We start from the raw sequence: 86,956 nt of genomic DNA on the forward strand, positions 1-86,956 counted from the left end.
AATTTAGACATTAGCGACAACCCCCCAGATTCATCTGTAGAGTCAAATCTAAAATCTAAAATCTAAAATCTAAAATCGACCAGCGCCGTTGCGATACAAGCCCCAGACAGGATTGGTGGAACTCACAAAAATTTAGACATTAGCGACAACCCCCCAGATTCATCTGTAGAGTCAAATCTAAAATCTAAAATCTAAAATCTAAAATCTAAAATTGATCGATCGCACCAGCACTTTCAACAGCAGAGGATAGAATCTTCTGAGGTTAGATAATTTGTGCCAGCACCAGCATAAATATAAGGAGAATAGTTTGAAATACCATTTGGCATTAGGTCGCAAAATAGACCTAGATGGAATTGACCGCGATGCACAACTCGGCAAATGCCCTCGCCACGTCCTGCGGGCCCTCAGAGAGAGCTTAAATGCCACCGTTCACGCCCCGGATGGCGAAGCGATATCGTTGAGTGACAAGCTGCGATCGAAAATTTCTTCTAAACCCGAACATTGGGCCGCCGCGCGCAAATTGTCCGAGCAAGTCAGCAGCGACGACGTGATATTTTGTAACGGCGAGGACATTGGGATTCCAATGGCGGCGGTTTGCGGTCAATTGCCCGATCGCCCGAAAATTGTTGTACATTTCCACAATATCGATCGGCTGCGCGGCCGCGTCGCCCTGAAACTATTTGGTTTGGCTGACAAAATTGACGTGTTCATGGCTTGCGCCAGCCCTCAAACTGACTTCCTCCGCAGTTATTTAGCTTTACCTGAATCCCGGATTTTAGTGCATCTAGACCAGACAGACACCCAGTTTTTCACACCCGGCCCCGTTTCTGGCGAGAAAAAGCGGCAAACGATTGTTAGCGTCGGATTAGAAAAGCGCGACTACCGACTCTTAGCAGCAGCAACTGCTGACTTAGATGTTGACGTAAAAATTAGCGGTTTTTCTAAAGATGCCAAAGCTTTATCGCAAGCTTTCCCCGATACTATGCCAGAAAATATGTCCCGCAAGTTCTACGAATGGCCGGATTTAGTGCAGCTTTACCGCGATGCAGACGTAATTGCAGTTTGTTTGGCGGACAATAAATATGCTGCTGGAGTGCAGGGTTTGCTGGAAGCAATGGCCTGCAAGCGGCCCGTTGTCATTACTCGGACTCAAGGTATGGTCGATTATTTAGCGACCCCGGATATTGCCAAAGTGGTAGATGTGGGAGATGCAGCAGGTTTGCGGGAGGCGATCGTCCATTTGCTAAAAAATCCTCAAGAAGCTGAATCTCAAGCGCAGCGGGGCTACGAAATGGTTGTGAACCATCACAGCAGCGAACCTTATGTCGATGTTTTGGCCCAGAAGCTGCGATCGCTCTAAACTCGTAATATCAGCAACGGGCAGGATGCCCGTTCCACAAAACAGAAACTTGGTTGTGGAACAGGCATCTTGCCTGTTCATTAAAAACTGGTAAAACAGGCCGGAAAGCCTGTTGATTAAAAATCACGACTCGCGTCCACTCGCCCACTTATCCCGCCATTTCACAGTCCCTTCCGAAACTAAAACCCAGCGGCGACAAACCAGATTTTCTCGCAGTGGCGACTGTCCTTCCCGTAGCAGCGCATACTTATAAGAAATCAACTTTCCCGCACTTTCATTAAAAGGAATTTCCCCGAACCAAGTATTAGTATTGATATACTCCAACGGGTAACCCTTACTAATATCCCAATTCCCCAATTCAGGACAATCTCCAATCACCACAATTCTTTCCCCAGGCTGAGTTTTAACGCTGTTAAGCTGCGCCCGCACAATAGTTGTCGCCTTAACTCGCTCTCCGACGCGGCTAAAAATCATTACTTCCCGCGCACCCAACTCTAAATTGTACAGCATCCCGTCTTTAACTTCAAACTTGCGGCGCGATAAAACCTCCGTATGCTCTCCATCAGGCAGCTCAGTATCAACCTCTTCAAGTGTAACAGAATTGCCGCGATTCATCGCTACAAACACCACAGAATCGCGATAGCGGCGCACGTAACAATAAACATCAGGAGTTAGATATTTTTGCCACTGACTCCCCATCGAAATAGCTGGATTCAGCCGCCGCAATCCAGACAGCAACCGCACATCTCGGTAAATCGGCGACTCAGTATCCCACTTTTCCATGATCGGGCGGTTGTAAGGGTCATTTCCCCCTTCAGTATCATCGTGCAGATACTGTTCGGTGCCGTAATAAATGCAGGGAATGCCGCGAGTCGTCATAATTAAACCTATCGCCAACCGCAGCATTTCTGGATCGGGATTCAACGACTGAAACCTCGGCATATCGTGATTATCAATAAAAGTAATCAACTCCGTCGCCCCGTAGTAGCGGTGATCCAAATTCAGGACATCTTGGACTAAGTTAAATCCCGCTTCAGCACCCTGTCCCAAAGCTGCTCGAATTGCTACGCACAGACCAAAATCTAAAATAGTCATCCCCGACTCGTTGACAAATTCCACAGAACGATCGTTTCTAGGGTCGCTATAAATCCATTCGCCAAAAATGAAAACATCAGGTCTGTGTGTTAAAATGTCAGCATTAAATTCCTGCCAAAACCAAATAGGCATATGCTTGACTGTATCAACCCGCAAAGCATCAACACCTCTGTCGAGCCATTGTTTAATTGCTGATTTAATGTAATTGCGGTAGGCAATATTGTTTTCGTTGAAAGTTGCTAAACCGGACAGTTCGCAGTTTTGGACTTGCCATTCATCTTCCCAGTTGGTGACTTCGCCGTAGTGGTGATACCAGTTATCTGCATCGTCATTAAAATCAGCTATTTTTACGCCGTCGTCGTAGAGCTCCCCTTTTTTGCCGCTAAAATCTGGGTTGCTGTGATTGCAGACAATATCGAGCACGAGTTTCATGTTTCGCTGGTGCAACTCGTATACTAATTTGTCAAATACAGTATCTTTGGTTTCTTGTGTTTGGTTGACAGAAGGATTGTCGCCTTTGGCAATAAAACGGGGATTTAGTCGCTTGAAATCTTTAGTCCAGTAGCCGTGAATCGCAGCTTGTTCGACAAATAATGCTTCTACTTGCTCGAACAGCGGAGTCAGCCAAACTGCGGTAACACCCATATCTTTTAAGTAGTCGAGTTTGTCGATAACTCCCTGCAAGTCGCCGCCCCAATATTTGCCCCAATCTTTGCCTTCTGGATCGTAAAGTTCTGGGTTTGGGCCTTCGTTATTTGTGGGGTCGCCGTCGTAAAAGCGATCGACTACAAGGAAATAAATTGTTTCTTGTCGGAATTCAATGTCTCTGGTGTAGAGGAATTCTAAATCGAGTTCGCTTTCTGGCTTAACTTCTTCTACCAGAGACTCAATTTTTTTGTCTGGTTCGCTAACTTCGTATTGAGAGGAAGTTTGATTGGGGCTGACTGGTGTCATGAGATGTATTTTTTTATATTGTAAGATTGGTCAGTTATTCGGAGCTAGAATCGGAGATAGCTTTCCCTTCTGACTGACTTTTACAGCATCATACGGAATTTACTCGTTTAATGGAATCTTCCTTTAGAGAGAGGGCAGACCCATCCTTAAGCATTAGTTGGATGAGTTAATATTTAGCGTAATTCTCAATCAAAGAGCCAGAGGGTCAAAAACCTGCGCTACCAGGCTCAGTCTGGTAACTAGAAAAAGTAGAGTAATTGTGCGATCGTACTTTTTCCCTTCCTTTGATTTCTCTGGCAAATTTGGGATATATTCAACTATCAAACCGTTAGTTTGACTAATTGTTTGATAGTCGAGTAGATAAAGAAGCTGCCTAGGATTTTCCAGAGCCTTTTCTCTCATTCCCCGTTCTTTTCATTGCTGTATTCCTTTACCCTTACTATGCAGTAGTATCTAAAATGGGTTTGTAGTGAGGACTTTATTCTTCAGATTATGAAGAATAAAGTCCTCACTACAAAGACTGTTTATTACGAGTAATTGAGCGGACATCATATCAGAGGTTGACATGGACATCGCACAGCCTACCGACTACTTATATTCTCTTCTGTCAGCTCGACTTGTCGAATCTCTTCTAGCGTCATATCCAAACATTGCACGATTTGCTCATAGGTCAATTTTATGGCTTGCAAGCGAGCAATCGCCTCTATTTTAGCCTGCTGCTTTCCCCGCAAAAATTCATGCGACTCTTGAGGTGACGCACAGATATTCACTGAGCCGAATACCAATGATGCAGATGTGACTTTGGATGGGCGCGTTACCGAACTGGAAAAATTCGTTTACGTTCCCGACAAATGGGCGATCGACTACCTCAACAAACTTCATCAAATGTTTGACGAGTTTGGTTTAAATTTTGGTGCATTCGATATCATTCGCGACGAGGATGACACCCTCTACTTTATCGAACTCAATCCTAACGGACAGTGGTATTGGAGCGAAATTATCACTAAAATGCCTGTGGTTCGCGCAATGGTCAAACTCATCGAAGATTTAGCACTGCAATACCAACAGGATTTAAGTGAGCAACGGCTAAAAAAACAGAATACGCAGAACCCCGGCTTCTTTAAGAGGTGCGGGGATCTAAAAGAAGAACATTTTACGTTTAGCTAGAGCGACCTACGTATCCCAAAAAAGATCGATCGCCCTACATCTGCCCAAACCCTAGCTAACTACAGCCACCGCAGACTCTCGCACCTCCGAATGCTCCACCCGGAAAACATTTGCGCTCAGATTAGCAACAATTTGTTTCCCGTGCTGCGTCAGTTCCAAATAGCCGATCGCATCCTTTACATACCGATAAACCACATTCCAATAAAACTTTGGATAACCATCCCGCAACTCCCCCGGATTCTGATAGCCCAAAACCCGATTCTGCCCAGTCTCTTCAAACTCGTAAAACAGCGCAGCAATCTTTTGCAAATATCGCGGATCGCTCAACTGACCAATTAAATCAGCAGCGCGAACTAAACCCGAATAATTCGCAGTATCTTGATAATCTTCATCCGCAGGAACCGGGAAACGAGTCAGCTCAATATTACGCTTAACCAGCTCAGCATCAATCAGTTTGTGACCGCCAAAACGCTCGTCAATAAACATTTTTGCCCTATCGATATGATAAGGGGTCAAACTCGCATCCGTCGCCCCCAGAGGTAGCTTCACTTGCAAATCCTCTATCCCCGTTGCATACAGTCTCAAATCAGTTCGATCTTGTCGACAAACCCCCTTCACATACCCGATATCGTGACACAGCAAAGCAATGTGGAAATGCAGCCAATGTTCACATAAAACACCTCCCTCGCGGATGTGTTTGCCGCGCAGAATCTCCTGTCCCACCAAGGTCACTAAAATAGTGTGTTCCACATTGTGGTAAAGAGCATCGCTATTAGCAATGTTTTCCAAAGCCATACTTGCTACCCAAGCAATAATCTCGGCATAGTCATATTTGAACCCGCCGTAGGTATGGCGGTAGCCTTCAATCAGCCGATTTACAAAAGCCTTAATTAGCAGTTCATTTGCGTTAAACATATTCATTTCCCTGTGCCAAAGTAGCTTGTTAAATTATTTTTATAATAATTGTTTTTTCTGTTACCGTTTGATATTATTTTGGGCTTAACCGCGACGATGGATGCCTGCTCCTATTGAGAGGCATCCAGTGCTATTATCAACGATAATGACTTAAATTACCGATCGCACAACTAGCAGTTTCACGCACCCCGTACACAATTCACATCAATGGCGATCGAGGTATGACACCCCTCAATCAGCAGTACGGCGTTACATCTTCCCCGCATACGTCAGCTAAAAAGGAGAGCGACCGAAAACGCAACCCCACTAATTCTTCATAGACAGGATTCAGCTTGCACATAGGCGGTATGTGGAAAAGATGATGTCCCAATAGCTGGATATCTCTCTCAAAAGGACACTGTGCTGGTATAAGTTGGCACAACCACCGAGCTACTTGCGGATCTCCCACTGCAATGCGATCGAGCCACTGTCGCACTGGTTGGACGAGGCGATCGCCAAAACTTAAGTGTTGGCATTGATTTTTAGGAAAAATACTTGTAGTCGAGTTCATAATTAACCTCAGTAATCATTACTAACAAAGAGTTATGAATCACCCTTCTTAATCATCAGCGAAACCCGCCGTTGCTCGCGTGACGTGAATTAGTTTTATGCGTGACACTCGTTGACCCAAAATGTGATGCGAAGAATTACCATTTGTGATTTAAAATTTGCCAAAGTGTGAGACAGATCACGCCCCCTGTTCCCTACAGAATGTATATTTAGATAGATGGCAATAAAATATGACAGAATAACTTGTAACCCTCGGTCGCAGCTTCCCCCTCCCATCATCTGCGATATAGTACTCTGTCTACTTACTGATAAAGGTATCAGGCAATGATTCAAGAAAAAAATAGATGTGCCGACCTTGCTCAACGCCGACACACAGATATCATGCTGGAAAAACTTCCTCTAGAAGTTAAAGAGTGGGCCCAAAGCTTGCCTTGGAACCAGCGGCGCTATGTCTTGTCCCTCTGCTACATATTGTGCGCATCTACTCCCGACTTGCAAGCAGAATTTTTAGATGATTACACAGCAGACGGTTTAGTCTCAAAAATGTTTGAAGATGTAGATACTCTACACCGAGTCAAAGAGTATTTAATCAGATTTAGAGTCAAAAAAGAATTAAACGAATCAGATTTAAGAAGCTACATCAAACAATTTTATATTCACTCAGCTCAACAAGCGTGCCGAAAAACTGACCAATATTTAGAATCTGCACTCCGCTTCGTCTTGAGTACAGAAGAACGCAATAATGTTTTTAACTACATTTTGGGCTTTGAATTTATTAAAATCGTGTTTCAAATGACTTGGTTGCAACACGAAAGATTAGCGAGACTGCAAAAAAATCAGTCGCAGTTTATTGAAACCTATATCAAGCCGATTCAACACGCACACAAAATTAATGCCATAATTGTACCGAAAGATGAGAGAATATTTTTTGCCAGACGCGCCTATTACGTTCAACAGCCTAACATTTCTTACAAAAAACTGATTGAGTTAGTCATGGCCACTTTTACTACAGAAATGGTTACTTACTGCGGATTTTCGATCAGCCTCCACGCTCAATCTCTGCGTTTTGACTGCGATTACATTTACGATCCAGAACCAGAAGAAGAAAGATTTCCTACTGACTTGCAATTTATTCATTGAATTTACGCAGTAAGGTGCGCAGGGATCGGTGCATCCTACGTTGCTTTTTTCTCTTTACTTTTACTTGGGCGTTACGCAAAGGATAGTTTTTCAAGCATTGGGGTTCTAGCCTGCTGGTTAAAAACTGGCTTTTAAGCCGGATTAGATATAAAAATGATAGCTATATCAATTAAGCTTCCGCTTGCATTTCTTCAATCTCAAACCAGCTAACTATCACTCCCGCTAGCGGAATAGCCAGAAATATGCCTAAAAGTCCTGCCGATCTTGCGCCTACTAACAGTGCAAAAAACACCACTACCGGATTGAGGTTAAGCGAATTTTGCATGAGTCTCGGATGAATAAAGTTGTCTTGAATTTGCTGCAAAACAATGCAAGCTGCCAAGACTTTTAAAGCTAGCCACACATTTTGAGACAATACAATAAAACACACTAAGCTAATTCCCAGGGTGGCTCCGATCCCCGGAACTAAATCAAACAATCCGATAATAAATGCTAAAATTAAAGGAAATCTCACATCTAATAGCAGGAAAATTAAAAAGCTTGCTGTTGTCAAAAATAACATTAAGAGAATTTGTGCCTGAAAAAATCCTAAAAAGTTTCGCTCTATTGTTAAACTTAAACGCCTGTGCAGGTGTCGGGGTATAAATTTGAGAACCAACAGCCAGAGCCTCTCTCCATCAAGTAACATGAAAGAAGCCACCACCATAATTAATATTAAATTCAATAAATTGGTTAAAAATACTTGTAAAAAAGCAATACTCGAAACAACTCCAGCCAAAGCTTGATTTCGCAGTTGTTCCTCAATAACTCGCAGATTAACTTGCAGGTTTCTCGCCCGCAGGAATGCTTCGATGCGCTCGGACAGAGGCGCCAGAGCATTCACAAATTCAGTCATGCTGTCAATTAATTGCTGCCCTTGAGATAAAAGAGTGACGCCTACGGTGACGGTGAGACCGCCAAAAACTAAAATGGTGAGCAAGACAACGAAGGCGACAGCTAAACTTCGCGGTAAAAATCTCTGGAGAGTTCGCACCGGATAATTGAGCAAAAAAGCCACGAGTGCAGCAATCGTGAAAACCGCGACAGCAGTTTCAAAGTAAGCTAAAAGTTGCAGTCCAGCCCAACCTGTAGCAAATAAAAGCAAAAACCGGACTAAGACTAAATTGCTTAGCATATTCCAAAAATTGGGAGGAGTTCTTTCTGGCTCTTTCACAGGGATTTCTAGGGGTTAATAATAGCTCAAAAATATTGCAGAGTGATCTTTTAGAATCGCACTAAAGATATATATGCGGCTATCCCCCTCAAGGCAGAAAACAGATGTCGAAGGAAGAAGGAAGAGGGCAGAAGGAAGAAGCTAGAAGGAAGGCAGTAGGCAGTGCTTTCTAACTTCTGTCTGAGGCAGGGGTGGCTTCTCTTCACCATACGTGCGATCGCGAATGCCGAATAAAACACGCCCGCGATCGCACAAAAACTCTTTCTGACTCTAAAACCGCCTCGTAAACTCTTTGCGGTGGCAATATTTGTCGCGGCAGCCCGATCGCAACTAACACACAAACGCTCAAATTTGCTGGCGTCGAAAAACCCGGTTTCCGTGTCAGCCGCGAAAAATTTCAACTCTGCCTCGTGGAAGATAGTATGAACAGGTCAATTTTTGGGATACTAGAAACTAGCACTCAACTTAGCTGAGGAACAAACGTGCTGCTATCAAAAGGCTTTGAAGTAGAAATGTATACCGGCACTCCCGAAGGTGAGGTGGTCGGTCTCTCCGATCGCATAGTTGCCGATCTAGAGGGATTTGTGCGGGAGCCTGATAGCCGCAATGTGGAGTACACGACCGCCCCGCTGTGCAGCTACGATCGCCTGCTGTGCGCCTTAGTCAAGCCGCGAGTCCGGCTGCGGGAGTATCTCAAACAATTGGGCGACTATACCTTGCTGCCGGGAAGTACCTTGTCTCTCGGCGGGAGCGATCGATTTTACAGATCCGATCCCAACAACCCGTACCACACCTACATCGAGCAAACCTACGGCACCAAAGTCGTCACCGCCAGCATTCACATCAACATCGGCATCTCCCAACCAGAACTGCTGATGCGCGCCATCCGCCTCGCCCGCGTCGAAGCACCGCTTTACCTTGCCATGAGCGCCTCTTCCCCCTTCCTCGACGGCGAAGTCACGGGCTATCATTCCACTCGGTGGGGTTTGTTTCCCAAAACTCCCGCCATCGTCCCCCTGTTTGAAAGTCACAGACATTACATCCAGTGGACTGAAGAACAGCTAGAACTAGGTACCATGCAAAACGTCCGCCATTTGTGGTCTGCCGTGCGCCCAAATGGCGATCGCCGCCCCTACTGTCTCAACCGCCTCGAACTGAGAATTTGCGACCTCGAAGTAAATCCTCTGGCTTTGTTGGCCATCACTGCCTTACTAGAAGCTCGCATTTGGCAGATGATGGAAGACCCCAGCTTAGACCCCTTAGAACTCAGCACCTTACCCGCTGCCACCCGCAACCAAGACTTAGTTGCGCTCACAGACGCCAACGAAATTGCTGCATCCCGGCAAAGTTTGGATGCCGAACTCACCCACTGGCAAGACGGCAGAACTATTCTGGCACGAGATTGGATTGAGGAAATTTACCGAGAAGTCTGGCCGATCGCCAAAAAACGAGGCTTTAGCTGCTTTCTCTCGCCGCTCAAAAAGATTCTCCGGGAAGGTAACACCGCCCAGCAGTGGTTGAAGCTGCACGAGGGCGGTTCGGACACCCGCACTATTATTCTGCAAGGGATTAATGGCATGGCTCACCAAGAATGGGAGCTCGAAGACAACTTGTGCGCCCAGTTAGTTGCGTGAAGTACCCGCCGTTATTATCAGGGGGGCTTTCACTAGCCCCCTGGCTATGCGTACTCAGCCAATAATAGAAATAGCCGGAACCTCGCGAAAAAGTTGCAGATCGATGCCCAAAAAGCAATCAGAATATTTAATCAATGGAGCTCGACAAAGGTTATAAATAAAAGCTATAGGGTATATCTACCTTTGGGTAGTTCTATAAATTTTCCACTTGCTGTATTTACTGCTTTTAATTAGCTTCATGCCCCAACTTGTCTTGATTCACCCGCAAATCCCCCCGAATACTGGCAATATCGCCCGTACTTGCGCTGCCACAGGCACGGAACTGCATTTAGTTGGCCCGCTGGGGTTTGAAATTAGCGATCGCTACCTGAAACGGGCCGGCTTAGATTACTGGCCCTACGTCAATCTCCACTGCCACGAAGACTTAGCGGCTTTTCTGGCCTGTCGGCAGCAGCGCGGGGGACGATCGATCGGATTCAGCACTGGCGGGCGATACAGTTACGCGCAATTCCAATTTCAGGTCAGCGACTGGCTGATGTTTGGCTCGGAAACTGTAGGCATTCCCCAATTCGTCTTAGATGCCTGTGACGCCACAGTTTTTATTCCTATGAGCCAGCCTGGAGTCAGGAGTTTGAACCTCTCAGTCAGCGCCGCTGTAGGTTTATTTGAAGCTAAACGACAGTTGGGCGAGCTGGGATAAATCATTATCAACACATAAATATATAGATATTTAATAGCTGCCGGAGGCTGCCAAATCTCGTTTTTTATATAAGAAATTTGTATCAAAGCAGTGAAAATCTAGATAGCTGAGATTAATATATTTTATTCATTCAAAAACAGATTGTTATCAGCAACACCAAATTACTCGCAAGATGATTCAGCAACAAAAACAGAGGATTTTAGCGATTTAGGGCGTCAGCGAGCACCAGCTTGGGTCTGAACACTATATCTAGTAAATATACGGTTGTAGGCTGTCCGGAAATTAGCATAAAGTCGGATAATAGGTAAGAGTTCAGAGCCTTACCGGAACGAAGATTTTATGTATTCGTTCCAGCTATTGCAGTGTAAGGGTTTTGGGGTTAATTGCAGCAGGTTTGACCGAGAATTTCAAAATTTCTGACGGTTTGAGCTTGTCTAAATTAAAAAAGCAAGGTAATCTGGCCTAAGCATGATAGCTGTCAACAATCAGAATATTTTTGCTTGTTGATTTAAATTCAGCGTCATGCGATCCCCTTGAGTGTTTCCAAGGACAGTTAGCGCTTCTCAGTAGGAGGTCGTTTTTTTGAAACGAACATATCCCCAAATCAAGCCTGTTCAGGCTAGTGAAATCGACAAAGACGGTTCTGCGGAACCGTCCAAACAGACAACGCTCAGCACAGGCAGAGTTCGCTCTCTCGCCACGATCGGGCTGGCAATATCGGTAGGTGCTTCTGGCATCCTGCTACCGAGAAATGGAGACAGCGCTCGCGCGTCTGAACTCGCACCGACATCTGAATCCACCGCTGAAGTACAGCCAGTCTCGGCCAACGGGCCCGCTACCTCCGCACAAGTTGATGGTTCCAGGGCAGAACAGCCCGGATCGCCTTCTGACCCAGTGACGGTTAATGTGCAGCAGGGGCAAAGCCTTTGGGAGCTGTCTCGGGATTATGAAGTTGAACCGTTGGCACTAGCAACTGCCAACGACATCAAACCCGATACCCTACTCCAAGTTGGTCAAGAACTGACAATTCCTATGGCTCCGGGAGCCGCGCCACAACAGAACGCCGCCGACTCCGCCGTGGCTTCGCTAGAGCGCGCAGCGGCGGTCAATCCCGAAGAAAAGTTAAATCTGGCTGGCTCCGAGCCGTTGGATAGTGCTGCCCTGACAGCGCAGCCATCAACCGCAGCGACCCCGCTGGTCACGGCGGTACCGGAACAAAGTTCGATCGACATCCCGAACGCAGACGGGGCGATCGACAGTTTGAAAAAACAGGAAAACCGCACCACAGAATCTGGTCGGGCCCTGTTAGGGTATGAAGGGGGAGCAAATTTATCTACACCTGCGGCATCTTTGCCGGAGTCAGCACCGACGCTGGCATCCCCCGGCTCTGCAACTCAGACAACTATTCCCGATCTCGGGACGACACCTGTAATTCCCAATGCCGGGGTCGGTCAAGCAACATCGCCCGATCGAGCATTCGAGTCAATTGAACAGTCTCTGGCAACACCGAGTTTGCCTTCGGCTGTGCTCGTCACCCCTGCAGGAAGTACCGCCGCACCGGCTGGGGTACTCTACAGCGTGCGTCCGGGAGATACGCTAGATGCGATCGCCAAAGGTCATGGCGTATCACCCAAAGAGCTGATCTCTGCCAACAAGCTCGGCAACCCCAACTTGCTGAACGTCAATCAACGGCTGAAAATTCCCCAAGTTGGGTTAAATAATCCAGCGGTGCAGGCGGCAGCCTCTTATTCTGCCTCCAACTCTACATCTGTATGGTCTGCGGCTTCGGTTCCCGCATCTTTGAACCCCAGCTCGTCTACCCCGGAAATAGCCAGTGCTGGCGTTGGATCGCCCGCGTCCACAGTGCCGGTTGTCTCTCCCCTGGCGAACTTGGAAGGTCTGAACAATATTTCAGCGCCGATGGTTCCCCAAATTAATAGCATTCCGCTAACTCAAGTTTCCCAAACCATTAGCGACCCCGGGAAGCTGGATCTTCAAGGCGAACCAACCTTTACAGGTGCAGTTGATACCAGTGCCCTGCCAATGCCAGCCAGTGCAACTGCTACCGCTACGGGAGAATACCCGCAGCCGATCGGCTTCGTGCCAAATACTAGCGCCCAGGCTTCAAATGCCTATCCAACTAGCGCTTTACCAGAGTCGAATTCGGAGGCTCTCCCTACCGCAGAAGCTCTCAACCCTTATTCCGAACGCTTGAGGGCAGAAGTTGTCAGGCTGCGAGAGGAATATCGTGCCTCGCGCAATTCGATCGGCGCCAATGCGGTGTCCCTGACTCCAACGGACGGGCCCTCGGTCAACCCGTCTGAGGATATGCCAAGTGTAAATCCATATCTCTACACCCCCGACTATACTGAGGCGGTGCAGAATGAAATCAGCAGACCGCCATCGAGAGCCTGGTCTGAGCAGGTTCAGAAGCAGCAGCAAGAGCGTTTAGACCCCGCTCGCGCAGCGGAACTGCAACCGATCAACCTGACGCCGACCTCTGCTCAGCAGCGGCCTGTGGTAGCAACTGCTCCTTTGGGGGCAGACGGTTACGATCCCCTAAGCAACCCGTCTTTGGGACGCATGGTTTCTCCAGAACTGCCTCCGCTTTCGAGCCCTGATACTTATCTGCCTAACGGCAAACAGTCGGCTAACGGGTTTATTTGGCCGTCTAAGGGCGTTCTGACTTCTGGCTACGGTTGGCGCTGGGGACGGATGCACAAGGGAATTGATATTGCAGGGCCGATCGGCACGCCAATTGTGGCAGCATCTGACGGGGTGGTTACCTATGCTCAGTGGAATGACGGCGGCTACGGGTATCTGGTGGAAATTACCCATCCAGACGGCACTGAGACTGTCTATGCCCACAACAGCCGGATTTTGGTGCAAAAGGGTCAGAAAGTCGCTCAAGGGGAACAGATTTCCGAAATGGGCAGCACAGGCTTTAGTACCGGGCCGCACTTGCACTTTGAAGTCCATCCCGCCGGACAGGGTGCTATCAATCCAATGGCTTTTCTGCCCGACGATGCGTCCAGCGCTTCTCGGTAACGACTGGTCGGAAGTTATGGGTTTTGAATGATTAGCAAAACTCATAACTTTTACTATAAGTTATTAGAAATAATGTTGTTTTAAAAGAAGACATAGCTCGCCCTACCGTGCTACGATAGTAAATCGTGAACTAGATTTGGCTCAGTGGCGCAGTGGTTAGCGCAGGGGACTCATAAGCCCAAGGTCGCAGGTTCAAATCCCGCCTGAGCCATTATTTAATCAAAAAAACCGCGCTCTCAAAATTGAGAGCGTGTTTTTTTGATTTCTGTAGAACATACTTGTAGTCGTTATGAGTATGATATATTTGTAACAGTTCGTAAAAAAGGAAACAAAATCTATGACCAGTGAATGCCTCCGGGTTGGTCAAGCTGCACCCGATTTCGCAGCAACAGCCGTAGTGGATCAGGAGTTCAAGACAGTTAAGCTGTCAGACTATAAAGGCAAAAAGTATGTAGTCCTGTTCTTCTACCCCTTGGACTTCACCTTTGTGTGCCCGACTGAGATTACAGCATTTAGCGATCGCTTCGAGGACTTCAAGAAAATCGATACCGAAATCCTCGGCGTATCCGTTGACAGCGAATTCTCTCACCTCGCTTGGATACAAACAGACCGCAAATCAGGCGGTGTCGGCGACCTCAACTATCCCTTAGTTGCTGACCTCAAAAAAACAATTAGTTCTGACTACAACGTCCTCGACCCAGAAGCAGGGATTGCCCTCAGAGGTCTGTTCATCATCGACAAAGAAGGCATCATCCAACACTCTACTATCAACAATCTTGCCTTCGGCCGCAACGTGGACGAAACTCTCCGCACTCTGCAAGCTATCCAATACGTCCAGTCTCACCCCGATGAAGTTTGTCCCGCCGGCTGGCAGCCCGGTGACAAGACTATGACTCCCGATCCGGTCAAGTCTAAGGTATTCTTTGCTGCGGTTTAAGCACATTCTATTTGTACGGGCACGGCGCTGCCGTGTCCGTACCCGCAGAGGCATTCATTGTAACCGGATTTTTAATTACCAATTAGCAATTACGCAATTAGGAAATATGCTGACTTCTACTAATTTTAGCGGCTTGTTAAATCAGCGGTTTTTCCAAAATTTATTGCCTGTTCCGGCGACTAATGTTCTGAAGCTGGGACATAGGACGCCAGATTTTGAATTGCCGGATATTAATAATGGCAAGTTGGTACGGCTGTCGAATTATCGGGGCGATAAGCCAGTAATTCTGGCTTTTACGCGGATTTTTACTGAAAAGCAATATTGCCCTTTCTGTTTTCCTCACATTAAAGCTTTGAATGAAAACTGGGAAAAATTTGCCGATCGCAATATAGAATTATTGATGATTGCCAGTACCGACGATCGCCAAAGCCAAATAGTGGTTAGAGATTTAGGCTTGAAAATGCCTCTGCTGTCCGATCCCGGCTGTCAAGTGTTTCGGGCTTATCAAGTCGGTCAGGCTTTAGGTGCTCCTTTGCCCGCTCAGTTTGTTTTGGATGCAGAGGGAAAACTCCTCTTCAAACATTTGTTTTCTTTCATAGACCACAATGCTAGTGTGGACACTTTGCTGCAATATGTCGATCGGTAAGAAGATCGGTGCTGTGTCCTAATTGGGAGTTTCTAACCGCTGATGCACGCTGCTGTAGGCGCATCAGCGGGATTTTTTCATGGGTTGATACTGGCTGCTACAGCTTTTTAGTTATAAATACTTATTGTGCCAATTGGGATGGCGGAATGTTGTCATGTTCGCTCGACATTAATCTAGGCTATAGCTTGAAGGTACGTAGTACAAGTTTAAGCCGATGTCGTCTCCCAAAGGTCGATCGAGCAAAATTGAATTGAGCGTCTTAGCGTCGCATCCTGAGTTGTTAACAGGTTTAGAAGCGTGGCTGCGGCTGGGTTTGCTTTCGCCCGCCGAGGTTGAGCAGTTGTGCCGGCAGTATTTAGTCTGCCCGCTCAGAGATCCCGCTGTAGATATTTCTGAAATCGAGGGCCCGATTACTCCTGTGAACGAGGCAAAAGTACCTGCCTTATCAACGCCTCAAGCATTACCTAGCAGCAGAGAAAGCGTTGGTACGCCTACAGAAACTACTCAAACCCCTAATTTTATCGCTCAAATTTTGCAGTCGCTAATGGCAGAAATTAGCGTGGTGTGGCTGTTGTTTTTAGGAGTGTTCATGGTAGTTGTCTCCTCAGGAGTCTTAGCTGCCAGTCAATGGGAAAGATTTCCTGCTGCCGGACAATATGGAGTTTTGTTAGCTTATACTTTAACTTTTTGGGCGATTAGCAGTTGGGCAAACAGACAGCAGAATTTGCACTTGACTGCTCAAACTTTGCAAGAAGTGACGCTGTTGCTAGTGCCGATCAATTTTTGGGCAATGGATACTTTTGGATTGTGGCGGTATCCTTGGGACTGGGCGGTAGCAATCGCAGCGGCACTTATTTTGAGTTGGATAACTGCCCGGATTATAAAATATCAATATCAAAGCTTTTCAGGAAAAAACATCGCTCGATCGATCGCCCTAAATCACTTGGGATTGAGTTATTTGCACTGGGGGTGGGGAAGTGCTGACTTTTCCCTAGCTGCGGTTTATTTAGGTACAGTGGGAACTGCTGCTGCTACAGTTTATCAAGTTCAGCAACAACGATTGCAATCTATCCAACGCGCGGGAAATACTGAAACATTCGCCGCTGCTTTCAGTTTGAGCAGAGATTTTCTGACTTACAAAAAAGCGGCTTTAGTAGCTTATTCCTTAGGAATTTTACTGGGTCGGGCGATATTTGTCAAGGATGTAAATATCGCTGAAATGGGTTTAGCTTTGGGAATCTGCGGCGTGCTTTTAGCATGGCTGGATTGGCAGCAACCCCTCGCATCTGGGACTATCAAAAACAATATATCCGACCAGCCAAATCCCAGCAACTTTTTTAACTGGCAATTAGCAGGAATGGGTTTGGTGGGTTTGGGATACCTGGTTTGTTTTCGCGACATTCCGCTACAGGCGATCGCAGTTAGCGGATTGGCTCTTTGGTTTTTTTATAATCGTTTAGTGCGGTTTTGGCAAGAGTTTGATTTGCTAATGCTTGAGGCGGTGGGAATTCAGAGTATTTGGCTGTTTTGGCGAGTGCTTCCTTTAGGGATTAAAACACCATTTGTTGCATTTTTAACTCAGCTTACAAACTCTCAGCAAACTCCTTGGGCTTTTTGGGGTGTTCTGCTGTTGCCTTATCTAATTTTAATGGTAAGTGCGGCGCAGTGGCTCTACCGCAAGCGAAAGTTTCAACTTGCCCGTTTTGGGGAAAACCTTGCTCTCGGTTTGGGGAGTGTTTTAACTGTTATTAGTTTAGTCAATCCGTTTTGGCGATCGCTCAATTTATTAGTCTCTACTTTAATTTTAGGTTGGATCACTTGGAAATACGTAATTCCCGATAATTCCCGGCGAGTTTCGATGCCGGCTTCTGCGGCTGAACAACAGGGAAATCCGGCAATTTTGGTTCCCATAACTCACATTATGAGTTTAGGCGCGATCGCTTCGGCAATTGACTTATTTTTCCCAAACCTGACACCCAATATTTGGTCGGCAATATTATTAATATTAATGGCGAGTGAATGGGTATTTTTTGTCTGGATGAAAGCGGCAAATTCCCGAGAAAACTCTGCATTTTTCCGCTGGCACACTGCATGGTTCAAAAGTTCCTGGTATTTGGGCTTAGTATTAGCAGGATTCAGCTTTATCTTGTTGCAAAATTATGTGCTTGGGGGTACTGCCACTCACCGCCCTCAGTGGAGTTTGCTCTGGCTGGCGACTCCTTTGGCTTTGACTGCTGTTGCTAAATATACTGAGGTTCCTCACAAACAAGTTGCCAGTACCTTTAGTACGATCGCCCTAATATTGGCACAAGTTCTAATTTTTATTTTTCCGGGATATCGGTTAATTGGTCTGGGTTTTGCAGCCGGATTGATGTTGGTCAATACTTACTATTTAGTCGAGATACCAGCGGCTGTAATTGCAGTGGGGTTTGGCTTGAGTTTCGTAGCTGCGACGATCGATCAATTAGGTTTTGTGTCGGGTTGGGATTGGGGAATTGCCGGGGCGATCGCTATTTTGTGTCTGTGGTTGCTTCGCAGCATGATTGTTCGTTTTTCCAGGAGTTTACCTGAGCCTTTTCCATTAGCTGAAATTTACGATCGAGCTTTAGATGGGTGGGCAATCTTACTTGCAGGCTTGCTGTTAACAACTATTACTTTTTATTCCTATGAACTATACGCAGACAGTACCTTGAATTTGCCGCCCTCTACTGAAGTTTTGGCTGCTATTTTGGTGATAATGGCTGCGATAATTTTCCGAAGTTTACGCCAACTTTCGCCTCTGGCAATTTATGCTTTGGCTTGGAGTTTGGAGTTGTTGACAGCAGTGGGTTTGAGTTTTGTCGATCGCACTACGATTAATTTGGCAGTTGCTAATATCGCTCTCGGATTGTTTACTCAATTGTTGGGGGATTGGTGGCGGCGGCGCCACCCCGATCGAACAAATTTACCTAGCATTCATTTTATACCTTTGGTTTACGGGGTATTGGGTTTAACTTTCCGATCGCACACTTTTGCGAATTGGACTGGTTTAACTGTGTTGGGTGCGTCTTTAATTGCGATCGGCATTGGTAGGCGGGAGCCAGAATTCAAACCTTTGGTTTATTTGGGGTTAATTGGCGTTTCCGTTGCTGCTTACGAATCGCTACTCTATCAACTTTTTCAAACACCGGGAGGAGCTTTTGGCGACGGTTTAATTGTCCTGGCAACTCTCGGCACAGCTCTAACATATATCTATCGCATTTTATCTCCTTGGCTCAGCAATTATTTACATTTAACTAATGCAGAGTTAAAAATATTTGCTCACCTGCACTGGGTTTTGAGCAGTTTGCTGCTGATTTGGGCTTCTGCCGATGATATTAAGTCCGGCCTAAATTTAGGATTAGTCACTGGTGCTTTATTAGTTCAATACGCTTTCCTGCAAAAGCGAAATAATCTCGCTCGCCAATGGGGAGAAATTTGGATTTACTTGGGCTGGCTAGAAGCCTTTGGCATCCGGCTTTATTGGATCAATACGCCTTTAGTTAAGTATATTTCCGGGCCGCTGGGGCCTTGGAAAGTTGCCCTCGCTTCTCTATTAGCTTATTTCATTTACATTTTGCCTTGGGACAACTGGGGTTGGTCAAAAAAACCTTGGCAGGTAATTGCTTCGCTGATTCCAATAGTTACTATTTTGGAAAGTCCGGCTAAGTTTTATCCGATTAGCTTGCTGATAGCTGCTACCTTCTATTTTTTCCTGGCTTGGGAAAGGGAGGAAGTTCGTTTTACCTATGTGAGCGTGGCGATAATTGACTGGATAATGCTGCGGTGGTTCTGGCAAATAGGATTGACTCAGCCAGAGTTTTATGTTACTCCTTTAGGATTTTCTTTACTTTACATTACTCAGTTCGATCGCACTCTCAAATTACCAGCAGAAAAACCGCTGCGCCACACTCTGCGAATGCTCGCAACTGCGCTGATTTGCGGGATACCTCTTTTGACTCAGCAAAGCCACGGTTTAGTTGCGGGAGCTTTTAGTTTGGCGGCTATTGCAGCGGGTTTGGCGCTGCGAGTTCGGGCGTTTTTGTTTGTGGGAACGGCTGTATTTTTAATCAATGTTTTCTATCAGTTGGTGGTTCTAATCTTCGATTATCCGCTGATTAAATGGGCGATTGGTTTGGCTTTTGGGATTGTGTTTATCTGGATTGCTGCTACTTTTGAAACTCGGCGCGATCGCATTTCTGCTTTCGTGCAGCATTGGGTTGTGCAATTGCAATCGTGGGATTAGATTCGTCGATTGTAAGGCGGGCAATGCCTGCCCTACTGAACGACTACTGGTTGATGTAGTATAATCACATTATTAAACCTGGGTCGCAGACAAAAACTCCTATATTTCTTTACGAAACAATGATGACAACTCAGTTAATCAAGCGGTTATTTACAGTAAAAGAATATCATCATATGATTGAAGCTGGCATCTTGACCAAAGATGATAAAGTTGAATTAATTCGAGGAGAAATTGTTCAAATGGCCGCCGTCGGTAGAAGGCATACATCTCATGTCAAGCGTCTGACAGAGTTATTCTATATCCGCTTATTATCGAGAGTAACCATTGGAGTTCAAGATCCGGTAGAATTGGACGATCACTCGGAACCTGAACCGGATATTTCCTTACTGCGACGGCGCGATGATTTTTACGAATCGGGACATCCTCAGTCTGAGGATATTTTACTAATTGTGGAAGTAGCGGATGCAACCGCTGAAACTGACAGAAATATCAAAATTCCTCTTTATGCCGAAGACAATATTGTAGAAGTTTGGCTGGTAGATATTAACGAACAATGTGTAGTAGTTTATCGCGAACCTTCTCCCTCCGGATACCAAAATATTCAAAGATTCCAGCGAGGTCAGGTTTTATCTATTCTAGCTTTTCCAGATGTAGAAATTGCTGTAGATAATGTGTTGGGATAAAAGAGGCAGAACTCATACCATTTTAGATTTTAGATTTTAGATTTTAGATTTTAGAATTGGGAATGACTTATTATATAAGGATTTGGATATTGCCTAAAGTTGCATTTTTTAAACTGGTTTCATTTAATGAAAAACCCGGTTTCTCCGAGAAACCGGGTTTTTCATCAACAGTATTTATCCGTTGGTAGAGTGCATTAATGGCTCAATGCAAATTCGGGCAATTTTGGCTCAGATGAACCATCGGGCACTACCTTAACCTGACCGTTTTCATCCACATCAACGATCGCCTTTTGGCCTTCTTTCAGCTTCCCAGACAGCATTTCCTCAGCCAGTACATCTTCCAACAACCGCATGATTGCGCGGCGCAAAGGTCGAGCACCATAGCTGGGATTGTAGCCTTCTGTAACTAACAAGTCCTTGAACCGATCTGTCACCGACAAAGTAATACCCTGTTCGGTTAAGCGGCTGAAGACTTGCTGCAACATAATGTCCGCAATCTGCTTCACTTCTTCCCTGTTCAACTGGCGGAAGACGATAATCTCATCCAAGCGGTTGATAAATTCGGGACGGAAAAACTGTTTCATTTCTTCGTTTACCAAGCTGCGAACGCGGTTGTACTGCGCGTCTGCGGCACTTTCAGTAAACTCGAAACCGAGACCGCCGCCGCCTTTTTCAATCACTCGCGAACCGATGTTGGATGTCATCACCAGCAGCGTATTCTTAAAGTCTACTGTCCGACCTTTCGCATCGGTCAAGCGGCCGTCTTCCAAGATTTGCAGCATCATGTTGAAGACATCCGGGTGAGCTTTTTCGATTTCGTCGAACAAGATGACCGTGTAAGGACGGCGCCGGACTGCTTCTGTTAGTTGGCCGCCTTCATCGTAGCCAACGTAACCCGGAGGCGAACCGATGAGTTTAGAAACCGTGTGGCGTTCCATGAATTCGGACATATCTAACCGAATCATGGCTTCTTCGGAACCGAAGAAATAAGTTGCCAGGGCTTTTGTAAGTTCCGTTTTGCCGACGCCGGTGGGGCCGGAAAAGATGAAACTGGCGATCGGGCGATTGGGATTTTTCAAGCCTACCCGCGCGCGGCGGATAGCCCGAGAAACTGCGGTGACAGCTTCTTCTTGACCGATCAAGCGCTGGTGCAAAGTATCTTCCATGTGCAGCAGCAATTCCGATTCGGATTCTGTCAGCTTGCTGACAGGTACTCCCGTCCAATTAGCCACGATGTGAGCGATGTCTTCTTCGGTGACGATGGGAGAAGTTTTGAGCTGACTTTTGTTGATCGTAGCTTCGGCGATTTCGGCTTCAATTTCTAATTCGCGATCGCGCAATTTTCCAGCTTTGTCGAAGTCTTGCTCGCGCACGGCAGTATCTTTTTCTTTGGTTACTGCCGGCAGTTGCTTTTTGAGTTCTTTAACTTCGGGCGGGGTTTGCGAGTTCATCACGCGGACGCGGGAACCTGCTTCGTCAATTAAGTCGATCGCCTTGTCTGGCAAAAACCGATCGTTAATGTACCGGTCTGACAGTGTGGCCGCTGCTTCTAAAGCTGCGTCGGAAATTGTCAGTCTGTGATGCTGTTCGTAAGCCGATCGCAACCCGTACAATATTTCTATTGTTTCAGCCACGCTCGGTTCGCCGACTTTGATCGGTTGGAAGCGGCGTTCTAAGGCAGCGTCGCGCTCGATGTGCTTGCGATATTCGTCCAAGGTAGTTGCGCCGACACACTGCAATTCGCCTCTGGCAAGGGCGGGCTTGAGCATATTGGAGGCATCCATGCTACCTTGAATTGCGCCTGCACCGACTAAGGTGTGAATTTCATCGATTACCAGAATGATGTTGCCGGCAGCACGAATTTCGGCCATGATTTTCGTCAGGCGTTCCTCAAATTCGCCTCGGAACTTGGTACCAGCAATCAGCGAACCCATATCGAGGCTGATTACTTGTTTATCTTCTAAAATTTCCGGGACGTTTCTATTAACAATCCGCTGGGCGAGGCCTTCGGCGAGGGCTGTTTTGCCGACTCCCGGTTCGCCTACTAACACTGGATTGTTCTTCGTGCGGCGGCCGAGCACTTGAATCACGCGCTCGATTTCATTTTCGCGACCCACCACGGGATCGAGTTTGCCGGCTGCGGCTAACTTGGTCAGGTTTGTGCCGAATTCTTCTAAAGTCGGGGTTTTGCGATCGCCGCTATCTCCCCTGCCTCCGGGTACCGCCGCCACTTCTCCCACGGCACGAATTACCTGCGTGCGGACTCTCTGGCGATCGATCCCCAAGTTTTGCAGCACCTTCCCCGCCACCCCTTCGTCGTCTTGGATCAGCCCCAGCAAGATGTGCTCGGTGCCGATGTAATTGTGGCCTAACTGCCGCGCTTCGTTCAGCGCCGTCTCAAAAATGCGCTTGACGCGGGGCGTAAAAGGAATTTCCGGCGGGAGGAACCCGGAACCCCTACCGATGATATTTTCGATTTCATTGCGCGCCTCTTTCAAGTTGAGGCCCATATCCAGTAATACTTTTGCAGCGATGCCAGTGCCTTCGCCGACGAGTCCCAGGAGGATTTGCTCGGTGCCTACAAAATTGTGGCCGAGGCGCCGCGCTTCCTCTTGGGCTAGCATGATTGCTTTAATGGCTTGTTCTGTAAAGCGTTCAAACATATTTTTTCTATCCTACTGTCTTGGCGAGGGCTGTATCGCTGCTGGTAAGGAGCGATTTGGAACACTACACAAATTATAGATGTAAATTTTTGTGTATTTCCTTCTCTAACAATGTATCTTGCTAAGGGAGGAGGGACAGTGGGGAGAGCCGAATAGTAGGGGTGTGGTTGCCGTCCGCTGTCGGTGGGATATTAATTGAGAATAATAGTAGCAAAATGGCTTGATTCCATTAATAATATCATTTTATGTATAAATTATATTCTTGTTCGAGTAAATAAAGCTTGATTTTTGTTGGCATAAGTACATGGTTGAATTAAGCATATAACAGTTGCCATGTCAAGACTTTTGACGGTTGCCATGTCAACACTTTTGACGGTTGAGGGTGGTCGTGCCGTCAGCCAACAGCCAACAGTCAACAGCCAACACCGGCTCGAATCAGATATATTTTCAACTCTGAGGAGAACTCAATGCAATTTCTCTCGCAATACCAAATCCACTGCACTCTCCACGAAGGTAGCGAAACGATTATTTATCGAGGGAAAATCCCCACGCAGCAGGAGACAACCGTACTCAAAATCCTGAAAGCTGAATATCCCACCCTCGATGCAATTACCCGGATCAAGCACGAGTATCGCATTCGCGAACATTTAGACCATCCGGGCCTAGTTAAAGTCATTAGCCTAGAAACCTTTGACAACCGTCTCGGCTTGCTTTTGGAAGACTTTGAGGGCGAATCTCTCGATCGCCTGATGTCGAGACAAAAGCTCGAAGTCATCACCTGTTTGAGGTTTGGCATCCAACTCATAAAAGCCTTAGAATATCTGCACCTTCAAAAAATTATTCATAAAGATATTAAGCCTAGCAATATCATTATCAACAGCCAAACAGGAATTATTAAACTGACAGATTTCGGGATTGCTTCGCGATTGTCCAAAGAAAATCCACAAATTAATAATAACTCGATAGTCGGCACTTTTGCTTATATGTCTCCCGAACAAACCGGGAGAATGAACCGCACCCTCGACTACCGCACCGACTTTTATTCCCTCGGAATTACCTTGTATGAAATGCTGACAGGTCAATTGCCATTTCCGAGTAACGACCCCTTAGAAATAGTTTACAGTCACATAGCCTCTCAAGCAATTGTACCCCATCAAATTAATTCAGAGATTCCACCAGCTATCTCACAAATTGTAATAAAATTGATGGCAAAAAATGCCGAAGATAGATATCAAAGCGCAGGTGGATTGTTGGCAGATTTAGAAATTTGTTTAAATCAGTTAGAAACTACAGGCAAGATAGTCGATTTTATACCCGGAAACTTAGATATATTGAGTCAGTTGTTGATTCCTCAAAAATTGTACGGTCGGGAAACACAAGTCAGGGAACTATTGGCTGCATTTGAACGTGTAGCTAATCCCTGCGTGGAAATTTCTTCCCCTTCCCAAATTGAACTGATCCTAGTTTCTGGTTATGCAGGTATAGGCAAATCGGCCGTAGTCAGCGAAATTCAAAAACCCATCACCAAACAGCGGGGTTATTTTATTTCAGGTAAATTTGACCAATTCAAGCGGAATATACCTTACGCATCTTTAATTCAAGCTTTTCAATCTTTGATCCAGCAGTTACTTGCCGAAAATAGCAAAAAATTACAAGATTGGCAACATCAACTTTTAGCCGCGCTAGGCGATTCCGGACAAGTAATTATTGACGTGATTCCCGAACTAGAATTGGTAATTGGCAAACAGCCTGCCGTTCCCGAACTTGCCCCAACTGAAGCACAAAACCGCTTTAACAGGCTATTCAAAGAATTTATCCACGTATTCGCGCAGAAAGAGCATCCCTTAGTGATATTTCTCGATGACTTGCAGTGGTCAGATTCAGCGACATTGAAATTAATGGAATTGCTGGCAACTGACCCAGACAGCAAATATTTACTATTGATTGGAGCCTATCGAGACCATGAAGTTAGCTCTACACATCCTTTAATGCAAACAGTAGAGTACCTTCAACAAACGGGGATTATTCTCAACAATTTAGTGCTGGAACCTCTTTCTTTAGCCCAGGTGAATGAGTTAATTTCTGAGACATTAAATGACTCAGAAAGAATTCACCCCTTAGCGGAGTTAATTTGGAATAAAACTGGTGGTAATCCTTTTTTCGTGACGCAATTGCTCAACACTCTTTATCAAGAACAACTTTTAAAATTTGACTTTACAAAGGTCTTGTCTCCCGGAAGAAAAGGGCAGTGGGAGTGGAACATTGAAGAAATTCAAGCTATTGGTATTACAGATAAGAGTGTAGTTGAACTGGTAGCCAGTCGGATTCAACAACTGCCAGAGATTACACAAGAAGTTTTGAAATTAGCCGCTTGTGTTGGGGACAATTTCACTCTCGATGTTCTCTCTACTGTCAACGCAAAATCTCCATCGGTCACTGCGACGGAACTCTGGGATGCTTTGCAAGCGGGGTTAATACTTCCCTTGAATGAAAGTTACCTTATTCCTTTATTTTTAGATCGAGAATCAGCCGTTAATTTAACTTTCAATTCTTCGGGAGTCGGCTATAAATTTTTGCACGATCGCGTCCAGCAAGCTGCATATTCGCTGATTCCTGAGGATGAAAAGAAAGCCACTCATCTTAGCATCGGTAAATTGCTACTTGAAAATACGCCATCTGATAAAGTAGAAGAGAAAATTTTTGATATTATCAACCAGTTAAATGTAGGAATTGATTGTCTGAGCCTGCAATCAGAAAAAGATGAATTAGCAAAATTAAATTTAATAGCTGGGCATAAGGCAAAAGCAGCTAACGCTTACGAACCCGCTGTTAAGTATTTGAATGTGGGAATTTCGTTATTAGCACCTGATAGCTGGGATCGCAACTATAGCATGACGCTGCGGTTGTATGTAGAGACGCTGGAAGCGGAATATTTAAATACCAACTTCGAGCAAGCAGAAAAATTGGCGGAAGTGGTTTTGCGATCGGCTAAAAACCAGCTTGACAGAGTGAAAGTGTATCAGCTAAAAATCCTATTTTATCAGGCTCAAAGCCAGATGCTAAAAGCTGTTGAAACAGGTCTAGAAGTCCTGGAAATGCTGGGAGTAAACCTATTAGATAACGAAACCATTGCAGTGCCAAAATTGCCTCAGATTGAGGAATTAGAAAACCTGCCAGTTATGACAGATCCTTATCAACTGGCAGCTATGGAAATCATGACAGCCCTCTATCCTCCTGCTTATATTGCCAAACCAGAAATTGTGTCGTCCCTCGTCTTGACTATGGTTAATCTTTGTATCGATCACGGTCATTCAGCATTAGCAGCTTTTCCCTATACTCTTTATGGAATGATCCTGTGCGGGACAGAAGGCGACATCGAAGCTGGCTACTACGCTGGACTAATCGCTTTAAAGCTGCTAGAACAATTTAATGCTAGCCAACAAAAAGCTAAGGTTTATGTAATGTTTAATGGTCATATAAAAATCTGGAAAGAGTCTACTAAAAATACACTTGTCTCCTTTCGAGAAGGAATGAATTCAGGTGTCGAAACTGGAGATTTAGAATGGGCAATTTATAATTGTAAGCATTATATTACCAATTTGTTTTTGGTTGGAGAACCGCTAGAATATGTCAAAGATAAACAAACCCTTTCGATGGAGTTTTTGCTGAAAAATAAACACGAATTTGCCATAGGTTATGCTCAAATTTGGCAAGGAATTGCTTCAAGCTTAAGAAGCCAAACAGCAGAGCAAGTACGGTTAGCTAGTGGCAGGTTGGATGAACCTGCTGTGATGTCGCGTTGGCAGAAAGAAAATAATCGAATGTCGCTGTTTGCAGCTTACGTGGGTAAATTGATGCTGCTTTATTTATTGAAAGATTATGCTTCGGCTGTTGCCAGCGGTAAATTAGCGGCAGAATATGCAGATGGGGCGATCGGCTTAATCACTGTTGGGGTACACAATTTCTACTATTCGCTGGCTCTCCTCGCTCACTATCCTGACAGTGACAATCAAGAAGCATACCTAGATATTGTTAATTCTAATCAGCAAATTATGAAAAAGTGGGCCTACCATGCACCCATGAATTATCAGCACAAGTACGAGTTAGTCGAAGCAGAAAAAGCGCGAGTTATCAGCGATAAACTTGCAGCAATGGATTATTATGACTTAGCTATTAAAGGAGCTGCTGCTAACGGTTACACCCACGAAGAAGCATTAGCTTATGAATTAGCGGGAGAGTTTTATCACTTTTGGAATAAAGATCTCAGTGCTCGATCTTATCTGACAAAAGCTTATTATGCTTACATTCGCTGGGGAGCTATAGCAAAAGTTAAATACTTAGAATCCCGTTATCATTATTTAGTCGATCGCCATCAAAAACCAATATCTAAAAATGTTGTCACGACTGCCAAAACTACTATCAACAATACTTTGGTGCTGGATTTGTCAACAGTTGTCAAAGCATCACAAGCTGTTTCGAGCGAAATTATTCTCAGCCGCTTGCTAGAGAAACTCGTACAGCTTGTGAAGGAAAACGCAGGCGCTCAAAAAGTATTATTTCTTGCCAAGACAGGTAATCAATTATTCATAGAAGCTGGACTTACAGATCAGTTTAATGATGTAACCGTGTTACAATCTCTCCCGATTGCCGAATCCGAGAGCCTCCCAATTTCATTAATTAACTATGTAGAAAGAACCCAAAAATACTTGGTTTTAGATGATGCTACCCGAGCCGAGCAATTCCAATCCGATCCTTATATTGCGACCAATCAACCCCTATCTATCCTGGTATTGCCAATTATCCATCAAGGCAACCTTACGGGAATTTTTTATTTAGAAAACAATTTAACAAAAGGTGCTTTTACTAGGGATAGGCTAGAAATTTTGGGAATCCTGTCTGCACAAGCAGCTATTTCTCTAGAAAATGCCCGTTTTTATACTATTCTGGAAACGCGAGTAGCCCAAAGAACTGAGAAATTGCAAACTGCACTGGAAGAACTTCGCCGCACTCAATTGCAGCTAATTCAAAGTGAAAAAATGTCTAGTTTAGGAGAAGTGGTAGGGGGGATTGCTCACGAAATTAATAACCCGATTAACTTTATTTATGGGAATTTACATTACACCAATGAATACTCTAAAAATTTACTAGATTTACTACAGTTATACCAAAATAATTACCCAAATCCCGTGCAAGAAATAATAAATAAAAGTGAGCAAATTGATTTAAGTTTTTTGATAAATGATTTCACTCAAATGATTGATTCCATGAGAGTTGGTGCTGCGAGGGTTCGCGATATTGTGCTGTCGCTGCGAAACTTTGCTCGACTAGATGAATCAGATAAAAAATGGGTTAATCTCCACGAAGGGATCGACAGCACATTGATGATTTTGGCTCAAAAATTAAGTGATATTCAAGTAATCGAGGAGTACGGCAATTTGCCTTTAGTGAACTGCTATCCGGGAGAAATTAATCAGGTATTTATGAATTTACTTACCAATGCAATTGATGCTTTTTCTTGCGAAAGAGTGAGTGAAGCTGACTCGACAAAGACTCCAACAATTCAGATTTGCACTCAAGTCGCGGAAGGAAATCAAGTAGCGATTCGCATTGTTGATAATGGTGTGGGGATGAGTTCGGAGGTGCTGGGTAAAATATTCGACCCGTTTTTTACTACTAAAGAGGTAGGTAAGGGGACTGGTTTGGGATTGTCTATCAGTTATCAAATTGTGGTAGAACAACATGGAGGAAAGCTAATTTGCAAGTCGGAACCTGGAGAGGGCAGCGAGTTTACTATACTGCTTCCGTATTGATTAATTAAAGCCATCGTGAAAACAACTGTTCAAATACTTTCACAAAGCCGATCGCAATTTGAATCAACGGCCAACCCACAAAACAAATTAACACCGCCCAGCGAGTTTGAATATCCAAACCTTGGCGAACCGCAACAATTACAGCTAGCAAACTCCACACAGCTAATATGCGCTCTATTCCTTCTCCCAGCAAGGGAATCAGCGTTAAAAAATTCAGCACTTGGGGGGCGTAGGCAAAGCCTATCGGAACCAACAACTCCCTATAAGTTACGTGACCCGGTTTCAGCCACTGCCCGATTTTAAAGATAGTGAAAGTCCAAAAATAATAACCCCCCGCGACTGCCAAACCATCTATCAAAAGTCCTAGAAATAATACGGATGGCTCAGTTCGGTTGATTAACAAGATGACAGCACTGCCCAACACGCGGGACACCGCAGCTAAAATTACAATTGTTAAAGCTATTTGCTTAGTTCTGCCAGTGTATGGAGTTTTTTCGTAAAAATTGCCGTTCAAAGAAAGTGCGTTCCAAAGGGTAGCCCCCAAACCTGCAATTGAATCTTCTCCCTTCACGTTGAACTCCTGCTCCTCAAGATAGTTGACAACTTTTACAAAATAAGCTCTAATACAGCAGAATCACCGAACTATTTCTACGTAATTAGCTAATTAATTGGCATTCTACCAGATTTTATTAAATGCTAAGATTGATTTTAAGGATACTTGCATGGCTGCGCGGGGGAAGTTTAAATTTGCTGATCGTCGCAGGTGTAATTCTGATAATTTGGGGCATTCTTTCCCCGGTGGGAACTGTTATATGGTGGCTGAATCAAAGTGCCGAAACTTTGGGTTTTAAGAAAAATCCGCCGGAGATTTTGCCTTCAAACAAGGGCAATCTAGAAGCGCGCAAGTCTTCGCCGCTCAATTGTTATATCATCTTTTTACCGGGAGTTGGCGATTTTTCGGGGGACGAATTAACCCCTGGCGAAGAGTTTTTTCTCAAGCGTTTAGTTAAAAGTCACCCGCAGTGCGTAGCAGTGGGCGATGTTTTTCCTTATTCAGCGTCTAACAAAAGTTTAGGAGGAGAGCGGTGGCTAGCTCCTTTTTGGCGGTTTGCAGAACAGGCAAAAAGCGGGCCGATTGCGGGGGATATATTCATCAAAATTCGCAATCTCTGGAGGTTTGCAATTTCTTTAGATTATCGCTACGGCTTTGCATACAATCAGGGAATGGCTAATGCAATTATCGAGCGCATGAATGCTCAATCTCCCATTTCAGTTAATCCTCAACAACCTTTGAAAGTTATTTTAATTGGCACTAGCGGCGGCGCACAAGTTGCTTTGGGTGCTACTCGCTATCTTAAAGAATGGCTGAAGGCAGAAATTACGGTTGTTTCGGTTGGGGGCGTGTTTTCGGGAGAAAATGGTTTTGCAGAGGCCGATCGCATTTTCCACTTTCGCGGCACTCGCGATTCAATTGAGGATATTGGCGGCATAGTTTTTCCGAGTCGCTGGTACTGGTACGCGACTTCTCCTTTCAACCAAGCTCGTTTGCAAGGCCGCTATGCAGAAGCTTTGAGCGGCCCTCACAAGCACGACGGCGATGATGGATATTTTGGGGAAAATCAAGCGGCGGACGGTAAAAAGTATGTAGATATAACCCTGGACAAGATTAATCAATTGCCTGTTTGGTCTAAAAGCACCTCCAATTGATGAGTGCTTGCATATTCGATGCCTGTGCAATTATAATTAAGTTAGGAGGAAAAATTTTAGTGTTAATTTATTCATAAAGAGAGGAGTCGCGTTCATCATTAAAAACTAATTTTATTATATTCAAGAGACCGGAGATCTTATCAATAGGTAACATAAGCTAGTCAGCCTTTAAATTGCATCTAAAATAATAATAAAACTCTTCTGGGCTGTTGCTCCGAGCAAGGTTAGGAATATACAAGTTAAATACACAACCGCTTAGTCATTAGTTATTAAATTTGTCATTGTTCCTTCTGCGTCGCTTGAAGCTTGGTCTTGTTGGCTTCCAGTCTCTACCTCCAATTCGCAATTCCCGATGCCCCATTCCCCATTCCCTATTCCCTATTATCAATGTCTCGACCAACATTATATATTGCCATCACGAATCACGGATTCGGCCACGCTGTCCGAGTTTCCTCCGTAGCTGCAAAGATTCAAGAATTAAATCCAGATATTTTACTAATTATGACAACAACTGCCCCTCGGTGGCTGCTAGAGTCTTACATTAGTGGCGACTTTATCCACCGTCCCCGGGCTTTTGATGTGGGTGTCGTGCAAGCTGACAGTTTGCATATGGATAAAGACGCGACGCTGGAAAAATTGCTGGAAATTCGGAAAAAGCAAAATTCGCTAATTGCGGGCGAAGTTAATTTTATCAAGCAAAATCGCGTGGGTTTGATCCTGGCAGACATTCCTCCTTTGGCAACGCGAATGGCGGCATCGGCTGGGGTTCCTTGCTGGATGATGAGCAATTTCGGGTGGGATTTTATCTATCGCGATTGGGGCGGGGAATTCGTAGAAATGGCAGATTGGATTGGTGAGTGTTTCGGAATGTGCGATCGGCTTTTTCGTCTTCCTTTACACGAACCGATGGCAGCTTTCCCCAATATTCAAGATGTGGGCTTGACTGGCGGCAATCCTCGCTACAGTAACGATAAAGTTCGGGAAGTATTCGGCATCGAAACACCCCTGGAAAAAACTGTATTGTTGACTTTCGGCGGACTGGGTTTAGAAGAAATTCCTTATCAAAATTTACAGCAATTTAGCGACTGGCAATTTATTACTTTTGATGCGGAATCTCCCGATTTGCCAAATTTGATTAATGTGAAAAATCCGAAGTTTGCACAATCTTTCCCGATTTTACCGCGTCCGGTTGATATTATGCCTGTCTGCGGGCGCTTAGTTTCTAAACCGGGATACAGCACTTTTGCGGAAGCTTTGCGGTTGCAAATACCTGTTGTTTCTATAATGAGAGAAGGTTTTGCAGAAGCTGCGGTGTTGCTGGAAGGGATTCAAAATTATGCGGAACATCAAATTGTGACGGCGACGGAGTTTTTTGAGGGGGATTGGGAGTTTTTGCGACAACCGCTACATCCGCCGCGTTTGTCGGGTAAATTGGATAAAAATGGTACGGAGGCGATCGCCCAAGCTGTTGTAGACTATTTTACATAAGGCGATTGAAATCGCTTCTTGTCAAACAAAGGCGGACGGCGATTGAAATCGCTTCTTGTCAAACAAAGTCGGCGCAACGCCAGACTGAAGAGTTTTGCATCAGTCTCATCGAAAGTTTAAAATAGAAGACGGTCATTAGAAATCGATCCTACACAAACAAAGTCGGCGCAACTCCAGACTGAAGAGTTTTGCATCAGTCTCATCCAAAATCTAAAATCTAAAATCCAAAATCTAAAATCGCATGACTCACTATCAACAGATACTCAAGATTCAAACTACAGGGAAGTCTCTGTGCAACATCAGTCCTAAGATAGAAGATGCGGTGGCGAATTCAGGTATCAAAACGGGAATTTGTAGCTTATTTTTGCGCCACACTTCTGCTAGTTTGGTGATTCAAGAAAATGCTGACCCGGATGTACTTAAGGATTTGGCTAACTTTTTGGCTAAACTGGTACCGGAGGGCGATCGCTACATTCACGATGCCGAAGGCCCAGACGATATGCCGGCGCACATTCGCACTGCGCTGACTCATACTTCTGAACAAATCCCGATCGATCGCGGCAGGTTGCTGTTAGGAACTTGGCAGGGAATTTACCTGTGGGAACACCGCCAGCGGGGTCACATTCGCGAATTAGTTGTTCACGTCAGCGGCACTTAATCGGAATTTGTACTTCGCTGATTTTAGTTGCTTCCGGCGTCATCGGGGAATTGTAAAAAAAGCGGCGCGGCGGCCCGACTATTTCGTATTCGGGATGTTCTTGAAGCCAATCTTTGAGTTTCTGGAGGTTCTTTTCATAGCTTTCCCAAGTGTAAGCCCCGCCCACACCGATGCTGACAACCGTCATCGGCGAAGTATCTGTGACTACTACAGCGGAATTAACGCTGCTGGGGGCGATATTTGGTGCGGGATAGAGGAACGAAACTTCTGCTTGGGGAACCGCATCGATTTGCCCGGAAGTTGCTGTGTAGCGCGCTTCTACTGGCGTTGTCATCGCAATTTTGTTGTTGCTGATATGTTGAAATAAGGGATTGAAGGCGATTCCAGTTGCTTGTCGCAAATCGCCTGCGTGGGTGTAGGTGACAGCGCGGTACTGAGGATATTGCTTAACTTCTATGACCCCAATCTGTGCGGGTTCAGGGAATCCAGTAGGTAATACCATTTGAGATTTGAAAGTTGAGATTTTACGTTGAAGAATGGGAAAAGACTGACTCCGCAAGGCTTTGGAACTTGCTTGCAGTTGCATTATTTTTTGCAACTGTTATAAATAGGCTGAGATTGTTTGCATACCCTCGTTCAGGTGGCACAATTAGTTTAGCATTTATTCAGGGCGATGCTAACTGTCGATCGCCTAGAATTAGTTTAGACATTATTAATTAAACTTGTAATAATACGGACGGCGCTGACTAAACAGAGAAACATTAATCTAGTTATCTTTGAAAAATTACCGTTTTTCAGGGGAGTCTGCTATTTTGGTCGGAAAAGCTTCGGCTGTTTAGCCGATCGAGCTGTGCGTTCTCCGTTATTGCCACGCTTATCGCTTTCAGCTAGAGGGTCAATTATATCGCTTTCAGGGAATGACGTATGAAAAAGATTTTAGTGATTGAGGACGAGCAAATAATCCGGGAGAATATTCTCAAACTCCTCAAAGCTGAAGGTTTCGACGTGACGGGTGCAGAAAATGGAGCGCAAGGTTTAAATGCGGCGGTGTCAAATCTTCCCGACGTGATTCTTTGCGATGTGACGATGCCGGAACTTGACGGGTACGGGGTGCTGGTGGCCTTGCGATCTAATCCTGTTACTGCTACACTGCCTTTTGTTTTTCTCACCGGTAAAGCCGATCGCTCTGAAATGCGGCAAGGTATGGAATTGGGAGCAGATGATTATCTGACTAAACCTTTTACTAAAGCTGAACTTGTGGGGGCGATATCGAGCCGCTTGAAAAAACAAGAAGCTGTCGCAGAAAAGTACAATACTTTGCGGCCAAGCAGCGAATTGATCCAAGATGCAGCCGACAAATTAGACCAGATAAAAACAAGTTTGCGCGACGCATTGGAACGAGAAGAATTCCAAGTTTATTATCAGCCGCAGGTCAATGTCGAGACTGGTAAAATTATGAGCGCAGAAGCTTTAGTACGCTGGCTGCATCCAGAAAAAGGGCTGATTTCGCCCGCAGAATTTATTCCCTCTGCGGAAGCAACTGGCTTCATTGTACAGTTAGGCGAGTGGGTTTTGCACACAGCTTGCAGGCAAATGCAAGTTTGGCAAAATGCAGGTTTTTCGCTGCGGATAGCGGTGAATCTGTCGCCGCGCCAATTTCACCAACCGGAGCTCAGCAGCAGAGTTGCCCAAATTTTAGCAGAAACTGGTTTGAAACCGAGCAGTTTGGAATTAGAGCTGACCGAAAGTTTGATGGTGGAGGATGCCGAAAGTGCGATCGCTACTTTGCAACAATTGAAAAATTTGGGAGTTTGTATATCTATTGACGATTTTGGAACAGGGTATTCTTCTTTAAGCTATCTGGCGCAATACCCATTCGATACTTTAAAAATTGACCGCTGTTTTATCAGCAATATCACCGAGGGTTGCACAAATGCAGCGATTGTCAAAGCTATTATTGAAATGGCGCACAGTCTCTGTCTTGAGGTAATTGCCGAAGGAGTTGAGACGGAAGCCGAAAAAGATTTTCTCTGTCGCTACAATTGCGATACAATGCAAGGATATTTGTTCAGTCCTCCTGTGTCTGCCGCAGATTTTGAACAGTTGCTGGTGGAAGGCAAATAGAATATCGGTTAAGTCAATATTTGTCCTATAATTAAGTGCTATCGTCGGGGTGGAATATGGTGGGAGAATCCAGCATTAACGTTGACTCACTCAAATCAAGCAATAAAAAAAATAAGGAATTTTACAGAGCTGTTCTAGTAGCTCTAGTGATAGTGTTTTTAGCTATTATGTCCAGATTTTTTGTCATTGTCAACGCTGGAGAACGGGGCGTGATGATGCAGTTTGGTAAAGTGGAAGAACAGGTACTCGGAGAAGGAATTCACGTAATAGTCCCCATAGTTTATACTGTAAAAAAGTTGAGCGTTAGGGTGCAAAAACAGGAAAGTTCCGCTGAAGCTTCCTCAAAAGATTTGCAAGATGTTTTCACGGATGTAGCGCTGAACTGGCACATTATCCCAGAAGAAGCTAATGCTATTTTTCAACAAATAGGTGACGAAAAAGAAGTGGTTACTCGCATTATCGATCCGGCCGTTGAAGAAGTATTAAAAGCAGTTATGGCAAAATACACGGCTGAAGAAATTATTACTAAACGGGGAGAAGTTAAAGCCGCAGTTGATGATTATTTGACCTTGAGACTGGTTACATATCATATTGCAGTTGACGATATTTCTTTAGTACACGTTCATTTTTCTGAGCGGTTTAGCGATGCAGTGGAGGCGAAACAAATTGCCGAACAGGAGGCAAAAAGAGGGGAGTTTTTAGCGCTGAAGGCAGTAAAAGAGGCCGAGGCTAAGGTAAATTTAGCCAAGGGAGAAGCCGAAGTGCAAAGGTTGCTGCGGGACAATTTGACTCCGGAATTTTTGGAAAGGCAGGCTATAGAAAAATGGAATGGGAAATTGCCGATGATTGTTGGTGATGGAGGTAAAAATTTATTGGACTTGAGGAAATTGGTTGAGAGATAATTATCATCCTGGACGCACTGGTGGCCAGAAACCGGGTTTCTTTACGAAAATACACGGCGTTTAGCTTTTTATGTCGGTAAAAAACCCGCTTTCTTGAGTATTCCTGCTTAAGTCCTGAATTACCAATTATCAGCATCTTGACTTAAGATCTGTTCAAAAGCTTTAGTAATTCCAGTTTGAAAACGCTGTTTGTGCTTCAGTTTCAAAACTGGTTTAATTATTTCAAAAGATACATTAGAACTTGGTTGACTATCTATAATTTTAATCGATCGCAGTGTGGATAGCTGCAATTCTTTTTTTACCATCAATTCAGGAATAGCCGCTGCACCTGTGCCGCTTTCCACCACTGCTTTTACCATTTCACTGCTGTTCAAAACTAAAGTGACATTCAATTCATGGGGATTAATGCCCCAACTTTGCAAAGCTTGTTCCAACATTTGCTGAACTCCAGAACCAGCTTCTCGCATGACCCAATCCGTTTGCGCAATTTCCGTTAAACTCACCTCTGCCCGTTCAAACCAAGGGTGAGATTTGCCAACAACAATCAGCAAGCGTTCGCTGCCTATAACTTCTTCCTCCAGAGTGTTCTTAAGCGAAGCTTTGATGTCTCCGGTCACTAAACCCAAATCAAATGTTCCCGTCGCCGTACCGGCACAAATTTCTTCGGCATTGGCCAGAGTACAATTCACGCAAATACCAGGATATTTCTGTTTGAACTTGCTAATTTTATCAGGCAGCCAATAATTGCCAATGGTCAGACTGCAACCCAATTTTAAATCGCCTCGCTGCAAGTCGTTTAACTCCCGCAAACCTCTCTCAGTCAAAGCAACTTGGTCGAGAATTTTCTGCGTTTCAACTTGCAGCAACTTCCCGGCTTCAGTGATTTCGATGTGGCGGCCGATGCGGTGAAATAGTTTTACTCCATATTGCGCTTCTAAGCTTTGGATTGCCGCACTGACAGCGGGTTGAGTGATGTAAAGTTCCTCCGCCGCGCGGCTGAAGTGCAGGTGTTCGGCTACAGCTATAAAAACTCGCAGTTGGTCCAGCGTCATTCCGGCCATTCTGAGTGCCCCTTTACTAAATACAGTTATTTTTTGAGATTAAAATCTCTGGCGGCTAAGTTTTGACCTGAACTTTTCGATCGACTCTATTGTACAGGTTGGAATTCCCCGAAAAGGACGGTTAGCAGCCGCTATTTCAATTTTCCTCTTAACGTCAAGGGTTTGAGCTTGTGGCGACAGATAGGTACCGTTTTCCAACAGTTCTTTTGCCGCGGCACTGCATCACTTGCATTTATGAATTCGATAAAAAACAACATTTGATTTTACGGCTGAAGGGTCTTACAGTGAGACTCAAGCGTCAGAACACTCTGCCCGAGGCTGAAGCAGAACCGACAATTTGAAGCCGATCGCCAAATGTCGATCGACAAAAATACAGAAGATAAATGACCAAGAAAACGCAAAAAAATCACAGTGCACACGGCTTAAAGCCGGACTGCCTCTCCTTCGGGGAGGTTTTAGCTCAATCCTTTGCCGTCATTGCACCTACAACTATACCAGCATCTAATATAGGTTTAATCGTCGCTCTTTCAGGAAACGGGGCTTGGCTGAGTTTTGCGATCGGCTTGATGGGCCTAGTATTTGTCAGCATCAATATCAACCAATTTGCGAGTCGATCGGCTTCTGCAGGTTCTCTTTATTCTTATATTGTTAAAGGACTTGGCCCTACTGCCGGCGTAGTTTGCGGCTGGAGTTTGGTACTCGCTTATCTATTTACTGCGATGTCCGTTTTGTGTGGTTTTGCCAACTTTACGGGTAGTTTCATCGGTCATTTAGGCATCCATCCGTCACCGATTACGCTGTTATCGATCGGGGCGGGCGTTGCTTGGTATGCAGGTTATAAAGATATCCAGCTTTCAGCTATGGCGATGCTGTGGCTGGAGGGGGCATCAGTGGCGGCGATCGCACTTTTAGGAATTATCATCTGGGCGCACAAAGGTTTTGCCTTAGATATGTCCCAATTAACTTTAGAAGGCGTAACTCCCGGCAACATAGCGACGGGACTTGTATTAGTAATGTTTGGTTTCTCTGGTTTTGAAAGTGCTACATCTCTGGGCGACGAAGCCAAAAAACCCTTAAAAAATATCCCCAAGGCTGTCATGGGCAGTGCTGTCATGGCAGGCTTATTCTTCATTTTGATGACCTATATTGAGGTTTTGGGTTTTAGCGGTACTGGAGTTTCTATTACTAATACTGAAGAACCTCTGAGTTTTTTGGCGCAACAAGTGGGGATGGGTTGGCTGGGAGAGTTAGTGGCTTTCGGGGCTTTATTTAGCTTTTTTGCTTGCGTGCTCGGCAGCATCAATCCAGCGGCGAGAGTGTTTTTTATGATGGCGCGCCACGGTTTGTTTCACTCTTCATTAGGTGTAGCGCATTCGTCTAATAAAACTCCCCACGTTGCAGTAACGATGTGTACATTTATGACATTTTTGGTGCCGGCTGTGATGTCTGTGTTTAACATCAAACTGTTCGATTGTATGGGTTATTTGGGGGCAATTTGCAGCTACGGATTTTTAACGGTATACATCTTGATTTCGATCGCAGCTCCGGTTTACCTGCACAAAATTGGTAAATTGCGCGTGCGAGATGTGCTATTCTCGGTGGCGGCGATCGCATTTATGATGATTCCGATTGCGGGAAGTGTGGGCATTCCAGGCAGCACTATGTTCCCAGTTCCCGAAGCTCCTTACGATGCGTTTCCTTACTTGTTCTTGATGTACTTGGTGGCTACTTGCGGATGGTTTTTCTTGCAGCGGCGGCGCTATCCTGAACTTGTTGGTTCGATGGAGCAGGGTATTGACGCAATTCACGCCAAATTCGAGGTATAAAATGCAATTTACGGCGGTGTTCGATTGAATACAGTATCGATCGACAACAACGGCTTTGATTAGTAATTCTAGGGTGGGCACGGCCCACCAAAACATTTGCAACTCACGCTCTAACAAGCCTTTGATTCGTAATTGTAGGGTGGGAACGGCCCACCAAAACATTTGCAACTCACGCTGTTACAGGCATTGATGGGCAGTGCTTACCCTACATTGATTTGATTCAAAGATTTGACGCGGTAAAAAAAGCAGGCGTAAAAACCCAGCACAAAAATTAAGGAGATACAGAAATGAATGAACTACTAACAGCAATTTCTACGGGAATGACAGCTTTTACAGCTACTAATCTTGACGATATTCTGATTCTGCTGCTGTTTTTCTCGCAGGTGAATGCAGTATTTCGGCACAGGCATATCGTCTTCGGTCAGTTTCTGGGCTTTACTGCACTGGTTTTGATTAGCATTCCGGGGTTTTTTGGCCGCTTAATCTTTCCGCCAGATTGGATCGGAATGCTGGGTTTGCTGCCAATTGCGATCGGGCTTAGCCGCTTGCTGAATCCAGAAACTGACGATTCGGAAGCTGAGGCAGAATTAGAGCAATCTGAGAAATCTTTTTTTAGCAATTTTTTGTCTCCTCAAACTTACAGCGTAGCAGGGGTGACGGTGGCAAATGGGGGCGACAATATCGGGATATATGTACCGCTTTTTGCTAGCAATACTTTAGAAAGTTTGGCGGTGATTCTCGCTGTATTCTTCGCGATGGTGGGCGTTTGGTGCTACGCTGCTTATCGGTTAATTCAGATGCGGGCGATCGCGGATACTTTGACTCGCTACGGCAATCAGCTTGTGCCTTTTGTTTTGATCGGATTGGGAATGGCGATTCTGGTGGAAAGCGGCACTCTGGCAAGCCCAACTTTAAGTATAATATCTTTAGTTGGTTGCTGTTTCTGTTTGATAACTATGAGCAGAGGTAACGCCAGGGAAACTGAAGTTTAGAAAAATTGCAGGGACAGCACATGAATTGGATTGCAGCAGCGATTATTGCCGGGATTACATCTTTCGCCGCAACCAATATAGACGATATGGTGCTTTCCATGCTGTTCTTCGCCCAGGTAAACGATACTTTCCGCCCCCGGCATATCTTTGTCGGTAAGTACCTCGGATTTGCAGCACTCATCGCTGCTAGTTTGCCGGGTTTTTTTGGCGGTTTAATTGTGCCGACAGCTTGGATTGGCTTGCTGGGTTTGCTTCCGATCGCGATCGGCATCAGTCACTTAGTCAAGAGAGATAATGAGGAAAATGACGTACAAGCTGTATCTGGCGAATTTAACCGGAAATCTAATTCACTTGTGTCAAAAATAGCAAATCTTTTCAACCCCCAAACTTTGAATGTGGCTGCTGTTACTATAGCCAACGGGGGTGACAACATCGGTATTTATTTGCCGCTGTTTGCTAGCAGCGATTTGCCGAGCTTGGTGGTGATTTTGGCGGTTTTCTCGGTGATGGTAGGTGTTTGGTCTTATGCCGCTTACCGATTAACTCGCCAAAGGGCGATCGCCCGTATTTTGACTCGCTATAGCAAGGTTGTTGTTCCTTTTGTTTTGATTGGTTTGGGAATATTTATTCTGATTGAAAGCGGTACTTATCGCCTGCTCCCGCAATTTCAATCTAACTAATAATTAGCCCTTCGCTATTTGCATCCCTCTATAGGTAGATAAATTGCCAGACCGTAAGTCCTAACTCATCATTTTCACCTTAACAATTATTTGCTTAAAAATAGGGCTAAATCGATTGAAATATATCAAGAAATATGCTAAGTTAATGATGAAGTGAGTAATCAAGCTAAAAGCAGCTTCAAAGTAATTTAGCCTCAAGTATTCACGAAAGTTGAAACCATTTTTTGAGCTAGACAATTGCCAGACTTAGGCAACAAGATACCTGTGATCTCAATAAATCATGTAGTGGTGAATCAAACCGAGCTAAAAACTTGAGGATGAATTCCTAAAAGATCGCCCGAACACTTCGCCACTAGCCCACGCAGCTCGGCTTTGACAATAGGTAGAACGCTAAAAAACCAGATTTTTCGATTCTGCAAAATTTGGTCGATCGGGCAAACAAGTTAAAGAGAGCTGGTTTTTGCCTAAGTCCTAAAATAGCAAGCAAACAGAAAGTTGGAAAAAACCTGACAATCTAGAAAAGGAGAAAAATTGTGAAAATGTTCAAATTTGTTTTAGTGCTCTTGGTAATGGCCGCCAATTTAGTATTCGTTCCTCCCTCCTGGGCCGACGCTCCAAAAACGCCGAGATATGCGAGCAATCCCGACTACATAGAGGTGAGTGAAGCTCTGACTGAAGCTCTGAACACTCTCAAGGCTGCGAAAGACTCACCGGATAGCGCCCAGGATTATACCCCTAAGGAACTCCACAAAAAAATCTCTCAATTGGAGTTTCAAAAATACACTTTAGAAACGGGAAAACCTTGGGGTCAGTGCCGCAACGAGACAGGGAAAACCCTGGCTGTCTACGGCCCGAAAGGCAAAAAAGCAGCGGACTCTTCTTACGAGAATGCCCTGTATTTTCTAGCTGACGGCCAAACAACTGAATATAAATGGGATTGCGATGGGATTTTTCTACCCAGCGATGTCAATGCAACCGATTTAAGAACGACCGATCAAGATTCAGAACAATTGACTGGCGGTCTAGCTGTTAAGATAGTTGACGGAACTCAACTTGTAGCGAGAGCTAATCCCGATACGGGGGCTGTAGAATTCAACGTTCCTACTGCTAAAGTTTTCCAGCCAGGGGATGCGAATTGGTTTGTTCCTGACGTGACTCAGGCGTACATAGATACGCAACTTCCCAACGCACCTACTGAGGAAAATGATTAGTTTTGGTGAAGTTGTAATGCGATCGGCTGTGTAAAGCCCGTTGCAACGCAAGAACCGCCGAGGATAGATCCCCGGCGGATAATCGTCCCAGCAAAAATATATCGGTTTACCTTCATATTTGGAGTTAATATTAAAAGGTCGATCTATGCTATTAAATTGGAAATCCACGAAAGTAAATACAGAAAAGATTAAGCGACCAAATCCGTCGCGGGTGCGAGATCATTTGGCAAACGAGCGCACTTATTTAGCATGGATGCGGACAGCAATATCGCTGATGGGTTTTGGCGTAGTTATCGTGCGCCTTCGCGCCTTCCATCCCCCTCTGCTGCCAAGTCCCGGCAATGGTTGGAAGTTGGGTTTGCTTTTTTCAATAGTGGGTTTGCTGACAGTGCTCTTATCAACTAAGCACTACTTCGGCGTCCGCCACGATATCGATTACGATACTTATGAACCTACCGATCGCTGGGTAATTCTTTTCAGCCTCGCGATCGCCATCCTAGGGACTGGGGTAATTTATTATATGTTCACCATTCCTTCTAGCTTAGAAGGTTTGATGGCACCCGAATAATGGCGCTGGTTTTATATTAATCTTAAAGAGTTGGAGCGCGTGCAATTATCGTTCAAACCGATGCAAGTAGATGATGAGAAACAAACGCAGCAAAATCTGTCGCGGGCGATCGATCGATCGGCAAACGAACGCACCTTTTTATCGTGGATGCGGGCCGCGGTCGCACTCATGGGTTTTGGCGTCATCATCGTCCGACTTCGCGTCGGGCAACTGCCCGTGCAGTACCGCCAGGTGATGGGGTGGAAGTTAGGTTTAATCTTCTCTCTCATAGGTTTGGCGACAGTGTTAATCTCAACTGGAAAATACTTTATCGTTCGCCGCCAAATTGACGAGCATACCTACGAACCGTCAGATTGGTTGATATTCCTCTTCAGTTCGGCTGTCGGCTTATTGGGGATTGGAGTAATTTATTTGATCTTTGCAGCCGCCGTCAGCCCAAGTAGTTCTGTAATACCCGATTGATTGTCAACAGGAGTTAACCATGAACAGCGATATAGTTGCCACAATCGCTTCCATTATCATCTTAGCTGCTGCTATCTGGGCAGCATTCGCAGTGCTCGAGAGTGTCGCGAAAATATTCCCTAAATTGCTGGGCGTGACAGTCGCGATCGGGCTTTTGCTCGTTTACCTGCAATATTACTGGGGCATCGATACTGCATATCTTTGGCAAACTGTCAAGCATTTGCCTGAAGCTTTCAATTTCTCGATGGGCGCCTAAACTCGCACCAGGCAGCATTTTCAACAACATCTCCCGGATAGATATTTTTGTATCGGAAAGAAAGTAAATTAAGCTGAGCGACAATAAAATACGGTAACTCGATCGACTTACTAGACATAGATCTGTTGGGATGTTAAAATACGGTAAGTCGATCGAGTTATGAGCTGTTAACGTGGAAAACGCTAAAAAAGTCATTGAAGAGTACCAGCTTGCAGAACAACTGACCCAACAGTTGCCACAAGCTAAGGGCTTTAACGAAGTCTGGTTTAAAAAAATCAGAGGCGGGTTGCTTCTGGCAATTGGATATTTGCTCTCACCGCTGTGTTGGTGGAACGACATATTTTTCAATCTGCCAATTGCCTACGCCTTTGGGTATATCTGTAGTGGGCTTTCCCCAGATTTACTGTTTCCTTGCACAATTGTCGGCTACTGGCTATCCAATATTGCGGGAATTCTGTTGATGCAATTCGGGGCTGTAGATGTTTTTGCAGACAAACCCAAGGAAAAAAACCTCAAAAAAGAGTTATTGACGGGTTTAGTTTCCTCAACCGCCTTCACTATTGTCGTTGTGACATTGATTCATTTTAATGTTCTCGATACTCCCGATTTGTTTTCCAGCCAGCAGTCGGTTAACCTCAGCTCTGCTTTACCTGTGACGCTCGTCACTTCAAGGTAGAAAGCAGACTCTCAACCATCAATGAATCGAAGATTTTTAATCAGTTACACAGGTAAATTTAAGAAAATCAGGGAGCTTTTACACTACAATTTTTGTAGCTTTGTTTATTTGCATTTACTTACTTTTACCAACAATATTGTAGCTGAAAACGCGGCAACTCTAAAGCGTTAAATAGCCAAGTTTCTGGTAACAAATATTGAATGCAATTGATATTTAGCCTGTGTAGCTGTGTTTCAGGAGCCGCCCAAGTTATCTATTTGTTGGTTGGCAGCGCTTAAATACACAGTTTTTGGGCATAACCGTGAACTACTTATTACTATCCTTTCTCAGCTTTTTCGTGGGCATTATCGTTGGTTTGACCGGAGTTGGCGGAGCGTCGCTCATCACCCCAATGTTAATTTTTGTCTTCCAGGTTCCAGCATCAATTGCTATTAGTTCGGATGTCGTAGCTGCTACACTTATGAAAGTTGTTGGCGGCTTCAAACACTGGCAGCAAAAGACCCTAGACTTGCAAGTAGTTAAGTGGCTGGCTTTGGGCAGCGTGCCCGGTTCGCTGACTGGCGTGTGGATTTTACACTGCATCAAATCCAGCGGAAGTCAAGACTTAGACAGCATATTGCTGCGATTTCTCGGAGTAGCGATCGCTCTAATTGTCGCTTTATCGCTGACCCAATTAGTGGTCAAAACATTTTTCCCTAATTTTAAATTGCCTCCGCAGCCTAAATGGGACTTAAATACTAATTATGGCCGTATTTGTACTGTGAGTGCGGCAGCAGTCTTAGGCTGCATAGTGGGAATCACTAGCGTGTCTTCCGGTTCGATGTTTGCACTGTTGCTGATTGCTTTTTTCCGCTTGGATACTTCTAAATTGGTGGGTACAGATATTTCCCAGGCGGCCATTTTGTTGATGTTTACATCTCTGGGACACCTCAGCCTCGGAACAGTAAACTGGAGTTTGGTATTGCCAATTTGGTTGGGTTCGGTGCCCGGAGTTTTGGTAGGGGCTAAATTCTGCCAAATTATGCCTCAACGCCCGCTAAAATTTGTTATTTACGGAATGTTGGCGATGGCTAGTTGGAAGTTGTATCAAGTCTGAAAAGTAGGGGTAGTGCCCCGCCGTGCCTACCCCTACTTCCCAAGCGGCAACCACGGGGGTAGCCCCTACTACGTATTAATAATTGCTGACTAATGCTTCGAGTTCGCTGACGGTTGGCAATTCTAAGTCTTTGAACAAGACTGTACTGAGGTAGCGTTCGCCATAAGAAGGCTGCACAAAAACTATCAATTTCCCAGCATTTTCGGGACGCTTGCCGACTTGAATTGCGGCAAATAAAGCCGCGCCTGCTGAGATTCCAGACAACAATCCTTCTTCTCTGGCTAGTCGGCGACTGTAGGCGATCGCATCTGCGTCGCTAACTGCGATCACCTCATCAATTAACTCTGGTTTCAACACTTCCGGGATGAATCCTGCACCAATCCCTTGAATTTTGTGAGCACCAGATTTACCTCCAGAAAGCACGGCGCTGGTGGCTGGTTCAACTGCGATCGCCTTAAAACTCGGTTTCCGCTGTTTAATTACCTCAGCAACTCCAGTAATTGTGCCGCCGGTGCCAACTCCAGCAACTAAAAAATCTACTTTACCTTCTGTATCTTCCCAAATTTCCTCGGCCGTGGTTTCCCGGTGAACTTTTGGATTAGCGGGGTTGCGAAACTGTTGCAGCATGAAAGCATCGGGGGTTTCTTCTACAATTTCTTCCGCACGGGCGATCGCGCTTAACATCCCTTCATGTCCCGGAGTCAATTCCAACTGAGCTCCGTAAGCTTTCAGCATCGATCGGCGCTCTAAACTCATCGTATCCGGCATTGTTAAAATCAGACTGTAGCCTTTCGCCGCCGCGATCATTGCCAAAGCAATTCCAGTATTGCCTGAAGTCGGTTCAACTAAAATAGTTTTCCCCGGTTGAATTAACCCCGCATCTTCTGCCGCCTGAATCATGCTGCCCGCAATCCGATCTTTCACCGAAGCAGCCGGATTCATCCCTTCCAATTTGGCCACAATTTGAGCAACTACTCCTTCGGCTTGGGGAATTTTATTGAGCTGAACTAAAGGAGTTCTGCCAATTATTCCTGTAACATCCTTAGCAATTCTCATGGTTTAATTTCTCTCCCCTTAAATGTAGTACATGGGATGTGCTTGTTTGCGAACATCCCGCTGTTCGCACAAATCTTGTAATGTGTATTTGCCCAAAACAGCCCAAGATGCCTGTTGAGCTTCCTGCCAGATTTCTAGCACCGCAGTTTTTTCTATTGTTACAGATTCCGAAACTTTTTGAGTCTGGCTGCTGCCGTCGCCTTCGAGTGTCGAAAACACCTCTAGCAAAGTAATCTGCCAAGGCTCTTTCGCCAGCAAATAACCGCCTTTAGCGCCCCGCAAACTCTGGACGATACTTGCACGCCGCAGCACGGCAAGAATTTGGTCTAGATAGCGTTCCGGTATCTCTTGAGAAGCAGTAAGTTCGTTCACTGTTAGGGGCGAATCCTTCGGGTGGTGGCTCGCCAGTTCCAAGAGCGCTAACAGGGCATATTCTACTCTAGAAGATAGTTCCACATTCCCCACTGGCGATCGAGTTTAAATTGTAGATTATATCATAGTACACAAATCCGGTAGGTGTACAGGTGTTAGTATTTTTTTATTACAAAAACGGTTGGAGAAATCCCGTGAGCAACGTAAATGTAGGTTTAAACTGTCGGCACTGTCGATATTACGAGCAGCACGGGCACAGGGGCGGAAACTGCCAGATGCTCGGCGTGGCGGTACAGGGTGGCTGGAAAGCTTGCCCCTTATTGGTTTCGCCCTTTGCACCCTCTTGGGAATACCCAGCAGAAGCGGGTAGATCCCCAAAGTCTCAAATGTTGCAGGGAGCAACTATTTTACAGGCAATACCCCCGCCTTAAAGTAACTGCTAAGTAGGTAGGCGGATATATGCTGTGTCATCAGTTTATTCATACTCACCTACTTGGCGGCCGTCAACAGGTGCGAGATATCGCATCTGTTGGCAGTGAGAAGAAAGAAATCAAGAGAAACAAAAAGCAAGGGCGACGATCGCACTTGCTTTTGAACTTATTGACCAGTCGATGAGAAAATTTAATTAACGCACATTCGATCCAAATTATTTATTGTCTAGAGAACTGTGAATTTGCTCGAATATTGCACTGCCAGCGAAGATTTTTTTTTGCACCGCATTCCTACCATCTAAATAAGCAACCGTAAACCATTAACAGTTAATATCCTTTTTTTATATTTCGTAGTGCCACACCTCGGAAGGTTGCAGAATAATCCGGTGGAGCGGCAGACGGTTAATCAAGCCTTGCTGCTCAAAGTTACCGAGGGTACGAGTGACAGTTACGCGACTTGTACCGAGAATTTCTGCAATGTCCTGATGCGTTAAAATCATATCGATCAGATGTCCTCGCTCTACCTCAGAACCAAACCTCTTAGCCAGCCAAGTTAAGAGTTGATAGAGCATAAAATCAACTCTTTTGTAACCTCGCATTACCATAAAATCTTCAGCCTGCTGAATGTGACTGAGCAAAATATCTCTATTTAGCCAGCGATCGCCAGATAGTAAAATTGCTTCGACTTTAGTGAGGCATTCTATTTGAAAAGGATCGCATTTTGATATCGGTTTGCCGATCGTATCACCAGGCCCCCACAATCCCAAGGTGATAATTGTGCCATCTTCAAGCCACGTTACAGTTCGCACTACTCCAGTTTCAATTCGCCACAGAGCATTGCTTCTGTTGGGCAAGTGCGAGCGACGAGAAAATATATGTTGGCTCGTTTCATCAAAAGTTTTAGTGGAAAGAGAAGCGATAGTCATAGCCAGTTACTGAAAGAATAAAAGTTCGTTTGTCCGATGACAGCAGGATAGTGTGGCTGGCAAAATCTATATAAATTAAAGCTTTACTAGATTCCTGCACCGTCTAAAAAGTCTGTAATGAATAAATTAGAAGACATAAATAATTTATGTTTCTCGGCTTCTTTTTGCTCGGATTCAGTTGCTTTGAGCGGAGAGAGTTGAGATTTTAAAAAATCAACCTGGTCTTCTAAGTCCTTAATCCGATCGAACAAAGCTCGAATCGCTTGAGCTTCCAAATCCGGTATGTCTTGAGAATTTTGAGCATCTTCCACCTGCTTTTTCCGAGGGATGATGCGACCGGGAATTCCTACAACTGTGCAATCGCTAGGGACATCCCGCAGCACTACCGAACCCGCACCAATCCGAACATTATTGCCAATTTGAATATTGCCTAAAACTTTAGCGCCGGCTCCCACGACTACATTTTCTCCCAGCGTTGGATGCCGTTTTCCTATTTCTTTACCAGTGCCGCCAATGGTCGCTCCTTGATAAATTACAGCATAATCTCCAACGATCGCAGTTTCGCCAATTACCACCCCCATGCCGTGGTCGATAAACACGCCCCTACCAATTTTTGCTCCTGGGTGAATCTCAATACCTGTTAAAAAGCGGCTCAGTTGGGAAATCAAGCGCGGTACAAACGGCAGGCCAGCGGAATAAAGCCAGTTTGCTATCCGGTGCAAAAAAAGTGCTTGCAGTCCGGGATAGCAAAATAATACTTCCAGCCAGTTGCGCGCCGCGGGGTCGCGTTCGTAAATAATTTGCAAGTCACTGAACATATTTAGTCTCGCCGTGTTTGGGTTATACAGTATCGGCAGTGCCAAGGGTTTAAGCTGCATAAAGCAGTATTGGTTTTGGCATTATTACATATAATACTATAATCCGACCGAATTACAGTAGTTAACAAGAAAAAAATTTTTCTTCCCCAGCCCTTTCTAAGCTGCCTCCGATATTTTCCGCGAAACAAACGGTACAGCTTGTTTGACTTCTTGCCGCAGCGGAATCTCGATCGAGAATTCCGTCCCCAATCCCGGTGTCGAATCGCAGCGCAGCGCACCCTTGTGCTTTTCTACGACAATTTTATAGCTGATTGACAGTCCCAATCCCGTCCCTTTTCCGGCAGGTTTTGTCGTAAAGAACGGGTCAAACAGCAGTTTTTTGACATTTTCTGCCATACCGGGGCCGTTGTCAGATATCCGCACAATTATTTTATCCGGGCTCGAATATTCTGTGGTTATGGCGATCGCGAGCGGATTGGCTTTGGCTGCTTTGGGCCCGCGATCGAGGTTGTAACTCTCAAGGGCGTCGATTGCATTAGCCAGAATATTCATAAACACCTGATTTAATTGTCCGGCATAGCACTCTACTAAAGGTAAATTGCTGTAGTTTTTAACAATCTCGATCGCGGGGCGGTGGGCTGTAGCTTTCAGGCGACTTTGCAGAATTAGCAGAGTGCTGTCAATGCCTTCATGGATATTGACAGGTTTCATTTCGCTTTCATCTAAGCGAGAGAAATTACGTAAAGATTTGACAATTTGAACAATGCGATCGGCTCCTATTTTCATCGATGACAGCAGTTGCGGCAAATCTTTGCTGAGAAAGTCAAAGTCAATATTTTCTAAATACTTTGAAATTTCCGATGGAGGGTATGAATAGTATTTTTGGTAGAGTTTTACCAACTCCAACAAATCCCTACTATATGCGCTGGCGTGTTGAATATTGCCGTAAATAAAACTAATAGGATTGTTGACTTCGTGGGCGACACCAGCAACTAATAAACCCAAACTAGACATTTTTTCCTGCTGAATCAGTTGAGTTTGAGTTTGCTGCAACTCTTGCAACGTTTGCTCTAGCTGTTGAGATTTAGCCGTGCGTTCTGCTGCTACTTGTTCAAGTTTATCTGTATAATTCAACAAGCTCATTAGATAAAGTGTCACAGCCAAGCTTAAGATAATTCCTAATATTAAAACAGTCAAAGAACGCCAAAATCTGAGAGGATTAATGTACTCTGGCGTTAGTCGCAGTTGCAGCAGCCACCTGCGATTTTCAATATTGAGAATGCGGGTGCAACTGCTGCCGTCCGGGCAGTAAGCTCTTTCCCCAATATAGAGTTTATTTTTAATGTTTTCGTCAGTAACTATTCTTTTAGTCTTCGCTTCGTAAAAAGCGAGAAATCTTTCGGATTCAGGAGCCATAGGATCTTGAAGATACACGTTAACAAAGTTAAGTTGAGTTTCCTGTAAAGCCGATTTAACAATAGCATCAATGAGCAAAATTCCCATAGTAAAACCTTTCAAATTTTCGGGTTGGCTCGCAGGTAAATTTTGCGGCAAGGCTGCGGTATCGCCAGGAGACGTTTGACTAAAAATTGGCAGAAAGACGAAGAAGCTTGGGGAATTTTGTGAGGGCAATTTTTGGCGGTCAGTCGCGATAATTTCTTGTCTTTTTGTGGCGTTTTCTAACGCTAACCGATTGGCAGTTAAATCTAAACTTAAATCTATTTCCTCTGTCAGGAATTGGGGAGAGTCAGAAACACGGGGCAGCCAAGCGATCGCCTTCAGGCTCGGATGGCGGTAGAGGGCAGGACCAACGAATGTCTTCATTTCTGGTTGTTTAACGCCGTCAAATACGCTGTAAAAGGCTCCAGCAGCACGAATTATTTCTAAATTGCCGCTAACATCTCTCTGAATGTCTGTAGCTATTTTGTCCAGCCGGTCTTGCAGTTCGGCTTGCATGGATTTGTATTCCCAATTGTACGCAACTGAAGAGGCGATCGCAGAAAGTCCCAATCCTGCAAAAAGTGTTAATCCTGCCTGGATGTAACGGCGATAAGTAAGTAAAGTGCTAGTTGCTAAATTGAACAATTTGTTAGCATTCATATTCTTCGCTGACCTTTTTTTATGGTTCCCACTCAAAATTTCAGGAGGAAGCTTTTTCCCCTTCCCAGGCTCTGCCTGGGAATGAATTTCAGGAGGATCTGCCTCCGATTTAGAGCCACGAGACAGCATTACCAGGCACGTGCCTGGTAACGATGTGGGAGCAGTGTTTTGTAAAAGCTCCCCGATAGTATTTTGAGTAAGATGCAGCCGCTGATTTAAATTGAATAAGCAGGAAAAGTCATGGCGTGTTTGGGCTTGACGTAAACCTGCTGATCTCGCGTTAACTGTAGAGAATCGAAGCGCTCGCGACTCACGTAAGCTGTTACTACCTGCTCCGATTCTAATAGTAATTCGGTTTGAATTTCCCGCCCTAAATGAATGATGCGGCTGACTGTTGCTAATGCAAAACCAGACTGCGGCTTAGTTTGAATTTCCACATCGTGGGGGCGCAAAAACACTAAATCAGAATGGGCTGCTCCATTATTGTGAGCCGTTGAACCGTTGCTGGCGAACAAACCCGCAGCATTCGGCAGCACATTGACAGGCCCAATAAAACTCATCACAAAAGCTGATGCCGGTTTGTCATAAATTTCAGCAGGAGTGCCAACTTGTTCGACTTTACCTTTGTTCATCACCACAATTTCATCGGCTACTTCCATAGCTTCTTCTTGGTCGTGAGTCACAAAAACTGTGGTGATATTAACTTCTTTGTGAAGGTTGTGCAGCCACGATCGCAATTCTTTGCGGACTTTAGCATCTAATGCTCCAAAAGGTTCGTCTAGCAGCAGCACTTTCGGTTGAACTGCTAGAGCTCTCGCCAAAGCCACCCGCTGCCGCTGGCCCCCGGAAAGTTGCGAAGGATAGCGATCGCCCAAACCTGTCAACTGCACTAAATTCAAAAGTTCCTCAACCCGCCTGCTAATCGAGCCTTTAGGAACTTTGCGAATTTCCATCGCAAAAGCAATATTTTTCCGAATACTCATGTGTTTGAATAAAGCGTAGTGCTGAAACACAAAACCGATATGCCGTTCCTGCACCGACTGATGAGTCGCATTTTCACCGGTCAGGTAAATCTGACCGCTGTCCGGCGGTTCTAGCCCCGCGATCATCCTCAGCAGAGTCGATTTCCCGGAACCGGAAGGCCCCAACAGCGCGACTAAAGAACCCTTTTTAATTTCCAAATTCACGTTGTCAATGGCGTGAAAGGAGCCAAAGTGTTTCGATACGTTCTGAATTGTAATGCTCATGAGTCTATTTACTTATTTTAGGAGTTAAAAAAGCAAACTCCACTTATCTGACAGATTTACAGTAGTATATCCTGAAAATAAATAATATTCTGCAAGGTCTGTAACTTTTTGTATTTTATTTCGAGGCCCTCCTGATGGGGACTGCGTTTCAAAGTTGAGGCTGGCGGGCCGGAAGAGTTAACCCGCGAGCGTTTCCAGATGTGGCTGTAGCGGTAAATGCGATAAATACGATCGTCAGTCTATTCGGGAAAAATTAAATGTCCCCGCCCGCAGTATGCAGGTTAAATGCCCAACAGCTTAGCAGCAATGGCTGTTTTGCGGTAGTCTGCTGGCCTGACGATTCCCCGACTACCGACAATTCGCCAGTCCCGGCAATATTGAAGATTTCACGTAGGAATTGCTCAATCTGAGGTGCGATCGCACACAATTTAGATCACAATAGTTAATTCAGAAGCCAGCCAGCTTCACCTTTGAGAAACTGACAGAATAGTAAATTCTAACCAGAACACCACTATGGGAAAACCAACAGGCTTTATCGAATTCTTGCGCGAATTGCCCTCCGAACTCTCACCAGTCGAGAGAGTCCACAACTGGGACGAATTTCACCTGCCGATGGATGAGGACAAACTCCGCACCCAAGGCGCGCGTTGCATGGATTGCGGCATTCCGTTTTGCCACACGGGCACAATTATCAGCGGCATGGCAAGCGGCTGCCCGATTAACAACCTCATCCCCGAATGGAACGACCTAGTATATCGCGGACTCTGGAAAGAAGCCCTTGACAGACTCCACAAAACCAACAACTTCCCCGAATTCACCGGCCGCGTCTGTCCCGCACCCTGCGAAGGCGCTTGCGTGCTCGGCATCAACAACCCGCCGGTCACGATTAAAAACATCGAAGCCGCAATTATCGATAAAGGCTGGGATGAAGGCTGGATTGCCGCCGAACCGCCAGCCAAACGCACCGGCAAAAAAATCGCCGTCATCGGTTCTGGCCCAGCCGGTTTGTCCGCCGCCGCGCAACTCAACAAAGCCGGTCATTGGGTAACAGTATACGAAAGAGCCGATCGGCCAGGCGGCCTGCTAATGTATGGCATCCCCAACATGAAGCTAGACAAAGAACAAGTCGTGATGCGCCGCCTGAAAGTCCTAGAAGACGAAGGCGTGACATTCGTCTGCAACACCGAAGTCGGCAAAGACTTGCCAGCAGAACAACTGCTAAAAGAATACGACTCTGTTGTGCTCTGTACCGGCGCCACCAAACCCCGCGACTTGGGCATCCCCGGCCGCGAATTAAAAGGCATCCACTTCGCAATGGACTTCCTGACTGCGAACACCAAAGCAGTTTTAGACAAGAGCACCAACGATAACTTCATTTCCGCCGAAGGCAAAGATATCGCGATCATCGGCGGCGGCGACACCGGCACCGACTGCGTGGGTACCTCCATCCGCCACGGCTGCAAAAGCCTCGTACAGCTAGAAATCCTGCCCAAACCGCCCTCAGAACGCGCCGCCAACAATCCCTGGCCAGAATGGCCAAAAGTCTACCGCCTCGACTACGGCCAAGAAGAAGCAGCAGCCAAATTCGGCGACGACCCCCGCGGCTATCTCACCACGGCGACAAAGTTCGAGGGCGACGAAAACGGCAATGTCAAAGCTGTGCACACCGTTGAAGTGGAATGGGCGAAAAACGAGAAAGGGCAGTTCATTCCGAACCACATCCCCGGCACCGAAAAAGTTTTGCCCGCACAGCTTGTCTTGCTAGCGATGGGCTTCCTCGGCCCGGAACAGCCTTTGCTGGATGCCCTGGGATTGGAACGCGACGCCCGCAGCAACGTGAAAGCCGAGCACGAAAAATATACAACCAGCATTCCGGGAGTTTTCGCGGCTGGTGACTGTCGCCGGGGACAGAGTTTGGTTGTTTGGGCGATTAATGAAGGGCGCGGCGTGGCCCGGGAGTGCGACCTTTATCTAATGGGGAGCACTGATTTGCCTTAGTCCTTGGGTAGGGGCGGGTTTATTAGATTGTTGGTTTCTCACCTAAATGGTTGGTGAAACCCGCCCCTACGATGGGCTGTAGGGGCGGGTTTTACCAACAATATTTGGTGCTCACAAACCATCTATATAAACCCGCCCCCACCCAACCAATAACCCAGATTAACCTGATGTTCGATCGCATAAAAAAAATGTAGATTCGGATTTACCGTTGGGCGGGGCGGGTTTATTATATTGTTTTTTTTAGGCATAGATGGTTGGTGAAACCCGCCCCTACAAATCGATCGACATAATATTACACGACGATCGACTGCATATAAGATTTGCCATTCCATTCGATCGCCAGCGGACTAGATTCATTAATTTTGACTGAATTATGAGGATACAATTCATCTTTTCCCCACAACACAGGATTATTAACAATATATCCACGAATGGCAACTAATGATTCTTCATTGCGGATGATATGTTTGTAATAACCCCGCTGCCACACCGATATGCCTGTCAAATATCGCATTTGGTTAATTCGCCGCGTCGAAGATGTTTTTAAACCCCGCACAATTTCCGACAAAGGATGGATTGTTGATTTTCTGAACCCAAATTTATCGAATTCTGTATAATTTATTTCTGGGCTGCTTTTCAAAACAATAATTCCATGAACGTGATTTGGCATCACAATAAAATCGTCTAATGCTACGTTTTTGTAACGTTTGGGAAGAAGGCTCCAATTGAATAAAACAGTTTTACCATAGGGACTAAATTGAATTTTATCATTAATAACTTCCCCGAATAGACATTCGCGCTGCCAACTGCAAATAGTGATAAAATACGCGCCGGGAGTCCTATAATCATATCCTGGCAGGCGAATTGAGCGGCGGTGGTGTTTGTTAGGATCGTATTTCATAATTTTGTCCCCATAAAACAGTTGTTCGTTGGGCGGCGGCGGGTTTATTATATTGTTGGTTTCAGGCATAGATAGTTGGTGAAACCCGCCCAGAGGATAGCCTGTAGGGGCGGGTTTTACCAACAATATTTGAGGCTGACAAACAATCTATATAAACCCGCCCCCACCCAACCAATAACCCTCAACCAAAATTCAACGGATCGACATCAATAGTTAAACTAACAGAACGCGGCGTACGATCGCGCAATCCGATCAAATCCGACAAATCCACCGACTCATCCAAAGGCAACTTCAGCAAAATCTGCCACCTATAGCGATTTGCCACCCGCATAATCGCCGCAGGTGCAGGCCCCAACAACTCACACCCCGGTACAGACAATCGCTCAATATACTCCTGACAAACAGACGCCAATTGTACCGCCGTCACCGCCACTTCCGCCGCATCTACACTGCTCAATCGCAACAATACCAGCCGCCCCGAAGGTGGATAATTCAGCGCCGCTCTTTCTGCTAATTCTGTTTCCACAAAATCTGTATATTCGTGCCGCCTAACTGCTTGAATAACCCGGTGTTCGGGAGTGTAAGTTTGAATAATTACCCGCCCCGGATCGTCGCCTCGGCCCGCACGGCCCGCGACTTGAGTTAATGTTTGAAAAGCTCGTTCGCTTGCCCGATAATCCGATAAGTTCAGCAACCCGTCAGCAGACACAACTCCCACCAATGTGACTCCCGCTAAATCTAACCCTTTCGTCAGCATTTGCGTACCCAACAAAATGTCAGCTTCCCCATTAGCAAATTGCGTTAACAATCTGCGGTGGTCGCCCTTATTTCTAGTCGTATCGCTGTCAAACCGAATTGCCCGCAATTCTGGAAACAATCTCGTTAATTCCTGTTCGACTCGCTGAGTGCCGCTACCAAAGTTTTTGAAGTAAGGAGAACTGCATTCCGGGCAGTTGTGGGGGTGTCGTTCCGTGTGGTTGCAGTAGTGACAGCGCAATATTTCTGCTGTTCCTTCGCCGACGTGGTGATAAGACAGGGAAACATCGCAATTCGGGCATTCCATCACATAGCCGCAACTCCGACAAGAGACAAAGGTACTGTGTCCTCTTCTGTGAATAAATAGAATACCTTGCTGTTGTCTTGCTTGCAATTGTTCCAGCCCGTTTTGCAGGGAAGCGCTGAAAATTGAGCGGTTTCCTTGCCGCAATTCTTGGCGCATATCGACTATTTCCACAGGCGGCATCGGGCGGGAATAAATGCGATCGGGCAATGATAAATAATGGATATTTGGTAACGAGTAATAATCTCGGCGCGTCCCAACCAAAGTCTCTAATGCTGGCGTTGCGGAACCTAAAATTAAGGGACAATTTTCTAATTCGGCGCGCCATTTGGCAACGGTGCGGGCATGGTAGCAGGGGGCTGGTTGGTCTTGTTTGAAGCTGCTGTCGTGTTCTTCATCGAGGATAATTAAGCCGAGGTGAGGTAAAGGCGCAAAAATCGCCGATCGCGTGCCGATGACAATTTGCGGGGTTCCAGTCAGCATCTGACGCCATGTATCGTAACGTTCGCCGTCGGATAGGGCGCTGTGGTACACGCAAATTTGCTCGCCAAAACGGGCTCGGAATCGATCGGTAAGTTGCGGTGTGAGGCCGATTTCGGGAACGAGTACGAGGGCGGATTTGCCGCTGGCTAAGATGGGGGCGATCGCCTGCAAATACACTTCGGTTTTCCCGGAACCTGTAACCCCGTGCAGCAGCACTTGGCGGAATCCCGAAAAAGAGTTAATAAACGCTAAAGCTTGAGCTTGAAAATGAGTTAAAGTTTTGGGTGCATCGGGCAATTGAGAAATTCCGCGATCGCCCCTGAGCACTTCCCTTTGGTCAATTACAACGCTACCTTTTTGTTCCAAATTTTTGACAACAGAAGAACTCGCGCTGCAAATTCTCAGCAAATCGTTCATCCACATTTCACCGCCGCCGCGCCGCAAAACTTCCAATACTTCTTGTTGCCGCTTGGTTAAATCTGTGACAAATGCACTAGCAATTAATGTCACTGCCGGTTTGAGTTGTGGTTTGGGAGGATTGGGAGGTTCTAAATAACTTTCTACCCAACCGCGTTTCAATAAATCTTTCAATCCCCGATAACTTCCCTTAACTTGGCGCTGGAGATATTGCCAAGTGTAATCGCCGTTTTTTTGAGCTTGCAACAATTGCAAAATTTGACTGGCGGCGGGATTGAGAAATGTCTCGGCATTCGGAGAAAGAGCATCCTTAATTAAGCGAATTCGGCGCACGGAACGGCTTAACAAGCCGGGCGGCAGCGAGGCTCTAATTACTTGAATTAATGGTGTGCAATAATAGGTGGCAGTGCGATCGAGCAATTCCCAGTAATTAGGCGGAAAAAAGCCCGTACTGACAACATCTTCGACATCTTTAACCCGCGCCGGATCTAAGTCGGGCGGCAGTTGAGAAATGAAGCGAATCGCGATCGCCCCTACCTGTTGACTGCCAAAGGGTACACTCAAAATATCCCCTGGCTGCACGGTAAGTTCCGCAGGTAAACCATAGGTAAATAACTTATTTTCCTCCCCAGCGGAGTCCCCCGCAACCCTGAAAGGAGAGTCCACCAATACCTCGATCCACTCTGCCCGCACGGTGGGGCGCTGTGGCGGTTCGCTGCTGCCGTAGGATGCCCCGGGCTCTGCCGCTACAGGGGTTGACAAACCAAAAGTGACAGTAGACATAGGGTTGCACATCAAACTAGGAGGAGCCGCGGTCAAAGGGAGTTTTCATTATCCCTCAGTTTAGCTCGATCGATCGATCTTAGCTGCGGGAATTGGCGATCGGAATCTCGATCGCCAATTCAGTCCCTTCTCCAATTGCGGATATGCACTCCAACCTCCCACCGTGTTTGTCCACAACAATTTGATAGCTAATTGACAGTCCCAAACCCGTCCCTTGACCGACTGGTTTGGTGGTAAAAAACGGATCGAAAATTTTCATTCTTACAGCTTCATTCATTCCCCAACCATTATCTTTGATGCTAATTTTAGCCCATTTTTCGGCAAGAAGAGAAGTAGTAATTACAATATGGCTTGGCTTGGCTTCTATCTCGCCTAGGGAACGCTTTTTGTCTCGCTCCCGCAGGGCATCAACAGCATTATTAATGATGTTCATAAATACCTGATTTAATTGCCCCGGATAACATTCTATTTTCGGTAAATCTCCATAGTCTTTAACAATTTTTATAGCTGGGTTGCCAGGTTTTTCTTTAGTTAAATGCTGCAAAATTAACAAAGTGCTGTCAATTCCTTCGTGAATGTTAACTGGTTTCTTTTCAGCTTCATCTACCCGAGCAAAGTTGCGTAAAGTCAGCACAATTTCGCGGATGCGCTCGGACCCAACTTTCATTGACGAAAGAGTTTTTAACAAATCTTCGCGCAGAAAGTTGAGGTCAATTTTTTCAAGAAAATCTTCAATCTCTGCATCTGTTTCAGGATACCGATCCTGGTACATTGCGAGCAATTTTAAAATGTCGCCAGCGTAGTCATTGACATAGGTAATATTGCCGTAAATGAAGTTGACGGGATTGTTGATTTCGTGGGCGATACCAGCTACCAAAACTCCCAAAGCCGACATTTTTTCGGCTTCGATCAATTTGATCTGCATTGTTTGCTGGTTTTCCAGAGCTTTTTGTAGTGTAGACATTTTTGCTTTTAAAATATTTTCGGAATCTCTAAATTCCTCAGTGACTATTTTTAGCAAAGATTCTTTTTTTTGATTAATGGTTTCTAATTGGCTGCGTTCGGTTTCCGAAGTTTCAAGTTTTTCCCGCAGGATGCGATTTTCCTTTTCCAGTTCTTTGATTCTGTTTTCCCAGTCTGTTGGTTCCATCGGCTATTATTTTGGACCTAAAAAAAATAGTGTCATAACAGTTTTATAAATAAATTTAATTGCACCCTTTACCTAGTTAGAATCTCAACGCCCATCACCTCGGCAAATTTGTCCGCAAATTTTAACACTTCCTTTATTTGGCTCGATCTAAAAATATTATCTAAGATATATTCACAATGTCAAGTTATTAATAACAAATCTGGTTAAGACCGAGCGCAACTTTTCTTCTCCGCACTCGGATTTGCGGGGTTTTCATCCGATTATTGATCAATAAGCAGGCCGATCGCCAACTTATAAAGGCGGGCTGAACGCGAAAAATTGCCCGATTCGGACAACATTTGTACAAAACTCGCCGGCTTTGCTGGGGAAAATATTAAATGTGACTGCGATCGACCGGGGGCGACTGAAAAAGTACGATCGACTGGGCGCGCGATCGGGCAAGCAATCTCAAGTACCAAGCCAATAGCGCTCTCCCAGAACGCCATCCCACTATACCATTGCTGAGAAATCTTAATCCCATGTGTCGATCGTACTCACACAGCCGCACCATTTTGTGCTAAGAACTACTACTTGTGACAACATCCACACAGCAGTTTATATTTGGAGAGTAATTGATGTCAGGTAGCGAAGTTCGTGCAGACTTTTGGATGAGCGAGTACATAACCCCTTGGGATATTTACGTTCACGGCATCATCGGCGTGCTCGCTTACAAGAAAACAGCCTATCAAGAAATGTACGTAGTTCAGACCGGTACCTACGGCAAAGGCTTAGTTCTGGACGGCAAATGGCAATCTTGTACAGGCGACGAGTTTCTGTACCACGAACCCCTGGTACACCCAGCCATGATTTGTCACGGTTCCCCCAAAAAAGTGCTAGTTCTCGGCGGCGGAGAAGGAGCTACAATTAGAGAAGTGCTGCGCTGGAAAACAGTTGAAAAAGTCGTGATGATCGATATTGACGGCGAAGTAGTAGAAGCTTGCCGCGAACACCTGCCAGAAATGCACCAAAACGCCTTTGACGACCCCCGCTGCGAAGTAGTAATCGGCGATGCTTTGGACTATTTAGACAACACAGACAAAGACTGGGATATTGTCATTTCTGACTTGTCCGATCCCATTGAAGAAGGCCCATCTTTCCAGTTGTTTACCAAGGAATATTTTGAGAAAGTTCGCAGCGTAATGTCGCCTGACGGGTATTTCGTAGTGCAAGCGGGGCCAGTTTCTCCTGCCGAAATGAAAATGCACGCTCGCATTGTCAATACCCTGAAATCGGTTTTCCCCAACGTTCAATCCTGCACCAGCTTTATTTCTACTTACGGAGCTCCTTGGGGTTTTGCGGTAGCTTCTACTCAAGAAATAAATACGCGGCCAGAACCCGAAGCTACTGACAAATTACTCGCCGAGAAAACAACTGGCGGGTTGCGGATGTTCGACGGGATTACACTGTTGGGGTTGATGCAAGTTCCCGGTCACTTACGGCAGGTAATCGCCGCTGAAACCGAAGTTTACACTATCGCAGCACCGCCTAAGTTTTTCGGGAAAGGCTCTGTCGGTCAGTGAAGTTAAATTGAAAGAGAAAAGTAGTTTGGAGTAACTGAGATGGACAATTTAATTCGCATAGTCGCTGCCATTTTTCTTCCCCCGTTGGGCGTATTTTTGACTGTTGGCATCGGTACTGATTTTTGGATCAACCTGGTTCTCACGTTTTTGGGCTTTATTCCCGGGATCATTCACGCTGTTTGGGTCATTGCTAAGCACGATCGACCTTAACTTGAGGCCAAATCCAGTTTGTGGATAATAAACAGGCTAGAGAAAATAAATTTTCTTTCGCCTGTTTTCACCAATTAATCTGTATTAAATCTGCCTTCATCCGCGTACCCTTCCCGAAGGCGAAGCGCCTAGATATGCGGTTAGAAATAAAAAAATCTAATTCTTCTCAGAATCAGATTGCACCTCAATTTCTTCACACACCAATTCAGCAATTTTTTTCGCCGCCCCTGATTCTCCTCGAACCGCACGCAAGCGATCGCCCATTTGTGCTAATTTATCAGGATGGCTCAAATAGTCGATCGCCAATTGAGCTATTACTTCCGGTTCCAGCTTCCCAATTAACTCCGGCACAATCTCTTCCTGTGCCCAAATATTCGGCCAAGCATAAAGCTTTCCCTTTCCCAATTGCCAGATTAGCCAATTAATCGCCGTCGCAAAAACTGAACCGACTAACGGCAAATTGGCCAGCAATCCCGGCAACCCGTCCCAAGCTTTCATCGCATCCAATTGCTGCGTCGGAATCAAAACAATCATCGGTACAGCTAACGAACCCAATTCGGCAGTATTCGCTCCCACAGTAGTTAAACAAAGACTGCATTCTGATAGCAAATCGTAGGCGGGCGTCTGCGTCCAAAGTTCTACTTGCAAGTTATTTGCTGTCTGCAAAAACGGCCGTTCTGTTAAATGAAGTTCGGCGCTAGCGTTCTCAAATAAATGCAGGCAAGGATTTTGTTCAGGGTCGGCAAAACGTGCTAGAGTTTGCAGATCTAAGGTAGGAGCAACGGGAATTACAAAGCGAGTTTCAGGGCGGATGCGGTGGATGTATTGGGCGATCGACAAACATAACGGTACACCTAAAGCTAATTTGGCGGCTTTAGAACCGGGTAACAATCCAATTAATTCTATTTTTGTACGAGGCAGAGCCTCTGGATATGCGTTTCCAGGCACAGCCTGGGAACGAGCTACTTCGGAAATCAAATCTCCGACAACTGTAAATTTCTTAGCATATTTTTGGGGAATTTTAGCAAAAACTTCCGGTTTCATCGCCGCAAATTTGTCAATCCAGCGATACCACCGCGCGTCCCATTCAGCATAAATAACAGTGCGATATTTTAGTCTTTTGCCAATAACAACTGTAAAAAATTGATCGCCGCCTAAAAACAAAACAACTCCTGTTTCATACCAATCCCAGTTTTCCGCAGTTTTGCCCGATAATAAGAATGGAAAAAAATGCTCGGGCGCCTGTACTCTGTCCACTTCTGGGTAGGAAGATGCGATTTGTGCTTCTTTCCCGGTGGCGTGCGGACAGGGGGACAGCACCACAGAGATTCGCGCTTGAGTACCCGCGTTTCCCAATTGCTCGCGCAAAGCTTGCACGGCGGGACGCACCCAAGTTGCCAATTCTCCGGGCCCGTTGGAGAGGATTAAAATATCTAGTGCCATAGGATTTAAGATTCTAGAGGATGCAACGGAGATTTTATGACAGATTTAATTAATGCCGTCAAGACGGGTGATGTTGCGGCTGTAGAAAGTGCGATCGAACAGCGTGCAGATGTCAATGCCAAAGATGAGGAAGGCGCGACGGCTTTGACGGCTGCGGCTGAGGCTGGCAATGCTGCGATCGTCAAAAAATTGCTCGCTGCTAGTGCGGATGTCAACAGTCGGGATAATGACGGTTGGACGCCGTTAATGAGTGCCGCTGCTGCGGGACATACCGAGATTGTACAGGTTTTGCTCTCGGCGGGAGCGGATGTGAATGCTAAAACTAATTTTGGTTTGACGGCTTTGATGAGTGCTGCTGGTAGCGGGCGCACTCAAGTTGTGGAATTATTACTCGATAAAGGAGCTGATATCAAAGCTAAGGATAATAATACTTGGACTGCGTTAATTTGGGCGTCTTCTGAGGGCCATCAAGATGCTGTTGAGGTTTTGAAGCTAGCGCGCGATCGCAATTAAAAACTTAGAAACCGGGTTTCTCAAATAAATCCGGTTTCTAGATGGTACAATTAATTATCGCACTCCCAGCAGCGATCGGGCAAATCCTGAATATCTTCGAGATTTCTATCCAATTGAAAATGTATAAGTTCCAAATAATGATAATTGATTCAAGGTCAGATTTCCGCCGCCCTCAATAACAGCGATCGTGTCAAAGTTACTGATTGATGGCACTCCATTTCTAGGGTTACTAAAGCCCTTCGTTTGGATAGCTAAATCTCGACCATTGTTAATGGGGAACACCGAGAATATATCTAAGTAAGACTCTGATTGTGCGATAGCTCCTGCTAGCTGAATAGTATCCTGACCTTGAGTAAAGTTCCGAATTGTAGCAAAACCCGGCCCGATATAAAACTGTGTCGATCCTAGTGGCGTCCCCCTACTGGTTATGTTCTCCTCACCAAGCGCAAATGTATCGCGGCCGCTACCGCCAATGAGAATATCGAATTCATTGCTGCCGTCACTTTCATACTCTCGACCGCTTCCAAAGCCATTACCTGTACCTAAACCTACTTCAACTGCAATTAATTCAACTTTCCCCACCCCGGAACCGGTGAGGATGTCATTCCCAGGAGTTCCGACAAAAGTCGCAGAGCGGCTTGGATCGTTTTTGCCAAAATTGAAGTAGTGTTCCCGACCTGTTTTCAATGCTCCCGATTCGACAAAAGGCCGAACATCGGGATTTTTTTGTAAGTATTCTGTTTCAAAGAATGAAGTCCCAAACTGACCGTCTTTGAGGCCGAATTGAATGAAATGCTGGTAGCCGTTTTTAAAAGTTCCATTCTGAATAAACGGCTGTAACTGTCGGTTATTTGCTACATAAAACGCTTCATCATACTCAGGCGATACGCGCGTGCGACCTTCTTCGTAACCGTATTGAATAAAGTGGTCTAGGCCCGTCGCAAAAGGGGCGTTTGGATTGTTGGGGGTGCGGACTAAGGCAGCGATGTCTGGGTTGCCAGCGAGGTAAGTAGCTTCGTCAAAGTAACGCGATACTTTGGTCAGGCCGCCGGCTTGACCGAACTTTTCAAAGTGTTCTCTGCCGGATTTTATAATTCCTGCATCAATGGCTGGTTTGACCCAAGGATATTGGGCCAGGTAGTATGGTTCGTCAAAAATGTCATAATTTGTCATAATTATTGCTCCAAGCTTAGTCTGCTTACTTGTCGGTTAAACTTGACCCACTATAACTAACTCTACGAAATCACTATGTCAAGTTAATTATTGTTAAGCCTTTTTTATTATTTTTATGGCAAACACAACAGTGCGATCGCCCTTTTTGCGAATGTGCGATCGCACCGACAGCAGACCAATACCAATCCTGAATAGCTGCGAGAATTCTATCCAAGTAAAAGTATCGAAAAAGAAGATCCTGGTAATTGATTCAACTTGAGATTTCCGCCACCTTCAATAACAGCGATCGTGTCAAAGCTACTAATTTCGTAAGATCCATTTGGACGCAAGACTGACAAGCCGTTCGTCTGGATAGCTAAATCTCGATTGTTGTTGATAGGAAATACCAAGAATTTATCTAAGGGATCTCCTTCATAATTACTTGATGCTAGCTGGAGGCTATCCTGACCTTGGGTAAAATTCCGAATTGTAGCAAAACCCGGCCCGATATAGAGCCTTGTTGGGGAACTGTATCCCTTACCACCAGTACCTTCCATAAGGTCTCCGAGTACGAATTTATCGTGGCCGCTACCGCCAGTGAGAGTATCGAATTCATTACTGCCGTCACTTTCATAATTTCGGCCGGGGATGGAAAAGGCACCACCTGTACCTAAACCTACTTCAACTCCAATTAATTCGGTATTTCCCACCCCAGCACCGGCAATCATATCATTCCCGGAAGTTCCGATAAAAGTCGCAGATCGGCTTGGATCGGAAGTTCCGAACTTGAAGTAGTGTTCGCGACCAGTTTTCAAAGCTCCCGATTCGACAAAAGGCCGAACATCGGAGTATTTGTTTAAGTATTCTGTTTCAAAAAATGAAGTCCCAAACTGACCGTCTTTGAGACCGAATTCAATGAAATGCTGGTAGCCGTTTTTAAAAGTTCCATTCTGAATAAACGGCTGCAACTGTCGGTTATTTGCGAGATAAAACGCTTCGTCATACTCAGGCGATACGCGAGTGCGACCTTCTTCGTAACCGTATTGAATAAAGTGGTCTAGGCCCGTCGCAAAAGGGGCGTTTGGATTGTTGGGGGTGCGGACTAAGGCAGCGATGTCTGGGTTGCCAGCGAGGTAAGTAGCTTCGTCAAAATACCGCGATACTTTGGTTAAGCCGCCGGCTTGACCGAATTGTTCAAAGTGTTCTAATCCCGATTTGATGACTCCTGCATCAATGGCGGGTTTTACCCAAGGATATTGATCGAGGTAGTATTTTTCGTCAAAAATTGCGTAACTAGCCATGTTTTCCTCCTGCGGCTTTAATGAGATCTTTATGCAATTTATCACTCATCAGGAAGTGACACAATACCCGATCGGGTGATTTTTTCCAAGTGTCAAATCTCACTTAAGCTCTATGCTTTCTAGCCGAGGAAAGTGAGACCGACTGGAGGACTAAACGGATTTATCATCTCAATCGGTTGCAGAGTTAGATTTGATCCGCCCTGAATTCTGGCAATTGTATCTCCCGATGTTTGAATTAATAAATCTCCCCCTGATCGACTTATAGTAAGTCGATCGAAACTTTCCACGAGCTGGATATAATCTTTCCCTTTTTCAAAGTTGACAATCCTTGCCTCGCCGCTGCCCGTATAGAAATCGACCCGGCTGATAAAACTAAGTCGGTTGTTGGGAGCAGCATCTCCGAGGACGAAGTAATCAGTTCCCGGAGTGCCAATTAATGTATCGAATTCATTGGTAGTCAGGAAAGGCTCTCTCGTGATGTCATCCAATTTCAAAGCGTCGTACTTATTCTTATTAATACCCGCTGCTGGACTTGTTGTGGCTAAAGCTACTTGCAGCCCCACGATTTGATTTTTTCCCGCTGTAAATCCTGTAACGTTATCGTTGCCGTTGGTTCCTGTAAAAACAGCAGATCGATTTGACTCAAATTGCCCAAAATTTAGATAGTGTTCTCGACCAGTTTTTAAACTTCCAGCCTCCACAACCGCAGCCACATCTGGGTTGTCTAACAAGTAACGCGGTTCAAAGAAACTTGTCCCGTACCTACCTTCTGTTTTTCCGAATTGGATAAAGTGTTGAAAGCCGGATTTAAAAATTCCGTTCTGCACGAAGGGAGTTATTTCCGGGTGGCGCTTTAAATAAAAAACTTCGTCGTAGTCAGGCGATACTCGCGTGCGTCCTTCTTCGTAACCAAACTGGATAAAGTGGTCTAAACCTGAAGCAAAGGGTCGGTTTTGGTTGTTGGCAGTGCGAACAAAGGGTGCAATATCTTGATTTTGAGCTAGATATGTATCTTCGTCAAAATATCGCGATATTTTTGTGAGGCCGGCGGCTTGACCAAATTTTTCAAAGTGTTCTCTTCCAGATTTGATGATTCCTGCATCAATCGCTGGTTTCAGCCACGGATATTGCGAAAGGTAGTATTGTTCGTCAAAAATTGCGTAGTTAGCCATATTTTCCTCCTACGGTTTTGATGATTTGGAGCGTGAATACCCATCAGCTTTCCATTCACTCGATCGCCTATCAATAATTTATACAATGCAGACTTTATGAAATGGTTTTAAGTTCCTGGTGAAACATTAATTTTTGTGAAATACTAATTATGCGAAGGCTTTATTTTTGTTTCGGTAATTATACTTTCTTCTATCAGTTAATTGCTCGACATAAAAAAGTCATCAATCATCAGTATTAACTAATGACTGATGACTGATGACTGATGACTGATGACTATCCAATTAAGAAAGTACCGTTACCGTTAGATTCTTGGAAAGTCAAACCCAAGGTTGCTCCTCCTTCAATCACACCCAGCACATCTCCAAAACGCTGGATTGACAAATTGCTGCCAACCGGAATCAGGTTGTAGCCGCTTAAAGAAGTTCCTTGCAGTTGGATAAAATCGCTTTCTATGTCGAAGTTGCGAATCGTAGCTTGACCGTTACCCAAATACAGCGGTGTCGGGGTGACATTCCCGGCTGTAGTAGGAACTCCGAGTACGAATGTATTAGTTCCCGGGGCGCCAATCAGCACATCGAATTCATTGGTGCCAAAGCTTTCATACTGACGGTTGCCTTGGGGATCTATACCTACTTCCACTCCCACAAGTTCGACATCGCCCACGCCAACACCAGTTATAACATCGTTGCTGCGGGTGCCGACAAAAGTCGCGTCGCGGGCAGGCTCAAATTGTCCAAAATTGAAGAAGTGTTCCCTGCCTGTTTTCAAGTTTCCAGAGTTGACAAACGGCACGATGTCGGGGTTTTCTTTTAAGTATTCCGGTTCAAAAAATGAAGTTCCAAAACGACCTTCTTTTGAGCCGAATTGAACGAAATGCTGGTACCCTGATTTGAAAGTTCCGTTCTGAACGAACGGTTGGAGTTCAGAGTTGTTTGCTAAATAAAAGCTTTCGTTGTATTCGGGTGATACTTGGGCGCGGCGCTGTCCTTCATCGTAACCGAACTGGATAAAGTGATCGAGGCCGGTCGCAAAAGGCGCGTTTGGGTTGACTGTGCGGACGAAAGGTGCGAGGTCTGGATTCCCAGCAAGGTAAGCATTTTCGTCAAAATAACGCGATACTTTAGTTAGACCGCCTTCTCGCCCGAATTTTTCAAAGTGTTCTCTCCCAGATGAGATTACTCCTGCGTCAATGGCTGGTTTGACCCAAGGATATGAGGCGAGGTAGAATTGTTCGTCGAAAATTGCGTAGTTAGCCATGTTTTCCCCTTGAGGTTTTGATGAGTTTGAGATTCTATAGCAATTAGCTTTCCATGAAGTCGATCGCAGATCGGGAATTTACACAAAACAGATGTTATGAAATGGTTTTAAGTTCCTGGTAAAATGTCAACTTTTTTGACTCAGCAATTATCCGAAGGCTACATTCTGCCTTCACAAATTATGCCTTCTTTCCATCTGTTAATTGCTCGATCGCAAGTTTGATCGGTTATACAAAACTTGGAACTTTTTTCAGGATTTCTTTCTCAATCGTTGATTAATTTTTAATTATTTTTATCCAACCCATTAATCCTATACATACTAAAAAATATTTGTCAAGTTAATTTTTGTAAACAAAATCTGGAGTATTTGCTCAAGGAATTTATCAAAAAATGTAACGAAAAGTTGCCAGAAATTTGTCGAATTGTGTAGTGTGCAGGCTCAAATCGCCTAATGGCAAGCGTTTTCTGGTAAAAATGCTTATGGGATAAAAAAATTCCCGATTCCCGAAAACAGCATCTTAAAGGAGCCTAACCGGATGTTCACTCACGTCAAGCCCACCATTCGCCACGTTGTGCCGGAAAACTTGCAGGGGCGATCGCTCATGAAGGTGGTCTATGTCGTACTGGAACCGCAGTATCAAAGCGCCCTGTCGGCAGCGGTTCGATCGATAAACCAGAAAAATCCGAATTTGGCAATAGAAATCAGCGGCTACCTGATCGAGGAACTCCGCAGCCCGGAAAATTACGAGGCCTTCAAGCGGGATGTGGCGGATGCCAATGTATTTATTGCTTCTCTAATTTTCATCGAAGATTTGGCAGAAAAAGTGGTAGCGGCAGTTGAACCGCTGCGCGACAGCTTGGATGTCGCCGTCGTCTTCCCGTCGATGCCAGGGGTGATGCGGCTAAATAAAATGGGCAGTTTCTCGATGGCACAGTTGGGACAAAGCAAAAGTGCGATCGGCGAATTCATGAAAAAACGGAAGGAAAAATCCGGGAGTTCCTTCCAAGACGGAATGCTGAAACTGCTGCAAACTTTGCCGAAAGTGCTGAAATATTTGCCCATCGACAAAGCCCAAGATGCGCGCAACTTCATGCTGAGTTTCCAGTATTGGCTGGGAGGTTCCCAAGAAAACTTGGAAAACTTCTTGCTGATGCTGTCACATAAATATGTATTCAAAGGCCAGGAACAGCTAACTTTTCAAGAGCCCGTTGTCTACCCGGATATGGGAATTTGGCATCCTTTGGCACCGTCCATGTTTGAGGATGTCAAAGGATATCTCACCTGGTACAACGCCCGCAAAGATATTTCGGCAGACCTCAAAGACCCCCTCGCACCTTGCATCGGGTTGGTGTTGCAGCGGACTCACTTAGTCACGGGAGATGACGCGCACTATGTAGCAATGGTGCAGGAATTGGAGGCAATGGGGGCGCGAGTTGTGCCGATTTTTGCCGGCGGTTTGGACTTCTCGAAACCAGTCGAAACTTTCTTCTTGGAAGTTGGGGCGAAAGGTGTTGCACCGCTGCCAATAATTGATGCAGTCGTTTCTCTTACAGGTTTTGCGCTGGTGGGCGGCCCGGCGAAACAAGATCACCCGAAGGCGATCGAGACTTTGAAAAAGCTAAACTGCCCTTACATGGTGGCTTTGCCGCTGGTTTTCCAAACGACGGAAGAGTGGGAAAATAGCGATTTAGGCTTGCACCCGATTCAAGTTGCTTTGCAAATTGCCATTCCCGAGTTGGATGGTGCGATCGAACCGATTATTTTGTCGGGAAGAGACGGCGCAACTGGCAAGGCGATCGCCCTGCAAGATAGAATCGAAGCAATTTCCCAGCGCGCCATGAAATGGGCAATGCTGCGCCGCAAACCAAAATTAGATAAAAAAGTTGCGATTACAGTTTTCAGTTTCCCGCCCGACAAAGGCAACGTCGGAACAGCCGCTTATTTAGACGTTTTCGGCTCAATTTACCAAGTATTGAAAGCCTTAAAAGGCAACGGTTACGACTTGCCAGAATTGCCGGATTCCGCCGAAAAACTGATGCAAGAAGTCATCCACGACGCAACAGCCCAATACCAAACTCCGGAATTAAATGTTGCTTACCGGATGTCCGTAGCTGAATACGAAGAATTCACTCCTTACTCGGAACGCTTGCAAGAAAATTGGGGCCCGCCTCCGGGACATTTGAACAGCGACGGACAAAATTTGCTGATTTTCGGCAAACATTTCGGCAATGTGTTTATCGGAGTTCAACCTACTTTTGGATACGAAGGCGATCCGATGCGGTTGTTATTCTCTCGTTCCGCCAGCCCCCACCACGGTTTTGCTGCTTACTATACATATTTGGAGCGCATTTGGGGTGCGGATGCGGTGCTGCACTTTGGCACTCACGGTTCGCTAGAATTCATGCCAGGTAAGCAGATGGGAATGTCTGGGGATTGTTATCCCGACAGTTTGATCGGCAAAATTCCCAATATCTATTATTACGCCGCCAACAATCCCAGCGAGGCAACAATTGCCAAGCGCCGCAGTTATGCTGAAACAATCAGCTATCTGACTCCTCCGGCTGAAAATGCTGGTTTGTACAAAGGTTTGCAGGAACTCAGCGAGTTAATTGCTTCTTATCAAACTTTGAAAGAGACTGGCCGCGGTGTGCCGATTGTGGATGCGATCGTCGAAAAATGCCGTTTGGTGAATTTGGACAAAGATATTGCGCTACCTCCCGAACAAGAAAGAGGGGTTGCTGCGGGAATGAATCCGGAGGAACGGGACAATTTAGTTGGCTTGGTTTACCGCAAGTTGATGGAGATTGAGTCGCGGTTGTTACCTTGCGGTTTGCACGTTATCGGTAAGCCGCCGACTGCGGAAGAGGCGATCGCAACTTTGGTGAATATCGCCAATTTAGACCGCGAAGAAGACGGGCTGATCAGCTTGCCGCGAATTATCGCTAACAGTCTCGGACGCGATATCGGCGAAATTTACACTAACAGCGACAAAGGCATTTTAACTGATGTCGAATTGCTGCAAAACATCACCTTGGCCTGTCGGGATGCCGTTGGCGCTTTGGTGAAGGAACAAACCGATGCTGAGGGTAGAGTTTCCCTTGTTTCTAAGTTGAATTTCTTCAACATGGGCAAGAAAACACCTTGGGTTGAAGCCTTGCACGCCGCCGGTTACAAAAAAATCGATCCAGAACCGATTAAACCGCTGTTTGAGTATCTGGAATTCTGCTTGCAGCAAGTTTGTGCCGACAACGAATTAGGCGCTTTGTTGCGCGCGTTAGAAGGCGAGTATGTTCTGCCCGGCCCCGGTGGCGATCCGATTCGCAACCCGGATGTTTTGCCGACTGGCAAGAATATGCACGCTTTAGACCCGCAGTCAATCCCGACAACGGGGGCGGTTAAGTCTGCTAAGCTTGTAGTCGATCGGCTGTTAGAAAGACAGCGCGTTGATCACGGCGGAAATTACCCAGAAACGATCGCCGTTGTGTTGTGGGGAACCGACAACATCAAGACTTACGGCGAATCCCTCGCCCAAGTAATGTGGATGGTGGGAGTGAAGCCAGTTCCCGACGCATTGGGCCGGGTAAACAAACTCGAATTGCTTTCTTTAGAAGAGTTGGGACGCCCTCGGATTGACGTAGTAATTAACTGTTCCGGCGTATTCCGCGACTTGTTCATCAACCAAATGAATTTGTTAGATAAAGCCGTGAAAATGGCAGCGGAAGCCGACGAACCGTTAGAGATGAACTTCGTCCGCAAACACGCCATGAAGCAAGCGGAAGAAATGGGAATTAACCTGCGACAAGCAGCAACCCGCGTATTTTCCAATGCGTCCGGTTCCTATTCATCTAACGTCAACTTGGCGGTAGAAAACAGCACTTGGGAAAGCGAAGCCGAGTTGCAGGAAATGTACTTAACTCGCAAATCCTTCGCCTTTTCTTCCGACAATCCGGGAACAATGGAACAAGACAGGAAGATTTTTGAATCATCCTTGAAAACTGCGGAAGTCACTTTCCAGAACTTGGATTCTGCCGAGATTTCTCTAACCGACGTGTCGCACTATTTCGACTCCGATCCGACTAAATTGATCGGCAGTTTGCGCGCAGATGGGAAGAAACCGGCATCCTTTGTTGCTGATACAACTACAGCCAACGCGCAGGTGCGGACACTATCAGAAACCGTGCGTTTAGATTCGCGGACTAAGCTGCTGAATCCGAAGTGGTACGAGGGGATGTTGTCGCACGGTTATGAAGGCGTGCGGGAGATTTCTAAGCGTCTGGTGAATACAACTGGATGGAGTGCGACGGCGGGCGCTGTGGATAATTGGGTGTATGAGGATGTCAACACTACGTTTATCCAAGATGAGGAGATGCAGAAGCGTTTGCTTAACTTAAATCCTCATTCTTTCCGCAAGATTGTCAGCACTTTGCTTGAGGTGAATGGCCGGGGTTATTGGGAGACTTCGGAGAACAATTTGGATCGTCTGCGTGAACTTTATCAGGAGGTGGAAGACCGGATTGAGGGAGTAGAGTAAAAAACTTGAAAAGGATGGGTATTTTACCCATCCTTTCCTTTCAAATAACTCATAACTATCCTTGAATCTCATTTAAAAAATACAGTCAATTAAAATATGCAGTTAATCAATTTTTCTATAACCAACTACCGCAGTATTATTAAGGCTTATAAATTACCTGTTTCTAATTTAACGGTTTTAATCGGTCAAAATAATGAAGGTAAATCGAACATTGCTAATGCATTAGCGATCGCTATATTGGCAATTAGTTATCCATCACGCTTAAGGATACCACATAGACAGAGAGCAATTGATTACCCAGAAGGTTATGATTGGCAAAGAGATTTTCCTATCTCTTTACAAACTAAAGATAAATCGGGCAAGTCAAGCTTTACGCTTGAATTTTCATTAGAAGAGAGTGAGTGCGAAGAATTAGGTGATTATCTTCAGTCAAATACCATAAATAGAGAATTCAGTGTTTTATCACTTAATATTACTCTAGATAAAGATGGTAAATTAGAATTTGCAATTCAAAAAAAAGACAAAAAAAATAAATGGAAAGCCTTAGTGCCAAAAACAGCCTCTAAAATAGCTACTTTTATAGGGCAAAAAATTACATTTACATATATTCCTGCTATACGTACCTCAGAAGCTGCAATCAAAGTTGTTCAACAAATGGTTGATCGAGAATTAGCTACCTTAGAATCTCAACCAGAATATCGCGCAGCACTAGAAGCGATCGATCAATTACAAAAGCCTATTCTAGACAAAATATCTGCAAAAATAACTCAACCATTACAGGAATTTATACCACAGGTTAAATCAGTAAAGATTTCTGTTTCTCAAGAAGTAAGGTTCAGAGCATTAAGAAGATGTGAAATTATCATTGATGATGGAACTCCAACGCCTCTAGAAAGAAAAGGTGATGGGATTAAAAGCTTAGCAGCTATTAGTTTACTAAGGAGAGAAACTACTCAAAATCGACTATCTATTGTCGCATTGGAAGAACCAGAATCACATCTTCATCCTAGTGCCATACATAGATTAAAAGATGTTATAGATGAATTATCAAATAATCATCAAGTAATTTTAACAACTCATTGTCCTTTATTCGTTAATAGAATAAATCTTGCTAGCAATATTCTAATTACTAATAATAAAGCTATTACCGCCAAAAAAATTAGCGAGATTCGTGAGATTCTTGGAGTAAGAGCTTCTGATAACTTGATGCACGCTCAAATTGTTTTAGTAGTAGAGGGAGAAGATGATAAAATTATTTTAGAAAGTTTATTTTCTTGTTCTTCAGAATGCTTAAAGACTTCTTTGAAAAATGGTACTTTAGTAATTGATCCTCTACATGGTGCATCAAATCTATCTTATAAACTGTCTTCACTTAAAGCATCTTTATGCGTTATTCATACTTTTTTAGATCATGACAAAGCAGGCAAGGATGCAATTGAGGAAGCTAGGAAAAATAATCTTCTTAAAATAGCTGATTATCAGCTTGCTATCTGTAATGGAATGACTGAATCAGAAATAGAAGATTGTTTGAATAAGGAAATATATGAAGAGGCTTTAAAACTACACTTTGGTATTAAATTAAACTGTTCCGACTTTAAAAACAATAATAAATGGTCAGAGAGGCTCAAAAAGACTTTCTTGTCACAAGGTAAGAACTGGAATATAAAAATGGAATCTCAAGTCAAAGCAATAGTGGCTGAACAAGTAAATAATAATCCTGAAAACTCTTTAAATCTACATAAAAGAAGCTCCATAGATACTTTAATTCAAGCATTAGAAGAAAAACTCAATAAATAAATTAGTGTTGTGTAGTAAATGACATTTGTCAAGCACTGCTATAGCGATTTAGTCACTGTCTAACGATGCCTGACGACTCAGCCTTCCGTCTACTTTCCCTCAGCCAAAGAGCGATCGCCACTTTATTTCTTAAACCGATTTTCTTTCTCAAATAGCGATCGCCCATCTTTCTTAACCCTCAAACGGGTTAATCAGTGTGAGTTCAGCAATCCACCGAAAATCCCCTATATTTCTTGTTACTAAAGTTCTGTCATATACCAAAGCTGTTGCCGCAATAATAGCATCCCCAAGTGTCATTCTCCTTATCTGTCGCAACAGCACTGCGCGATCGAGTACAGCGTTAGAAATTGGTACAACCTCCACCACACCAAAGAATTCCTCAAAGTACAATTTATACTCTTCAGTTAGCCGATGATAACCCAAGACTTCAAGGTAACTTATTGCCGATACAACTATGTCATTTTCGCCAATAAAATGCCTAATCTGCGAGTTTTCTGGCTGGGAAGCGTAGATAATAATATTACTGTCTAGCAGCATTCATTATTCATCCCTACCTGGAAGTGGACGGTCTTGACGCAAATCTCGCTGCCATTCCACTGGATCGCTAATATCAGCAAATACATTATTTGCTGCAATTTTTTCCAATACTTCAACTATTCTCTGACGGCGAAAATCCGCACTTAAAGTCGAGCGCTCTTCTTGTAAAGTAACGTAAACTCTGACAGGGCGATCGCCCTGTGTTGGAACCTCATTAGCCCATTCTAAAAGGTTTCCCTTTAATATAGCCTCAAATATTCGCTGCATAGCTAATATCAACTATTCTTTATTTTTACTATTATAACAATTTTGAACATCAAAGCTACCTGTTTTATTATACTAGATAGTCTGAAATTTGGCTCCAGCGATCGCCCCCATCTTCGCTGCATTGCGATCGCCCTTATCTTCCACTGCATGGCAACTTAGCTTTGAAAAATGTTGGCAGGAAGTTTAATGTTATTACCTACGCTTCAACCCCAGCACGCTGAGAAAAAAGCTCGACAAAACCATCTGCAAACCAACAGTCAGGCAAGTGAGCGAGGGAATAACCAAACGCAGAGTTTTAGAAGGGTCGAGAGTACCGAAAGCAGTTTCGCTCCAGATAGTTAATGACAAGAACGAGCCAACTATTCCGATTAAAATCAGCGTGACTCCGACAATCAATCCTGTCTCTAGCGTGACATAGCGAAATATTTTGTTGAGTTTGGGGTCTTCGGGCAGGAATTTCTCGCTGATGGCGAAAATTTTGGTGAAAAAAGCGAAAGTTACTGCTTGAAAACCGATGATAATTGCGATCGCACCATAAAGCAGCGTGTGTACATCAAAGCTGATACTCCCAATCTTTTGAGTACCGGGTAACAGCCAAACCACGATAATTAGACCCCAAATCATCAGCGCAGTACCCGGATACAAAAACAGCCACCTAGGACTGTAAAGCAGCAAAAATCTGAGGTGCCGCCAGCCATCTCGCCAAGTTCGCAAGTGCGGCGGTCGGCTGCGGCCGTCGGGAGAAAGTACGGTTGGGATTTCAGTTATCCGCAGCTTGTATACAGAGGCTTTGACCACCATTTCGCTAGCAAATTCCATCCCCGTTGTTTGCAAGTCGAGTTTCAAAATTGAGTCTCTCCTAAAACCCCTGAGTCCGCAGTGAAAATCGCCGACGGGACTTGCAAAAAATAGCCGCCCAACCCATGTCAGCACCGGATTTCCTAAATATTTGTGCAGCGGCGGCATTGCACCCGGTTTGATGCCCCCTTGAAACCGGTTTCCCATTACTAAGTCGAAACCTTCTCGCAATTTGTTGACAAAAAAGCCGAGGTTGGAAAAATTGTAGCTGTCGTCAGCATCGCCCATGATAATATAAACTCCGCGCGCTGCCATGATGCCTCCCATCAGGGCGCTGCCGTAGCCTTTGGCTGCTACGGGCACAACTCTCGCTCCCATTCTGGTAGCAATATCTTGAGAACCGTCAGTGCTGCCGTTGTCTGCTATGATGACCTCGCCGGCAATATCAAGTTCGCGCAGCGACCTCAGTGCTTTCTGTATGCAGATTTCTAAAGTTTCTGCTTCGTTCAGACAAGGCATGAGTATCGATAGTTCTAGAGTATATTCTCCGCTTGGATTGGTCTGCTCTGCCATATATTTGTTCCACTCTCGATCGCGATCGACCATACTTGATTTTCCCGTATCTCTGCTTAAAATATTAGTGGTGAATAAAACCTAACAAAACTTAATTAAAGTTTTTTAGGTTTTTGGGAACGGCAATTTTTGATTGTACTATAGGTTAGTAAACTTATGAATAGAAGCGTTTTTATGTTATTGCTTGCTGCAATCTTGTGCGGCGTCGCAGGTCAATTCAGCCTGAAGGCAGGAGCTAAAATATTAGGGCCTATTGGCGCTGCTAATTTAATGGAAAAAATTATAGCAATGGCTACCCAGCCTTTGATTGTAGGCGGTCTTTCTTTGTATGCAATTTCTTCGATCGGCTTTATTGTAGTTTTGTCGCGGGCAAACCTTAGCATAGTCTCGCCTTTACTGTCAATTAGTTACCTGTTTACTGTTTTAGGTGGCAAACTTATATTTCACGAGCCTTTGCCGCCGCTGCGGTTAGTAGGCGTTGCCATGATTATGACGGGAGTAATTTTTGTACTCAGAGGTCAAGCTGGGGGAGTGACAGGAGGCAACTAGCGATCGCTTTTAAGATTGACGCTGGAGTGCTGAATAGATAACTTACGTCAAAGGGTTTATTTGAGAATTCTGTTATGAAATGATGCGGGTGTATGTCTAATATTTCTGAGCCTGTGAATCCCAATCAATTATTGAGCGATCGCACCGCAGTTCTTGCTACCATGCACCAAAAAGAACGGGTGATGGCTCCCGTGTTGGAACGAGAATTGGGCGTAAATATCCTAGTACCTGCGGCGCTTGACACTGACGCATTCGGCACCTTCACCAGAGAAGTTAAACGCTTAGGAACACAAATAGAAGCGGCTCGCCATAAAGCACAAAAAGCTCTAGAAATTGCGGGCGAAACTCTTGCCTTTGCCAGCGAAGGTACTTTCGGCCCTCACCCAATAATGCCGTATATTCCAGCTAACAGAGAAATAGTAATTTTATTAGACCGAGCCAACAATCTAGAACTAATCGGCGAATCTTTGTCGGTAGAAACTAACTACAGTCACCAGTTAGTTTCCAGTATAGAAGAAGCAGATGATTTTGCTAAAAAAGCTGGGTTTCCCGAACATGGACTGGTGGTTATAGTTGGCGATGCTGCCATCGGTAACGGCGAAATTGTCAAGGGCATTAAGACAGAAAAACAACTTTTTGACGCTGTGACAGCCGGTTTAAAAAAATCGTCAATTGGTCGAGTTCACATCGAAACAGATATGCGGGCGATGTACAATCCAACTCGGATGAAAAACATCGAAAATGCAACTCTCGATTTAGTTAAAAAATTTAAGCAATTCTGCCCGGAGTGTGGTTGGCCGGGATTCGATATTGCTGAGACGAAAATCGGATTGCCCTGCGAACTTTGCTATTTTCCGACTCAGCTAGTGCGATCGGCAATCTATAAATGCAAAAACTGCGGTTATACTAAAGAAAAAGTATTTCCCGACGGTCGAGAGACTGCCGATCCTTCCCTGTGTCAATACTGCAACCCTTAGAAAAATAATTGCACAAAAATAGTAAAGTTTGCAACAATATTATTGATAGTTCCCTAATTAAATTCACTAATGATAGCCGTAGAAACAGAACGCAACTGGAAACCCGTTATTAAAGAATTCGAGGCTGTAGTTGGCAAAAATGGCGTCGTGCAGCGCCGCGAAGAATTGATTGTCTACGAGTGCGACGGACTCGCCAGCTACCGCCAGCGCCCCGCCATGGTGGTATTGCCTCGAACTACGGAGGAAGTGGCGCAAGTTGTCAAAATATGCGATCGCAACTCAATTCCCTGGGTGGCTAGAGGCGCTGGAACAGGCCTTTCCGGCGGCGCTTTGCCTGTAGAAAACTGCGTGCTGATTGTTACTGCCCTGATGCGAAAAATCCTGAAAGTAGACTTAGAAAATCAGCAAGTAGTCGTGCAACCGGGAGTAATTAATAACTGGGTAACGCAAGCAGTTAGCGGCGTCGGTTTCTACTACGCGCCAGATCCTTCCAGTCAAATTGTTTGTTCGATTGGCGGCAACGTTGCCGAAAATTCTGGCGGCGTTCACTGCCTCAAATACGGAGTCACAACGAATCACGTTTTAGGATTAAAATTGGTACTGCCCGACGGTTCTATTGTCGATGTCGGTGGCGAAATTTCCGAAATGCCCGGTTACGATTTAACTGGTGTATTTGTCGGTTCCGAAGGCACTTTAGGAATTGCCACAGAAGTTACTCTGCGAATTCTCAAAGCGCCGGAATCTATTTGCGTTCTCCTAGCGGATTTTGCCAGTATAGAAGCAGCGGGCGAATCGGTTTCTGATATTATCAGCGCTGGTATTATTCCCGGCGGCATGGAAATCATGGATAACATCAGCATCAATGCTGTGGAAGATGTGGTGGCAACTGGATGTTATCCCCGCGATGCCGCAGCAATTCTCCTCGTAGAAATCGACGGTTTAGAAGTGGAAGTTGCCACAAACAAACAGCGGATTGCTGATATTTGTAAGCATAACGGAGCGCGAAATATCACCACGGCAACCGACCCGGAAACGCGCCTAAAAATTTGGAAGGGGCGGAAAGCTGCTTTTGCGGCTGCGGGTCATCTCAGCCCGGATTATTACGTGCAAGACGGCGTAATTCCCCGAACGCAAATGGCTTATGTTTTGAAAGAAATTGAGGGTTTGAGCGAGAAATACGGTTATCGAATTGCCAATGTATTTCACGCGGGAGATGGGAATTTGCACCCGCTGATTCTGTACGATAACTCGGTAAAAGGTGCGCTGGAAAAGGTGGAAGAATTGGGCGGGGAAATTCTCAGGCTTTGCGTGAAAGTTGGGGGAAGCCTTTCCGGGGAACACGGCATCGGCGCTGACAAGAAGTGTTTTATGCCGGATATGTTTTCGGAGGTAGATTTGGAGACGATGCAGTGGGTGCGTCAGGTGTTTAATCCGAAAGGTTTGGCTAATCCTGGGAAGATGTTTCCGACGCCGAAGACTTGTGGGGAAGCGGCGAGGGCTAAGGTGGAAACTTTTAAGAAGTTGGAGGGTGCAGAGGTTTTTTAATTCGCTATTTATGCGGGTAAGGTGAGCCGAAAAGCACCTGACAATTGTCTCTACAATGGGGATGCAAAGCCTCTAAGTATGCGTTCCCAGCTAGAGTCTGGGAACGAGAAAAAACGATTTTTCTCGTTTTTTAGGAGTGCGAGCGTCCCGCTCGCTTGTTTGCCTATATATCACCTTGATAATGTGCAGATTGCACATTCCGCGCTAAGGTGCGATCGGAATTCTGATAGTAAATTCCGTGCCCTTGCCCAATTCCGAAGTACAGTATAATTCGCCTTTGTGTCTTTCTACAATAATTTGATAGCTAATTGACAAACCCATTCCCGTGCCTTTGCCAATGGGCTTGGTAGTAAAAAATGTATCGAAGATGTGCTGTTTGACTTGCTCAGTTATTCCCGGGCCGTTATCGGCAATTTTAATTTCTACAAAATTGCCGACAACTTCCGTACCAATCCTAATTTGGCTGGGATTTTCTAGCATTCCTTGACAATTTTGCCTACTGTTCGCATCTTCTAAAGCATCGATCGCATTGCTGAGAATATTCATAAAAACTTGATTGATCGGCCCAGCAAAACACTCAACAGTCGGCAATTCTCCGTAGTGTTTTACAATTTGAACTTGCGGCTTTTCTCCGTTCCCTTTCAACCGGTGATTGAGAATTAGCAGCGTGCTGTCAATACCTTCGTGGAGGTTAACGGGTTTCATCTGTGAATCGTCATGCCGCGAAAAGTTCCGCAGCGACTGCACAATCTGGCAAATCCGCTCCACACCAACGCTCATTGAAGACAGTATTTTAGGTAAATCTTCCGCTAAAAAATCGAGATCTTTTTTTTCTCTTTCCTCTTGAATTTCGGCGACTGGATTAGGATAGTGCTGTTGATAAAGTTCGAGGTGCTGAAACAAGTCTTGAGTATAATTTGTGAGATGAGCGATATTGCCGTAAATGAAGCTGACTGGGTTGTTAATTTCGTGAGCGACGCCAGCCAGTAGCAATCCCAAGCTAGACATTTTTTCGCTTTGAACTAATTGGGAATGAGTGGTTTTGAGTTGGTTAAGTGTGGCTGCTAGTTGAGCGGCTTGTTCTCTGCTTTGTGCTTCGGAATTATGCAAGGCTTCTTCGGCTTGTTTGCGCTCAGTGATGTCTCTCTGTACGCCAATAAAATGAGTTAATTTGCCCATTCGATCGCGCACGGGTGATATTGAGAAACAATTCCAAAAAGCGGTTCCGTCTTTGCGGTAATTCTTTAATATTACCTTGCATTCGCTTTCTGTTTGGAAGGCTTGGCGAATGATTTCTACTGCCGCCGGATTCGTATCGCTTCCGTGCAAAAATCGGCAGTTTTTTCCGAGAATTTCCTGTCGGCGATAACCTGTCATGCTTTCAAATGCGGGATTGCAATAAATAATGGGATGTTCTGGGTGAGTGGCGTCAGAAATCGTAACTCCGGTGCTAGTAGCTGCTATAGCTCGATCGTACAACCAAAGCATTTCTTCTGCGCGCTTGCGATCGGTAATGTCCCGCAGCGTAGCTAAATAAGCCATTTCTCCCTCCCATTCCGTTTCCACCACCCGCATTTCTACTACAGCATTTGCTTTTTGCTGGCGAATAGCTTCAACTTCTGTTTGCACGACGCGAGTTCCTGCTACTTCTGTTTTTCCAACTTGGGGAATAATATCCGTGGCCATCTCAATGTCGCAAGCTGAACTTTCTACTACCAAATTGCCAAAAAATGCTTGACCTAAAAGTTCCTCTGCTTTGCAGTTAAACAGCGCTTCTGCTGACGGGTTGGCAAAACACACAAGTCCTCGCTTGTTAACGATTGCGATGCCGTCGGCATTTTTTTCGATCACATTCCGAAAGCGAGATTCGCTAGCCTTCAAATCCTGCTTTAGCTGTTCCATCGATCGCTCCATCTGCTGCAGTTCGCACAAACTAAGACTATAAGCTTCGGAAATGTTAGCCTCTGTCGAATTCTCGGCTCTTTTTTTGGGCATCTCTTGGTAGTCTCTTCTGTTGGTCATATTTTTTTGAGCATTTTTTTTATGGTTTCTGCTAATATTACTGAGCTTATTTTCCGAATCGGCTTCTTGAAAAAACATATTTAAACCCTACCAAATTATTTTTTAGATGAAGGTGTTGCATCGCCCAATGTTCCCGCAAATTTAGGGATAGAGCAATTTACACCCGATGCTAGCACATTACTTTTAGAATTCATCATAAAACATCGTTAAAATTCCAGAGCGATCGCCATCGAATTATCTATTACGCTTTTTTAAGTAACTTAAACAACATTGACACTTACGTAGAGAGACGAACTGTGAAGGCTGGATATGGCTTCAATTCCCCTCGCACTGGACAAAATAACCAGAGCCACGCGCAAGTCCTAAATATTTAGAAGCCACGGGCCAGTATAAAAAATCATATAGTTTTGACAAAAAATAAGGTTAAAAATAAGCGAACTCATCTTTAAATCCTCAAAAATAATCATAATTAGCATTTATCAAATCATGTCCCTGCCACCAAATTTGATATAGAATATAACCTGTCTATTTTTGCGCTCGCAACTTCAAACCAATGGCACGTCTAGCACTTCTGAGCACATCTAATAAAACCGGACTAATCGACTTAGCGCGCAGTCTAGTAGAAGAATTTGAATTTGACATAATTAGCAGCGGCGGGACAGCAACTGTCCTCAAAGAAGCTGGAATTCCAGTCACCAAAGTTGCAGAATATACTGGTTCTCCCGAAATTTTGGGAGGTCGAGTCAAAACACTTCACCCGCGAATCCACGGTGGTATTTTAGCACGCCGCGATGTACAGCAAGATTTAACAGATTTAAATGAAAATCAAATTCGGGCGATCGATCTAGTTGTGGTCAATTTGTATCCATTTGAAGAGACAATTGCTAAACCGGGAGTAACGCTAACCGACGCAATAGAGCAGATAGATATCGGCGGGCCGGCGCTGCTGAGAGCTTCAGCCAAAAACCACGCTCATTTGACAGTTTTGTGCGACCCCGAACAGTACAATACTTATTTAGCAGAAATGCGGCAAAACGGCGGGGAAGCCTCCTTGAAATTCCGGCAAAGATGCGCGCTGGAAACTTTCAAACATACAGCCAACTACGATCGCGCGATCGCAACTTATCTCAGCAGCCAATCCGCTGAAGAATCTTCGCTACCAGAGCAGTTTAATTTATCAGGCAAAGAGTGGCAAACTCTCCGCTACGGCGAAAATCCCCATCAAGCCGCCACCTGGTATCAAAGCGGAAGTATACCGACAGGCTGGACGACTAGCACCATCCTGCAAGGCAAAGAATTAAGCTACAATAATTTAGTAGATTTAGAAGCAGCAAGGCGGCTAATCGTAGAATTCCCCGACACCCCCGCCGCCGCTATTCTGAAGCATACAAATCCTTGCGGTACAGCCTTGGGAACAACTATTTCTGAAGCGTATCAAAAAGCCTTCGACACCGATTCAGTCTCAGCTTTCGGCGGAATTGTCGCCCTCAACCGCCCGATTGATGCTGCTACCGCAACGGCCTTAACTCAAACATTTTTAGAATGTATCGTCGCCCCGGGGTGCGAACCAGAAGCAGAAGAAATTATCAAGAAAAAGGCGAAAGTTAGAGTATTAATTTTGCCCGATTTGACTCAAGGGCCGCCACAAACTGTTAAAATTATTGCAGGCGGTTTGCTGGTGCAAGAGTCAGATAATATAGTAGAAGAAACTAGCAAATGGCGGACTGTTACTGAGAAACAGCCGACGGCGGGAGAGTGGGAAGAATTGCTGTTTGCTTGGAAAGTAGCAAAACACGTCAAATCAAATGCGATCGTTGTGACGCGCGAGCGCACTACAATCGGTGTCGGCGCCGGACAAATGAATCGCGTGGGATCGGTTAAACTAGCATTGGAACAAGCAGCAGAGAAGAGCAAAGGAGCGATTTTGGCTAGCGATGGTTTCTTCCCCTTCGACGATTCAGTCAAAACTGCGGCTGAGGCGGGAATAATTGCGATCGTCCAACCAGGCGGAAGTATGCGCGATCGAGATTCCATTGAAGCAGCCAACCAACTCGGAATCACAATGGTTTTCACCGACATCCGCCACTTCTTGCATTAATTAAGTTCGTAGTGTAGTAATGACATCTTAGGTATCTCTCACGAACAAACAAGATGCCTGTTCCACAAAGAGTCAATTCTCTTGTGGGATGGGCTTCTAACCCGCCCTCAAGCAATGATTAAATTTTTGTTATTCCTTCTTCCTTCTTCCTTCTTCCTTCTTCCTTCTTCCTTCTTCCTTCTTCCTTCTTCCTTCTTCCTTCTTCCTTCTTCCTTTTTCCTTCTTCTATAACTAACGGCTATGAATACCACAATTCAACAGCAAATTAAACCTCAAGACGTAAAAGTCAAAATCCTGCTTACTGGCGGACATCAGTGCACCGTCACCCTCAAATCCGACACACCTTTATTACACAGCCTTGTCAAAACATTAGTCGATCGCACTCAACAAACACCCGGTTTTTCCACCTTATTTCAAATCCCCATAGACGAAGGGCGTTCCGCCCTTTCTTTTCCCGGCGAACACCTAGTCGGGTTAGTCACAGAACCCCCGATTTACTTGCAGCAACTGCAACCGCAGCAGCCTGCAATTCCCGTAGAAATTCCCGCCGCTGAAATTCCCGCCCCTGCGCCACCTGTAAATGATGACTTAATATCACGCTACGCCCAAATTGACAACTTTTTGACATCCGCAGAAAAGAACAAACTCATCAAATATGTTTTAGCAAAAGAATCAGAATTTGTGAGTACCAGCACCTCAACCAATGCCGAAGATTACCGCCGTTCGATGGTACTTCACTCGTTCCCCGAATTTTCGGAACTGATGGTTAATCGCATCAAAGCAATTCTCCCCGACGTGCTGCGCAAATTAAATATTCATTCATTTCCGCTTGGTGAAATAGAAGCTCAGTTAACCATGCACAACGACAACAACTTTTACAAACTTCACAACGACAGCGGATCTCCAGATACCGCAACCAGATTTTTTACTTACGTTTACTATTTCAATCGAGAACCCAAAGCTTTTTCTGGAGGTGAATTGCTGATTTATGACAGCAAAATTGAGAACAATTTCTATGTTGCAGACGAGACATTTAGAACCGTTGAGCCTCGCAATAACAGCATCGTATTTTTTCTTAGTCGGTATATGCACGAAGTTTTGCGAGTTAGCTGTCCCTCGAAAGCTTTTGCTGATAGTCGCTTTACTATTAACGGCTGGGTGCGCAAAGCAAATTGAGGTAAAGCAAAATTAGGGTTAATACTCCTAGAAAAATCGGCGGTTGAAACCGCTACTATACAAACAAATTTAGCCCGCGCGGACTCAAAATTAAAGGGGTAAATTAACTCAATAAACCCCTCGGGGCGGGTTTGTCAATATCCTTAAAAAGTACAGATAGATTAAATAAACCCGCCCCAAACCCGCGATATCACTGCTGTGCTCCAGCACTTTTGAGCAATTTCACCACACTGGAATAACGTTTGAACTCAGCCAGCATTAAAGCTGTATAATTTCCCGAATTTTTATGGTTTAGTTCTGCACCAGCAGCAATTAAAATTTTTACTGCCTCAGCATAACCCCGATGTGCGGCCCACATTAAAGCTGTTGCGCCCGAATCATCGAGCAAGTTGACATCTGCACCTTTTTCGACTAATAATTGGACGATCGCCACATAACCGCGATCGCACGCCTTCATTAAAGCCGTTTTCCCCAAATCCGCCGGGACATTGGGATCTGCACCGCCGTCAAGCAAAGCCTTCACCGTCTCGGTATGTCCGTGAAAAGCAGCCAGCGTCAAAGCAGTCTCCCCAAAGTTTTTCGCATTCAGAAACTCATCCCGATTTGAGTTTACTTTTTGCAGCAAAGCCGATACGATCGCACTATGGCCGTGAACTGCCGCCACCAGTAAAGGCGTATCGCCCAACCGATTTCTAGAACCGACACTAGCACCTCGGTTTAAGAGCAATTCCACGACATCTTCGCAGCCTTCAACCACGGCAAAATTCAAAGCAGTTTCATCATCTTTATCCTTAGCGTTGATATCGGCGCCCGCATCGAGTAAGATATGGGCGATCGGCAAATTTCCCCCAGCAGCAGCGGCCATCAAAGCCGTGCCCCCATCTCCATTTTTCACATTCGCATTAGCACCCGCACCAAGCAAAGTTTGCACCACATCAGTATTGCCGGAATCCGCAGCCAAAGTTAAAGCTGTTTCGCCCTCTTTGTCGCGAATTTCGACATCAGCACCAGCAGCCAACAGCGCCTGGACAACAGCCAAATTTCCCGCTGTCGCAGCCAGCATCAAAGCAGTTTTGCTCTCTAGATTTTTAACATTAGCATCCGCCCCACAATTGAGCAAAATTCCCACAATTTCTGCGCTACCTTGACGGACAGCTAAAAACAGCATAGAATTGTCAGCAACCGCACCCGCATCCACCAAAGCTTTAACAACAGCTAGATGACCGGACAAAGCAGCTATTTTTAGAGCCGAATCTCCATCTTTATCTCGGACATTTACATCAGCATTAGCATCAACTAAAAGCCGCACAACATTGATATCACCTTTCAGAGAAGCCGCCATCAAAGCCGTACTTCCATCATCATTTTTAGCATTAACATCAGCACCCGCAGCTAACAACAGCCGTGCAGAATCAGGCTGTTTGTGAGCCGCCGCCAGCATCAAAGCCGTCAGCCCAAAACGCCTGCTCGCTTGATTGACATTAGCGCCATTGTTTAGTAGAATACGCACGATTTCCGTATAGCCTTTTTGGGTCGCAAACATCAAAGCCGTCGTCCCCTCAGAGTCTTTGGCGTTAGCGTCAACTCCCTTAGCGAGTAAAGCTTGGACGTGAATAATGTTGCCGGTCTTGGCGGCTTGAATCAATAAAGCGTCTTGTTTAGTGGCAGGCATAATAGTGTCTCATCCCGTATATTTTTACCGTCGCATGAGACGGCCTGACTGGTATGCTAAGTTTTATGAAGTATGTTTGCTAATCCTCAGAACACTATGAATCTCGAAATTCCTCAGTCAGTTAAAGTTTGGAGCCAATTCTTCCACCCAGTTTTAATGTGGGTATTGCTGGCAATCTCATTGTATGCTTTGTATCTCGGCCTGCAAATCCGCCGTACCAGAAGCGCGGAAGGCGAAGTCAAAAAAGAGTTAATTAAGGGCAAATTCAACATCAAGCACCACCAAATGGGTTCTTTGCTGCTAGCGTTGATGGTAACGGGGGCGATCGGCGGTATGGCTGTCACCTACATCAACAACGGCAAACTATTTGTCGGCTCCCACTTGCTAGCAGGATTGGGAATGACGGCAATAATTGCGATCGCAGCCTCGCTGACTCCTTTGATGCAAAAAGGCAATGATTTGGCCAGAAACACTCACATCTTTCTGAATATTGTGCTATTAGGGCTGTTTGGCTGGCAAGCAGTAACAGGCGTGGAAATCGTGCAGAGAATTATCAGCAAAATGTGATAATTTGAGTAAGAAGTACAGATATTGGGTAGGGACACGGCACTGCCGTGTCCCTACATTTTTACGATCGAAAGGGTGTTATAATGAACGTATAAGTAAGCCAATTAGTCTTAATTAAACTTCTCTTAGCAAAGACAAGAAAACTAATATGCCTTCTTTAAAAATACATCGCCAATATCAATCCGGCATCGAAAAAATTATAGCCTTGGACAACTCAGTGTTTCAGGCTATTTTAACTGCGTTGAGACAAACAGTCCCTGCGTTGCCTATTGATGATTTAGTCAGAAACGTAGAGTCTGAGGTAGAAAACACGAACCATGATGATTTAGTCAATATACTAGAGAGTATTATTCCTATATATGCTTTAAAGAAAACTTATGCTTGGACGGTGGAAGAACTAGCAGATGAGCTTATTGCGGCTGTTGATGAATTTGAAGAGCTCTCTAACTTATCAACCGAAGAAAAAGAGCGATTTTGTGAAAAGCTTAATAGCTTGTTGATGCCGAATAGCTTTTTAGAATCGGCATCAAAAGCCAAGGATGTTTTAAAAGTATATTTGTTGCCTTCAGGAATTCCTGCTGATGACTTCCCGATTAAAAGCAAGGTAGAACTAGAAGCAGAGTTTAAGAAGTTCGCCGAAGAATGGCGCCTCGAAACGGGGATGCTATCATTAGTTACACAGAAATCAATGCACCAAGCTTATCAGAGAATTATCGGCATGGGACAGCCAGTTATCCCCTTGATTTTGCGTGACCTAGAACAAAAGCCAGACCATTGGTTTTGGGCGTTGAGGGCAATTACTGGTGACAACCCGGTAAAACCAGAACAGCGCGGCCGGATGAAGCAAATGGCCCTAGCGTGGATACAATGGGGAAAAGAACACGGTTATGAGTGGTAAGCTAGAGTACCGAAAAATATTGAGATTTCCTAACTTACAATACTCCGGACAGTTTTTAAATAGGGATGCTTACGCAATAAAGCACAGAAGCGAAAAAACTGAGTGCTATCTGAA

71 protein-coding genes and 1 tRNA gene are annotated in these 86,956 nt (G+C 45.1%); 40 read left to right on the plus strand and 32 right to left on the minus strand.

Features of this window, described 5'->3' with window-relative positions:
• The first annotated feature begins 307 nt into the window (after window positions 1–307).
• The gene (locus QUA20_RS11305) at window positions 308–1,360 is read left to right on the plus strand and encodes a glycosyltransferase family 4 protein (protein ID WP_333188814.1); all 1,053 of its coding nucleotides are present in this window, start codon (window positions 308–310) and stop codon (window positions 1,358–1,360) included.
• A gap of 123 nt (window positions 1,361–1,483) precedes the next feature.
• Here the strand turns inward: QUA20_RS11305 and QUA20_RS11310 are convergent, their stop codons facing one another.
• The 3 genes from QUA20_RS11310 to QUA20_RS11320 all read right to left on the minus strand — a co-directional run bounded on the left by QUA20_RS11310 (window position 1,484) and on the right by QUA20_RS11320 (window position 4,179).
• On the minus strand, window positions 1,484–3,409 hold the full coding sequence (locus tag QUA20_RS11310) for an alpha-amylase family glycosyl hydrolase (protein ID WP_333188815.1): 1,926 nt from the start codon (window positions 3,407–3,409) through the stop codon (window positions 1,484–1,486).
• Between the two features lie 189 nt (window positions 3,410–3,598).
• Window positions 3,599–3,811, minus strand: coding sequence for a hypothetical protein (locus QUA20_RS11315; RefSeq protein ID WP_333188817.1), 213 nt, complete (start codon window positions 3,809–3,811; stop codon window positions 3,599–3,601).
• Between the two features lie 179 nt (window positions 3,812–3,990).
• Window positions 3,991–4,179 (minus strand): hypothetical protein, encoded by a 189-nt coding sequence (locus QUA20_RS11320; protein WP_333188819.1) that lies wholly within the window; start codon window positions 4,177–4,179, stop codon window positions 3,991–3,993.
• Window positions 4,180–4,204: 25 nt separating this feature from the next.
• On the opposite strand from QUA20_RS11320, the gene QUA20_RS11325 reads away from it, so the two are divergent.
• Complete coding sequence (locus tag QUA20_RS11325; RefSeq protein WP_333188821.1) at window positions 4,205–4,576, plus strand: hypothetical protein; 372 nt, start codon at window positions 4,205–4,207, stop codon at window positions 4,574–4,576.
• Window positions 4,577–4,627: 51 nt separating this feature from the next.
• Here the strand turns inward: QUA20_RS11325 and QUA20_RS11330 are convergent, their stop codons facing one another.
• Both QUA20_RS11330 and QUA20_RS11335 read right to left on the minus strand, forming a co-directional pair.
• Window positions 4,628–5,491 (minus strand): Npun_R2479 family HD domain-containing metalloprotein, encoded by an 864-nt coding sequence (locus QUA20_RS11330; RefSeq protein WP_333188823.1) that lies wholly within the window; start codon window positions 5,489–5,491, stop codon window positions 4,628–4,630.
• 235 nt (window positions 5,492–5,726) lie between these two features.
• The gene (locus tag QUA20_RS11335) at window positions 5,727–6,041 is read right to left on the minus strand and encodes a Mo-dependent nitrogenase C-terminal domain-containing protein (protein ID WP_172186305.1); all 315 of its coding nucleotides are present in this window, start codon (window positions 6,039–6,041) and stop codon (window positions 5,727–5,729) included.
• 323 nt (window positions 6,042–6,364) lie between these two features.
• Between QUA20_RS11335 and QUA20_RS11340 the strand changes: the two genes are divergently transcribed.
• Window positions 6,365–7,180, plus strand: a complete 816-nt coding sequence (locus tag QUA20_RS11340) for a cobyrinic acid a,c-diamide synthase (protein WP_172186304.1) — start codon at window positions 6,365–6,367, stop codon at window positions 7,178–7,180.
• 169 nt (window positions 7,181–7,349) lie between these two features.
• On the opposite strand, the gene QUA20_RS11345 is transcribed toward QUA20_RS11340, so the two are convergent.
• Complete coding sequence (locus QUA20_RS11345; RefSeq protein WP_333188826.1) at window positions 7,350–8,393, minus strand: AI-2E family transporter; 1,044 nt, start codon at window positions 8,391–8,393, stop codon at window positions 7,350–7,352.
• A 202-nt stretch (window positions 8,394–8,595) separates the two neighbouring features.
• Entirely contained in the window at window positions 8,596–8,742 is a 147-nt protein-coding gene (locus QUA20_RS11350) for a hypothetical protein (protein ID WP_333188828.1), read from the minus strand.
• A gap of 133 nt (window positions 8,743–8,875) precedes the next feature.
• Here QUA20_RS11350 and gshA point away from each other — a divergent pair, with 133 nt between their 5' ends.
• From gshA to QUA20_RS11390, 8 genes are all read left to right on the plus strand, one after another.
• A complete protein-coding gene (gene gshA / locus QUA20_RS11355; RefSeq protein ID WP_333188830.1) occupies window positions 8,876–10,027 on the plus strand; it encodes a glutamate--cysteine ligase in 1,152 nt (383 codons plus the stop codon).
• A 238-nt stretch (window positions 10,028–10,265) separates the two neighbouring features.
• Window positions 10,266–10,727: a tRNA (cytidine(34)-2'-O)-methyltransferase gene (locus QUA20_RS11360; RefSeq protein WP_172186301.1), complete on the plus strand. Its 462-nt coding sequence runs from the start codon at window positions 10,266–10,268 to the stop codon at window positions 10,725–10,727.
• Window positions 10,728–11,309: 582 nt separating this feature from the next.
• Window positions 11,310–13,775 carry a peptidoglycan DD-metalloendopeptidase family protein gene (locus tag QUA20_RS11365; RefSeq protein WP_333188832.1) on the plus strand — a complete coding sequence of 822 codons (2,466 nt, stop codon included), beginning with the start codon at window positions 11,310–11,312 and terminating at the stop codon, window positions 13,773–13,775.
• Window positions 13,776–13,913: 138 nt separating this feature from the next.
• Window positions 13,914–13,986: transfer RNA gene (locus QUA20_RS11370), tRNA-Met, on the plus strand.
• 126 nt (window positions 13,987–14,112) lie between these two features.
• Window positions 14,113–14,712: a peroxiredoxin gene (locus QUA20_RS11375; RefSeq protein WP_172186299.1), complete on the plus strand. Its 600-nt coding sequence runs from the start codon at window positions 14,113–14,115 to the stop codon at window positions 14,710–14,712.
• A gap of 106 nt (window positions 14,713–14,818) precedes the next feature.
• Window positions 14,819–15,358 (plus strand): peroxiredoxin family protein, encoded by a 540-nt coding sequence (locus QUA20_RS11380; RefSeq protein ID WP_172186298.1) that lies wholly within the window; start codon window positions 14,819–14,821, stop codon window positions 15,356–15,358.
• A gap of 214 nt (window positions 15,359–15,572) precedes the next feature.
• Entirely contained in the window at window positions 15,573–19,622 is a 4,050-nt protein-coding gene (locus tag QUA20_RS11385) for a hypothetical protein (RefSeq protein ID WP_333188835.1), read from the plus strand.
• 122 nt (window positions 19,623–19,744) lie between these two features.
• Complete coding sequence (locus QUA20_RS11390) at window positions 19,745–20,305, plus strand: Uma2 family endonuclease (RefSeq protein WP_333188936.1); 561 nt, start codon at window positions 19,745–19,747, stop codon at window positions 20,303–20,305.
• A gap of 194 nt (window positions 20,306–20,499) precedes the next feature.
• Here the strand turns inward: QUA20_RS11390 and QUA20_RS11395 are convergent, their stop codons facing one another.
• Window positions 20,500–22,968 carry an ATP-dependent Clp protease ATP-binding subunit gene (locus QUA20_RS11395; protein WP_333188837.1) on the minus strand — a complete coding sequence of 823 codons (2,469 nt, stop codon included), beginning with the start codon at window positions 22,966–22,968 and terminating at the stop codon, window positions 20,500–20,502.
• 467 nt (window positions 22,969–23,435) lie between these two features.
• Here QUA20_RS11395 and QUA20_RS11400 point away from each other — a divergent pair, with 467 nt between their 5' ends.
• A complete protein-coding gene (locus QUA20_RS11400) occupies window positions 23,436–28,778 on the plus strand; it encodes an AAA family ATPase (protein WP_333188839.1) in 5,343 nt (1,780 codons plus the stop codon).
• Between the two features lie 4 nt (window positions 28,779–28,782).
• Here QUA20_RS11400 and QUA20_RS11405 read toward each other — a convergent pair whose 3' ends face one another.
• On the minus strand, window positions 28,783–29,349 hold the full coding sequence (locus QUA20_RS11405) for a hypothetical protein (protein ID WP_333188840.1): 567 nt from the start codon (window positions 29,347–29,349) through the stop codon (window positions 28,783–28,785).
• A 122-nt stretch (window positions 29,350–29,471) separates the two neighbouring features.
• Here QUA20_RS11405 and QUA20_RS11410 point away from each other — a divergent pair, with 122 nt between their 5' ends.
• From QUA20_RS11410 to QUA20_RS11420, 3 genes are all read left to right on the plus strand, one after another.
• Entirely contained in the window at window positions 29,472–30,485 is a 1,014-nt protein-coding gene (locus QUA20_RS11410) for a hypothetical protein (RefSeq protein ID WP_333188842.1), read from the plus strand.
• 387 nt (window positions 30,486–30,872) lie between these two features.
• Window positions 30,873–31,973 carry a glycosyl transferase gene (locus QUA20_RS11415; RefSeq protein ID WP_333188844.1) on the plus strand — a complete coding sequence of 367 codons (1,101 nt, stop codon included), beginning with the start codon at window positions 30,873–30,875 and terminating at the stop codon, window positions 31,971–31,973.
• Window positions 31,974–32,214: 241 nt separating this feature from the next.
• Complete coding sequence (locus QUA20_RS11420) at window positions 32,215–32,631, plus strand: secondary thiamine-phosphate synthase enzyme YjbQ (protein ID WP_333188846.1); 417 nt, start codon at window positions 32,215–32,217, stop codon at window positions 32,629–32,631.
• On the opposite strand, the gene QUA20_RS11425 is transcribed toward QUA20_RS11420, so the two are convergent.
• Window positions 32,618–33,133 carry a heme-binding protein gene (locus QUA20_RS11425; RefSeq protein WP_333188938.1) on the minus strand — a complete coding sequence of 172 codons (516 nt, stop codon included), beginning with the start codon at window positions 33,131–33,133 and terminating at the stop codon, window positions 32,618–32,620. The genes QUA20_RS11420 and QUA20_RS11425 overlap by 14 nt on opposite strands.
• Window positions 33,134–33,555: 422 nt before the next feature.
• On the opposite strand from QUA20_RS11425, the gene QUA20_RS11430 reads away from it, so the two are divergent.
• Window positions 33,556–34,755: an EAL domain-containing response regulator gene (locus QUA20_RS11430; RefSeq protein ID WP_333188848.1), complete on the plus strand. Its 1,200-nt coding sequence runs from the start codon at window positions 33,556–33,558 to the stop codon at window positions 34,753–34,755.
• 56 nt (window positions 34,756–34,811) lie between these two features.
• Complete coding sequence (locus QUA20_RS11435; protein ID WP_445304669.1) at window positions 34,812–35,657, plus strand: prohibitin family protein; 846 nt, start codon at window positions 34,812–34,814, stop codon at window positions 35,655–35,657.
• A gap of 119 nt (window positions 35,658–35,776) precedes the next feature.
• Here QUA20_RS11435 and QUA20_RS11440 read toward each other — a convergent pair whose 3' ends face one another.
• Window positions 35,777–36,709, minus strand: coding sequence for a LysR family transcriptional regulator (locus QUA20_RS11440; protein WP_333188851.1), 933 nt, complete (start codon window positions 36,707–36,709; stop codon window positions 35,777–35,779).
• A gap of 392 nt (window positions 36,710–37,101) precedes the next feature.
• Between QUA20_RS11440 and QUA20_RS11445 the strand changes: the two genes are divergently transcribed.
• From QUA20_RS11445 to QUA20_RS11485, 9 genes are all read left to right on the plus strand, one after another.
• Window positions 37,102–38,544: an APC family permease gene (locus tag QUA20_RS11445; RefSeq protein WP_333188853.1), complete on the plus strand. Its 1,443-nt coding sequence runs from the start codon at window positions 37,102–37,104 to the stop codon at window positions 38,542–38,544.
• A 287-nt stretch (window positions 38,545–38,831) separates the two neighbouring features.
• The gene (locus QUA20_RS11450) at window positions 38,832–39,536 is read left to right on the plus strand and encodes a cadmium resistance transporter (protein WP_172186285.1); all 705 of its coding nucleotides are present in this window, start codon (window positions 38,832–38,834) and stop codon (window positions 39,534–39,536) included.
• 20 nt (window positions 39,537–39,556) lie between these two features.
• Window positions 39,557–40,216 (plus strand): cadmium resistance transporter, encoded by a 660-nt coding sequence (locus QUA20_RS11455; RefSeq protein ID WP_333188856.1) that lies wholly within the window; start codon window positions 39,557–39,559, stop codon window positions 40,214–40,216.
• A gap of 539 nt (window positions 40,217–40,755) precedes the next feature.
• On the plus strand, window positions 40,756–41,427 hold the full coding sequence (locus QUA20_RS11460; RefSeq protein WP_333188940.1) for a hypothetical protein: 672 nt from the start codon (window positions 40,756–40,758) through the stop codon (window positions 41,425–41,427).
• Window positions 41,428–41,572: 145 nt separating this feature from the next.
• Complete coding sequence (locus tag QUA20_RS11465; protein WP_172186282.1) at window positions 41,573–41,995, plus strand: YidH family protein; 423 nt, start codon at window positions 41,573–41,575, stop codon at window positions 41,993–41,995.
• 60 nt (window positions 41,996–42,055) lie between these two features.
• A complete protein-coding gene (locus QUA20_RS11470) occupies window positions 42,056–42,457 on the plus strand; it encodes a YidH family protein (RefSeq protein WP_172186317.1) in 402 nt (133 codons plus the stop codon).
• 19 nt (window positions 42,458–42,476) lie between these two features.
• Window positions 42,477–42,713, plus strand: a complete 237-nt coding sequence (locus QUA20_RS11475; RefSeq protein ID WP_333188859.1) for a hypothetical protein — start codon at window positions 42,477–42,479, stop codon at window positions 42,711–42,713.
• Between the two features lie 172 nt (window positions 42,714–42,885).
• Window positions 42,886–43,389, plus strand: a complete 504-nt coding sequence (locus QUA20_RS11480; protein WP_333188861.1) for a hypothetical protein — start codon at window positions 42,886–42,888, stop codon at window positions 43,387–43,389.
• A gap of 301 nt (window positions 43,390–43,690) precedes the next feature.
• A complete protein-coding gene (locus QUA20_RS11485) occupies window positions 43,691–44,485 on the plus strand; it encodes a TSUP family transporter (protein ID WP_172186279.1) in 795 nt (264 codons plus the stop codon).
• Between the two features lie 75 nt (window positions 44,486–44,560).
• On the opposite strand, the gene cysK is transcribed toward QUA20_RS11485, so the two are convergent.
• Window positions 44,561–45,541: a cysteine synthase A gene (gene cysK / locus QUA20_RS11490; RefSeq protein WP_333188864.1), complete on the minus strand. Its 981-nt coding sequence runs from the start codon at window positions 45,539–45,541 to the stop codon at window positions 44,561–44,563.
• 18 nt (window positions 45,542–45,559) lie between these two features.
• Window positions 45,560–45,997 (minus strand): RrF2 family transcriptional regulator, encoded by a 438-nt coding sequence (locus QUA20_RS11495; protein ID WP_333188866.1) that lies wholly within the window; start codon window positions 45,995–45,997, stop codon window positions 45,560–45,562.
• A gap of 110 nt (window positions 45,998–46,107) precedes the next feature.
• Here QUA20_RS11495 and QUA20_RS11500 point away from each other — a divergent pair, with 110 nt between their 5' ends.
• Window positions 46,108–46,344: a hypothetical protein gene (locus QUA20_RS11500; protein ID WP_333188867.1), complete on the plus strand. Its 237-nt coding sequence runs from the start codon at window positions 46,108–46,110 to the stop codon at window positions 46,342–46,344.
• A gap of 341 nt (window positions 46,345–46,685) precedes the next feature.
• Here the strand turns inward: QUA20_RS11500 and QUA20_RS11505 are convergent, their stop codons facing one another.
• The 4 genes from QUA20_RS11505 to QUA20_RS11520 all read right to left on the minus strand — a co-directional run bounded on the left by QUA20_RS11505 (window position 46,686) and on the right by QUA20_RS11520 (window position 51,435).
• Complete coding sequence (locus QUA20_RS11505; RefSeq protein ID WP_172186275.1) at window positions 46,686–47,270, minus strand: Crp/Fnr family transcriptional regulator; 585 nt, start codon at window positions 47,268–47,270, stop codon at window positions 46,686–46,688.
• Window positions 47,271–47,356: 86 nt separating this feature from the next.
• A complete protein-coding gene (cysE, locus tag QUA20_RS11510) occupies window positions 47,357–48,088 on the minus strand; it encodes a serine O-acetyltransferase (protein WP_445301560.1) in 732 nt (243 codons plus the stop codon).
• Window positions 48,089–48,244: 156 nt separating this feature from the next.
• Window positions 48,245–50,188, minus strand: a complete 1,944-nt coding sequence (locus QUA20_RS11515; RefSeq protein WP_333188872.1) for an ATP-binding protein — start codon at window positions 50,186–50,188, stop codon at window positions 48,245–48,247.
• A gap of 215 nt (window positions 50,189–50,403) precedes the next feature.
• On the minus strand, window positions 50,404–51,435 hold the full coding sequence (locus QUA20_RS11520; protein ID WP_333188874.1) for a sulfate/molybdate ABC transporter ATP-binding protein: 1,032 nt from the start codon (window positions 51,433–51,435) through the stop codon (window positions 50,404–50,406).
• A gap of 513 nt (window positions 51,436–51,948) precedes the next feature.
• Here QUA20_RS11520 and gltD point away from each other — a divergent pair.
• The gene (gene gltD, locus QUA20_RS11525; RefSeq protein WP_333188877.1) at window positions 51,949–53,433 is read left to right on the plus strand and encodes a glutamate synthase small subunit; all 1,485 of its coding nucleotides are present in this window, start codon (window positions 51,949–51,951) and stop codon (window positions 53,431–53,433) included.
• 292 nt (window positions 53,434–53,725) lie between these two features.
• On the opposite strand, the gene QUA20_RS11530 is transcribed toward gltD, so the two are convergent.
• The 4 genes from QUA20_RS11530 to QUA20_RS11545 all read right to left on the minus strand — a co-directional run bounded on the left by QUA20_RS11530 (window position 53,726) and on the right by QUA20_RS11545 (window position 58,777).
• Window positions 53,726–54,403: a transposase gene (locus QUA20_RS11530; RefSeq protein WP_333188879.1), complete on the minus strand. Its 678-nt coding sequence runs from the start codon at window positions 54,401–54,403 to the stop codon at window positions 53,726–53,728.
• A 112-nt stretch (window positions 54,404–54,515) separates the two neighbouring features.
• Window positions 54,516–57,077, minus strand: a complete 2,562-nt coding sequence (gene priA, locus QUA20_RS11535) for a primosomal protein N' (RefSeq protein ID WP_333188881.1) — start codon at window positions 57,075–57,077, stop codon at window positions 54,516–54,518.
• Between the two features lie 79 nt (window positions 57,078–57,156).
• On the minus strand, window positions 57,157–58,227 hold the full coding sequence (locus QUA20_RS11540; RefSeq protein ID WP_333188883.1) for an ATP-binding protein: 1,071 nt from the start codon (window positions 58,225–58,227) through the stop codon (window positions 57,157–57,159).
• Window positions 58,228–58,600: 373 nt separating this feature from the next.
• Window positions 58,601–58,777, minus strand: coding sequence for a hypothetical protein (locus QUA20_RS11545; protein WP_333188885.1), 177 nt, complete (start codon window positions 58,775–58,777; stop codon window positions 58,601–58,603).
• Between the two features lie 64 nt (window positions 58,778–58,841).
• Between QUA20_RS11545 and QUA20_RS11550 the strand changes: the two genes are divergently transcribed.
• Window positions 58,842–59,786 (plus strand): fused MFS/spermidine synthase, encoded by a 945-nt coding sequence (locus tag QUA20_RS11550; RefSeq protein WP_333188887.1) that lies wholly within the window; start codon window positions 58,842–58,844, stop codon window positions 59,784–59,786.
• A 39-nt stretch (window positions 59,787–59,825) separates the two neighbouring features.
• Window positions 59,826–59,996, plus strand: a complete 171-nt coding sequence (locus QUA20_RS11555; protein ID WP_172186266.1) for a YqaE/Pmp3 family membrane protein — start codon at window positions 59,826–59,828, stop codon at window positions 59,994–59,996.
• A gap of 156 nt (window positions 59,997–60,152) precedes the next feature.
• Here QUA20_RS11555 and QUA20_RS11560 read toward each other — a convergent pair whose 3' ends face one another.
• The gene (locus QUA20_RS11560) at window positions 60,153–61,439 is read right to left on the minus strand and encodes a lipid-A-disaccharide synthase (protein WP_333188890.1); all 1,287 of its coding nucleotides are present in this window, start codon (window positions 61,437–61,439) and stop codon (window positions 60,153–60,155) included.
• A gap of 36 nt (window positions 61,440–61,475) precedes the next feature.
• On the opposite strand from QUA20_RS11560, the gene QUA20_RS11565 reads away from it, so the two are divergent.
• The gene (locus tag QUA20_RS11565; RefSeq protein ID WP_333188892.1) at window positions 61,476–61,952 is read left to right on the plus strand and encodes an ankyrin repeat domain-containing protein; all 477 of its coding nucleotides are present in this window, start codon (window positions 61,476–61,478) and stop codon (window positions 61,950–61,952) included.
• A gap of 105 nt (window positions 61,953–62,057) precedes the next feature.
• Here QUA20_RS11565 and QUA20_RS11570 read toward each other — a convergent pair whose 3' ends face one another.
• The 4 genes from QUA20_RS11570 to QUA20_RS11585 form a co-directional block, all read right to left on the minus strand.
• Window positions 62,058–63,125: a calcium-binding protein gene (locus tag QUA20_RS11570; RefSeq protein ID WP_333188894.1), complete on the minus strand. Its 1,068-nt coding sequence runs from the start codon at window positions 63,123–63,125 to the stop codon at window positions 62,058–62,060.
• A gap of 206 nt (window positions 63,126–63,331) precedes the next feature.
• The gene (locus tag QUA20_RS11575) at window positions 63,332–64,405 is read right to left on the minus strand and encodes a calcium-binding protein (RefSeq protein ID WP_333188896.1); all 1,074 of its coding nucleotides are present in this window, start codon (window positions 64,403–64,405) and stop codon (window positions 63,332–63,334) included.
• A 119-nt stretch (window positions 64,406–64,524) separates the two neighbouring features.
• Window positions 64,525–65,577 carry a calcium-binding protein gene (locus QUA20_RS11580; protein ID WP_333188898.1) on the minus strand — a complete coding sequence of 351 codons (1,053 nt, stop codon included), beginning with the start codon at window positions 65,575–65,577 and terminating at the stop codon, window positions 64,525–64,527.
• Window positions 65,578–65,851: 274 nt separating this feature from the next.
• The gene (locus QUA20_RS11585) at window positions 65,852–66,835 is read right to left on the minus strand and encodes a calcium-binding protein (protein WP_333188900.1); all 984 of its coding nucleotides are present in this window, start codon (window positions 66,833–66,835) and stop codon (window positions 65,852–65,854) included.
• A gap of 535 nt (window positions 66,836–67,370) precedes the next feature.
• Between QUA20_RS11585 and QUA20_RS11590 the strand changes: the two genes are divergently transcribed.
• Together QUA20_RS11590 and QUA20_RS11595 are read left to right on the plus strand one after the other, a co-directional pair.
• Window positions 67,371–71,366 carry a magnesium chelatase subunit H gene (locus tag QUA20_RS11590; RefSeq protein ID WP_333188902.1) on the plus strand — a complete coding sequence of 1,332 codons (3,996 nt, stop codon included), beginning with the start codon at window positions 67,371–67,373 and terminating at the stop codon, window positions 71,364–71,366.
• Window positions 71,367–71,462: 96 nt separating this feature from the next.
• A complete protein-coding gene (locus QUA20_RS11595) occupies window positions 71,463–73,163 on the plus strand; it encodes an AAA family ATPase (protein ID WP_333188904.1) in 1,701 nt (566 codons plus the stop codon).
• A 171-nt stretch (window positions 73,164–73,334) separates the two neighbouring features.
• Here QUA20_RS11595 and QUA20_RS11600 read toward each other — a convergent pair whose 3' ends face one another.
• From QUA20_RS11600 to QUA20_RS11610, 3 genes are all read right to left on the minus strand, one after another.
• Window positions 73,335–73,700, minus strand: coding sequence for a type II toxin-antitoxin system VapC family toxin (locus QUA20_RS11600; RefSeq protein ID WP_333188906.1), 366 nt, complete (start codon window positions 73,698–73,700; stop codon window positions 73,335–73,337).
• A gap of 3 nt (window positions 73,701–73,703) precedes the next feature.
• On the minus strand, window positions 73,704–73,967 hold the full coding sequence (locus QUA20_RS11605) for a hypothetical protein (protein ID WP_333188908.1): 264 nt from the start codon (window positions 73,965–73,967) through the stop codon (window positions 73,704–73,706).
• 192 nt (window positions 73,968–74,159) lie between these two features.
• Entirely contained in the window at window positions 74,160–75,371 is a 1,212-nt protein-coding gene (locus QUA20_RS11610) for a glycosyltransferase family 2 protein (RefSeq protein WP_333188910.1), read from the minus strand.
• Between the two features lie 123 nt (window positions 75,372–75,494).
• On the opposite strand from QUA20_RS11610, the gene QUA20_RS11615 reads away from it, so the two are divergent.
• The 3 genes from QUA20_RS11615 (at window position 75,495) to glcD (ending at window position 78,409) form a co-directional block, all read left to right on the plus strand.
• A complete protein-coding gene (locus QUA20_RS11615) occupies window positions 75,495–75,887 on the plus strand; it encodes a transporter (RefSeq protein ID WP_333188912.1) in 393 nt (130 codons plus the stop codon).
• Window positions 75,888–75,979: 92 nt separating this feature from the next.
• Window positions 75,980–76,864 (plus strand): DUF6671 family protein, encoded by an 885-nt coding sequence (locus QUA20_RS11620; protein ID WP_333188914.1) that lies wholly within the window; start codon window positions 75,980–75,982, stop codon window positions 76,862–76,864.
• 69 nt (window positions 76,865–76,933) lie between these two features.
• Window positions 76,934–78,409: a glycolate oxidase subunit GlcD gene (gene glcD, locus QUA20_RS11625; protein WP_333188916.1), complete on the plus strand. Its 1,476-nt coding sequence runs from the start codon at window positions 76,934–76,936 to the stop codon at window positions 78,407–78,409.
• A 204-nt stretch (window positions 78,410–78,613) separates the two neighbouring features.
• Here the strand turns inward: glcD and QUA20_RS11630 are convergent, their stop codons facing one another.
• On the minus strand, window positions 78,614–80,431 hold the full coding sequence (locus tag QUA20_RS11630; protein WP_333188917.1) for a PAS domain S-box protein: 1,818 nt from the start codon (window positions 80,429–80,431) through the stop codon (window positions 78,614–78,616).
• A 553-nt stretch (window positions 80,432–80,984) separates the two neighbouring features.
• On the opposite strand from QUA20_RS11630, the gene purH reads away from it, so the two are divergent.
• On the plus strand, window positions 80,985–82,529 hold the full coding sequence (gene purH, locus QUA20_RS11635; RefSeq protein ID WP_333188920.1) for a bifunctional phosphoribosylaminoimidazolecarboxamide formyltransferase/IMP cyclohydrolase: 1,545 nt from the start codon (window positions 80,985–80,987) through the stop codon (window positions 82,527–82,529).
• A gap of 107 nt (window positions 82,530–82,636) precedes the next feature.
• On the opposite strand, the gene QUA20_RS11640 is transcribed toward purH, so the two are convergent.
• Window positions 82,637–82,780, minus strand: a complete 144-nt coding sequence (locus QUA20_RS11640) for a hypothetical protein (RefSeq protein WP_333188922.1) — start codon at window positions 82,778–82,780, stop codon at window positions 82,637–82,639.
• On the opposite strand from QUA20_RS11640, the gene QUA20_RS11645 reads away from it, so the two are divergent.
• Complete coding sequence (locus QUA20_RS11645; RefSeq protein ID WP_333188924.1) at window positions 82,770–83,705, plus strand: 2OG-Fe(II) oxygenase; 936 nt, start codon at window positions 82,770–82,772, stop codon at window positions 83,703–83,705. The genes QUA20_RS11640 and QUA20_RS11645 overlap by 11 nt on opposite strands.
• Window positions 83,706–83,895: 190 nt before the next feature.
• Here QUA20_RS11645 and QUA20_RS11650 read toward each other — a convergent pair whose 3' ends face one another.
• Window positions 83,896–85,377 carry an ankyrin repeat domain-containing protein gene (locus tag QUA20_RS11650; protein WP_333188926.1) on the minus strand — a complete coding sequence of 494 codons (1,482 nt, stop codon included), beginning with the start codon at window positions 85,375–85,377 and terminating at the stop codon, window positions 83,896–83,898.
• 96 nt (window positions 85,378–85,473) lie between these two features.
• Here QUA20_RS11650 and QUA20_RS11655 point away from each other — a divergent pair, with 96 nt between their 5' ends.
• Complete coding sequence (locus QUA20_RS11655) at window positions 85,474–85,944, plus strand: DUF4079 domain-containing protein (RefSeq protein WP_333188928.1); 471 nt, start codon at window positions 85,474–85,476, stop codon at window positions 85,942–85,944.
• A 148-nt stretch (window positions 85,945–86,092) separates the two neighbouring features.
• Window positions 86,093–86,842 (plus strand): hypothetical protein, encoded by a 750-nt coding sequence (locus QUA20_RS11660; RefSeq protein WP_333188930.1) that lies wholly within the window; start codon window positions 86,093–86,095, stop codon window positions 86,840–86,842.
• Window positions 86,843–86,956 lie beyond the last annotated feature (114 nt).

It is taken from the genome of Microcoleus sp. Pol7_A1 (assembly GCF_036701085.1).
Classification (GTDB): domain Bacteria; phylum Cyanobacteriota; class Cyanobacteriia; order Cyanobacteriales; family Microcoleaceae; genus Microcoleus; species Microcoleus asticus.

Excerpts from the sequence above, each read along its gene's own strand:
- QUA20_RS11520 (WP_333188874.1), bottom strand. The coding sequence starts at position 51,435 with ATGAGCATTACAATTCAGAACGTATCGAAACACTTTGGCTCCTTTCAC.
- QUA20_RS11460 (WP_333188940.1), top strand. The coding sequence starts at position 40,756 with ATGTTCAAATTTGTTTTAGTGCTCTTGGTAATGGCCGCCAATTTAGTA.
- QUA20_RS11475 (WP_333188859.1), top strand. The coding sequence starts at position 42,477 with ATGAACAGCGATATAGTTGCCACAATCGCTTCCATTATCATCTTAGCT.
- QUA20_RS11585 (WP_333188900.1), bottom strand. The coding sequence starts at position 66,835 with ATGGCTAACTACGCAATTTTCGACGAACAATTCTACCTCGCCTCATAT.
- QUA20_RS11380 (WP_172186298.1), top strand. The coding sequence starts at position 14,819 with ATGCTGACTTCTACTAATTTTAGCGGCTTGTTAAATCAGCGGTTTTTC.
- QUA20_RS11430 (WP_333188848.1), top strand. The coding sequence starts at position 33,556 with ATGAAAAAGATTTTAGTGATTGAGGACGAGCAAATAATCCGGGAGAAT.
- QUA20_RS11645 (WP_333188924.1), top strand. The coding sequence starts at position 82,770 with ATGAATACCACAATTCAACAGCAAATTAAACCTCAAGACGTAAAAGTC.
- QUA20_RS11395 (WP_333188837.1), bottom strand. The coding sequence starts at position 22,968 with ATGTTTGAACGCTTTACAGAACAAGCCATTAAAGCAATCATGCTAGCC.
- QUA20_RS11425 (WP_333188938.1), bottom strand. The coding sequence starts at position 33,133 with ATGGTATTACCTACTGGATTCCCTGAACCCGCACAGATTGGGGTCATA.
- QUA20_RS11440 (WP_333188851.1), bottom strand. The coding sequence starts at position 36,709 with ATGACGCTGGACCAACTGCGAGTTTTTATAGCTGTAGCCGAACACCTG.
- QUA20_RS11335 (WP_172186305.1), bottom strand. The coding sequence starts at position 6,041 with ATGAACTCGACTACAAGTATTTTTCCTAAAAATCAATGCCAACACTTA.
- QUA20_RS11530 (WP_333188879.1), bottom strand. The coding sequence starts at position 54,403 with ATGCCTGAAACCAACAATATAATAAACCCGCCGCCGCCCAACGAACAA.
- QUA20_RS11410 (WP_333188842.1), top strand. The coding sequence starts at position 29,472 with ATGCTAAGATTGATTTTAAGGATACTTGCATGGCTGCGCGGGGGAAGT.
- QUA20_RS11420 (WP_333188846.1), top strand. The coding sequence starts at position 32,215 with ATGACTCACTATCAACAGATACTCAAGATTCAAACTACAGGGAAGTCT.
- glcD (WP_333188916.1), top strand. The coding sequence starts at position 76,934 with ATGATAGCCGTAGAAACAGAACGCAACTGGAAACCCGTTATTAAAGAA.
- QUA20_RS11465 (WP_172186282.1), top strand. The coding sequence starts at position 41,573 with ATGCTATTAAATTGGAAATCCACGAAAGTAAATACAGAAAAGATTAAG.
- QUA20_RS11660 (WP_333188930.1), top strand. The coding sequence starts at position 86,093 with ATGCCTTCTTTAAAAATACATCGCCAATATCAATCCGGCATCGAAAAA.
- QUA20_RS11435 (WP_445304669.1), top strand. The coding sequence starts at position 34,812 with ATGGTGGGAGAATCCAGCATTAACGTTGACTCACTCAAATCAAGCAAT.
- QUA20_RS11555 (WP_172186266.1), top strand. The coding sequence starts at position 59,826 with ATGGACAATTTAATTCGCATAGTCGCTGCCATTTTTCTTCCCCCGTTG.
- QUA20_RS11650 (WP_333188926.1), bottom strand. The coding sequence starts at position 85,377 with ATGCCTGCCACTAAACAAGACGCTTTATTGATTCAAGCCGCCAAGACC.
- priA (WP_333188881.1), bottom strand. The coding sequence starts at position 57,077 with ATGTCTACTGTCACTTTTGGTTTGTCAACCCCTGTAGCGGCAGAGCCC.
- QUA20_RS11445 (WP_333188853.1), top strand. The coding sequence starts at position 37,102 with ATGACCAAGAAAACGCAAAAAAATCACAGTGCACACGGCTTAAAGCCG.
- QUA20_RS11360 (WP_172186301.1), top strand. The coding sequence starts at position 10,266 with ATGCCCCAACTTGTCTTGATTCACCCGCAAATCCCCCCGAATACTGGC.
- QUA20_RS11310 (WP_333188815.1), bottom strand. The coding sequence starts at position 3,409 with ATGACACCAGTCAGCCCCAATCAAACTTCCTCTCAATACGAAGTTAGC.
- QUA20_RS11450 (WP_172186285.1), top strand. The coding sequence starts at position 38,832 with ATGAATGAACTACTAACAGCAATTTCTACGGGAATGACAGCTTTTACA.
- QUA20_RS11470 (WP_172186317.1), top strand. The coding sequence starts at position 42,056 with ATGCAAGTAGATGATGAGAAACAAACGCAGCAAAATCTGTCGCGGGCG.
- QUA20_RS11605 (WP_333188908.1), bottom strand. The coding sequence starts at position 73,967 with ATGCAGCGAATATTTGAGGCTATATTAAAGGGAAACCTTTTAGAATGG.
- cysE (WP_445301560.1), bottom strand. The coding sequence starts at position 48,088 with ATGTTCAGTGACTTGCAAATTATTTACGAACGCGACCCCGCGGCGCGC.
- QUA20_RS11630 (WP_333188917.1), bottom strand. The coding sequence starts at position 80,431 with ATGACCAACAGAAGAGACTACCAAGAGATGCCCAAAAAAAGAGCCGAG.
- QUA20_RS11515 (WP_333188872.1), bottom strand. The coding sequence starts at position 50,188 with ATGAATGCTAACAAATTGTTCAATTTAGCAACTAGCACTTTACTTACT.
- QUA20_RS11400 (WP_333188839.1), top strand. The coding sequence starts at position 23,436 with ATGCAATTTCTCTCGCAATACCAAATCCACTGCACTCTCCACGAAGGT.
- purH (WP_333188920.1), top strand. The coding sequence starts at position 80,985 with ATGGCACGTCTAGCACTTCTGAGCACATCTAATAAAACCGGACTAATC.
- QUA20_RS11565 (WP_333188892.1), top strand. The coding sequence starts at position 61,476 with ATGACAGATTTAATTAATGCCGTCAAGACGGGTGATGTTGCGGCTGTA.
- QUA20_RS11375 (WP_172186299.1), top strand. The coding sequence starts at position 14,113 with ATGACCAGTGAATGCCTCCGGGTTGGTCAAGCTGCACCCGATTTCGCA.
- QUA20_RS11340 (WP_172186304.1), top strand. The coding sequence starts at position 6,365 with ATGATTCAAGAAAAAAATAGATGTGCCGACCTTGCTCAACGCCGACAC.
- QUA20_RS11570 (WP_333188894.1), bottom strand. The coding sequence starts at position 63,125 with ATGACAAATTATGACATTTTTGACGAACCATACTACCTGGCCCAATAT.
- QUA20_RS11315 (WP_333188817.1), bottom strand. The coding sequence starts at position 3,811 with ATGAGAGAAAAGGCTCTGGAAAATCCTAGGCAGCTTCTTTATCTACTC.
- QUA20_RS11620 (WP_333188914.1), top strand. The coding sequence starts at position 75,980 with ATGTCTAATATTTCTGAGCCTGTGAATCCCAATCAATTATTGAGCGAT.
- QUA20_RS11545 (WP_333188885.1), bottom strand. The coding sequence starts at position 58,777 with ATGGTGCGGCTGTGTGAGTACGATCGACACATGGGATTAAGATTTCTC.
- QUA20_RS11540 (WP_333188883.1), bottom strand. The coding sequence starts at position 58,227 with ATGGAACCAACAGACTGGGAAAACAGAATCAAAGAACTGGAAAAGGAA.
- QUA20_RS11550 (WP_333188887.1), top strand. The coding sequence starts at position 58,842 with ATGTCAGGTAGCGAAGTTCGTGCAGACTTTTGGATGAGCGAGTACATA.
- QUA20_RS11455 (WP_333188856.1), top strand. The coding sequence starts at position 39,557 with ATGAATTGGATTGCAGCAGCGATTATTGCCGGGATTACATCTTTCGCC.
- cysK (WP_333188864.1), bottom strand. The coding sequence starts at position 45,541 with ATGAGAATTGCTAAGGATGTTACAGGAATAATTGGCAGAACTCCTTTA.
- QUA20_RS11575 (WP_333188896.1), bottom strand. The coding sequence starts at position 64,405 with ATGGCTAGTTACGCAATTTTTGACGAAAAATACTACCTCGATCAATAT.
- QUA20_RS11580 (WP_333188898.1), bottom strand. The coding sequence starts at position 65,577 with ATGGCTAACTACGCAATTTTTGACGAACAATACTACCTTTCGCAATAT.
- QUA20_RS11390 (WP_333188936.1), top strand. The coding sequence starts at position 19,745 with ATGACAACTCAGTTAATCAAGCGGTTATTTACAGTAAAAGAATATCAT.
- QUA20_RS11415 (WP_333188844.1), top strand. The coding sequence starts at position 30,873 with ATGTCTCGACCAACATTATATATTGCCATCACGAATCACGGATTCGGC.
- QUA20_RS11560 (WP_333188890.1), bottom strand. The coding sequence starts at position 61,439 with ATGGCACTAGATATTTTAATCCTCTCCAACGGGCCCGGAGAATTGGCA.
- QUA20_RS11610 (WP_333188910.1), bottom strand. The coding sequence starts at position 75,371 with ATGGTCGATCGCGATCGAGAGTGGAACAAATATATGGCAGAGCAGACC.
- QUA20_RS11330 (WP_333188823.1), bottom strand. The coding sequence starts at position 5,491 with ATGTTTAACGCAAATGAACTGCTAATTAAGGCTTTTGTAAATCGGCTG.
- QUA20_RS11595 (WP_333188904.1), top strand. The coding sequence starts at position 71,463 with ATGCAGTTAATCAATTTTTCTATAACCAACTACCGCAGTATTATTAAG.
- QUA20_RS11385 (WP_333188835.1), top strand. The coding sequence starts at position 15,573 with ATGTCGTCTCCCAAAGGTCGATCGAGCAAAATTGAATTGAGCGTCTTA.
- QUA20_RS11600 (WP_333188906.1), bottom strand. The coding sequence starts at position 73,700 with ATGCTGCTAGACAGTAATATTATTATCTACGCTTCCCAGCCAGAAAAC.
- QUA20_RS11655 (WP_333188928.1), top strand. The coding sequence starts at position 85,474 with ATGAATCTCGAAATTCCTCAGTCAGTTAAAGTTTGGAGCCAATTCTTC.
- QUA20_RS11590 (WP_333188902.1), top strand. The coding sequence starts at position 67,371 with ATGTTCACTCACGTCAAGCCCACCATTCGCCACGTTGTGCCGGAAAAC.
- gltD (WP_333188877.1), top strand. The coding sequence starts at position 51,949 with ATGGGAAAACCAACAGGCTTTATCGAATTCTTGCGCGAATTGCCCTCC.
- QUA20_RS11505 (WP_172186275.1), bottom strand. The coding sequence starts at position 47,270 with ATGACTATCGCTTCTCTTTCCACTAAAACTTTTGATGAAACGAGCCAA.
- QUA20_RS11615 (WP_333188912.1), top strand. The coding sequence starts at position 75,495 with ATGAATAGAAGCGTTTTTATGTTATTGCTTGCTGCAATCTTGTGCGGC.